104 protein-coding genes, 2 tRNA genes and 5 pseudogenes (1 of these 111 running past the window's edge) are annotated in these 115343 nt (G+C 61.9%); 57 read left to right on the top strand and 54 right to left on the bottom strand.

The window, feature by feature from the left end; all coding sequences use genetic code 11:
• Positions 1–155: 155 nt before the first annotated feature.
• From NVV77_RS21995 to NVV77_RS14450, 3 genes are read right to left on the bottom strand one after another with little or no spacing between them, the layout of a single operon-like run.
• Complete coding sequence (locus tag NVV77_RS21995) at positions 156–278, bottom strand: hypothetical protein (protein ID WP_367178631.1); 123 nt, start codon at positions 276–278, stop codon at positions 156–158.
• Between the two features lie 51 nt (positions 279–329).
• Positions 330–677, bottom strand: coding sequence for a hypothetical protein (locus NVV77_RS14445; protein ID WP_295414492.1), 348 nt, complete (start codon positions 675–677; stop codon positions 330–332).
• Positions 647–829: a hypothetical protein gene (locus NVV77_RS14450; protein WP_367178632.1), complete on the bottom strand. Its 183-nt coding sequence runs from the start codon at positions 827–829 to the stop codon at positions 647–649. The genes NVV77_RS14445 and NVV77_RS14450 overlap by 31 nt, the downstream gene beginning before the upstream one ends.
• Before the next feature lie 414 nt (positions 830–1243).
• On the opposite strand from NVV77_RS14450, the gene NVV77_RS14455 reads away from it, so the two are divergent.
• Together NVV77_RS14455 and NVV77_RS14460 are read left to right on the top strand one after the other, a co-directional pair.
• Complete coding sequence (locus NVV77_RS14455; protein ID WP_295414494.1) at positions 1244–1876, top strand: tyrosine-type recombinase/integrase; 633 nt, start codon at positions 1244–1246, stop codon at positions 1874–1876.
• A 176-nt stretch (positions 1877–2052) separates the two neighbouring features.
• Positions 2053–2910: a transposase gene (locus NVV77_RS14460; protein ID WP_295409858.1), complete on the top strand. Its 858-nt coding sequence runs from the start codon at positions 2053–2055 to the stop codon at positions 2908–2910.
• Here the strand turns inward: NVV77_RS14460 and NVV77_RS14465 are convergent.
• Positions 2845–3564, bottom strand: coding sequence for a hypothetical protein (locus NVV77_RS14465; protein ID WP_295409860.1), 720 nt, complete (start codon positions 3562–3564; stop codon positions 2845–2847). The genes NVV77_RS14460 and NVV77_RS14465 overlap by 66 nt on opposite strands.
• Positions 3565–3694: 130 nt before the next feature.
• Here NVV77_RS14465 and NVV77_RS14470 point away from each other — a divergent pair, with 130 nt between their 5' ends.
• Positions 3695–4597 (top strand): LysR family transcriptional regulator, encoded by a 903-nt coding sequence (locus NVV77_RS14470; protein ID WP_295409862.1) that lies wholly within the window; start codon positions 3695–3697, stop codon positions 4595–4597.
• Positions 4598–5687: 1090 nt separating this feature from the next.
• Here NVV77_RS14470 and NVV77_RS14475 read toward each other — a convergent pair.
• The 3 genes from NVV77_RS14475 to cpdR form a co-directional block, all read right to left on the bottom strand.
• Positions 5688–5762 (bottom strand) — tRNA-Val (locus NVV77_RS14475).
• A 29-nt stretch (positions 5763–5791) separates the two neighbouring features.
• A tRNA-Val gene (locus NVV77_RS14480) sits at positions 5792–5866 on the bottom strand.
• A gap of 160 nt (positions 5867–6026) precedes the next feature.
• Positions 6027–6386 carry a cell cycle two-component system response regulator CpdR gene (cpdR, locus tag NVV77_RS14485; protein WP_035086991.1) on the bottom strand — a complete coding sequence of 120 codons (360 nt, stop codon included), beginning with the start codon at positions 6384–6386 and terminating at the stop codon, positions 6027–6029.
• 253 nt (positions 6387–6639) lie between these two features.
• Between cpdR and NVV77_RS14490 the strand changes: the two genes are divergently transcribed.
• The 5 genes from NVV77_RS14490 to NVV77_RS14510 all read left to right on the top strand — a co-directional run bounded on the left by NVV77_RS14490 (position 6640) and on the right by NVV77_RS14510 (position 10853).
• A complete protein-coding gene (locus tag NVV77_RS14490) occupies positions 6640–7482 on the top strand; it encodes an N-formylglutamate amidohydrolase (protein WP_295414497.1) in 843 nt (280 codons plus the stop codon).
• Between the two features lie 472 nt (positions 7483–7954).
• Entirely contained in the window at positions 7955–8635 is a 681-nt protein-coding gene (locus NVV77_RS14495) for an inositol monophosphatase family protein (RefSeq protein ID WP_367178633.1), read from the top strand.
• A gap of 111 nt (positions 8636–8746) precedes the next feature.
• Positions 8747–10003: a TadE/TadG family type IV pilus assembly protein gene (locus tag NVV77_RS14500; protein WP_295414499.1), complete on the top strand. Its 1257-nt coding sequence runs from the start codon at positions 8747–8749 to the stop codon at positions 10001–10003.
• Positions 10000–10443 carry a TadE/TadG family type IV pilus assembly protein gene (locus NVV77_RS14505; RefSeq protein WP_295414501.1) on the top strand — a complete coding sequence of 148 codons (444 nt, stop codon included), beginning with the start codon at positions 10000–10002 and terminating at the stop codon, positions 10441–10443. Before NVV77_RS14500 ends, NVV77_RS14505 begins: the two co-directional genes overlap by 4 nt.
• On the top strand, positions 10440–10853 hold the full coding sequence (locus NVV77_RS14510; RefSeq protein ID WP_295414503.1) for a TadE/TadG family type IV pilus assembly protein: 414 nt from the start codon (positions 10440–10442) through the stop codon (positions 10851–10853). The genes NVV77_RS14505 and NVV77_RS14510 overlap by 4 nt, the downstream gene beginning before the upstream one ends.
• A 14-nt stretch (positions 10854–10867) precedes the next feature.
• On the opposite strand, the gene NVV77_RS14515 is transcribed toward NVV77_RS14510, so the two are convergent.
• On the bottom strand, positions 10868–11842 hold the full coding sequence (locus tag NVV77_RS14515; RefSeq protein WP_295414505.1) for an alpha/beta fold hydrolase: 975 nt from the start codon (positions 11840–11842) through the stop codon (positions 10868–10870).
• A gap of 386 nt (positions 11843–12228) precedes the next feature.
• On the opposite strand from NVV77_RS14515, the gene NVV77_RS14520 reads away from it, so the two are divergent.
• The 7 genes from NVV77_RS14520 to NVV77_RS14550 all read left to right on the top strand — a co-directional run bounded on the left by NVV77_RS14520 (position 12229) and on the right by NVV77_RS14550 (position 22327).
• The gene (locus NVV77_RS14520) at positions 12229–12684 is read left to right on the top strand and encodes an Hsp20 family protein (protein ID WP_295414506.1); all 456 of its coding nucleotides are present in this window, start codon (positions 12229–12231) and stop codon (positions 12682–12684) included.
• 703 nt (positions 12685–13387) lie between these two features.
• Positions 13388–18127, top strand: coding sequence for a glutamate synthase large subunit (gene gltB, locus NVV77_RS14525; RefSeq protein WP_295414508.1), 4740 nt, complete (start codon positions 13388–13390; stop codon positions 18125–18127).
• A gap of 11 nt (positions 18128–18138) precedes the next feature.
• Positions 18139–19566 carry a glutamate synthase subunit beta gene (locus NVV77_RS14530; protein ID WP_295414510.1) on the top strand — a complete coding sequence of 476 codons (1428 nt, stop codon included), beginning with the start codon at positions 18139–18141 and terminating at the stop codon, positions 19564–19566.
• 432 nt (positions 19567–19998) lie between these two features.
• On the top strand, positions 19999–20547 hold the full coding sequence (hpt, locus tag NVV77_RS14535) for a hypoxanthine phosphoribosyltransferase (protein ID WP_295414511.1): 549 nt from the start codon (positions 19999–20001) through the stop codon (positions 20545–20547).
• A 79-nt stretch (positions 20548–20626) separates the two neighbouring features.
• Complete coding sequence (locus NVV77_RS14540) at positions 20627–21019, top strand: hypothetical protein (RefSeq protein WP_295414513.1); 393 nt, start codon at positions 20627–20629, stop codon at positions 21017–21019.
• Positions 21020–21032: 13 nt separating this feature from the next.
• Positions 21033–21539, top strand: a complete 507-nt coding sequence (locus tag NVV77_RS14545; RefSeq protein WP_295414515.1) for a sigma-70 family RNA polymerase sigma factor — start codon at positions 21033–21035, stop codon at positions 21537–21539.
• Positions 21536–22327 carry an anti-sigma factor gene (locus NVV77_RS14550; protein ID WP_295414517.1) on the top strand — a complete coding sequence of 264 codons (792 nt, stop codon included), beginning with the start codon at positions 21536–21538 and terminating at the stop codon, positions 22325–22327. Before NVV77_RS14545 ends, NVV77_RS14550 begins: the two co-directional genes overlap by 4 nt.
• Before the next feature lie 36 nt (positions 22328–22363).
• Here NVV77_RS14550 and NVV77_RS14555 read toward each other — a convergent pair whose 3' ends face one another.
• The 10 genes from NVV77_RS14555 to NVV77_RS14600 all read right to left on the bottom strand — a co-directional run bounded on the left by NVV77_RS14555 (position 22364) and on the right by NVV77_RS14600 (position 35087).
• Complete coding sequence (locus NVV77_RS14555) at positions 22364–23233, bottom strand: ABC transporter ATP-binding protein (RefSeq protein ID WP_295414519.1); 870 nt, start codon at positions 23231–23233, stop codon at positions 22364–22366.
• Positions 23230–24072 (bottom strand): ATP-binding cassette domain-containing protein, encoded by an 843-nt coding sequence (locus tag NVV77_RS14560; protein WP_295414521.1) that lies wholly within the window; start codon positions 24070–24072, stop codon positions 23230–23232. Before NVV77_RS14560 ends, NVV77_RS14555 begins: the two co-directional genes overlap by 4 nt.
• An 11-nt stretch (positions 24073–24083) precedes the next feature.
• Positions 24084–25004: an ABC transporter permease gene (locus NVV77_RS14565; RefSeq protein WP_295414523.1), complete on the bottom strand. Its 921-nt coding sequence runs from the start codon at positions 25002–25004 to the stop codon at positions 24084–24086.
• Entirely contained in the window at positions 25004–25927 is a 924-nt protein-coding gene (locus NVV77_RS14570) for an ABC transporter permease subunit (RefSeq protein WP_295414526.1), read from the bottom strand. The genes NVV77_RS14565 and NVV77_RS14570 overlap by 1 nt, the downstream gene beginning before the upstream one ends.
• A gap of 106 nt (positions 25928–26033) precedes the next feature.
• Complete coding sequence (locus NVV77_RS14575; RefSeq protein WP_295414528.1) at positions 26034–27650, bottom strand: peptide ABC transporter substrate-binding protein; 1617 nt, start codon at positions 27648–27650, stop codon at positions 26034–26036.
• 325 nt (positions 27651–27975) lie between these two features.
• Positions 27976–28137: a hypothetical protein gene (locus NVV77_RS14580; protein ID WP_295414529.1), complete on the bottom strand. Its 162-nt coding sequence runs from the start codon at positions 28135–28137 to the stop codon at positions 27976–27978.
• The gene (locus NVV77_RS14585; RefSeq protein ID WP_295414531.1) at positions 28134–29420 is read right to left on the bottom strand and encodes an acetyl-CoA C-acetyltransferase; all 1287 of its coding nucleotides are present in this window, start codon (positions 29418–29420) and stop codon (positions 28134–28136) included. The genes NVV77_RS14580 and NVV77_RS14585 overlap by 4 nt, the downstream gene beginning before the upstream one ends.
• A gap of 15 nt (positions 29421–29435) precedes the next feature.
• Positions 29436–31397, bottom strand: coding sequence for a 3-hydroxyacyl-CoA dehydrogenase NAD-binding domain-containing protein (locus tag NVV77_RS14590; protein ID WP_295414533.1), 1962 nt, complete (start codon positions 31395–31397; stop codon positions 29436–29438).
• A gap of 38 nt (positions 31398–31435) precedes the next feature.
• A complete protein-coding gene (locus tag NVV77_RS14595) occupies positions 31436–33901 on the bottom strand; it encodes an acyl-CoA dehydrogenase (RefSeq protein WP_295414536.1) in 2466 nt (821 codons plus the stop codon).
• Between the two features lie 235 nt (positions 33902–34136).
• Positions 34137–35087 (bottom strand): GlxA family transcriptional regulator, encoded by a 951-nt coding sequence (locus NVV77_RS14600; protein ID WP_295414697.1) that lies wholly within the window; start codon positions 35085–35087, stop codon positions 34137–34139.
• 268 nt (positions 35088–35355) lie between these two features.
• Here NVV77_RS14600 and NVV77_RS14605 point away from each other — a divergent pair, with 268 nt between their 5' ends.
• Positions 35356–36045, top strand: a complete 690-nt coding sequence (locus tag NVV77_RS14605; RefSeq protein ID WP_295414537.1) for an alpha/beta hydrolase — start codon at positions 35356–35358, stop codon at positions 36043–36045.
• Positions 36046–36103: 58 nt separating this feature from the next.
• On the opposite strand, the gene NVV77_RS14610 is transcribed toward NVV77_RS14605, so the two are convergent.
• Positions 36104–36397 carry a DUF1905 domain-containing protein gene (locus NVV77_RS14610; protein WP_295414539.1) on the bottom strand — a complete coding sequence of 98 codons (294 nt, stop codon included), beginning with the start codon at positions 36395–36397 and terminating at the stop codon, positions 36104–36106.
• A gap of 163 nt (positions 36398–36560) precedes the next feature.
• On the opposite strand from NVV77_RS14610, the gene NVV77_RS14615 reads away from it, so the two are divergent.
• Together NVV77_RS14615 and NVV77_RS14620 are read left to right on the top strand one after the other, a co-directional pair.
• Positions 36561–38276, top strand: coding sequence for a long-chain fatty acid--CoA ligase (locus tag NVV77_RS14615; protein WP_295414540.1), 1716 nt, complete (start codon positions 36561–36563; stop codon positions 38274–38276).
• A complete protein-coding gene (locus tag NVV77_RS14620; RefSeq protein WP_295414541.1) occupies positions 38273–38665 on the top strand; it encodes a MerR family DNA-binding protein in 393 nt (130 codons plus the stop codon). The genes NVV77_RS14615 and NVV77_RS14620 overlap by 4 nt, the downstream gene beginning before the upstream one ends.
• A 368-nt stretch (positions 38666–39033) precedes the next feature.
• On the opposite strand, the gene NVV77_RS14625 is transcribed toward NVV77_RS14620, so the two are convergent.
• The 3 genes from NVV77_RS14625 to NVV77_RS14635 form a co-directional block, all read right to left on the bottom strand.
• The gene (locus NVV77_RS14625) at positions 39034–40371 is read right to left on the bottom strand and encodes a hypothetical protein (protein WP_295414543.1); all 1338 of its coding nucleotides are present in this window, start codon (positions 40369–40371) and stop codon (positions 39034–39036) included.
• Between the two features lie 84 nt (positions 40372–40455).
• Complete coding sequence (locus NVV77_RS14630) at positions 40456–42033, bottom strand: cisplatin damage response ATP-dependent DNA ligase (RefSeq protein WP_295414545.1); 1578 nt, start codon at positions 42031–42033, stop codon at positions 40456–40458.
• Entirely contained in the window at positions 42030–43034 is a 1005-nt protein-coding gene (locus NVV77_RS14635; protein ID WP_295414546.1) for a ligase-associated DNA damage response exonuclease, read from the bottom strand. The genes NVV77_RS14630 and NVV77_RS14635 overlap by 4 nt, the downstream gene beginning before the upstream one ends.
• 186 nt (positions 43035–43220) lie before the next feature.
• On the opposite strand from NVV77_RS14635, the gene NVV77_RS14640 reads away from it, so the two are divergent.
• Together NVV77_RS14640 and NVV77_RS14645 are read left to right on the top strand one after the other, a co-directional pair.
• Positions 43221–43526 (top strand): hypothetical protein, encoded by a 306-nt coding sequence (locus NVV77_RS14640; protein WP_295414548.1) that lies wholly within the window; start codon positions 43221–43223, stop codon positions 43524–43526.
• Between the two features lie 63 nt (positions 43527–43589).
• Positions 43590–44603: an alpha/beta hydrolase-fold protein gene (locus NVV77_RS14645; protein ID WP_295414549.1), complete on the top strand. Its 1014-nt coding sequence runs from the start codon at positions 43590–43592 to the stop codon at positions 44601–44603.
• Positions 44604–44606: 3 nt separating this feature from the next.
• Here the strand turns inward: NVV77_RS14645 and NVV77_RS14650 are convergent, their stop codons facing one another.
• A complete protein-coding gene (locus NVV77_RS14650) occupies positions 44607–44819 on the bottom strand; it encodes a SlyX family protein (protein ID WP_295414551.1) in 213 nt (70 codons plus the stop codon).
• Positions 44820–44965: 146 nt separating this feature from the next.
• On the opposite strand from NVV77_RS14650, the gene NVV77_RS14655 reads away from it, so the two are divergent.
• The 4 genes from NVV77_RS14655 to NVV77_RS14670 all read left to right on the top strand — a co-directional run bounded on the left by NVV77_RS14655 (position 44966) and on the right by NVV77_RS14670 (position 48385).
• Positions 44966–45514 (top strand): tryptophan-rich sensory protein, encoded by a 549-nt coding sequence (locus NVV77_RS14655; RefSeq protein WP_295414552.1) that lies wholly within the window; start codon positions 44966–44968, stop codon positions 45512–45514.
• Between the two features lie 80 nt (positions 45515–45594).
• Positions 45595–46233 carry a DsbA family oxidoreductase gene (locus NVV77_RS14660; protein ID WP_295414554.1) on the top strand — a complete coding sequence of 213 codons (639 nt, stop codon included), beginning with the start codon at positions 45595–45597 and terminating at the stop codon, positions 46231–46233.
• Between the two features lie 106 nt (positions 46234–46339).
• Positions 46340–47152 carry an alpha/beta hydrolase gene (locus tag NVV77_RS14665; protein WP_295414556.1) on the top strand — a complete coding sequence of 271 codons (813 nt, stop codon included), beginning with the start codon at positions 46340–46342 and terminating at the stop codon, positions 47150–47152.
• An 18-nt stretch (positions 47153–47170) separates the two neighbouring features.
• The gene (locus tag NVV77_RS14670; protein ID WP_295414558.1) at positions 47171–48385 is read left to right on the top strand and encodes a multidrug effflux MFS transporter; all 1215 of its coding nucleotides are present in this window, start codon (positions 47171–47173) and stop codon (positions 48383–48385) included.
• Between the two features lie 187 nt (positions 48386–48572).
• Here the strand turns inward: NVV77_RS14670 and rpsU are convergent, their stop codons facing one another.
• Positions 48573–48800, bottom strand: a complete 228-nt coding sequence (rpsU, locus tag NVV77_RS14675) for a 30S ribosomal protein S21 (RefSeq protein ID WP_035086964.1) — start codon at positions 48798–48800, stop codon at positions 48573–48575.
• A 215-nt stretch (positions 48801–49015) separates the two neighbouring features.
• Here rpsU and NVV77_RS14680 point away from each other — a divergent pair, with 215 nt between their 5' ends.
• On the top strand, positions 49016–49708 hold the full coding sequence (locus tag NVV77_RS14680; protein ID WP_295414560.1) for an alpha/beta fold hydrolase: 693 nt from the start codon (positions 49016–49018) through the stop codon (positions 49706–49708).
• Here the strand turns inward: NVV77_RS14680 and NVV77_RS14685 are convergent, their stop codons facing one another.
• The 3 genes from NVV77_RS14685 to NVV77_RS14695 all read right to left on the bottom strand — a co-directional run bounded on the left by NVV77_RS14685 (position 49709) and on the right by NVV77_RS14695 (position 51592).
• A complete protein-coding gene (locus NVV77_RS14685) occupies positions 49709–50797 on the bottom strand; it encodes a 5-(carboxyamino)imidazole ribonucleotide synthase (protein WP_295414562.1) in 1089 nt (362 codons plus the stop codon).
• A gap of 4 nt (positions 50798–50801) precedes the next feature.
• Positions 50802–51293 carry a 5-(carboxyamino)imidazole ribonucleotide mutase gene (gene purE / locus NVV77_RS14690; protein ID WP_295414563.1) on the bottom strand — a complete coding sequence of 164 codons (492 nt, stop codon included), beginning with the start codon at positions 51291–51293 and terminating at the stop codon, positions 50802–50804.
• A gap of 83 nt (positions 51294–51376) precedes the next feature.
• On the bottom strand, positions 51377–51592 hold the full coding sequence (locus tag NVV77_RS14695; RefSeq protein WP_056312046.1) for a DUF465 domain-containing protein: 216 nt from the start codon (positions 51590–51592) through the stop codon (positions 51377–51379).
• A 153-nt stretch (positions 51593–51745) separates the two neighbouring features.
• Here NVV77_RS14695 and NVV77_RS14700 point away from each other — a divergent pair, with 153 nt between their 5' ends.
• The 4 genes and pseudogenes from NVV77_RS14700 (at position 51746) to NVV77_RS14715 (ending at position 56400) form a co-directional block, all read left to right on the top strand.
• A complete protein-coding gene (locus NVV77_RS14700) occupies positions 51746–51922 on the top strand; it encodes a DUF465 domain-containing protein (RefSeq protein WP_295414566.1) in 177 nt (58 codons plus the stop codon).
• 193 nt (positions 51923–52115) lie between these two features.
• The gene (locus NVV77_RS14705) at positions 52116–53600 is read left to right on the top strand and encodes a sigma-54 dependent transcriptional regulator (RefSeq protein WP_295414568.1); all 1485 of its coding nucleotides are present in this window, start codon (positions 52116–52118) and stop codon (positions 53598–53600) included.
• Positions 53601–53801: 201 nt separating this feature from the next.
• A pseudogene (locus NVV77_RS14710) lies at positions 53802–55425 on the top strand (ABC-F family ATP-binding cassette domain-containing protein).
• A gap of 300 nt (positions 55426–55725) precedes the next feature.
• The gene (locus tag NVV77_RS14715; protein WP_295414570.1) at positions 55726–56400 is read left to right on the top strand and encodes an outer membrane protein; all 675 of its coding nucleotides are present in this window, start codon (positions 55726–55728) and stop codon (positions 56398–56400) included.
• 67 nt (positions 56401–56467) lie between these two features.
• On the opposite strand, the gene NVV77_RS14720 is transcribed toward NVV77_RS14715, so the two are convergent.
• The 8 genes and pseudogenes from NVV77_RS14720 to NVV77_RS14755 all read right to left on the bottom strand — a co-directional run bounded on the left by NVV77_RS14720 (position 56468) and on the right by NVV77_RS14755 (position 64444).
• Positions 56468–56962, bottom strand: a complete 495-nt coding sequence (locus NVV77_RS14720; protein ID WP_295414572.1) for a hypothetical protein — start codon at positions 56960–56962, stop codon at positions 56468–56470.
• 92 nt (positions 56963–57054) lie between these two features.
• Positions 57055–57798 carry a glucosamine-6-phosphate deaminase gene (locus NVV77_RS14725; RefSeq protein WP_295414574.1) on the bottom strand — a complete coding sequence of 248 codons (744 nt, stop codon included), beginning with the start codon at positions 57796–57798 and terminating at the stop codon, positions 57055–57057.
• A gap of 20 nt (positions 57799–57818) precedes the next feature.
• Positions 57819–58718, bottom strand: coding sequence for a carbohydrate kinase family protein (locus NVV77_RS14730; RefSeq protein ID WP_295414576.1), 900 nt, complete (start codon positions 58716–58718; stop codon positions 57819–57821).
• The gene (locus NVV77_RS14735; RefSeq protein ID WP_295414700.1) at positions 58715–59782 is read right to left on the bottom strand and encodes an ABC transporter ATP-binding protein; all 1068 of its coding nucleotides are present in this window, start codon (positions 59780–59782) and stop codon (positions 58715–58717) included. Before NVV77_RS14735 ends, NVV77_RS14730 begins: the two co-directional genes overlap by 4 nt.
• 108 nt (positions 59783–59890) lie before the next feature.
• Positions 59891–61291 (bottom strand): annotated as a pseudogene (argH, locus tag NVV77_RS14740) (argininosuccinate lyase); the annotation flags it as partial.
• Between the two features lie 3 nt (positions 61292–61294).
• Positions 61295–62143 (bottom strand): carbohydrate ABC transporter permease, encoded by an 849-nt coding sequence (locus NVV77_RS14745; protein WP_295414577.1) that lies wholly within the window; start codon positions 62141–62143, stop codon positions 61295–61297.
• A gap of 2 nt (positions 62144–62145) precedes the next feature.
• The gene (locus NVV77_RS14750; RefSeq protein ID WP_295414578.1) at positions 62146–63078 is read right to left on the bottom strand and encodes a carbohydrate ABC transporter permease; all 933 of its coding nucleotides are present in this window, start codon (positions 63076–63078) and stop codon (positions 62146–62148) included.
• 130 nt (positions 63079–63208) lie between these two features.
• Entirely contained in the window at positions 63209–64444 is a 1236-nt protein-coding gene (locus tag NVV77_RS14755; RefSeq protein ID WP_295414581.1) for an extracellular solute-binding protein, read from the bottom strand.
• Positions 64445–64641: 197 nt separating this feature from the next.
• Here NVV77_RS14755 and NVV77_RS14760 point away from each other — a divergent pair, with 197 nt between their 5' ends.
• The 3 genes and pseudogenes from NVV77_RS14760 to NVV77_RS14770 all read left to right on the top strand — a co-directional run bounded on the left by NVV77_RS14760 (position 64642) and on the right by NVV77_RS14770 (position 69248).
• The gene (locus tag NVV77_RS14760) at positions 64642–65865 is read left to right on the top strand and encodes an ROK family protein (RefSeq protein WP_295414582.1); all 1224 of its coding nucleotides are present in this window, start codon (positions 64642–64644) and stop codon (positions 65863–65865) included.
• A gap of 186 nt (positions 65866–66051) precedes the next feature.
• Positions 66052–68392: pseudogene (locus NVV77_RS14765) on the top strand (PIG-L family deacetylase).
• A 1-nt stretch (position 68393) separates the two neighbouring features.
• Entirely contained in the window at positions 68394–69248 is an 855-nt protein-coding gene (locus NVV77_RS14770) for a DMT family transporter (RefSeq protein WP_295414584.1), read from the top strand.
• A gap of 215 nt (positions 69249–69463) precedes the next feature.
• Here NVV77_RS14770 and NVV77_RS14775 read toward each other — a convergent pair whose 3' ends face one another.
• A complete protein-coding gene (locus NVV77_RS14775; RefSeq protein WP_295414586.1) occupies positions 69464–71968 on the bottom strand; it encodes a PIG-L family deacetylase in 2505 nt (834 codons plus the stop codon).
• 307 nt (positions 71969–72275) lie between these two features.
• On the opposite strand from NVV77_RS14775, the gene NVV77_RS14780 reads away from it, so the two are divergent.
• Entirely contained in the window at positions 72276–73394 is a 1119-nt protein-coding gene (locus NVV77_RS14780; RefSeq protein WP_295414588.1) for a PLP-dependent cysteine synthase family protein, read from the top strand.
• Positions 73395–73580: 186 nt separating this feature from the next.
• Here the strand turns inward: NVV77_RS14780 and NVV77_RS14785 are convergent, their stop codons facing one another.
• From NVV77_RS14785 to NVV77_RS14820, 8 genes are all read right to left on the bottom strand, one after another.
• A complete protein-coding gene (locus tag NVV77_RS14785; RefSeq protein ID WP_295414589.1) occupies positions 73581–74102 on the bottom strand; it encodes a peptidylprolyl isomerase in 522 nt (173 codons plus the stop codon).
• Positions 74103–74161: 59 nt separating this feature from the next.
• A complete protein-coding gene (locus tag NVV77_RS14790; RefSeq protein ID WP_295414591.1) occupies positions 74162–75742 on the bottom strand; it encodes a peptide ABC transporter substrate-binding protein in 1581 nt (526 codons plus the stop codon).
• A complete protein-coding gene (locus NVV77_RS14795) occupies positions 75739–76758 on the bottom strand; it encodes an ABC transporter ATP-binding protein (protein WP_295414593.1) in 1020 nt (339 codons plus the stop codon). The genes NVV77_RS14790 and NVV77_RS14795 overlap by 4 nt, the downstream gene beginning before the upstream one ends.
• Positions 76755–77759: an ABC transporter ATP-binding protein gene (locus NVV77_RS14800; protein ID WP_295414595.1), complete on the bottom strand. Its 1005-nt coding sequence runs from the start codon at positions 77757–77759 to the stop codon at positions 76755–76757. The genes NVV77_RS14795 and NVV77_RS14800 overlap by 4 nt, the downstream gene beginning before the upstream one ends.
• A complete protein-coding gene (locus NVV77_RS14805) occupies positions 77756–78928 on the bottom strand; it encodes an ABC transporter permease (RefSeq protein WP_295414597.1) in 1173 nt (390 codons plus the stop codon). The genes NVV77_RS14800 and NVV77_RS14805 overlap by 4 nt, the downstream gene beginning before the upstream one ends.
• Positions 78925–79854: an ABC transporter permease gene (locus tag NVV77_RS14810; protein ID WP_295414599.1), complete on the bottom strand. Its 930-nt coding sequence runs from the start codon at positions 79852–79854 to the stop codon at positions 78925–78927. The genes NVV77_RS14805 and NVV77_RS14810 overlap by 4 nt, the downstream gene beginning before the upstream one ends.
• A 174-nt stretch (positions 79855–80028) precedes the next feature.
• The gene (locus NVV77_RS14815; RefSeq protein WP_295414601.1) at positions 80029–80919 is read right to left on the bottom strand and encodes an alpha/beta fold hydrolase; all 891 of its coding nucleotides are present in this window, start codon (positions 80917–80919) and stop codon (positions 80029–80031) included.
• 134 nt (positions 80920–81053) lie between these two features.
• Positions 81054–81965 carry a LysR family transcriptional regulator gene (locus NVV77_RS14820; protein ID WP_295414603.1) on the bottom strand — a complete coding sequence of 304 codons (912 nt, stop codon included), beginning with the start codon at positions 81963–81965 and terminating at the stop codon, positions 81054–81056.
• 130 nt (positions 81966–82095) lie between these two features.
• On the opposite strand from NVV77_RS14820, the gene NVV77_RS14825 reads away from it, so the two are divergent.
• The 6 genes from NVV77_RS14825 to dxs all read left to right on the top strand — a co-directional run bounded on the left by NVV77_RS14825 (position 82096) and on the right by dxs (position 91016).
• Positions 82096–82935, top strand: coding sequence for an alpha/beta fold hydrolase (locus tag NVV77_RS14825; RefSeq protein WP_295414604.1), 840 nt, complete (start codon positions 82096–82098; stop codon positions 82933–82935).
• A gap of 285 nt (positions 82936–83220) precedes the next feature.
• Positions 83221–83607, top strand: coding sequence for a MarR family transcriptional regulator (locus tag NVV77_RS14830; protein WP_295414606.1), 387 nt, complete (start codon positions 83221–83223; stop codon positions 83605–83607).
• 64 nt (positions 83608–83671) lie between these two features.
• Positions 83672–84961: a beta-ketoacyl-ACP synthase II gene (gene fabF / locus NVV77_RS14835; protein WP_295414608.1), complete on the top strand. Its 1290-nt coding sequence runs from the start codon at positions 83672–83674 to the stop codon at positions 84959–84961.
• A 406-nt stretch (positions 84962–85367) separates the two neighbouring features.
• The gene (locus NVV77_RS14840) at positions 85368–87068 is read left to right on the top strand and encodes a L,D-transpeptidase family protein (RefSeq protein ID WP_295414610.1); all 1701 of its coding nucleotides are present in this window, start codon (positions 85368–85370) and stop codon (positions 87066–87068) included.
• 195 nt (positions 87069–87263) lie between these two features.
• Entirely contained in the window at positions 87264–88943 is a 1680-nt protein-coding gene (locus tag NVV77_RS14845) for a DUF882 domain-containing protein (RefSeq protein ID WP_295414611.1), read from the top strand.
• Between the two features lie 144 nt (positions 88944–89087).
• Complete coding sequence (gene dxs / locus NVV77_RS14850) at positions 89088–91016, top strand: 1-deoxy-D-xylulose-5-phosphate synthase (protein ID WP_295414613.1); 1929 nt, start codon at positions 89088–89090, stop codon at positions 91014–91016.
• Positions 91017–91086: 70 nt separating this feature from the next.
• On the opposite strand, the gene NVV77_RS14855 is transcribed toward dxs, so the two are convergent.
• Positions 91087–92226, bottom strand: coding sequence for a glycosyltransferase family 2 protein (locus NVV77_RS14855; protein WP_295414615.1), 1140 nt, complete (start codon positions 92224–92226; stop codon positions 91087–91089).
• A 159-nt stretch (positions 92227–92385) separates the two neighbouring features.
• Here NVV77_RS14855 and NVV77_RS14860 point away from each other — a divergent pair, with 159 nt between their 5' ends.
• Positions 92386–93540, top strand: a complete 1155-nt coding sequence (locus NVV77_RS14860; protein ID WP_295414617.1) for a hypothetical protein — start codon at positions 92386–92388, stop codon at positions 93538–93540.
• Complete coding sequence (locus tag NVV77_RS14865; RefSeq protein WP_295414619.1) at positions 93527–94129, top strand: hypothetical protein; 603 nt, start codon at positions 93527–93529, stop codon at positions 94127–94129. The genes NVV77_RS14860 and NVV77_RS14865 overlap by 14 nt, the downstream gene beginning before the upstream one ends.
• Positions 94130–94150: 21 nt before the next feature.
• On the opposite strand, the gene NVV77_RS14870 is transcribed toward NVV77_RS14865, so the two are convergent.
• The gene (locus NVV77_RS14870; protein ID WP_295414621.1) at positions 94151–94414 is read right to left on the bottom strand and encodes a DUF2312 domain-containing protein; all 264 of its coding nucleotides are present in this window, start codon (positions 94412–94414) and stop codon (positions 94151–94153) included.
• 174 nt (positions 94415–94588) lie between these two features.
• Between NVV77_RS14870 and NVV77_RS14875 the strand changes: the two genes are divergently transcribed.
• The 5 genes from NVV77_RS14875 to NVV77_RS14895 all read left to right on the top strand — a co-directional run bounded on the left by NVV77_RS14875 (position 94589) and on the right by NVV77_RS14895 (position 98763).
• Positions 94589–95167, top strand: a complete 579-nt coding sequence (locus tag NVV77_RS14875; RefSeq protein WP_295414623.1) for a DUF1036 domain-containing protein — start codon at positions 94589–94591, stop codon at positions 95165–95167.
• Positions 95164–96603 (top strand): pyruvate kinase, encoded by a 1440-nt coding sequence (pyk, locus tag NVV77_RS14880; protein WP_295414624.1) that lies wholly within the window; start codon positions 95164–95166, stop codon positions 96601–96603. Before NVV77_RS14875 ends, pyk begins: the two co-directional genes overlap by 4 nt.
• 195 nt (positions 96604–96798) lie before the next feature.
• On the top strand, positions 96799–97581 hold the full coding sequence (locus NVV77_RS14885) for a hypothetical protein (RefSeq protein WP_295414625.1): 783 nt from the start codon (positions 96799–96801) through the stop codon (positions 97579–97581).
• Positions 97544–98065 carry a hypothetical protein gene (locus tag NVV77_RS14890; RefSeq protein WP_295414626.1) on the top strand — a complete coding sequence of 174 codons (522 nt, stop codon included), beginning with the start codon at positions 97544–97546 and terminating at the stop codon, positions 98063–98065. Before NVV77_RS14885 ends, NVV77_RS14890 begins: the two co-directional genes overlap by 38 nt.
• A 32-nt stretch (positions 98066–98097) precedes the next feature.
• Positions 98098–98763, top strand: a complete 666-nt coding sequence (locus NVV77_RS14895; RefSeq protein WP_295414628.1) for a hypothetical protein — start codon at positions 98098–98100, stop codon at positions 98761–98763.
• An 81-nt stretch (positions 98764–98844) separates the two neighbouring features.
• Here the strand turns inward: NVV77_RS14895 and ykgO are convergent, their stop codons facing one another.
• Positions 98845–98970 carry a type B 50S ribosomal protein L36 gene (ykgO, locus tag NVV77_RS14900; protein WP_046144158.1) on the bottom strand — a complete coding sequence of 42 codons (126 nt, stop codon included), beginning with the start codon at positions 98968–98970 and terminating at the stop codon, positions 98845–98847.
• 196 nt (positions 98971–99166) lie between these two features.
• Between ykgO and NVV77_RS14905 the strand changes: the two genes are divergently transcribed.
• The gene (locus NVV77_RS14905) at positions 99167–99661 is read left to right on the top strand and encodes a PleD family two-component system response regulator (protein WP_295414631.1); all 495 of its coding nucleotides are present in this window, start codon (positions 99167–99169) and stop codon (positions 99659–99661) included.
• Here NVV77_RS14905 and NVV77_RS14910 read toward each other — a convergent pair.
• The 5 genes from NVV77_RS14910 to eda form a co-directional block, all read right to left on the bottom strand.
• Complete coding sequence (locus NVV77_RS14910) at positions 99658–100833, bottom strand: alpha-hydroxy acid oxidase (RefSeq protein WP_295414701.1); 1176 nt, start codon at positions 100831–100833, stop codon at positions 99658–99660. The genes NVV77_RS14905 and NVV77_RS14910 overlap by 4 nt on opposite strands.
• A gap of 84 nt (positions 100834–100917) precedes the next feature.
• Positions 100918–101601 carry a molybdate ABC transporter permease subunit gene (modB, locus tag NVV77_RS14915; protein WP_295414633.1) on the bottom strand — a complete coding sequence of 228 codons (684 nt, stop codon included), beginning with the start codon at positions 101599–101601 and terminating at the stop codon, positions 100918–100920.
• A complete protein-coding gene (gene modA / locus NVV77_RS14920) occupies positions 101598–102326 on the bottom strand; it encodes a molybdate ABC transporter substrate-binding protein (protein WP_295414634.1) in 729 nt (242 codons plus the stop codon). The genes modB and modA overlap by 4 nt, the downstream gene beginning before the upstream one ends.
• 68 nt (positions 102327–102394) lie before the next feature.
• Entirely contained in the window at positions 102395–102763 is a 369-nt protein-coding gene (locus NVV77_RS14925) for a LysR family transcriptional regulator (RefSeq protein ID WP_295414635.1), read from the bottom strand.
• A gap of 25 nt (positions 102764–102788) precedes the next feature.
• A complete protein-coding gene (gene eda, locus NVV77_RS14930) occupies positions 102789–103424 on the bottom strand; it encodes a bifunctional 4-hydroxy-2-oxoglutarate aldolase/2-dehydro-3-deoxy-phosphogluconate aldolase (RefSeq protein WP_295414637.1) in 636 nt (211 codons plus the stop codon).
• 165 nt (positions 103425–103589) lie between these two features.
• On the opposite strand from eda, the gene NVV77_RS14935 reads away from it, so the two are divergent.
• The 3 genes from NVV77_RS14935 (at position 103590) to NVV77_RS14945 (ending at position 106484) form a co-directional block, all read left to right on the top strand.
• Positions 103590–104603: an SPFH domain-containing protein gene (locus NVV77_RS14935; RefSeq protein ID WP_295414639.1), complete on the top strand. Its 1014-nt coding sequence runs from the start codon at positions 103590–103592 to the stop codon at positions 104601–104603.
• A 42-nt stretch (positions 104604–104645) separates the two neighbouring features.
• Positions 104646–105068: an NfeD family protein gene (locus NVV77_RS14940; RefSeq protein WP_295414640.1), complete on the top strand. Its 423-nt coding sequence runs from the start codon at positions 104646–104648 to the stop codon at positions 105066–105068.
• Positions 105069–105173: 105 nt separating this feature from the next.
• Complete coding sequence (locus NVV77_RS14945; protein WP_295414642.1) at positions 105174–106484, top strand: DUF5777 family beta-barrel protein; 1311 nt, start codon at positions 105174–105176, stop codon at positions 106482–106484.
• A gap of 6 nt (positions 106485–106490) precedes the next feature.
• Here NVV77_RS14945 and galU read toward each other — a convergent pair whose 3' ends face one another.
• Positions 106491–107375, bottom strand: coding sequence for a UTP--glucose-1-phosphate uridylyltransferase GalU (gene galU / locus NVV77_RS14950; RefSeq protein WP_295414644.1), 885 nt, complete (start codon positions 107373–107375; stop codon positions 106491–106493).
• 106 nt (positions 107376–107481) lie between these two features.
• Between galU and galE the strand changes: the two genes are divergently transcribed.
• The 3 genes from galE (at position 107482) to NVV77_RS14965 (ending at position 111040) form a co-directional block, all read left to right on the top strand.
• A complete protein-coding gene (gene galE / locus NVV77_RS14955; RefSeq protein ID WP_295414646.1) occupies positions 107482–108468 on the top strand; it encodes a UDP-glucose 4-epimerase GalE in 987 nt (328 codons plus the stop codon).
• 12 nt (positions 108469–108480) lie between these two features.
• Positions 108481–109674: a lytic murein transglycosylase gene (locus NVV77_RS14960; protein WP_295414648.1), complete on the top strand. Its 1194-nt coding sequence runs from the start codon at positions 108481–108483 to the stop codon at positions 109672–109674.
• Between the two features lie 211 nt (positions 109675–109885).
• Positions 109886–111040 (top strand): DUF459 domain-containing protein, encoded by a 1155-nt coding sequence (locus tag NVV77_RS14965; protein ID WP_295414650.1) that lies wholly within the window; start codon positions 109886–109888, stop codon positions 111038–111040.
• 125 nt (positions 111041–111165) lie between these two features.
• Here the strand turns inward: NVV77_RS14965 and NVV77_RS14970 are convergent.
• A pseudogene (locus tag NVV77_RS14970) lies at positions 111166–112705 on the bottom strand (UxaA family hydrolase).
• Between the two features lie 183 nt (positions 112706–112888).
• Between NVV77_RS14970 and NVV77_RS14975 the strand changes: the two are divergent.
• From NVV77_RS14975 to NVV77_RS14990, 4 genes and pseudogenes are all read left to right on the top strand, one after another.
• Positions 112889–113575 (top strand): GntR family transcriptional regulator, encoded by a 687-nt coding sequence (locus NVV77_RS14975; RefSeq protein ID WP_295414652.1) that lies wholly within the window; start codon positions 112889–112891, stop codon positions 113573–113575.
• 95 nt (positions 113576–113670) lie between these two features.
• Complete coding sequence (locus NVV77_RS14980) at positions 113671–114105, top strand: RbsD/FucU domain-containing protein (protein ID WP_295414654.1); 435 nt, start codon at positions 113671–113673, stop codon at positions 114103–114105.
• An 88-nt stretch (positions 114106–114193) separates the two neighbouring features.
• A pseudogene (locus tag NVV77_RS14985) lies at positions 114194–115044 on the top strand (fumarylacetoacetate hydrolase family protein).
• 109 nt (positions 115045–115153) lie between these two features.
• Positions 115154–115343: the 5' portion of a type II toxin-antitoxin system ParD family antitoxin gene (locus NVV77_RS14990; RefSeq protein WP_295414656.1), read on the top strand. The gene runs 83 nt beyond the window's last position; 190 of the gene's 273 nt are visible here — the first part of the coding sequence; it begins with the start codon at positions 115154–115156; its stop codon lies beyond the right edge, outside the window.

Consider the following 115343-nt stretch of genomic DNA (forward strand, 5'->3'; position numbering starts at 1 on the left):
GAACAACAAGACCAGCGCCGACACCGCGACCATCACAACATTATCGAAACTGGCAATCTGCTCCGGCACCTGAGATGGCGCAATTATTGCCGTCACAATCGCCGATACCCAAAATATTGTAGATGTTGGACCCGATGATGTTGCCAAACGCGACATCAGCCTCGCGCCGGACGGCGGCGATAAGGGGACGTCACCAATTCTGGCATCGACGTGCCTACTGCCACTATGGTGAGGCCAATCACGGTCTCGGAAATGCCTGCCGACCGAGCAAGGTCCACAGCGCCATTGACGAGAAAAGTATCCCCCAAGGACGACTATCGCCAAACCTGTCAGTGACGTTGCAAGCGGTAGAAGGACAGAGCTGCCGGGAGATTTCTGCGGAACAAGTGCAGTATCTGCATTCTGGGCTGCGAGGCTCTTGTCATAGACGGCACCATGAGCGGGTGTTGCTGCCGCTTCCTGACGAATTGCGATGTAGATGTATGCTCCCAAAGCGGCCACGAACATGGGCCAACCAGTCGCCCCAGTGGAAACAGCGGCGAAAGAAGTGCGAATACAATGGCCACCGCCACCATCAGCACGGCGTCTCGGCGCAGCGCTGACGATTGCACCACAATCGGGGTGAGCATAGCCGATGCACCCAGGATCAGCAGCAGGTTGGCGATGCTGGAGCCCACAATATTGCCGAAGGCGATCCAGGAGAACCGTTTACCGCCGCCTGCACCGAGGTGACCAGTTCGGGCGTCGAGGTGCCGAAGCCGACCAGCGTCAGCCCTATGATCAACGGGGATACCCCTAACTGGCTCGCGACCCGCACGGCGCCTCGCACCAGAAGCTCGCCGCCAACCAGAAGTAGGGCCAACCCCCGATGATCATAAGCCAAGTCATACCTAACAAACCTCCCAATCAAACTCGCTAACAGCGCAAGTCAGCAGAGGTTGCGAGGTTCCCGCATTCCCCTGGCGGACGCCTGACCCCGGTGCCGCATTGGTCCGTTCGGTCGGCTCTTAGGCGCGTCGGCTCCACGGAAGGACGGCACCGAAGAAAGGAACAATAGCAGATCGTGACCTCGTTAGAAAACGAAAGCTAATGGCACCTTAGAGCATCCCACCATGGTATTTTACGGCTGCTTCCAGGGCGGTTTGTCAGACCAGTCAGCGACTAGTTTGGGGTCGGGATCTGCCGCTGATAAGCCTGCCATATTCGTTCTCTTCATGGCCGCTTCGGCCAGAGGAGAAATGTGATGGGTATCTCACAGTACGACCCTGCTGCTGCAGGAAGACCTGCTTGGAATGCCGGTAGGCAGGTTGGCGCCAAACGTGCGTTGAAGGTCAGACAAATCTGGTCAATTCGCTTCTTCCTTGACCGAGAGGGAAGGATGAGGGACCGAGCACTTTTTGACTTGGCTATCGACAGCAAGCTTCGAGGCTGCGATCTGGTGAAGATCAAGATCGGCACGCTCGTGGCGGGACCTGCCATTCGAACTCGGTCGATGGTAATCCAGCAGAAGACAGGCAGACCCGTCCAATTCGAGATCGCCGCTGACACAAGGGCCAGCCTGCTTGCTTGGCTTGAGCGACGCGGAGGGACGGTCGATGACTACGCCTTTCCAAGCCGTGTAGTGCACGATGGTCATCTGAGCACCCGTCAATACGCCAGGCTGGTGGACGAGTGGGTCACTGCAATCGGGCTGACACCTGAGGAATATGGCACCCATTCGCTGCGCCGTACAAAGGCGTCGCTCATTTACAAAGCCACAGGCAACCTTCGGGCCATCCAGATACTTCTTGGCCATAGCAAGATCGAGAACACAGTTCGTTACCTTGGCGTGGATGTCGACGACGCTTTGTCGTTGTCAGAGGCAACCGAAATCTGAGCAAGCGACTTCGCCGGCAGCCGGTTGTGCTTCGTCGGCGAAGCGCCCCTTTCTGGCCGTTCGACTGCCGCTTGCGGCGTCCCGAAAGCATAGGTAATCGGGCTCGCTCTGAGCATGAGGCGAGCTCCCTGATATAGTCGCTGGTCTTTGGACCACCGCGAAGCAGGGAGACTATGATGGGACATTATGTTGGTGTTGACGTTGGCCTGCGGTCATCGTCGCTTTGCATTATCGACGAGCAGGGCAAGGTATGCCTTGAGCGTGAAGTTGCCTCGGAGATCGATGAGATTGCCGACGCGATAGGAGGCTTTTCTGAGCATGTCGATGGCGTTGCGCTGGAGACCGGCAACCTTACGCCATGGCTGACGGCGGGTCTGCGGGCAGAAGGTTTCCGGGTTGTCGTTATGGAGGCTCGCCAGGTGAAGACGACCCTGTCGAGCCTGCGTAACAAGACCGACCGGAACGATGCACGCGGCATTGCCCAAATCCTGCGCACCGGTTGGTACCGCGAGGTGCATGTGAAGAGCCTTGAGAGCCAGAGGCTGAAGACGCTGTTGGCAGCACGCAGAGCTTTGCTCCGGCGGCGGATAGACCTCGAGAACGAGGTCCGTGGACTACTCAAGGTCTACGGCTTCAAGCTGCCAGCACAGATCTATCATGCCCGGTTCGAGGATATGTCGCGCCAGGCCGTTATGGCCGATCCAGCACTTGCCGAAGCGCTTGGTCCGCTGCTGGATGCCCGCGGTCATCTTTACCGCGCGTTTCTCGAGATCGATAAGCGTGTCAGGTCCATCGCGCATGATGAAGGCGCGGACATGTTCCCGCCGATAGCCGCCCTTTCCAAGCCGGAGGCGAGTGCGAGCTTCGCTTGCCAGTTCCGGCACGGCCGCTTTGGCGTGAATCTAAATTCAAACAGCAAAGCGCCCGATGGGTTGCACCGGGCACTTCTTTCTCAAGTCACCTCGAGATTACTTGGTAGCGAGGATTTCGAAATTGTGGACGTTTGCCACCACACCGTCGTCCCATCCACCTGAGATCAATTCTGAAGCCTTTTCATTCAGGAGTCCGGCGACTTGTCCGGCAAAGTGCGCTTCGCGGCCAGAGTTGTCGGCAAAGATGTCGAAGATGGCGAAGTTGGTCTCGTCAATCTGCAGCGCCGCCCAGAACAATGTTTTGGGTTCAGTTTCTGCGACGATGGGGCCGGCGGCGGTCAGCAAGGCTGCCAATTCGGGGCCTTTACCTGGAGCAGCTTTGAGCTTGATGTAAGTTGCGGTCGTTGCCGTGGAGAGATCAACCGGCGCCTTGACCGACAGGACATCGGAGTTGTTGATATTCGCGACAACACCGTCGTCCCATCCGCCGTAGACCAGCGCGTCGGCGTTTTGGTTCAAAGCCGCCGCAACCGCTCCTGAGAAGTGAGCGTCGCGTGCTTCTTCGTCTGCGAAGATGTCAAAGATTGCGAGCGTGTCATCGGCTTGCAGAGCAAACCAAAGGACGGTGCCCGGCTCTGTGTCCCGCACGATCGCTGCGGCACCAGCCAGAAACTCCGCGAAAGCTCCGGTCTGGCCTTCGGCGGCCGGCATGGCGATGTAGCTGGCTGTATGATTTACCATTGGGTTGTCCTGTGCAGTTGCAGAAGTTGTGATCAGCGCCAGTGCGGCGACTGTCTGAAGGATTTGCGTTTTCATGGTCGTCTCCTGATTTGAAGTGCTTCAGGTTTGGTTTCGATGCACTTTTGTCCCATGCCGAATGCGCCCGAACCCAATTCCGAAATTCTATTCTTTGATAGACATTGACTATTGAAGTTGGTTTGATGGTGTGGCTGAAGATGTAACGGAGAATGCGGCGATGGAAATGAACCAGATCAGGTATTTTCTCGCTGTCTGCGAGCACCGAAACTTCACCCACGCAGCCAGCGCCTCCAATGTCTCCCAGCCTTCCTTGACGACTGCGATCAAGAAACTTGAAGACGAGCTTGGAGGTGACCTGTTTGTCAGGGACCGTGCGGGATGCAGGCTGACGACGCTGGGAAAACTCATGCAGCCAAGATTGCAGAAGGCTCATGATGAGACGAGACAGGCGAAGGCGGAGGCTGTCCGTCATATGCGCTTGGAGCGGGTGCCAATCTCTGTCGGTGTCGGAGAAACGATTGGCCACAACAGGATTTCGGCAGCTATGGAGCGTACTCGTACGCGATTGCCGCAAGCCGAAATAGAATTGATCGTTGCGCCAACCCCCGAGCTTCTTGCCGGGTTACGAGATGGTGAATTTGACGTTGTAGTCACCGCAGAGAAGGTCAGTGAAGACCTCTATCGTATAGACCATCTCTATGAAGAGGACTACAAGGTCGTGGTGTCAAAGTCGCATCCGTTGTCTGAACTAAGTGCGATCTCTCTTTCGACTCTTGCTAAAACTGACATGCTTGACCGCCTAAATTGCGAAATGCGGGATGTTTTGCATGGGACCTGCGCGGATCATGGTCACGAACTCTACGCGGCCTATCGGTCAAATCGGGTGGATTGGTTAGTTGAACTTGCTCGGCAAGGGTCAGGTGCGGTGATCCTGCCAGCCACCGCTATTCCTTCGGACATGGGCCTGGTGTCGAAACCCATCGATGGTCTTGAAATATCAAGAACTGTTTTGGCCCTTCGATATCGGCACCAAACGACGAGACCAGAGACAAATGATCTGATCCGTGAGATGACGCGCACGCTGGCGTAGTGAGGTCGGTAATCGACATTCGCCCATCGTGCAGCAATCGTCACTTTGGGCTCAGACCAGACTTTCGCGGCATCACGCTCGAACGTCCGTTCTACTTTTCTTCGAGACCTCGCCAGCAATCCGCCACTTAGCGCTGGAGAAATTGCGCCAGATTGCGGTGAAGGTCACAGCGAACCACACCCATTGTGTGCGGTGATAGTCGTCGGTGACGAGGCCGTACTCTTCAAGAAGCCACCGCGCCGCGTGAGGCGACCTTCGGCGCGGGTAACAGTGGGTGGGTTCTTTTCAATCTTGAGGAGCCGCTTGTGACCTGATGACCTCTTCAGCAGACGTCCCCGACTTTGCCGTCGGGTGGAAGTGAATGAACGGCAGATTTCGGGCGCCGAACGCGGCGCTCCGAACGGATACAATGGGGTCGGATGCCGCACGTCGGCTTTCTCAAATTCCTCGCCGAAACCGGACAGTCCGGAACCGGCCCCATTGCCGCCGTTCAAACCATGCCCGAAGCGGCAAACCAGGGCACGGAAGCGTGACCGCATCCAACAACTGCTCGCAGCGTTGAAAACCCCAAAAGCTCGCGTAAGATGAAACGATGAGAACATTTCCTTACTTAAGGGCACACCGACGGAAAGCGCGGAAACACGTTTTCCTTCGTTTTGGATTGGACGAGCTTTCTGCTGAAACTCTCCGAATGGAAGAAGTGCGTCTCCGCCGGCGCAGAAAAGCAGCGCGGTTAGAGGCGGCCACCGACTGGATTCGAACCCGTGAGGCTCGGTTCGCTCTGCGCAGAATCCAACTTCACAAGGCGACAGTTCTTGACCGTGTCGCCAATCGATTCACCAGTCGCTCCGCCGTCGAGGAATGGTTCTCGCAGGGACGCATCCCAGGATTCGGGGACGCTACGCCCCGCGAGATCGTTGCCCGAGGAGAAATCAATCGTATTCTCCGAGCGATTGATGCAATTGAAGCAGGAGTGCACGCATAGCGTGCAGAGAATGCACACCTTCAAACGCCGGTTCAATTGAACCGGAGAGGCAAGTCTGCCATGCAAGACAGCTCATACAATAATGAATGATATCATATAGTTAGATGGTGGGTGCGACAGGGATTGAACCTGTGACCCCTGCCGTGTGAAGGCAGTGCTCTCCCGCTGAGCTACGCACCCGCTGCCCTTGGCAGGGAAGAAAGAAGAGATGGTGGGCGTAACAAGGATCGAACTTGTGACCCCTACGATGTCAACGTAGTGCTCTCCCGCTGAGCTATACGCCCATCTCTCCGGGCCGGTTCAGCATTCGCCGTTCCGGTGGCGCGGATAAACCATGAAGCGACCAAAGGGTCAAGAGGCTCATTTCCGCGCCTGTGGATTTCTTCGTCACGCATGCCTCGCAAAAGTGGAAACCGGTTTTGCGGCAAAGGCATGCGCAGGCAATCATGCAGCCAGGAGCCGCTCCACTTCCGAGACGAGATCCTTGAGGTGGAAAGGTTTCGACAGCACCGAGGCATCCTTGGGCGCGTCGCTGTCGGGGTTGAGCGCCACGGCGGCAAAGCCGGTGATGAACATGACCTTCAAATCCGGATCGAGTTCCGTCGCGCGGCGCGCCAGTTCGATTCCGTCCATTTCCGGCATCACGATATCCGAAAGCAGCAGCGAAAACGGTTCTTCGCGCAAGCGCTCGTAGGCGGAAAGCCCGTTGTCGAACGACACCACCTCATAGCCCGCATTCTTGAGCGCGCGCGTGAGAAACTGGCGCATGTCGTTATCGTCTTCGGCGAGCAGAATTCGCTTCATCAAAAACCTTCTTTCGGGGCCAGTCCGGCAGTGAGTCGTATTGAGTCGATGTTTAATTCAGATTTGCCGCAACGCAAACGGCCTCGCGCCGCCAAGGCGTCTTTTTGCAATCAACTGGACAAGTTGACCGTGTCGCGCGACACTTGGGTGACAGCAAATCACTCGACCGCGCGCCCAGCGCGGCCCCCGTGGAGGCAGCGTGCGATCCGACTATTGGGATCAACCGGCATTCGAAACCATACGGCCCCGCCGCATGGTCGCACCGCTAGTGTTCAATTCGCCCCATTCCGGCCGGAGCTATCCCGACCGCTTCCTTGCCATGACCCGGCTCGACCATCTGTCGATCCGCCAGTCCGAGGACGCCTTTGTCGATGAGCTCTTTGCGCGTGCGCCGCATCTGGGCGCGCCGCTCTTGAGGGCGCATTTCCCGCGCGCCTATCTCGACGTCAATCGCGAACCCTGGGAACTCGATCCCACCATGTTCGTCGATCCCCTGTCCGATCGGTTCAACACCACATCGCCCCGCGTTGCCGCCGGTCTTGGCACGCTCGCCCGCGTCGTCGCCGAAAACAAGCCGATCTACCGCGAAAAGCTCACCTTCGAGGATGCGCGCATGCGCATCGAGGGCATCTACCACCCCTATCACGCCGCCCTCCAAAACCTGCTCACCGAAGCCGCCACCAGTTTTGGCGTTGCCGTGCTCATCGATTGCCATTCCATGCCGCGGCTCGGGCGCCATGGCGAGCGGGCAACCCCCGACATCGTCCTCGGCGATCGCTATGGCACCACCTGCTCGCCGGCTCTGGTCGATCTCGTTGAAACCGGCTTCATCGCTGCCGGGCTGAAAGTGGCGCGCAATCGCCCCTATGCCGGCGGCTTCTGCACCCGCGCCTATGGCCGGCCGCAGCACGGCGTCCATGCCCTGCAGATCGAGGTCAGCCGGCATCTTTATATGAATGAAGCGACGCTCGAAAAGAATGCGGGCTTCGAACCCCTGCGCCAGCTCGTCGATGGCATGATCCACGCCCTGATCGGGCTGGATCTCCTGGCGCTCGCAGCACCCGCCGCCGCGCCCGAACGCGCCGCCGCAGAATAGCGCTTTCGAAAAGGAAATCCCTTCACAAACAAGGGCCGCCCCGAAAGGCGGCCCAGTCAAGGGAGGAACGATGCGCTTCGACCAGACGCAGAGTGGCTATGCCGGTCAAAATGCACATCATGCCCCTCTGGCTTGAACCCATTTTCACTCCCATACAAGGCTCATCGCGTCCTCCGCTGCGGTTCGAAAGCGCTTGTTGCAAAAATGAATCATGACGGTTCGACGAAATTTCGGCCCCGCAACGCGCCCAGCGCCTGCCCTGGAAAGCATAAAGGTCTGACACGGGCCGGCATTTGTCCGCTTGCCCCGCGCCGCGCCGCCTCCTAAACCTCCTCAGCCCGCTGCTGGAGGATTTTTTCATGGCCACGACCATCGACTTTGCCCGTATCGAAGCGACCCTGCTCGCCGCCGCCGATGCCGCAGCGGCCCATACCCTCCCCTGTTCCGCTCCGGCCTTGCCGTCGACAACAAGCTGACATCAGGCTTTGATCCGGTCACCGAGGCCGACAAGGGGGCCGAAAAGGTCATCCGCGCCATCATCGCCGACGCTTTCCCGGACCACGCCGTGATCGGCGAGGAATGGGGCACAACCGGGGAAAGCCGCTATACCTGGATCATCGATCCGGTGGACGGCACCCGCGCCTTCATTTCCGGCGCCCCGGTCTGGGGCACGCTGATCGGCTTTGCCGTCGATGGTGTCGCCAAGGCCGGCATCATGAGCCAGCCCTTTATCGGCGAGGCCTTTGTCGCCGTGCCCGGCCATTCGCGCTATGAGCGCGGCGGCCTCACCCAGGCCAATCGCGTGAGCGGCCTCACCGACCTCGCCCCGGCCCGCGTCTTCACCACCACGCCAAAACTCTTCAACACGCCGGATCTCTTGGCCAAGTGGCACGCCGTCGAAGCATCCACACGCCTGCAGCGTTTCGGCATGGATTGCTACGGCTATGCCCTGCTCGCGGCCGGCCATGCCGACCTCGTCATCGAGCCCTATCTCAACACCTATGACATCGCCGCCCTCGTGCCGATCATCCGTGAAGCGGGCGGCGCCATTGCCTGCTGGGACGGTTCGGAGCCGACCGGCGGCGGCAATGTTGTCGCGGCGGCGAGCCAGGAACTGCTCGACAAGACGCTCGATCTGATCGCCACCGCCTGAAACGACCCGTAAAGTCTTCAGGGTGCACTAAAATTTAACGCCGGCGCGACATGTTGCGGTACGTACATCCCCTTTTGTCAGCGCCCCATGCACCACAGAGCAGCAGCACGTATGTTTGGCGATTCCTCCGGGAGCGTCGCCATCATTTTCGGGCTGCTCTTGCCCTGCCTTCTGGGCTTTGCGGCGCTCGCCATCGAGGTCGGCTATTGGTACAGCGAGAAAAACAAGCTCCAGATCGCTGCCGATACGGCCGCCTATAGCGCGCTGGTTGCCTATGGCATCGATGCGGATCTGGACAAGGCCATTGCCGTAGGCATCGCCCAGGCCAGGGCCTCCGGATTTTCCGGATCAAGCGACCAGATCGAAATCCTCATTCCGTCTCAGGACGAGGCGCTCGGGCCGAATTCATCCCGCGCCAACCTGTCCGTAAACACCAAGCTTTTCCTCTCGAGCCTGTTCCTCGATACCGGCACGGTCGATATCGGCGTGAACGCCTTTGCCAGCATGGACGAAGTCCTCGAAGCCTTGCCCTGCATGCTGGCGCTCAAGCCGAACCAGTCGCGCTCCATTGTCCTTGCCGCCAGCGTCCAGGCCAATATGGATTGCGTGGTCGCGACCAATTCGGCGAGCAATGACGCAATCTGGGCGGAAGGCTCGGCCAGCCTCACCGCCACCTGCGCCAGGACGCCAGGCACCATCGGCACCAATGGCGGCGCCTGGGTCAACCTGACCGAGTGCGAGGATGGCCACGACCGCGAGACTTCCACCGACCCCATGGCCTCGACCCCCTTCTGGGGCAGCTCGGCCATTCCCGACACCGGCTTTTTCGTTGACCAGTCGATATCGCAAGGCCGCTATGGCGCAGGCATGCCCGGCGGCAATATCCTCAAGCCAGGCAAATACGGCAAGCAGGTGGAAATCGATGGCACGGTCACCCTGCTTCCGGGCATCTACTATTTCACTGCAGGCTTCCGGGCCGCGCCGGGAAGCCGGATCATCGGCGATGGCGTCACCATCTATCTCGACCAGAGCAAGGTGCTCGACATCGCCCAGAACGTCGCCTGGGATCTGAAAGCCCCGACCAGTGGCCCCAGCCAGGGCATGGCCATCATGGGCGACCCATCCAAATCCGGCGGCTCGGTGCGCCTTATCGGCGTCCTCGGCAATGTCGAAGGCGGCATCTACTTTCCCAATCAGACCCTTCTTACCGAAAGCGGCCCGAACCTGGCCTCGGCACGCTGCACCCGGATCGTTGCGAGCACCATCGACATTCGCGGCAGCGGCACCATCAACAATGATTGCTCATCGACGACGAGCGGCAGAGGCGGCGGAGCCGGCCGCGTCCGCCTCGCCAAGGGGTCTGCATGATCGCCCGGGCCAGGTCACTCCTGCACTCTTGCTGGCACGATTGCCGCGCCAATGCGGCTGTCGAATTTGCCCTGCTGGCCCCTTTCCTGCTCCTGCTTATTGCCGGCACCATCGATCTTGGCCTCGGTTTTCAGGCAAAGGTGAAACTGCAATCGGCCCTCAATTCCGGCATGCAGCATGTCATGCAGACCCAGGGCGCCGATATCGCCACCTCCCGCGAGGTCATTGCCTATAGCCTCGGGGCCAATAGCGCGGCCGATATCGAGATGGAAACCTTCTGCGGCTGCGCCAGCAAGAAGGCCGGATGCCAGGCCAGTTGTGCTTCCGGGCTCGATCGTTTTGCCAGCGGCAGTGTCTTCCTGCCCTATAGGACCGCCATCTTCGCCCAGGACATGACCATCAGCGCCAATTTCGAGCTCTATCTGGGTGAGGTGGAATGAACAGGCGCCCGGACAAGAGCCTCGCAGACTTCCTGCGGCAAGAGCGGGGCAGCGCGGCCGTCGAATTCGCCATCGTCATCCCGGTCTTCCTGGTCTGCATCATGGCTCTGTTCCAGGTCGGGTTCGGCGTCTATGCCCATTCGACGATCTCGCGTCTGGCCGAGGACGGCCTGCGTCACCTGCTCTTCCAGCCCGACGATGAAAACGGCGCCCGGGACGCCATTTTCGCGGCCATGAGCCATACGGCGCTCGATCCCACCCAGCTGACCATTTCCATGCAGAACCAGACCGAGCCCTATGATCACATAGAGCTCCGGCTCGACTATCTCTTCCAGGTGCTCGGTCCCTTCCCGCTGCCCGAAAGGGTGCCCCTTCACGCCGTAGCCATGGTTCCGCTGGCGGGTGACTAGCGGCGCACGCTGCGCTAGCGCGTCTGATTGGTGATGAAGGCGTCGAACGCCGCCAGCACCTGACCGCGGATCGGATCGGTCTCGATGAACAGCTCGTGCTTGGCCCCGGCAATGACCACATGCCGCCCATTGCGCAACCTGAGACCCAATTGCTCCAGCGCCGGCGTCGACACGATCGTATCGCGCGCTGCCGCCAGCACCAGCAGCGGAATCTGCAGCCGCCCGGCAAAATCCTCGCGATTGGCTTCCACCATCGCCTTCATCGAGGCCGCCAGCCACCGAAAGCTGGGCGAGCCGATATAGAGCCCGTCATCGGCCCTGATGGTTTCCACCATGCGCATATAGCGCAGCATGTCCGAAGTCAGCGGATTGTCGAGAAAGCTCGCTTCGCTCGGCCGCCGGTCTCCCTTGCGCTTGAGCGGCACCGCGCCCAGCCCCAGAAAACTCAGCGTTTCGGCAAAGGCGCCAAAGCCCCCAATGCTGTGCTCCATGCCATGCAGGCACACCATGGGCGCCGAGAGGAAGACGCGGTCGAACATCATCCGGTCGCGCGTCGTCGCATAGAGCGACGCAAGCCCCCCCATGGAATGGCCCACGAGATAGAAAGGCGGCGGACAATCGGGCAGCAGGATTTCGGCATGAAAGGTCCTGAGATCAGTCCAATAGTCGTCGAACCGATCGACATAGCCCACCGTGCGATTGCCGATCAGCCGGTCCGAGCCGCCCTGCCCGCGCCAGTCAAAAGTCGCGACGGCAAAGCCGCGCGCCTGAAAGTCCGCGATGGTCTCAAAATACTTCTCGATATATTCCGTGCGCCCCTGCACGAGGCACACCGTGCCCCGATGCGGCCCGGCCGATCTGGGCCAGATGGCATAGCGCAGTTTCACCCGGTCAGGCGTCGTCACATAGCCGACCCGCACGCCAGCCGGCACGGGATTGGACGGAACAATGGCAAGCTTCGGGCCAGTGGGATCAACCAATGCGGTCAAGACGCGCCTCCACGATTTTGCCATGAGGATAGCCTCGTGAAGTAAAGAAAGGCCAGCATTCCGGGCCGAGGAATGCTGGCCTTTTTCATGGGCGGGCCCGTGCGGGGGGCGGATGACGGGTCCCGCCTGACAAGGCAGCGGCGGCGGCCTTGTCCTCACGTTATCGGCCACGACGCCTGAACAGGCCCGGACCACACCATTCATATTCGGTTCATTTTGGTCCCGTTGCAGCCACCCCTTGAAGCTGCAAAACCCCACCCTAAATATGATTGGTCCGCCGGAAAGCCGGGGACACCGGCCCTGCCGACAGGACGCTCGCCACATCTGGGAGCACCGCGGGAGGCACCGTAATTTCAATCCACGTTGCTCAACTGGAGAATGTGAAAATGCAGACCATCGATTTTTCCCCCTTCTATCGCTCCACCGTCGGTTTCGACCGCCTGTTCAACCGCCTCGACACCTTGGGCACCCAGGAAACCAAGTCCTACCCGCCCTATAATATCGAGCGCACTGGCGAAGACACCTATCGCATCTCCATCGCCGTGGCCGGCTTCTCCAATGGCGACATCGCCATCGAGACCAAGGAAAACAGCCTCGTCGTGAAGGGCGCCAAGCCCGCCGAGACCGCCGACACCAAGCGCGAATTCCTCCATCGCGGCATTGCCGAGCGCGCCTTCGAGCTGCGCTTCCAGCTTGCCGACTATGTCGAAGTCCAGGGCGCTGCCCTCGAAAACGGCCTCCTCCATCTCGAACTGAAGCGCGAACTGCCCGAAAGCAAGAAACCGCGCACCATTGCGATCAATGGCGGCACCGCCACCATCGAGGACAAGTCGGTCAACTAATCTCGATCCTCCTCCCGGAGACGATGAAGGCGCGGTCCCAAAAGGGGCCGCGCTTTTTGTTTGCGGCCCCGGTCGCGAGAACGTTCAGACTTCGTTGCCAGCGGGCTCCATCTGTCCTCGTCTGGCACAGGGCGAACCGCCTTTCCCCAAGAACTCCTATTGCACCCACACACCGAAAATAGGACAATCGCCTGCATCGGACCCGAAAGTAGGACTTTCGCACAAAATTCGCGCACACTGCTCACAATTTGAGCATTTTGACACCAGAAATCCTACAATTCCTATGCCACAAAACAGGCATTCCTATTTTTTCGTACCAAGTCCAACCTTACCGCTTGTACCTAGTTTTGAATTATGCAAATGTGGAGCTGTTAGGGCAGTGCTTCTGTCCTATCTGACGCGTCGCCCCGCTCTCCGCGGCAAGCAGCGCACGCTGGTTCGGCTGGACCGCTAGACGATAGCGGAAACGAACAGGCGGAGCTAAGATAGCTCGAATATGAGCGGCCATTTGGATGCAGCGCCGCTCCCCACGCATGGATGCACTTGTTCATCCGAGCCGTACCAAACGTACGACCCGATTGAGAAGTGCGCCCACTGAGGACCAAGACTGCATCCAGCGGGCCGGCACCGGCACCATCAGGATGCACACGACATAGCGAACCAAGCCCGGCAACGGGTACGATCAGACAGCGAGGATTAAGATATGGCCCCCCAGCAGAACGGACAATTTTCTCCGGTTGCAGCGAAAGCCAATACTCGCAAAACCACTCTGATCGAAAACGGTAGAATCGTCGCCGGTCGCCCCGAAGCCCAGGGTTTCTACGATCCCATGCAGGAACATGACGCCTGCGGCATCGGCATGATCGCCAACATCAAGAACAAGCCCAGCCACGAAGTGGTCGAAAAGGGTCTCGAAATCCTCGAGAACCTCGAACACCGCGGTGCCGTGGGTGCCGATCCCCTGATGGGCGACGGCGCCGGCATCCTGGTGCAGACCCCGCACGCCTTCTTCCAGAAGGTGCTGCCCTTCGCCCTCCCGGAAAAGCACCACTACGCCGTGGTGATGGTCTTCTACCCCAACATCGTCGAACTGCGCGATCGTTGCGCTGCTTCTGTCCGCGCCTGCCTCGAAAAGGAAGGTGTCACCCTCCTTGGCGAGCGCGTTGTCCCCACCGACAACAAGAAGCTGTCCACCGGCGTCATCGCCACCCAGCCGATCATCGAGCAGATGGTCATCGCCCGCCCCGAAGGCCTGACCCTCGACGAGTTCGAGCGCAAGCTGCTCATCGTGCGCAAGGTGATCTCCAACACCGTCTATGCAGAGGTTCCCGAGAGCAACGGCGACAACGGCTTCTATGTCGTCTCCATGTCGGCGCGCACGCTCGTCTATAAGGGCATGTTCCTTGCCGACCAGCTCGGCGCCTTCTATCCCGACCTCCACGACGAAGACTTTGAAAGCGCCATTGCCCTCGTGCACCAGCGCTTCTCGACCAACACTTTCCCGTCATGGAAGCTGGCCCACCCCTACCGCATGACCACGCACAATGGTGAAATCAACACCATCCGCGGCAACGTCAACTGGATGGCGGCCCGCCAGGCTTCCGTGCACTCGAAGTATTTCGGCGACGACATCTCAAAAATCTGGCCGATCTCCTACGAAGGCCAGTCGGATACGGCCTGCTTTGACAACGCGCTCGAATTCCTCGTGCGCGGCGGCTATCCGCTGCCCCACGCAGCCATGATGCTGATCCCGGAAGCCTGGGCCGGCAATCCGCTGATGGATGAAAAGCGCCGCGCCTTCTACCAGTACCATGCTTCCCTCATGGAACCCTGGGATGGCCCCGCCGCCATGTCCCTTTCCGACGGCCGCTATGTCGTCGCGACCCTCGACCGCAACGGCCTCCGTCCGGCGCGCTATCTCGTCACCAAGGAAGGCCATGTGGTCCTCGCCTCGGAATCGGGCGTCCTGACCATTCCCGACGAAGACATTGTCGAGCGTTGGCGCCTGCAGCCGGGCCGCATGCTGCTCATCGATCTTGAGCAGGGCCGCATCATCTCCGATGAAGAGATCAAGGCAACGCTTGCGACCGCCAATCCCTATGCCGATTGGCTCGCCCGCACCCAGATCGTGCTCGAAGACCTGCCCGCCGTTGCCCCCAAGGCACCGGAACCGACCGAGGCCCTCCTCGATCGTATGCAGGCCTTTGGCTATACCCAGGAAGACATCAAGCTCCTGATGGCGCCCATGGCCACCACCGGCCAGGAAGCCGTCGGCTCGATGGGCACGGACACGCCGATCTCGGCGCTCTCCAACAAGTCCAAGCTCCTCTATACCTATTTCAAGCAGAACTTCGCGCAGGTCACGAACCCGCCCATCGATCCGATCCGCGAGGAATCGGTGATGAGCCTCGTCTCCTTCATCGGTCCGCGCCCCAACCTCTTCGATCTCGAAGGTCTGTCGACGGTCAAGCGCCTCGAAGTGCGCCAGCCGATCCTGACCAACGAGGATCTCGAAAAGATCCGCGGCATCGGCGACATCGAAGACAACCAGTTCAAGACCAAGACGCTGGACATTACCTACCCCGCCGCCAACGGCGCGGCAGGCATGGAAGCGGCTATCGAGGCCCTTTGCCAGGCAGCGGAAGCCGCCGTGCGCGGCGAATACAACATCATCATCCTCTCCGATCGCCTGATCGCAGCGGATCGTCTGGATATCCCGACGCTCCTGGCCCTCGCCGCCGTGCACCACCACCTCATCCGCAAGGGTCTCCGCACCTCGACGGGTCTTGTGGTCGAAACCGGCGAAGCCCGCGAAATCCACCACTTCGCCATGCTGGCCGGCTACGGCGCCGAAGCCATCAACCCCTACCTTGCCTTCGAAGCCCTGCAGGCCCTCCACGCCGAAGGCAACTACCCCGAAGAGGTCTCGGCCGACGAAGTCGTCTACCGCTACATCAAGTCGGTGGGTAAGGGCCTCCTCAAGGTCATGTCCAAGATGGGCATTTCGACCTACCAGTCCTATTGCGGCGCCCAGATTTTCGACGCGGTCGGCCTCAACTCCGATTTCGTGAAGAAGTACTTCTTCGGCACTGCAACCTCGATCGAGGGCGTTGGCCTCTCTGAAGTCGCCGAGGAAACCCTGCGCCGTCATGCCGAAGCCTTTGGCGACGATGCAGTGCTCAAGAAGTCGCTCGATGTCGGTGGCGAATATGCCTATCGCATCCGTGGCGAAAAGCATGCCTGGAGCCCGGATGTCGTTGCCGACCTCCAGCACGCCGTCCGCACTTTCGAGGAAAGCCCCGAAACCGCGCAGGACCGCTACAACAGCTTTGCAGAACGCGTAAACTCGGGCGAAAACGGCTATCTCGCCATTCGCCACCTCTTCGACATCAAGCCCCTCGGGCCTGAAGTTCCGCTCGAAGAAGTCGAAAGCGCCGCCACCATCGTCAAGCGCTTCGTCACCGGCGCCATGTCCTTCGGCTCGATCAGCCGCGAGGCGCATACGACGCTGGCCATCGCCATGAACCGCATCGGCGGCAAGTCGAACACCGGCGAAGGCGGCGAAGAGCCCGATCGCTACAAGCCCCTGGCCGATGGTTCGCAGAACCCGCTGCGCTCCGCCATCAAGCAGGTCGCTTCCGGCCGCTTCGGCGTCACAACCGAATATCTGGTCAATTCCGACCAGATCCAGATCAAGGTCGCGCAGGGTGCAAAGCCCGGCGAAGGCGGTCAGTTGCCCGGCCACAAGGTCGACTGGGTCGTCGCCAAGACACGCCACTCGACCCCTGGCGTGGGCCTCATCTCCCCGCCGCCGCACCACGACATCTATTCGATCGAAGATCTCGCCCAGCTCATTTACGATCTCAAGAACGTCAACGAGCAGGCCGACATCTCGGTCAAGCTGGTCTCGGAAATGGGCGTCGGCACGGTTGCGGCCGGCGTTGCCAAGGCACGCGCCGACCACATCACCATCTCCGGCTACGATGGCGGCACGGGCGCTTCGCCCCTGACCTCGCTCAAGCATGCCGGCGGTCCCTGGGAAATCGGCCTTGCCGAAACCCATCAAACCTTGGTCCTGAACCGCCTGCGCAGCCGTGTAAAGCTGCAGGTTGATGGTGGTCTGAAGACCGGTCGCGACGTGCTCATCGGTGCCCTCCTCGGCGCCGACGAATTCGGCTTCTCGACCGCGCCGCTGATCGCGGCCGGCTGCATCATGATGCGCAAGTGCCACCTCAACACCTGCCCGGTTGGCGTCGCCACCCAGGACCCGGTGCTGCGCAAGCGCTTCAAGGGCACGCCCGAACACGTCATCAACTACTTCTTCTTCATCGCCGAAGAACTGCGTGGCCTGATGGCTGAGATGGGTGCACGCACGCTCAACGAACTGGTCGGCCGTTCCGACCTCCTCGATCAGCGCCGCGCCGAAGGCCAGTGGAAGAGCGAAGGCATTGATCTGAGCAAGGTCTTCTACAAGCCCGAGCCGATTGGGGGCGACACGCTCTATCACTCGGAACTGCAGAACCATCACCTCGAAGCCGTGCTCGACCGCAAGCTCGTCGAATTGGCCAAGCCCGCTCTCGAAGAAGGCAAGCCGGTGCAGATCGAATTGCCGATCCGTAGCCGCGACCGCTCGGCCGGTGCCATGCTTTCGGGCGCCCTCGCCAAGAAGTATGGCCATGAAGGCCTGCCGGAAGACACGGTCTCGATCACCCTCCGCGGTACGGCTGGCCAGGCATTCGGCGCCTTCCTTGCCAAGGGCATCTCGATCGACATGATCGGCGACGCCAATGACTATGTCGGCAAGGGGCTCTCGGGTGGCCGCATCGTCGTGCGTCCGTCCGACAAGGTGTCCTTCGATCCGACCAAGTCGATCATCGTCGGCAATACCGTTCTCTACGGCGCCATCAAGGGCGAAGCCTATTTCCGCGGCATCGCCGGCGAACGCTTCGCCGTGCGCAATTCCGGTGCCATCGCCGTTGTCGAAGGCACGGGCGACCACGGCTGCGAATACATGACCGGCGGTCTCGTCGTCGTCATCGGCCAGACCGGCCGCAATTTCGCAGCCGGCATGTCGGGCGGCGTGGCCTATGTCCTCGACGAGGACGAGACCTTCCGGTCGCGCTGCAACCTCGCCATGGTCGATCTCGAACCGGTGCAGGAAGAAGAAGAACTGATGCAAAAGCTCCACCACCATGGTGGGGACCTGGAATGGCATGGCCGTGTCGACATTTCGGGCGACATGACCAAGCACGACGACGAGCGCCTGCACCAGCTGATCTCGAACCACCTGCACTATACCGGTTCGACCAAGGCCAAGCAGATTCTCGACAACTGGGTCGAGATGCGCCCGAAATTCGTAAAAGTCATGCCGGTCGAATATCGTCGCGCCATCCTCGAGATGGAACGCAAGCGCTCGTCTGGCGCACACGTGGCTGCTGAGTAAGGAGAGAGCAAATGGGTAAGGTAACAGGCTTTCTCGAGATCGAACGCGAAGAACCGCGCTACGAACCGGCTTCCGACCGCATCCGTCACTTCGGCGAATTCACCATTCCGATGACGGAAGGTCGCATCGTCGACCAGGCGGCGCGCTGCATGGATTGCGGCATTCCGTTCTGCCATGGCGATACCGGCTGCCCGGTCCACAACCAGATCCCGGACTGGAACGACCTCGTCTACAACAACGATTGGGAAGAGGCGGCGCGCAACCTCCACTCGACCAATAATTTTCCGGAATTCACCGGCCGCATCTGCCCCGCCCCCTGCGAGGAAGCCTGCACGCTGAACCTGGAAGACGTCCCGGTCGCCATCAAGACGGTCGAGCAGGCCATTGCCGACAAGGCGATCCGTTCCGGCTGGATCAAGCCGCAACTGCCCGCAGTCAAGACCGGCAAGAAGGTCGCCGTCGTGGGCTCCGGCCCGGCCGGCATGGCCGCGGCCCAGCAGCTGGCCCGCGCCGGTCACGAGGTTCACCTCTTCGAGCGTGAACCCAAGGCCGGTGGTCTGCTCCGTTACGGCATTCCTGACTTCAAGATGGAAAAGGAACACATCGACTTCCGCACCACCCAGATGGAAGCCGAAGGCGTCACCTTCCACTATGGCGCCAATATCGGCGTCAACGTGCCGCTCTCCGACCTGCAGCGCGACCACGACGCCGTGCTGCTCTGCGGCGGTTCCGAACGTCCGCGTGAAGTCGACGTCGAAGGTCAGCAATTCAACGGCGTCCACTACGCCATGCCCTTCCTCGTGCAGCAGAACCGTCGCGTCGGCTACGAAGACGTTTCCCACGAAGTCCAGCTCACCGCCGCCGGCAAGCATGTCGTCGTCGTCGGTGGTGGCGATACCGCCAGCGATTGCGTCGGCACCTCGTTCCGTCAGGGCGCCATCGCCGTGACCCAGCTCGACGTCCGCCCGATGCCGCCGGAACTGGAAAACAAGCTGACCAACTGGCCCAACTGGGCGGTCAAGATGCGCACCTCGTCCTCCCAGGCCGAAGGCGCCATCCGCGAGTTTTCCGCCGGCACCATGAAGATCATCGGCAATGCCGCCGGCGACGTCATCGGCGTCGAATGCGCCCGCGTCGACCGCAAGCGCCAGCCGATCCCCGGCTCGGAATTCATCATCAAGGCCGACCTCGTGCTCCTCGCCATCGGCTTTGCCGGCCCGGTGCACGAAGGCATGCTGAGCGAACTCGGCGCCGACTACGACAAGCGCGGGAACCTGTTTGCCGACACCATGACCTACCGCACGACCAAGCCCAAGGTTTACGCCGCCGGCGACATGCGTCGCGGTCAGTCGCTCGTCGTCTGGGCCATCCGCGAAGGCCGCCAGGCCGCCCGCTCCATCGATTTCGATCTGATGGGCAAGACGGACCTGCCGCGCTGAGAAGCGCACCAAAGGCAAGATCGCTCCGGTGGAGCGATCTTCGCCGCGCAGGCCATGCTCGAATGGCGCCCTACCCCAAGCGCCACCCTCGGGCTCGACCCGAGGGCTCTGCACTTAGGCCGTCCCCAGAAGATAGTCTGCAGTAGACAGCCGCCACAAACACCGACGCCCTCGGGTCCGATCCGAGGGCCCTGCGCTTAAGCTATCTCCTGCAGATAGTCTCCAGCGGACAGTCTCCAGCAGACAGCCTCCACAGACTCCGACGCCCTTGGAGCCAATCCGAGGGCTAACCCTCAAAAGTGGCAGCAGCAAACACCGATGCCCTCGGATCACCTCCGGGGGCGTCGTCGTTCTGTGACCTATTCCGCCAGCCGCTACCCTCGATGCCAACAGTCTGCTAACAGTCTCGCGCTTGCGCTACTCGGACTCGCCATGACCCAAAAGCCCTACATCGTCGACGAACTGATCTCCGCAAAGGCCATCGCCGCCCGCGTCGAAGCCCTCGCAAAAGAGATCTCCACCCACTTCGCCGACACCGACAAACTCGTCGTCGTCGGGCTTTTGCGCGGCTCCTTCATCTTCATCGCCGATCTCGTCCGCGAACTCGACCTCCCCGTCGAAGTCGATTTCCTCGAAGCTTCTTCCTATGGAAATTCCATGGAATCGAGCCGGGAAGTGCGCATCCTCAAGGACTTGCGCGGCGAGATCGCCGGCCGCGATGTCCTTGTTGTAGAAGACATTATCGACACCGGCCACACGCTGAAACACGTCCTCGAGATCCTCGAAACCCGCCATCCCCGCCGCATGGAAGTCTGCGCCCTGCTCAGTAAGCCGAGCCGCCGCGAAACCGACATCGAGGCCAAATGGCTGGGCTTTGAAATCCCCGACCGCTTCGTTGTCGGCTATGGCATCGACTACGCCCAGCGCAACCGCAACCTCCCCCATATCGGCGCAGTCCGCTTCACCGAAGAAAATTCCTGAAGCCGCGGGACTAAATCTCTCCCCCCGGTGTTTGTCTCTATGCAGGCGCATCAAGCGCCCTGCTGCGAGGAGACCAAACATGATGCTTCGTTCGCTTCTAGCCGGCGCAACCGCGCTGGCACTCATCGTCGCGCCGGCCTTTGCGGTCGACTATCTCGGCGGCGCCGTCAAATCCACTGATATCGGCGGCAAGATGGTGCTGACCGATGCCAATGGCATGACACTCTACATCTTCGACAAGGACACGGCCGGCGTCACCAATTGTTACGACGACTGCGCCGTAAAGTGGCCGCCACTCTTTGCCGATGCTGCGGCAACGCCCGAAGGTGACTTTACCCTGGTCGAGCGCACCGACGGCACCAAAATGTGGGCCTACAAGAGCATGCCGCTTTACTACTGGTACGAGGACAAGGCCCCCGGCGACATCTCGGGTGACGGCGTCGGCGACGTCTGGCATCTTGCCATCGAATAGAACCGAGGCCTGATTGATCGATATCCTGCACGAGATCGAGGCCGCGGTGCCGGCACTCAGGCGTTATGCGCGCGCGCTGACGCGTGACCTCGATCGTGCAGATGACCTCGTTCAGGACTGTCTCGAACGCGCCATCGCCAGACGCAGCCTCTTCCGGCCCAAGGGCCCCGTTCGCGCCTGGCTTTTCACCATCCTCGTCAACCTGCACCGCAACAACCTGCGCGGTGCTCGGCGGCGAGGCGATGTGGTAGACATCGAATCCATTCCTGAGCCATCCGTGCCGCCGCAGCAGCCCGGCCATCTGGCGCTGGCCGAGCTTGACCGCGCCATCGGCACCCTGCCGCTCGAACAGAAGGAGGCCCTGCTGCTGGTAACTCTCGAAGGTCTTCCCTATGCCGAGGCAGCAACCATCCTCGACATTCCGCTCGGCACGCTGATGAGCCGGCTGGGCCGCGCCCGCGCCGCGCTCAGGACGCTCACCGGCATTCCCTCCGAACCGCATTTGAGAACCGTCAAATGAGCGATGTGACCCGCGACCAGCTGATGGCCCATGCCGATGGCTCCCTCTCTGCAGAAGAGAGCGCGGCAATGGATGCCTGGCTTGCCGAGCGCCCGGAGGCGGCCGCCGAGGTCGCCCGCATGCAGCGCCAGACGGACGCCATTCGCACCCTCTATGCGCCCGTTGCAGCCGAGCCGATACCGCCGCGCCTGTCCGTCGAGCGATTGCGCCAATCCGGCGAAAAGCGCCGCGGCCGCCTGTGGATCAACGCTGCTGCCGCCGTCTTCCTGATCGGTCTTGGCCTTGGCGCGGGCTGGCTGCTGCGCGGCCAGATGGAGACATCAGGCATTGCCGATCGCCTCATCGCCGACGCCGTCAGCGCCCATACCGTCTATGTGCTGGAAAACCGCCACGCCGTGGAAGTGAATGGCGCCGATAGCGAGCACCTGTCCTCCTGGCTTTCGAACCGCTTGCAGACGACGCTCGCCATGCCCGACCTCAGCGCCTCGGGCCTCAACTTCCTCGGGGGGCGCCTGCTGCCCGCCCCCAATGTGCCGGGCGGACGCGCCGCCCAGCTCATGTATGAGGACGCGGCCGGCGCCCGTTTGACGCTTTACGTGACGCCCTCGCCCGGCCCCGATACGCCAAGCTACGAACTGGCCAATCTCGGCCTCGATACGGCGCTCTTCTGGGCTGACGCTGCAATCAGTTGCACCATCACCGCCCCCTATCCGGCCGAAAAGCTGCAATCCATTGCCCGCACGGTCTTTTCGCAGCTCAATCCTACCTTGACGGACTACCGCACCTGAAAAGCAAAAGGCCGGGTCACCCCGGCCTTTCGTTTCTTATGCCGCCTTGGCAGCAGCCTTGCGCAGGCGTCGCCGCTCTTCGCGGCGTTCCATTTCCACCTTGGGATCGGGCACCGGCACCGAAGCGATCAGGCGCTTGGTGTAGTCGTGGTGCGGGTCCATGGTCACCTGCTCGGCTTCGCCGATCTCAACCACTTCGCCGAAATAGAGCACCATGATGCGCTGGGCGATGTGCCGGACGACGGCGATGTCGTGCGAAATGAACAGCAGCGAAATGCCCAGTTCCTTCTGCAGGTCCATCAGCAAATTGACCACCTGCGCGCGGATCGACACGTCGAGCGCCGACACGGCCTCGTCGCAGATGATCAGCTTGGGATTGGTGATCAGCGCCCGTGCAATGCCGATACGCTGGCACTGCCCGCCCGAAAATTCGTGCGGATACTTGTTGATCATGGTGGGCAGGAGGCCAACCTTCTGCATCATCTCGGCGACCCGAACCGCCCGCTCGGCCTTGCCGATATTGGGCATATGGATCTTGAGCGGCTCGGCAATGATATCGCCGGCCGTCATGCGCGGATTGAGCGAAGCCAGAGGATCCTGAAAGATCATCTGGATATCCTTGCGCAGGTCCAGAAGCTCGTTCGAGTTCATCTTCTGGATATCGCGCCCGAGCCACACAGCTTCGCCCGCGGTCGCCGGCAACAGCCGGATGATCGCACGCGACAGCGTGGACTTGCCACAACCGCTCTCGCCCACAATGCCCAGCGTCTCGCCCTGATAGAGGTCGAAGGACACGCCCTTGACCGCACGCAGGATCTTCTTGCCGCCAAAAAGACCATTCGAGCCGAGGGTGAATTCCACGGCCAGGTCACGGACTTTGAGAATGGGTTCTCTTGTCTCGATCATGCTTCACCCTTTGCGGCCATGAATTCGTAGGAAACGGTCGAGAGGCGGTCCACCTTCTTGTCGAGGCGCGGCACCGCCGCGAGCAACCCTTGCGTATAGGGATGTTCGGGCTTGTCGAAGATGTCGGCGGTCTTGCGATATTCCATCACGCGTCCGTCGAACATCACGAGCGTGTCTTCGCAGGTGCCCGCCACAATTCCGAGATCGTGGGTGATGAGGATGATCGCGGTGTTGAAATCTTCCTGCAGGTCGACGAGCAGATCGATGATCTCGGCCTGAACCGTCACGTCGAGTGCCGTCGTCGGTTCGTCGGCTATAAGCAGTTCGGGGCTGCAAAGCAGCGCCATGGCGATCATCACGCGCTGGCGCATACCGCCCGAAAACTCGTGCGGATACATATGCACGCGGTTTTTCGCATCGGGAATGCGCACCGCGTCGAGCATGCGGATGCTCTCGGCCAAAGCCGCGCTGTTGCTCATGCCACGGTGCAGTTCCAGCACTTCCGTCATCTGGCGCGAAATGCGCAGATACGGATTGAGCGAGGTCATCGGGTCCTGGAAAATGATCCCGATGCGCTCGGCGCGATAGGACCTCAGCTCCCTGGTCGGGAGATTGAGGATTTCCTTGCCGTCGAACATGACCGAGCCCGAGGCACGGCCGTTCTTGGGCAAGAGCCCCATCAGCGCGAAAGCACCCTGGGTCTTGCCCGAGCCGCTTTCGCCCACGATGGCGAGCGTCTTGCCCTTTTCGAGCGTGTAGCTGAGATCCTTCACGGCATGGACGGGGCCGTCATGCGTGAGGAAGTCGATCTTGAGATTTTTGACTTCTAGCAATGCCATGTCTGGCCTCCTTACCGGTCTTTCGGGTCAAGCGCGTCGCGCAGACCGTCGCCGATATAGGTGAGGCAGAGCAGCAGCGTGACGAGCACGGCTGCCGGTCCCAACAGCATCCAGGGCAGCACTTCCGCCACCGGCGCACCGGCGGAGATCAGCGTACCCAGGGACGTCTGCGGTTCCTGCACACCAAGGCCAAGATAGGAGAGGAAGCTCTCCGCGATGATAATCTCGGGGATCGTCAAAGTGGCATAGATCACGACGGGCCCTGAGAGATTGGGCACGATGTGGCGCATGATGATGGCAAAGGGCTTTGCCCCGCTGGCACGCGCCGCTTCGATGAACTCCTTCTCCTTGATGGAGAGGGTTTGCCCGCGCACGATACGCGCCATGGTCAGCCATTCGATGGCACCGATACCAACGAAGAGCAGCACCGGATTGCGCCCGAACATCACCACGAGAATGATGACGAAGAGGATGTAGGGCAGAGCATACATGACGTCGACGAAGCGCATCATCAGCGAGTCGACACGACCGCCAAAATAGCCCGATACGGCGCCATAGACGACGCCAATGGTGACCGAAACTACGGTGGCCACCGCCGCCACGATCAGGCTCATCTGCGTGCCCTGCAGCACGCGGGCGAGCATGTCGCGACCGTTCTGGTCGGTGCCGAGATAATGGCCCTTGTCGAAATCAGGCGGCTTGCGGATGGAGGTCCAATCGACTTCCGAATAGCCCCACGGCACAAAATAGGGGCCGATGAAAGCAACGAGGATGATCAGGACGACAATCCCGATCGAAACGACCGCGGCCTTGTTCTTGGAGAGGCGCCGCAAGGCGTCCTGGGTCAGCGAACGGCCCTTGGGCGCGTCGAGCACAGCCAGCTTGTTGGCGTAGTCCGTCAGGACCTGGTCTTTACCGGTAAGGCCGGGCATCAGCGATACCTCACCTTGGGATCGAGCCAGGCATAGACGAGGTCGACGAGGAGATTGAGGGCGAGAATGATGAACATGTAGAGGATCGTCGTGCCGAGCACGATGCCATAGTCGCGGTTGAGCGCGGCGGTCACGAAGTACTTGCCGATACCGGGCAGGCCAAAGATCTGCTCAACGGCGAGCGAGCCGGTGAGGAGATAGGAAAGGCCTGGTCCGAGATAGGAAACGACGGGCAGAAGCGCGGGCTTGATCGCGTGACGCGCCAGAACCAGCCGTTCGCCAAGCCCCTTGGCACGTGCCGTGCGCACATAGTTGGAACCCAAGACTTCGATCATCGAGCCGCGCATGAGCCGGCTGATACGCGCCGCGTGCGGCCAGGCGAGCACTGTCACCGGCAGGATCAGATGGGCAATCGACCCAGAAACCCAGCCACCCGCCGGCAGCCAGCGCAGATGCACGGCAAAGCCGAGCTGCAGCAGGGCGGCATTGAGGAAGTTGGGAATGACCACGCCGATCATCACGATCAGCACCAGCACGTAATCGGGCCACTTGTTCTGGTTCACCGCGGCAATGATGCCGGCGACGATACCGATGGCCGTGGCGATCACGAAGGCATAGAGCGCCAGGGTCAGCGTGAACGGGAAGCCGATGCGGATCAGGTCCGCCACGCGGAAGCCGTCGATCACCATCGAGGGACCCAGATCCCCCTGCAGCAGCCGCCCCACATAGATGAAGTACTGCATGATCAGTGGCTGATCGAGATTGTAATGGGCGCGCAGGTTGGCCAGCACGGTCGGCGGCAGGGCGCGTTCGCCATCGAAGGGGCCACCGGGCGCCAGGCGAAGAATGAAGAAACAGACTGTAACGGCGATCAGTGCAATCGGAATAGCCGAAAGCACGCGCCGGAAGGCATAGGCCAACATGTGTTAGGACTCCTAGGCCGAAGCGCCGGAAACGGAAAGGCCGGAGGGCGCTATACGGCAAAAGAACCGTGGGGGCTCAGGGCCCCCACGATCTCATTCTATCCGCTTATTCCGACTTCGAGAGCCAGCGGGTACGGAAGATGTTCTTGGCGTTCTCTTCGAAGCCCGAGATCTTCGGCGACACGACGTCCTTGGACACGTACCAGTAGATCGGGATCGCAGCGAATTCGTCCATGGCGATCTTTTCGGCCTGGGCGAGGAGTTCACCGCGGGCAGCCAGATCGAGCTCGGTCGAAGCCTGGGTCATCAGGCCGTCGAACTCTTCGTTCGAGTAACGGCCGTAGTTGTTGCCCCAGTTCATCGTACCGGCCTGGTCGACACCGGTCTTCAAGAGGTCGAGCGTGTTGGACGGATCCGAGTAGTCGAGCAGCCAGCCGGCACGGCCGACCTGGAAGTCACCGGCGCGCAGTGCGTCGTAGTGCACGGCGGTTTCGGCGTTGAACAGCTCAACCTTCACACCAAGCGGTTCCCACATGGCGGCGATCGCCACGGCGATACGCTGGTGGTTGTCATTGGTGTTGTAGCGCAGCTGCAGGGTCAGCGGCTTGTCCGGACCATAACCAGCTTCGGTCATGAGTTCCTTGGCATGGGCAACACGGTCTTCATAGGGAATAGAAGCCCATTCCGGCGCATAGGCGCTGTCGACATAGTTGTTGGTGCCCGGCGGGACCCAGCCATAGGCTGGCAGTTCGCCGGTGCCCAGGATATCGGGCCCGATGACTTCGCGCACGATGGTGGTCGAGAGCGCTTCGCGGATACGGATATCGGCGAGCGGCTGACCTTCTTCCTGGTTCATCACGTAGTAGTAGACGCCGAGGAACGGCACCACGTGAGCTTCGCCCGGCAGGTTGTCCTGCAGCCACTGATACTGGTCAGCGGGGAAGTCGGTCAGGATGTCGAATTCACCGGCGCGGTAGCGATTGAGCGCTGCGGCCTGATCTTCGAGCACGTGGTAGAAGACTTCGTCGATCTTGACGTTGGCGGCATCGTAATAGTCAGCGTTCTTTTCCGAACGGACATAGGAGCCCGGCAGCCATTCCTTGATCAGGTAGGGGCCGTTGCCGACGATGTTTTCCACCTTGGTCCACTCGTCGCCGAGCTTTTCAACCAGATGCTTCGGAACCGGATAAGCGGTGTAGTGGGTCAGCGCGTCGAGGAAGAACGGGGTCGGCGCTTCGAGGGTGATTTCGAGCGTCGTGTCGTCGATGGCCTTGACGCCGAGTTCGTTGAGATCGGTGATCTCGCCGGCATTGATAGCGGCCGAGTTCTTGATCGGGAACTGCAGGTAAGCGTAGTCGGCAGCAGTCTTGGGATCAAACAGGCGCTGGAAGGCAAAGACGAAGTCGCCGGCGGTCACCGGAGTGCCATCGGACCACTGAATGCCATCACGCAGCTTGAAGGTGTAGACCGTACCGTCTTCCGAAATTTCCCAGCTTTCAGCCTGGCCCGGAATGGCTTCAGCCTTGGCGTTCTCCGTAAGAAGACCCTCGATATAGTCGCCGATAACGCGGTTTTCCCAGTCGCCGGAGGCCTTGTGCGGATCCAGCGTACCCGGATCGCCACCATTGTGGAGCTGCAGCGTCACGGCGGAGGCCGCCGTCGACATCATCAGCGCCATGGCGCCGGCAGTCGCAATCGCCTTAAAGGCTGTGGTGAACTTCATTCTCGTCCCATCTCCTTGTGGAATTCTTGAGCTTGTTGACCCGCATGTTTGCCCATGCGGCCCCACCCCTTACGCAAAGGGTTTGTCCCTTCGGTCAAGATTGCTGGACGGTATCTTGCAAAAGCGTCCACTGACAAGCAAAACATTGACCTAAGCGTAAACGTGCGACCTTTTGTTAACATCTCGGAAGGGATGGCAAGGCTTTCCACTTCACATTTGTTTGGCAGCAGCACTTTCCCCAAACCAGCCGCCAGACGAAAAAGCACCGCTGCGTGGGACGCAGCGATGCCTGTGAATTGTTCGTGGGGCGAATTGGCGCAGGCCGTCAGCCCATAAGGCCGGCTTGCTGGACGAAATAAATAACCAGCGCCAGACCCAGCAGCACCGCAAAGGGCAGCCAGTTCGGCATCGGCCCTCTTGGCGGCTTGGGCTGTGGCGGTTCGGGCTTTTTCGGGGGGACCCGGAATTTTACGACATTGTCACTCATGCCGCACTTTCTACCAGCGCCGCGACGCCCATGCCACCCGCCGTGCACACAGAAATCAGCGCTCTTTTGTTTGCCTGTTCGGACAGCAGTTTTGCCGTGACGCCCAGAATGCGCGCGCCGGTCGCCGCAAAGGGATGTCCATAAGCAAGGCTCGACCCTTTCACGTTAATCTTGGCAGGATCGATCTCGCCCAAGACGGCATCGCGCCCCAGCACATCCTTGCAGTAGGTCGGGTCCTTCCACGCTTTCAGTGTGCACAGAACCTGGGCGGCAAAAGCCTCGTGCAGCTCAAAGTAGTCGATATCGGCAAAGCCGAGTCCTGCGCGCTGAAGCATTTCCGACACTGCAATAGTCGGCGCCATGAGCAGACCTTCACCATGCGCAAAATCATTGCCGGCAACGCGACCAACCGTCAGATAAGCCAGGATCGGCAAGCCGCGGGCCTTGGCCCATTCTTCGCTCGCCAGCAGCACGCTCGAAGCGCCATCGGTCAGCGGCGTCGAATTGCCTGCTGTCAGCGTGCCATGACCCGAAGACTTGTCGAAAGCGGGCTTGAGCGTCGACATCTTGTCGAGATTGCTGTCGGCACGAACATTGTTGTCCCGCACCAGACCTGCGCACTGGACGAGCAGGTCATCATGGAAACCCTCGTCATAGGCTTTTGCCGCATTCTGATGGCTCGCCACCGCCAGCTCGTCCTGCGCCCGACGCGAAATGCCCCATTCGCGGGCCATCAATTCGCAATGCTGGCCCATGGACATGCCAGTGCGCGGCTCATTGACCGAAGGCGCCACCGGCGTCAGCTCGCCAAAGGAAAAACCCTTGGTAAAAGCCTGCAATTTGCCACCCGTCGTCTTGGCCGCATTGGCATCGAGCAGACGATGCTGGAATTTCGAGCCAAAGACGATGGGACTATCCGAAACCGTATCGGACCCCGCGGCAATGCCGCTATCGATCTGCCCCGAAGCAATCTTGCCGGCCAGCACCAAAGCCGCCTGCAGGCTCGTGCCGCACGCAATCTGCAGCGTCGTCCCCGGCGTGCGCGGCGAAAAACCGGCATCGAGCAGGGCTTCGCGGGCAATGTTGAAATCACGCGAATGGTTGATCACCGCCCCGGCAATCACCTCATCCACTTTTTCTCCCTTGAGCCCATACTTGTCCGCAAGCCCCCCGAGGGTCGTCGCCAGCATGGAGAGATTGGTTTCATCCACATAGGCCGTGCCGCCACGGGCAAAGGGAATGCGAGCCGAGCCGACAATGGCAACGCGCTTGAGTTCAGTCATTTGTCTATTCTCCCCTCAAGCCCGGCCGTCGGCTCGTGCGCGCATTGGCCCGCCGAGGAATGGCGCAAAGCCCGTACCCATGATGACGCCGATATCGGCAAGATCGGCATTGGCGACGACGCCCTCGCTCAGCACCACCTCGGTCATATCGACCAGCGGCTTCACCAGCTCACGGCCGAGCGCCACAAGATCGGCATGGGGCGGCGTCGAGCCTTTGACGGCCTTGCCATTCTCCCACTTGTAAAAGCCCTCATTGGTCTTGCGGCCCAATTTGCCCTCGGCAATCAGCCGGGCAAACTTGCTATCCGACGTCACGGCATGACCCAATTCGGTCGCCACCGACTTGCCGACGTCGAGCCCAACCGTGTCCATGAGTTCAATCGGCCCCATGGGCATGCCGAAGGCCACCGCCGCCGCATCGAGCAATTCCTTGCTCTCGCCGCGCTCTACTCGCTCCACGGCGCCGAGCATGTAGGGCATGAGCACGCGATTGACCAAAAAGCCCGGCGCCGATTTCACCACTACCGGCGACTTGCCAATGGCCAGCGCAAAACTCGCGCCCTTGCCGATGGCCTCGTCCGAATTGAATTTCGACTTGATCACCTCAACCAGCGGCAGCTGTGCCACCGGGTTGAAGAAATGGAGCCCGATCAACCGCCCCGGTTCCTTCAGCGCCTCTGCAATGCGCTCCAACTCGATGGAAGACGTATTGGTGGCAAGGATCGCACCGGGTTTGAGCTTGGCTTCGACCCCGGAAAAGATCGACTGCTTCACTTCGAGCTTTTCGACCACTGCCTCGATGATCACATCGGCCCGCGGCACGCCATTGCCCTGCGGGTCCGGCGTCAACCGCAGCATGGCGGCATCGACTTCATGCTTCTTCTTGTAGCGCTTCTGGAACAGCTTTTTGGCCCGATCGAGCGCCGGCTGAATGCGCGCCATATCGAGATCCTGCAGCGTGACGCTCATGCCACGATAAGCGCACCAGGCCGCGATATCGCCGCCCATGACACCCGCGCCGATCACATGCACCCGCGAAAACTTCGCGCCCTTCAGCCCCTGCTTCTTGAGCCCCTCGGACATGAAGAACACGCGCCGCAAGTTGGTGGCCGTCGGCGAGCCCATCAGCGGCACGAAGGCATCGACCTCGCCCCGCACCATGGCCTGCCAGTCATTGCCATGCTGCTCGAACAGCTCGATCAGCGCATAAGGCGCCGGGTAGTTGACGCGATTGGCCTTCTTGCCGACCTCTTCGCGCATCTTGTTGGCGACATAGTCGCGCAAGAGCGGCCCAGCCATGGCCCGCTTCACAAAACCGGCCGGCTGCGACTTGCGATTCTGCAGCACAGCCTTGCGGCCTTCCCAGCGCAGCATGTCACGATGCCTTACGAGCTTGTCGACGAGATTGAGCCCCCGCGCCGCCCCCGCCTTGAGCATCTTGCCCGTCAGCATGATCTGCATGGCATCGACCGGCCCAGCCTGACGGATCGACCGCCCAGTGCCGCCAAAGCCCGGGAAAATCCCCAGATTGACCTCGGGGAAGCCGATACGCGTTTTGTCGTCGTTGACCGCAATGCGGTAGTGGCAGGCCAAAGCCAGTTCGAGCCCGCCGCCCAGGCAGAACCCGTGGATGCCGGCAACGAACGGAATTTTGAGATTCTCGATCCGCGCGAACAGCGCATGCGTCCGCCGTAGCGCCTCGGGCAGCACCGAAAAATCGCTCATCGCGTCGAATTCGGAAACGTCGGCCCCGGCGATGAACCCACTCTCCTTGCCCGAGAGCAGCACCACGCCGACCAGTTCCTTGCTATTGGCAAGGTCCTCGAACCGCGCCACCAGCGTTTCAAGTTCCATGATCGCTTCGCGGCTCAAGGTATTTACCGAGCCGCCCGGCGAATTGATGGTGAGCCAACCGATATTCTCGATATCGGTATGAAAACTCCAGTGCTTGGTCTCGGTTACCTGTGGGGCGATCATGCTTGCTCCTCGATATTCCCTGTCGATCCGCCGGCTTCTTATTCGGCTGCCGCGCGCGGCTCGGTCTGTTTCAGGATGTCCTTGTCGAAATCATCGACATGCACAGCCCGTTCCGTCGCCTCATCCGCCGCCCGCATGATCCCGGCCTCGTTGTCATTGATGACCCCGGCCTTGACCGCGTCGACGATGGCATCCCGATCGAGCCGCCGTTCGAACACGCCGCGGCGCGACGCCTTGATGAACCGTGCCTCGATATCCTCGGCCTCCGTCACCTTGATGAAGGCATCTTCGAGAACGCCTGTGACATCATTTGGGTCCGTCGTCACATAAACTCCCGTCGTCAACCGGTCGCGGAAGGCACCCGGCCGCAGCACGGCGCGCACGAAGCGATAATTGACCCGGTCGCTGGCGCGCTTGGCATGGCGCCCCAGCGGGAAGCAGAGAATGCGCATGGCCCAGGCAAAGAAGGGATTGGGGAAGTTATCAAAGACTTCGCCAAAGCTCTTTTCGATGGAGGCGATCCGGTCGGCCATGATGGCTTCAACGAGTTCCTTATCCTCGGCAATCCGCCCCTCTTCGTCAAAACGCTTCAGCGTTGCCGACATGAGGTAAAGGTCGCCCAGAAGATCGGCCATGCGGCCCGAAAGCTTCTGCTTGCGCTTCAGCGCGCCGCCCAGAACCACCGTGGTCCAGTCAGCCACCAGCGCAAAATCCTGCGAATAGCGATGGAGCTTTCGATACCACCCAGCCATCGGCCCATCATTGGGCGATGAGGCAAAGGCGCCATTGGTGAGGCCATGCAGAAAACTCGCCACGATATTGCGCAGCATGAAGGCCGTATGCCCGCCAAAGGCCTTGTCGAAAGCGTCAATGCCAGCCTTGCGATCCCGATTCTGCGCCGCCTCAACTTCCTTGAGCAGATAAGGATGCGCACGCAGCACGCCCTGCGCAAAGGTCATCAGCGTGCGCGTCAGGATATTCGCGCCTTCCACGGTGATCGCCACCGGCAGCGCCTGATAGGCGCCGAAGAGATAGTTGCCCGGACCATCCTGAATGGCGCGGCCACCCTGGATATCGAAGGCATCGTCCATGCTGTCGCGCATGGCTTCCGTCGTCGTGTATTTCAGGAGGCCCGCAATCACCGCCGGCCGCTGGCCTTCATCAACCATCGACGCCGTCAGCCGCCGCGCCGCCTCAAAGCTATAGGCGCGCTTGATCATTTCGCCGAGCGGCTCGGCCACGCCTTCCATGATCCCGACCGGAATACCGAACTGCCGGCGCACACGGGCATAGGCCGAAGTCGCACGCAGCGTCGCCTTGATCGAGATCGAGCCGATGGCCGGCAGCGAAATAGCGCGGCCCGTCGCCAGACACTCCATCAGCATGCGCCAACCCTGGCCGGCATAGTCGGTGCCACCGATGAGATAATCGATCGGCACGAACATATTGGTGCCGCGCACCGGACCATTCATGAAGGCCTGCCGCGCCGGATAGTGCCGGCGGCCGATATCAAGCCCCTGATGATCGCTGGGAATGAGCGCCAGCGTAATGCCGATATCCTCGCCGCGCCCAAGCAGATTGTCCGGGTCCTTGAGGATGAAGGCGAGACCGACCAGCGTCGCAATCGGTGCCAGCGTAATATAGCGCTTGTCGAAGGTCAGGTTGACACCAAGCACTTCCTGCCCGTTCCACATGCCCTTGGTGACGATACCGATATCGCGCATGCCGCCAGCATCGGACCCCGAATGCACGCCGGTCAGCGCAAAGCACGGAATGTCCTTACCGGTCGCCAGGCGATGCAGATATTTTTCCTTCTGCGCCGGCGTGCCGTATTTTTCGAGCAGTTCACCCGGCCCGAGCGAATTGGGCACCATGACGGTAATACCCGCCGCCACCGAGCGGCTGGCGATCTTCGACACGATCATCGACTGTGCCTGCGCGGTAAAACCGAGGCCACCATGCTCCTTGCCGATGAGCATGCCCAAAAAACCCTTGTCGCGCAGGAACTGCCAGAGTTCGGGCGAGAGATCAGCGCGGTTATGGCGGATATCCCAGTCGTCGATCATCTTGCAGGCGGTTTCGGTCTCGTTATCGAGAAAGGCCTGCTCTTCCGCTGAAAGTGTCAGCGGCCGGATTTTGGTCAGCTTGTCCCAGTCCGGACGCCCCGAAAACAGTTCCGCATCCCAGCCGACAGTACCGGCATCGAGCGCCTCCTGCTCCGTGCGGCTCACCTTGGGCAGGATCGATTTGACGGCCCCAAAGATCGGCGTGATCAGCACGGCCTTGCGTATCGGCTCAAGGCTGAGCGCCAGCATGACGACGCCGAGGACGATAAGTACCCAGCTCCCAAAGCCCAGGCCGTAGGTCGCTCCGCTGGTCGCAAACTGCACGCCCGACAGGAGACCAATAGCGATTGCCGCGGCGCCCCATTGCCAGAGCGGGCTCTCGCGCATGGCCAGCGTGGCGAACACCGCAACGGCAATCAAGATAAGCAATAGGGTCACTGCACTGTCCTCCTCGAACGGCGCGACACCAAGATTGGAGGCGTCGCCCGCCATGCCAAACCGCCGGACCGATCTCAACGGAACCAGCCCTTATGCCTCACGTCACCCTAGACCATGACGCAGCATTTGTTGACCGCACTCTAGCAAGCTTTACGTAAACGTCAACTAAACGCCGCAAACGTCCACTTTGGGCCGATGCGAGGCCTATTCCAGGCTCAGCATGCGCCTTGGTTCTTTAGGCGAGGTTTCCCACCGCAGCATTGGCGTTAAATCGTTCGCGATAGGCCCCGACCCCGAGCCCGGTAATGCGCTGGAACACCCGCCTGAACGCGGCAGGGTCCTTGTACCCGACATCCCAGGCGATCTGTTCCACCGAGTCCCGGCTGAATTCGAGTTTTTCGCGGGCCAGCGCCACGCGCAGGTCCTGCACATATTCGGTCGGCCTGACCCCGGTCGCCTTTTGAAACCGGCGCAAAAACGTCCGCGTTTCGAGCCCAGCCTCAGCGGACATGGCCTCCACCGACACTTCCTTGCCGGCCCGTCCCTGCAGCCAGTGCTGCACCTTCAGGATCGCCTTGTCGCCATGCGTCAGATTGGGCGCAAAGCGCGAATAGTGCCGCTGCTCCCGCCCAGCAGGATCGACCAGCAAAAACTTCGCCGTATCCGCCATCACCGTCGGTCCGAGAATCCGGTGCACCAGCCGCAGGCCGAGATCGGTCCAGGCGAGCATGCCGCCGGCAGTGATGATGTCGCCGTCTTCGACGATGATGTCGCCCGGGGTCATATCGACATCGGGAAAGGCGGCCCGAAAGGCATCGGCATAAAGCCAGTGCGTCGTCGCCCGGCGGCCCGAGAGGAGCCCCGCATGGCCGAGCATGAACGCCCCTCCGCAGATGGAAGCCAGGGTCGAGCCGGCCTTGTGACGCTCATGGATCCAGGGCACGAAATCGGTGACCTCGTCGGCTCGAAGGGCATCGGCGAGACGGCCAGGAATAATGACGATCACCGGTTGCCCCCCGGCCTCCGGTGCGCTGTCAAAAATGCGCGAAAAGCCCCCTTCGCCCAGCTTCCAGTGCGTGGTCCTGATGCGCTCGGGCCCGCCATGCTGGCGCGCATAGTCGTTGGCGACCTCGAAGGCATCGGTGAGGCCGTGGACAGATGCCATGGCGCAGCCGGGGTAAAGCATGAGGCCAATTTCGGTGTGTCGAATGGCGTCCAGTTTCTTTGTCACTTCCGGACCTGATTCTGTCACTTGCGACAATCGTCGCTCGCCTTGGACCACTCTAAGTTCAACTCATCACAGCGAACAAGGGGTTCGCCAAACACTGAGGAGACTAAAATGACCAACACGATCGTTCTTATCCATGGCGCCTGGCTCAATGCTCTTTCCTGGGAAAAGGTGAAGGCCCGCTACGAAGCCCAGGGTTTTAATGTCATCGCCCCCGACTGGCCGTTTGACAATCGCACCCCCCGCCCAGCTCCGCGCCGCCCCGGCCAAGGAACTCGCCACCCTGAGCCAGAGCCAAATCCTCGACCACTACGAAGCCATCATCCGCGCTCTTCCCGAAAAGCCGATCCTGATCGGTCACTCGCTCGGCGGTGTCTTCGTGCAGCATCTGCTGTCCCGCGGTCTCGGTGTTGCCGGCGTCGCCATCAACCCCGCCCCGACCCCCGGCGTGCCGCTCGGACCCCAGGCCATCGTCTCGGCCCTGCCGGTCTTCTCTGACATCTTCTCGTGGAAGAAGGCCAAGGTGATGAGCCGCGACTTCTTCGCCAGCCGCTTCGCCCAGACCCAGGATATCGCCGATGTCGATGCCAACTACGATCGCTACGTCGTCCCGACCCCCGGCCGGGTCTACTGGAACGGCGTCGTCAACCCGATCAAGATCGACTGGGCCAAGCAGAACCGTGCCCCGCTCCTCCTGATCGGCGGCGGCAAGGACCTGATCGCCGATGCCTCGATGACCCGCGCCATCTACAACAAGCAGCGCAAGGCCAAGACGCAGACCGACCTTCATATCTTCGAGGATCGTTCGCACTGGACGCTGATGGACAAGGGTTGGGAACAGGTCGCCGACATTGCCCTCAACTGGGCCGTGGCCCAGGCTGCCGAAGGCAAGCCGCAGCTCCGCGCCGTTGCCTGAGGCTTTCCCTCATGCAATCAGCAGGTTAAGGGCCCCGCTCCGGCGGGGCCTTTTGCCGTCAGGCCGGCCCCACGACCATGACGATCTCCAGCACGCCACTCTCGGGAATGGAGATTTTCTTGCGCACCGCATCCTTGAGCGGCAGAAGATAGCCGCCCTCCTTGGGAAAGAGCGAAGTGCGGAACGTGACCTCGCCGATCACCGCCTCGACCGGAATGACGCCCCAGCCATAGGACACAGCCTTGGCCATCTCCCCGACTTGCCGCGCCACCTCTTCCGGCAGCCGCGCAAAGTAGAACGGCGCCGGCCCGCACCAGTGGATGACTTCGGCCTCGAAACGAAATTCCGACACGTTTTGCCTTCCCTCTGCATTGCTCAGATCAGTGGGGAACGCAGGTACCCCAAAGGCAGTTGTTTGACGCTAACGTAAAGCCGTGAAATAGTTCTTCCTGCATGCTGGCGGAGGAAGCGACGGAACATACCGCGCTGCCGGCATCACGAGGAGGAAACAAGGCATGTCGACCGAGACTCATTCGCCCGACCGCGTTCGTCCCTGGCTCGCCAGCTACCCCGAAGGGATCGAGTGGCAAACCGAGATCGACACGACCCCGGTGCATGAACAGGTTCTGGCCGCCTGTGCGCGCAACCCCTCGGCCGTGGCCCTCGACTTCCTCGGTGGCACCACCACTTTCGGCGACCTCGCCAAGAAGATCGTCGCCTTTGCCGGCGCCCTCCAGTCCCAATATGGCGTCAAGAAGGGCAGTCGCGTCGCGCTCATGCTGCCCAATACGCCCTTTTATCCCATCGCCTACTATGGCGTGCTCCGCGCCGGCGGCACGGTGGTCAATTGCAACCCGCTCTATACCGTTCCGGAGCTGAGCCACATCACCAAGAATGCCGGCGCCGATATTCTGATCACGCTCGATCTCAAGCTGATCTTTGAAAAGGCCGAGGCCCTGCTCACCGCCGGCCACGTCAAATCGCTGGTCGTCTGCCATTTCCCCGACGCACTGCCGCTGGCGAAAAAGGTCCTGTTCTCGCTCTTCAAGCGCAAGGACCTCTCCAATCCCTCGCGGTCCGTGCATGTTGGAAAAATCCGCGCCTTCGATGACCTGATTGCGGCGAAGGAGACCCCGAGCGCCGTCCACATCGACGCCAGGACTGACATCGCCGTGCAGCAATATACCGGCGGCACCACCGGCATCCCCAAGGGCGCGCTGCTGACCCATGCCAATATCGCGGCCAATATGAGCCAGATCGACAAATGGGGCTGCGGGCTCTTCTATCCGCCCTCGAAGGTGGTCGCTGTCCTGCCCTTCTTCCACATCTTCGCCATGACCGTCTGCATGAACGTGCCGCTCTGCAATGGCACGCAGGTGGTCATGCTGCCGCGCTTCGAATTGAAGGCTCTGCTCGACCTTCTCATGCGCACCAAGGCAAACGTCCTGCCTGCCGTGCCGACCCTGCTCAATGCCATCGCCCGCGCCGACACGGCCACAGCCGAACACCTGGCAAGCCTCGAAGTCGCCATTTCCGGCGGCGCGGCGCTGCCCGATGAAGTCCGCCACGCCTTCGCAAAAAAATCGAAAGCCATCCTCGCCGAAGGCTATGGCCTCACCGAGGCCTCGCCCGTCGTCTGCTGTGCAGCCCTGCGCGTCCCCTCAAAACCCATGTCCATCGGCCTGCCCCTGCCGGGCACCGATATCCGCTTTGTCGATGTCGACAAGCACAAGGAAGTGGGCATCGGCGAGAACGGCGAATTGCAGGTCAAGGGCGCCCAGGTCATGTCGGGCTACTACAACAATCCCGAAGCATCGGCCGAAGCTTTTGACGACGGCTGGCTGCGCACCGGCGATGTCGGCCATGTCGATGAAGACGGCTATGTCTTCCTCGTCGACCGCATCAAGGACCTGATCATCTGTTCCGGCTTCAACGTTTATCCGCGCACCATCGAGGAAGCGCTGATGACCCATGAAGCGGTCGAGGAAACCAATGTCATCGGCGTGCCCGACGACTATCGCGGCGAGGCGCCGGTCGCCTATGTCAAACTTCGCGAAGGCAAAACGGTCAGCGAAGCCGACCTCAAACATTTCCTTGGCGACAAGCTCAACAAGATCGAGATGCCCAAGGAAATCATCTTCAAGGACGCGCTCCCCAAGACGCTGATCGGCAAACTCAGCAAGAAAGAGCTGCGCGAAGAATATGCCCAGAAGAAAGCCAAAAAGCAGTGACTTCCTCCGACGCCGATAGCCCGGATCTCTATTCCATCGCCGATCTCGCCCGCGAATTCGGCATCTCGACCCGGGCCATCCGCTTCTATGAAAGCAAGGGCCTGATCGCGCCCGAGCGGCTGGGCGCCACCCGCGTCTTCCGCCGCCGCGATCGCGCCCGGCTGATCCTGATCCTGCGCGGCAAGCGCCTCGGCTTCTCGCTGCGCGATATTTCCGACTATCTCGCGCTCTACGACGCCGACCGTGGCCAGCAGGTCAACCTTCTCGCCGAAAAGGTCGACGAGCGTCTAAAATTGCTTGAACAACAATTGGCAGACCTGCAAACCACGATTGCCGAACTGCAAGAAATCCGCAAACTTGCCCGGACACGAGTCTCTTCTGCGAGTTAGGTCATGTCAGAATTGTTCGCGTCCCTGACAGACGGTATCGGCCATCCCAATCGCTGGCCCTGCGCCATGCTGGTCTGCAGCCAGACCGAAGCCCGCCGCAATGGCGTCGAATGGGCCCCGAGCCACATCATCTCCATCTATGGCCCGGAAAGCCGCTATCTCGGCCTGCCCGATTTCGATCAGACCCGCCAGCTCCATGCCCGCTTCGAGGACGTCGCCGATCCCGCCGCCCCGGGCGCCCCGACCCGCGCCCATATCGAAGAGATCATGGCCTTCGTCGATGGTCTGCCAAAAGATGCGCGTCTGATGATCCACTGCCTGCAAGGCAGCACTCGCGGCGCCGCTACCGCGCTCGGCATTCTCTCGCGCTATCTGCCCGCCGATAAAGCGGGCCAAGCCATCTTCAAGACGTTTCCAAACGTCGCGCCCAGCCCACTCGTCATCGCGCTCTGGGACAAGGTCCTGGGCCTCGATGGCAAGCTGATCAAGGCCGGCCGGAAATTCCCCACCTCGGGCCTCCGCCGCGCCGTCGCCTGAACCAGACCGTTCAGGCCGTCATCGAAAAAGAGATTGCCCGACGCCGCCTGGCCCGCCCCAATGCTGGCCATATAGGCACCGCGCGCCTGATCGAGACGCCGCACGGCACTCTCGATCTTGTCGCCGGTCAACGCTTCCTCGCTCCCCAGCATCGTCAGGATGGTCGAGATGCCTTCGGTGACGCGCAGACCCACTGCGCCGCTGGCGCTCAGGTCCTTTTGCGCGGCCGTGACGAGCTTGGCCAGCGTCTGCCTTAGTGAAACCTGCTTGGTGCGCAGTTCAAGATTGTCGGCCGCGCCCGCCAAAACCACACGATCATAGCCAACGATCACGGACTCAAAGCCATCCTCAACCAGTTGCGAACCGTTGACATAGCTTTGCTTGCCGGTCTCAACCTGTTCGGAACCCACCTTCACGCGCTCGCTGCCCACCACGACCGTTTCGGTGCCCGTTAGCACCTCTTCGGTGCCGGTCTGTTCGGAAACCGTACCGGTCTGCTGCGCGGTCGTTTGTCCGGCGACAAAGCCAAGCTTATCGAGCGCGGTGCCCGATACATCGAGAAAGCCATTGGGCACTTCGGCCAGCGTCAGGCTCTGGGCATTGTCGGTCGACAGGATGAGCTTTCCGCCCGCCCCGATCTGCGCCTCGACATGGTCGATACTGCCCAGCGCCGAAGTCAGTGCCGTCTGGAACGATCCGGCCATGGCGGTATAGGCAAAATTCTGCGTCACCCCATTGGAGGTCACCGCAATATTGGTTCCGGTGAATTTTACCGTGGAAGCGGCCGCGCCATCGACCTGCACCGAAAAGTCGGCTTTTTCATCAAGCCCGGCCGTAGCCGCCGATGCGAAGCCGCTGATGTCTCGCGTGCCTGTCACCTTGGTTTCATAGACCGGGCGCTGCGTATAGACCGGCCGCGTCTCATAGACATTGCGCTCTTCCGTAACGTCCCGATCCTCGAACCGGTCGCGCGTCACATAGATTGGGCGGCTGGCATAGAGCGGCTGGCTGGAATACTTGATGCGCGAGCCATAGCGCGCCTCAAAGCTCACCTCTTCGCGCGCCGCAGGCTGCTGCACCACGGTTTTCAGCGCCAACAGGCCCTGCCGAGCGGATTGAAACCGCGACGGTACGCTTGGCTGGTTGTAGCTGGCAGCGGTAATGGCCATGAGGATCCCCGATCTCGATCCTCTAGCCCGGCGCTCGCTAAACGAGCCCCAAGAACTTGCCCCGTATTTTATCGATCGACACCGTCACCCATCCGGTACGCCAACGAAGGCATCCATGTCCTCGAGCCGCGCCGCCTCCTGCGCCGGCTTGTCCCACCGGATCCTGCTTATCCGCGGGAACCGCAGCGCCACGCCAGATTTGTGCCGCCCGCTCTTTTGCGCCGAGTCAAACGCCACCTCGAAAACCAGCTCCTTCTTCACCTCGCGCACCGGCCCGAAACTGCCCGTAGTATTGGCGCGGATCCACTTGTCGAGCTGCTTGAGCTCCTCATCGGTAAAGCCGAAATAGGCTTTTCCGATCGGCACGATCTCGTTCCCTTTCCAGACCCCAAACGTGTAGTCCGAATAATAGGAACTGCGCTTGCCATGCCCACGCTGCGCATACATCAGCACCGCGTCGACGACATTGGGATCGCGCTTCCACTTGAACCAGAACCCCTTGGGCCGCCCCGGCACATAGGGCGCCGTCCTGAGTTTGATCATCACCCCTTCATGGCCATGCTCGTCGGCGCCCTGCCGGCGCAACCTTCCGAGATCATCCCAATCCCCAAATGGCAGCACTTCGGAGAGATCGAGCCGCGTCTGCGGATTCCTCTGAAACCACGCTTCCAGCCGCGCCCGCCGCTCTTCCCAGCCGAGCGCGCGAACATCCTCCTCGCCATCAAAGAGCATGTCATAGACGCGCACAAAGGCCGGCAGCTCCTGCATCTGCTTGGCCTGGGCCACCTTGCGGTTCAGCCGCTGCTGCAGGTCGTTGAAACTCCTCGCATCAAAGTCATGCCCGACCAGCAATTCGCCATCGAGCACCGCCCGGCCCATGACATTGTCCACGACATCGGGAAACGAGGCGCTGATCTCGTCGCCCGTACGCGAAAACATCGACACACCCTGCGCACCCAATACCAGCTGCACACGGATCCCATCCCATTTCCACTCGGCGGAAAAATCCCGGGGATCGAGTTTTTCAAAATCCTTGTCCTCGATTGGGTTGGACAGCATCAGCGGATGAAACCGCGCCGCATTGTCGATATCCGGCCGCCCCGCCTTGCCCTCGAGCCAGGCAAAAAGATTGGCATAGGGCGGCTTCAGCCCATGCCAGACCTCCTCAATGTCCTGCAGTTCCACCCCGCTCATCTCCGCCAGCGCGGTCTTGGCCAACCGCGCCGAAACGCCAATGCGCAGCGCCCCGGTCGCGAGCTTTACCAGCGCCCAGCGCTCATGAATGGCGGCCTGACTAAGGAGCCCACCAATCACCCTCGGCAACTCCGCCTTGCTGGTGTGATTGAGGAGATCAACAAGCTCGGAAAGCCGCGGCAATTCCCCCTCGGCCTTATGCGGCCAGATCAGTGCAATGGTTTCGCCGAGATCGCCGACATAGTCATAGCTCAGCGCAAACAGCGTCTCGTCGACCTCCGCCAGCACCGTCTCGCGCAGCAGCGCCGGCTTCACATTGCGGATGTCCATCTCGCTTGTAAGAACTGCCAGCGCGATGCCGCGATCCGGGTCCGGCACCTCGACAAAATACCGCTTCAGTGCCTCCAGTTTTCGCGTGCGCGACGGCGTCAAAGCGAGCAGTTCCAGGAGGTCGGCAAAACGCTTCATTCCCCGCCCTCCCCGCCATCGTCATCGAGCCCCGGCAGGGCCAGCGGCTCGGCCTTGAGCCCCTGCTTCTTGCACCAATAGACCAGCGCATCCTCGCGGCCATGCGTCACCCAGACGGTCTCAGCCCCGCTTTCGAGGATCGAGACATTGAGTTCGCCCCAGTCGCAATGGTCCGAAATCACCAGCGGCAGTTCCGCCAGCGCCTGTCGCGCCCGCTGTTTCACGCTCATCCAGCCCGAAGCCTGGCACACGACCGGATCGGGAAAACGCCGGCTCCAGCGATCGCGAATGGCCGCAGGCGGCGCAATGACGATCTGCCCCATCATCTCCGCCTTGCCCATGCCCGTCGCCGGCAAGAGTTCCCCGAGCTCCACCCCCAGCGCCTGATAAAGCTCGCAGAGCCTGATCATCGCGCCATGGAGATAAATCGGCCTGTCCCACCCGGCATCGCGCAACAGCGCAATCACCCGCTGCGCCTTGCCCAGCGCATAGCAGCCAATGAGATGGCTCCGCTCCGGCTGCGCCGCGACCGATTTCAGCAGTCGCGCAATCTCATCCTTGGGGTCAGGATGCTGAAAGACCGGTAGCCCAAAGGTGGCCTCGGTAATAAGCAGGTCACAAGCAACCGGCTCATAGGGCTGTGCCGTCCGATCCCGCAGCCGCTTGTAGTCGCCAGTGACCACCGCCCGCTGCCCCTCGGCCTCGATAAGCACCTGTGCCGAACCCAGAATGTGCCCCGCCGGAAACAACGTGACCGTCGCCCCATCAATCGTCAGCGGGTCATGAAAATCCAGCGCCTCAAACCGCCCGGCGCAATCCTCGCCATAGCGCACCTTCATGATCTCGATCGTATCGGGCGTCGCCAACACCGCCCCATGGCCCGAACGGGCGTGGTCGGCATGCCCATGAGTAATAATCGCCCGCGCCTTCGGCTCGGACGGATCAATCCAGGCGTCGATTGCGGGCACATAGAGATTGCGGTCGATAACTGGCTTGTCCATCAGACTCTCCACAACGGCAAAATCAGCCACCCGGTTCAGACAACACGGCAATTTCGGCACGGCAGGTTCTGCCGCGAGGCAACGCCAGCGCCCGCCAACCCACAAAATCCCCAGGAGTCACGGCCTCCCGGCACTGGCAAGCTCCTTGCATTGATTGAGACACCATCCCTCCTGTCATGGTCTGTCATGATCACCTCCGCCTTGAGCTCCATCTCCCTCATCAACTCCCCGCTCAGCATGAGTTCGGGCAAGGTCACCAATCCGATCAAGCCCAGTGCCGAGGAAGAATTCCTCGAAATCGCCCGCATGTCCCCGGCCGAACGCCTGCGCATGCAGATTCTGGAAAGCATGGGCATGAGCGAAGACTCCGTCGCCTCAATGGATCCAGAGGCCCGCGATGCCATCGAGGACGAAATCAGCCGCCGCATGATGCAAGCGCTGACCGGCAAGGACGATGCCGAACCCGGCTCGCTCGTCGACATGATGGCCTAAAACCTTGCCAAGCCGGACGCCAACCGGCAAACCGGGGGCCAGGCCAACATTCGGGAACACGCCATGCGCCGCACGACCCACGCCCCCGGCACCGTCCATCGCTTGACCATCGACAGCAAGGCCCTCGCCGGCAATCGCCTCGGCGACCCGACAGAGCGTCTTGTCGACGTCTACATTCCCGCCGGCCATACCGGTGAAGGCCTGCCGCTGCTGGTCGATCTCGTCGGCTACACCGCCGGCGGCCCCGCCCACACGGCCTGGAAGAATTTCGGCGAAAACGTCCCCGAGCGCCTCGATCGCCTGATCGGCGACAAGAAAATGCCGCCCGTCGTCGTCGCCTTCCCCGATTGTTTTTCCCGCCTCGGCGGCAATCAATATGTGAACAGCCCCATTCTCGGAAATTATGAGGACTTCCTCACCGCCGAAATGGTCCCCTTCGTGGAACAAAAGTTCGCCTGCGGCGGCAGTGGCAAGCGCGGCGTCTTCGGCAAATCCTCAGGCGGCTTCGGCTCGCTGGTCCATGCCATGCTGCACGCCGATTTCTGGTCTGCCGCCGCCAGCCATTCGGGCGATGCCGGCTTTGAAAATCTCTATATCCCGGAATTCCCCAACAGCCTGCGGGCGCTGGCGAAATCAGACAATTCCATCGAAATCTGGATGCGCGCCTTTGAAGCCAAGGAGAAGATCGACGGCAAGGACACGCTCCTGCTCATGATCCTCGCCCAGGCCGCCAGCTTTGACCCCGATCCGGAACCGAGCACCTTCCTCGGCCTGCGCCTGCCCGTCACTCTGGACACTTGCGAACTGATCGAAGAGCGCTGGGCCAATTGGCTGAAATGGGACCCGGCCCGGATGGTCGAAACCCACGCAAAATCCATCGCCAAACTGAAGGGCTTTTATTTCGATTGCGGCACCGAGGATCAGTACAACATCCTCTACGGCTCCCGCCGCATCCACCGCACGCTCGACCAGAAGGGCATCGCCCACCGCTACGAGGAATTCCCGGACAATCATTCCAGCGTCGATTACCGCATGGATATCAGCCTGCCATTCCTCGCAGAAACGCTGAGCCGCTAGAACTCAGTAATGCGGCGGTGGCTTTTCGCTTGATGGATCAGCGATATAGCCGCCGCTGCGCACCTGCTCTTCCATGACCTCGATCTTGCGCCGCAGCTGCTCGATCACGGTCCACTGCTCGGTGATGACGGCGTTGAGATCCTCGATGGTCTGGTCCTGGAAAGCCACACGGCTTTCGAGGCGCTCAAGCCGCTCGTTCTGATCCTGATCTGCCATGGCCGCTTCCTTGCAAAGACCGGCCCCAGATAGTCCTCGCCACCGTCCTCCGCAAGTTATCCCTACACGGGAGAGTGTTAACCCAATGGGGAACCTCTCACCCTCCAGAGCCATTGACTCCCGACAATGAACAGTGGGAGCCGCAAATGGCGACCTTGACGGCGAAAGAAAATAGCCTGCATCCGACCGCCCACGCGGTCGATTTCGGCGCCCTGGCACGCCTGGCGCTCTCAGCCGTTCTGCCGCTTGCTGCCTTTGGCGCCGCCAATTTCCTGGCCGAAGCTGCCGGCCTCCAGCCGCACTTCTTCTCGCCTGCCGGACTTCCCGGCTGGGCCGGTGCCGCCATTCATCTCGTCCTGCTGTTTTCCGTCGGTCTCGCCATTGGCCTTGCCGCGAACAAGAACGGCAATGTCCTTCCCTGGGGCATCGCGCTCGTCGCAGCCATGATCGCATTTCCTTTCCCCGCTGCCGCGCTCGATTCCCTTGCTCTGGCGCTGGTCATGACCACGGTCCTGCTCCTCGCCCTGGCCACGAGCCTGCGTGTCGCCACGGCCTCCCGTCTTGGCGGCTGGTTGATGCTGCCGGTCCTTGTTTGGGTCGGCTTTGGCGCCGCTCTCGGCCTTGCTGTCGCTGCCGCCTGGAGCCCGCCCTTCGCCTTGATCAACGCTCAAAATCCGGCACCAGCAGCAAGCTAGGCCAGTTACCGCAAAGTGCCTTCTTGCGAGCCGCGCCTCTGCGTTCCATGTGAGGGCAATCTCATCTACTGGAGCGCAAGATGGCTCGCTTGCTCAAGATCGATGTCTTTACCGATGTCGTATGCCCCTGGTGCCTCGTCGGCTCGGCCCGTCTGGACCAGGCCCTCGCCAAACTCCCCGAAGACGTTGAAGTGGTCGTTGAAAACCACCCCTTCTATCTCGACCCCACCGTTCCGCCCGAAGGCGTCGATGTCGGCGAAATGCTGAAGGCCAAGTATGGCCGCGACCCCAAGGAAATGTGGGCGCGCGTTGAAGGCGAAGCCAAGAAGGCCGGCATCGATCTCGACCTCTCCCAGCAGCCGCGCATGTTCAATACTGCCAAGGCGCACACCATTACCCGGCTCTCAAAGCCCAATGGCAATCAGCACGAACTCGCCAATGCCATTGCCGAGGCCTATTTCCTCGACCACCAGCAGATCAACGACGACAATACGCTGGCCGATGTCGCGGTGAAATTCGGCTGGGACCGCGGCGACGCGCTCGACGCCATGAACGACGCCAACGAGCTCTCGATCACCGAACAGCTCGCGACCTCCGCCGCCCAGCAGGGCATTCGCGGCGTTCCCTTCTTCGTCTTCGGCGAGAAATACGCCCTGTCAGGCGCCCAGCCCGACGAGGTCTTTGCCCAGGCGCTCGACAAGACGATTTCCGAACTGTGACCCCAGGCATGTCTCCCGAAAGTGGCCACTGGTTTCGGGACAAAGACATGCTCAAAGACGTCGGGCCTGCTATAGGCTAGGCAAAAGTCTGTTCGGGAACACGCCGGTGAAACTCATCCGCATCGGGGCCATTGCCCTCGTCCTCCTGGTCCTCGTGGTTTACACGGGGGCCGTGGGCTTCATGTATTTCAACCAGCGCGCCCTGCAATATGAGGCGACGGGCGAAATAACGCCCCTCGCCGAAGCGCTCCTTCCCAACGCCGAGGAAATTTCCATCCCCGTCGATGGCGCCGTCATCAATGGGTGGTACCAGCCGCCCCAGCCCGGCAAGCCGCTGATCGTCTACTACAAGGGCAATTCCGGCAGTTTTTCTGGCGAACACGTCCGCTACGAACGCTTCGTCTCGGAGGGCTTTGGCTTTCTCGCCTTCGATTATCGCGGTTTTCCCATGTCTCCCGGCACCATCACCGAAGCCGGCATTTTGGCCGACGCCATCGCCGCCTATGACTGGGCCGCGACGCAAAACGTTCCCATCGTCATCTGGGGCCGCTCGCTCGGTACGGGCCCGGCGACCTATGTCGCCAGCGAGCGGGACGCCAAAGCGCTGCTGCTCGAAACGCCCTTCCTTTCCGCCGTCACGGTCGCCGCCGAGCGCTATCCCATTCTTCCGGTGAACTGGGTCATGCTCGACCAGTTCCGCTCCAATGAGTGGATCGCCGATGTTACCGAGCCCGTCATGGTCGCCCACGGCACCGGTGACCGCACCATCGACGTCTCCAATGGCGAACGCCTCTATGCCCTCGCCCCCAATCCCGACGAACTCTGGATCGTCCCCGACGCCGGCCATTCCGACCTCTGGAAAGCCGGCATCTGGGACAAGGCCAGGGCCTTCTTCATCCGCGCGGGCGCAGTGAACTGACAAAGCCTATCTAGACCAATGACCGACCAGACCAGCACAGTTTCACCCGCCATGTCCGGTCGCCGCACGGCCATCATCGGCGGCCTCATGGTGGCAACGGGCCCCCTGAGCCTCACGCTCTACGCCCCGGCCCTCCCTTCCCTCGTCACCGATCTCGGCACCAATGATGCCGGCGGCAAGCTGACCCTCACGGTCTATTTCGCCGCCTTCGCGCTCGCCCAGCTCATCTGTGGCCCGCTCTCCGATCGCTTCGGCCGCCGCGCCACCGGCATCGCCTTCTTCGCCATCTACGTCCTCGGCGGTCTTGTCGCCACCTTCGCCCCGAGCCTCGAAGTCCTGCTCCTCGGCCGCGTGCTGCAAGGCTTTGGCGTCTCCGCCGGCGTCGCCCTGTCGCGCGCCATGGTGCGCGATCTCTTTGTCGGACGCGAAGCCATCGGCATCCTCACCCTGATCAATCTCGTGCTGACCGTCGCGCCCGCCGTCGCCCCGACCCTCGGCAGCGTCATCATGCTCGTCGGCACATGGCACGTCATGTTCGTGGTCATGGCGGGCTTCGGCCTCGCCATCATCGCCCTGCTCGGCTTTTCCGCCCGCGAAACCCTGCCCGAAGATCGGCGCGTCCCGCTAAAACCGTCCACCATCATCGGCAATTACGGCCGCCTGCTCCGCGCCCCGGCCTTCCTCCTGCCCGCCGGCACCCTCGCCGCTGCCTTCGGTGGCTTCTATGCCTCCGCCGCCCTGCTGCCCTTCGTGCTCATCGACCAGATCGGCCTGACGCCCTTCCAGTTCGCCATGGCCATGCTGATCCAGACCGGCTCCTTCATCACCGGCAACCTCATTGCCGCGCGCCTCTCCAAGCATCTCGATGGCTGGCAACTGGTCGCCATAGGGCTCGTGCTGATCGCCCTCGCCGGCCTCGGCTACGCCGCGGGTCCGCGCCTCTGGCCCAATGAGGTCCTGGCCGTAATGATCCCGGTCGGCTTCTGGATGCTCTCGCTCGCTTGCCTCAGCCCCAGCGCCACGGCCGCCGCCATGTCCGGCTTCGGCGAAATCGCCGGCTCTGCCGGTGCGCTGACCGGCTTCTTCCAGATGGGCGGCGGCTTTCTGGCGTCCCTCGCCCGCACGCTCTTCTTCCCCGAAGCCCGCACGGCCCTCGTCACACTCATGCCCGGCCTTGCCGCCCTCGCGATCGTTCTCGCGCTGACCGACCTCTGGCGCCTGCGCCGGGCCTAGAGCCAGCGCCCATCGCCCCTGTCCCCTCCATCGTCATTGCCGGGCTTGTCCCGGCAATCCATCTCGCCTCCGCTGGGGACCACCGGGACAAGCCCGGTGGTGACGATCGTGGGGAAATACAAAACCCCAAAACAAAAACGCCGCCCCGAAGGACGGCGTTTTCAAATTTTTCGACGCTTCGCGCTGACTAGCTGCGCGGCGCCGGAGCGGCGATCAAGCCTTCGCGCTGTGCGCGCTTGCGAGCCAGCTTGCGGGCGCGACGAACGGCCTCGGCCTTCTGGCGAGCCTTCTTCTCAGAGGGCTTTTCGTAGTAGTTGCGCAGCTTCATTTCGCGGAAGACGCCTTCGCGCTGCAGCTTCTTCTTCAGGGCGCGCAGCGCCTGGTCTACATTGTTATCGCGAACGACTACTTGCAAAGGTCAACTGCCCCTTCAAAGCTTTGGCAAATTGTTTTGGATAGGAGCGAAACAGCCATAACAACCACTTCGCCGACCAGCCGAGCCGGTCACCGTGGCGCGCTATATAGCTCGCCTCTTGCGACTTGTCCACATGCGAGTCAGGAAATTCGGCGTATTGCCTGAATTTCCGAAGCGGTCTACCGCTTCTTTACTGCTCTCAAGAGGTTGGACCCGTGCTCACCCCCATCGTCCTCCTGCCTGGTCTGCTCTGCGATGCCCGCCTCTGGCGCGACGTTGTCCTGCCCCTGCGGGACACCATCGCGCCCATGGTCGCCGATCTCACGCTCGATGAATCCGTCGCCGCCATGGCAAGCCGCACTCTTGCGGCAGCACCGCCCAAATTCGCGCTGGCCGGCCTTTCCATGGGCGGCTATGTCGCGCTCGAAATCATGCGCCAGGCGCCCGACCGCGTCACCCACCTTGCCCTTCTCGACACCTCCGCCCGCCCCGACAGCGACGAGCGCCGCGAGGCCCGGCGCAAGGGCATCGAAAACGTCAAACTCGGAAAATTCATCGGCGTCTCGCGCAGCCTGCTTCCAAGCCTTGTCGCCAAGCGCAATCTCAACACGCCGCTCGCCGAGGAAGTGCAGGCCATGGCTGAACGCCTCGGCCAGGACGCCTATATCCGCCAGCAGCAGGCCATTTTGGGCCGTCCCGATTCCCGCCCCGACCTCGCTGGCATCAAGATCCCGACCCTGATCGGCGTCGGCACCGAAGACGTCCTCACGCCCATGGAGCTGGCCGAGGAAATGGCCGCAACCGTCCCCCATGCCGACATCGTCCGCTTCGCCAAAAGCGCCCACCTGCCGACCATGGAAAACCCCAAAGCCGTCGCCGACGCTTTCGGAAACTGGCTCGCCCGCTAGTTAGTCAGGCCGCACGATGCGGTTGATGTGCCCCATCTTCCGCCCCGGCCGCGCTTCCGCCTTGCCGTAAAGATGCGGCTGGGTATCGCCGTCGATGCCATCCGGCACGACGTCCACTTCGTCTCCGACGAGATTCTGCATCACCACATCAGCATAGCGCTTGGGATCGCCAAGTGGCCAGCCGGCCACCGCCCGCATATGCTGCTCGAACTGATCGGTAAGGCAAACTGCCTCCGTCCAGTGCCCCGAATTATGCACGCGCGGTGCAATCTCATTGACCACCAGACTTGGCCGCTCTCCGCCAAGCACGAAGAATTCGACGCCAAGAACCCCGACATAGTCCAGCGCCACGACAATCACCTTGGCGAGCATTGCAGCATGCTTGGCAATACCCGGCGCAATATCGCCCGGCACCGTCGAAGTGTAGAGAATATGGTTCCGGTGCACATTCTCGGCCGGATCGAACGCCCTAACCGAGCCATCGGCCCCGCGCGCCACGACCACCGAAATTTCCTTCTCAAAAGGCACAAACCCTTCCAGCACCAGCGGATGCGGTTTTAGCTCGACAAACGCCGCCTCGGCATCGCCCGGCTCGCGCAGCACCCGCTGCCCCTTGCCGTCATAGCCAAGCCGCGTCGTCTTCAGCACCGCCGGCAGTCCCAGCTCCGCCACCGCCGCCTTCAGATCATCCAGCGAATGCACCGCGCGATAAGGCGCCACCGGAATATTCTTGGAAGCCAGGAATCCCTTCTCGGCCAACCGGTCCTGCGAGATCGCCAGTGCATTGGCGCCCGGCCGCAGCGGCTTCAGGGCGCCCAAGATTTCCGCCGTCGCCGCCGGCACATTCTCGAATTCATAGGTGATGACGTCGACCTCAGCCGCGAACTTCCGCAGCGCCGCTTCGTCATCATATGCCGCCACCGTCTTGAACGGCGTCACATCAAAAGCCGGGCTCTGCGGGTCCGGGCAATAGATATGGCTCTTCAAACCGAGCTTGGCGCCGGCCAAAGCCAGCATACGACCAAGCTGCCCGCCCCCCAGAATACCGATGGTGGAACCAGGACGCAGCGAGACGGGTGAATCGGACAAGGCTCTACTCGGTATCGGAAGGAAATTGCGGGACGGAGGCAGTCTGCCGCGCGCGATGCGCATCGAGCCGATCGGCCAGTTCTTCATCGTTGAGAGCGAGGACGGCAGCGGCCAGCAGCGCCGCATTGATTGCGCCCGGCTCGCCAATGGCCAGCGTCCCCACGGGCACGCCTCCCGGCATCTGCACGATGGAATAGAGACTATCCATGCCGCTGAGCGCCTTGGAGCGCACCGGCACGCCGAACACCGGCAGCGGCGTCAGCGCCGCGATCATGCCCGGCAGGTGCGCCGCGCCCCCGGCCCCGGCAATGATGATCTTAAAGCCCTCGGCCTTGGCGTTCATGGCGAAATCGACCATCCGCTCGGGCGTACGATGCGCCGAGACGATCCGCGCCTCATATTCGACTTCGAGATTTTCGAGGGTTTCGGCGGCCAGCCGCATGGTGGGCCAGTCCGATTGGCTGCCCATGACAATGGCAACAGGTGGCTTGAGCATGGCGAGTTCTCCCCCTGCCGCTCCGCAAAGCGCGCATCTAGCCTAAAATGCGGCAGCGCTCAAGGCGTGAGCCGCCAAAAGCGTCAGGCGATAATGTCTGGAAGCAGGAAGCTTTCAAGCTGCACGATGCGATCTTTCAGCGCCAGCTTGCGCTTCTTGAGCCGCTGCACCAGCATCCGGTCGGCAAATTGCGATTGCGTCAAGGTATGGATGGCGGCATCGAGATCCGCATGTTCCTGGCGCTTTGTCGCCAGCTCCAGCCCAAACTGGGCTTCCTGTTCCTTGTCGAGCTGCAACATCCACGAAACCGGCTAGTCGTGCATCAAGTCACACTTGGTTAACGCATCGCATCACGATTTGCATCTCAATTCGATCACCCCCTTTTGAGGCGGTCGACAAAGCGTGAAAGATTTGTGACTATGCCTTCGTCCACGATGTCGAAGGAGTTGTCTATGACCACTGAAGGCCACATCGCAGCGCTGGAAAGGCGCCACCAGGAACTGGACCGGCAGATTCAGGCAGAGATGCAGAATCGCCAATATGATGACCTGATGGTCTCCACGCTGAAACGCAAAAAGCTGGAAGTAAAAGACGAAATCACCCGCTACAATGTGATGGAGCGGAACTAGTCTGGTTGGACGACCAAAGGTTCTGAACTCAGGGGGTCACGGAATTTTCCGCGGCCCTTTTTATTTGCCCTGCCGCGCGCGGCAGCGCAGACCAATTCATTAGGATTAACACCCTCTTAAGTCCCTTTCCTCATTCTCTCCCAAAACGGCACACCCGATTCGTGCCGAGCAACGAAATGAACTTGGGATAGGCATGACGCGCGTTCTTGTGGTCGACGACGATCCGGTGCAGCTGCGCCTGACGGCTGAAATTGCTAACCGTGCCGGCTTCAAGCCGCTGACCGCCACCGGCGGCGAACAGGCGCTCGCCATTCTGCGCGACGACCGCCAGATTGGCGCCATGATCCTCGATCTCGTCATGCCCGATCTCGACGGCATGGGTGTGATGGCCGCCATGCGCGCCGAGGGCCTGACGACCCCCGTCATCATCCAGACGGCCAACTCTTCGCTCGAGACGGTCATCTCCGCCATGCGCCAGGGCGCGGCCGACTATTTCGTCAAACCGGTCTCGCCGGAACGCCTCGTCGTCTCGCTGCGCAATGCCCTCAAGCTCGACACGCTCGAAGCCGCCATTCGCTCCGAACACGCCCGCCGCTCGGGCACGTTTTCGCCGTCAGACATGATCGCCAGCGCCCCGGCCATGGCCCGCGTGCTCTCGCTTTCTGCAAAAGCGGCCAAGAGCCCGATCCCCGTCCTCATCGAGGGCGAAACCGGCGTCGGCAAGGAACTGGTCGCCCGCATCATCCAGGGCGGCTCGGACCGCGCCGGCAAACCCTTCATCACCGTCAACTGCGGCGCCATCCCGCCCAATCTCGTCGAGTCCGTCCTCTTCGGCCACAAGAAGGGTGCCTTCACCGGCGCCATTGCCGATCAGCCGGGCAAATTCGCCGAAGCCCACAATGGCACCCTCTTCCTCGACGAGGTCGGCGAGCTGCCCCTCGAAACGCAGGTGAAACTCCTGCGCGCACTCCAGGAAGGCGAGATCGAACCGGTCGGCGCCACCCGCCCCGAAAAGGTCAATGTCCGCCTGATCTCGGCCACCAATCGGCGCCTCCTCAACCTCGCCAAATCAGGCGAGTTCCGCGAGGACCTGTTCTATCGCCTCAACGTCTTCCCCATCTACGTGCCGCCCCTGCGCGAGCGCCTTGAAGACCTGACCGCCCTCACGTCCCATTTCATCGCCCGCTTCGCCGCCGAAGCCGGCAAGCGCGTCCTGGGCCTCACGCCCACGGCACTCGACCTGCTCGCGTCCTATGACTGGCCGGGTAATGTCCGCCAGCTTGAAAATGCCTGCTACCGTGCCGTCGTCCTTGCCGACGCGGCTTTCCTCGAAGTCGAGGATTTCCCGCAGATCCTCGCCCAATCCGCTGGCCGCGAAGAAGCCGTCCGCGCCACCGAACAGGCCGCGGTCCTCGCCGCACCGATCCACATCGATAGCGCCCCCGCGCGCCTCCGCGCCGAACCCGCGCCCCAGACCATGCAGGATCGTTTCCTCAATGCGTCGGGCGACCTGCAAGCCCTCTCCGATATCGAGCGCGAGGCCATTGCCTTCGCCATCGACTACCACGGCGGCCGCATGTCCCGCGTCGCCCGCGCCCTCGGCATCGGCCGCTCGACGCTCTACCGGAAGCTCCACGAATACGGCATGGCCGAAGGCCTCATCAACGACGCCGCCTGACGCTTTTGCCTTTTGGCATAGCCGATGTGCCCGCGCGACGCTTGCGCCGCGCGGAGGACAATGCTTTAGGGGCGGCTCGTCTCAATTGAGCGGGCAGCCAGACCAGACGCCCCACCCTCGATTGTCACGCCGGCGAAGGTCGGCATGACAAACGTTGCAGTGGCAGCGGCACGGATGCCCGCGTGTCTGAAAGCCCAAAAAATGATCCGCCTCGAAAGCATCGGCAAGCAAAACGGCAAGCAGATTGTCTTCATCGAGGCATCTGCAACGCTGCTCAAGGGCGAAAAAGATCGGCCTCGTCGGTCCCAATGGCGCCGGCAAGACCACGCTTTTTCGCATGATTACCGGCGAAGAACAGCCTGACGAAGGCCAGGTCTCGGTCGAGCGCGGCACCACTATCGGCTATTTCAGCCAGGACGTCGGCGAAATGTCCGGCCGCAGCGCCGTCACCGAAGTCATGGACGGCGCCGGCCCCGTCAGCGCCATCGTCGTCGAAATGCGCGCCCTCGAAGCCGATATGGGCAATCCCGACAAGGCCGATGAGATGGACGCCATCATCGAGCGCTATGGCGAAATCCAGCATCAGTTCGAAGAACTCGACGGCTACTCCCTCGATGGTCGCGCCCGCGAAGTGCTTGATGGCCTCGGCTTCTCCCAGGAAATGATGGACGGCGATGTCGGCGCCCTATCAGGCGGCTGGAAGATGCGCGTGGCCCTCGCCAAAATCCTCCTCATGCGCCCCGACGCGCTCCTCCTCGACGAACCCTCCAACCACCTCGACCTCGAAAGCCTCATCTGGCTCGAAGCCTTCCTGCAGAATTATCAAGGCGCCCTGTTCATGACCTCGCACGACCGCGAATTCATGAATCGCATCTGCACGAAAATCGTCGAAATCGACGCCGGCTCGCTGACCACCTATTCCGGCAACTACGAATTTTATCAGCAGCAGCGCGCCATCGCCGAAAAGAACCAGCAGGCCCAGTTCGAGCGCCAACAGGCAATGCTGGCGAAAGAGCTCGATTTCATCGCCCGCTTCAAGGCCCGCGCCTCCCACGCTGCCCAGGTGCAGAGCCGCGTCAAGAAGATCGAAAAGATCGACCGCGTCGAACCGCCCAAGCGCCGCCAGACCGTCGAGTTCGAATTCCGCCCCGCCCCCCGCTCGGGCGAAGATGTTGCCCTACTTAAGGGTGTCTCCAAAAGCTACGGCTCGCGCTCCATCTATGACGGCTTGGATTTCCATGTCCGCCGCCGTGAACGCTGGGCCATCATGGGCATCAACGGCGCCGGCAAATCGACTCTTTTGAAACTGGTCACCGGCACCACCGAACCCGACCAAGGCACGGTCTCGCGCGGCCCTTCAGTAAAAATGGCCTATTTCGCCCAGCACGCCATGGATGTGCTCGATGGCGACCTGACCGTCTTCCAGCAGCTCGAATATTCCTTCCCGCAGGCGGGCCAAGCCCCGCTCCGCGCCCTTGCCGGTTGCTTTGGCTTCTCCGGCGATGAAATCGAAAAAAAGTGCCGCGTCCTCTCGGGTGGCGAAAAGGCCCGTCTGGTCATGGCCATGATGCTCTTCGATCCGCCGAACTTTTTGGTCCTCGACGAACCGACCAACCACCTCGACATCGCCACCAAGGAAATGCTGATCACGGCGCTGAGCCAATATGAAGGCACCATGCTCTTCGTCAGCCACGACCGCCACTTCCTCGCCGCGCTCTCCAACCGGGTGCTCGAGCTGACCCCCGAAGGCGTCCACGCCTATGGCGGCGGCTACACCGAATACGTCGCCTCCACCGGCCGCGAGGCCCCGGGCCTGCATAGCTGAGCTAACACCCCTTTGCGCCACCCACCGGGCGGCGTCTCAAGTGCCATATCAGCCATCGTCACCACCGGGCTTGTCCCGGTGGTCCACGCCATCCGCAGGATGGCAGGCCTCCCCGAGATGGATTGCCGGGACAAGCCCAGCAATGACGACGAATTGAAAAAGCCGGAAAGCCTTGGACTCCCTAACGCCACCTTTCACAAATCGATAAAACCCGGTGCGTTAACCTTATTCCTTACCCGATCATTAAGACCTTGAGACGATTTTGGCCTCATGTTTAGGCGCATATCGACGAGGCCAAAAATGAAGCGTTCCGCCATTGTGATTTCTGCTCTCCTGACGCTGACGGCGTCGGCAGGAGCCGCCGATCTGGGCTGGAACAGCGCCCCGGCCACTTCCCCCATGTATTCGTCCACCTCGGTGGTCGACTGGAACGGCTTCTATGCCGGCGTCAACGGCGGCTATACCTGGGGTACGACGACGGTCAACCCGGCCATCGTCAACACCAACAATAACAGCTCGGGCTGGACCGCTGGTGCCCAGGCCGGTTTCAATGCCGATATGGGCGGCCTCGTGATCGGCGCCGAAGGCGACTTGCAATGGGCGAACCTCGCCTATAGCGAGCCCAACAACCCGGCCCCGGGCACCTTTGAAGCCAAGCTCGACATGTTCGGCACCGTCCGTGCCCGCGCCGGCGGCACTTTTGGCCAGGTCATGCCCTATGTGACCCTCGGCGCCGCCTTCGGTCGCGGCACCGCGCAAATCGTCAATGGCGGCGTCACCACCTCGCAGTCGGCCACCCATTTCGGCTGGACCGCCGGTCTCGGCATCGAAGCCAAGGCCACCGACAATATCTCGGTCAAGGCCGAATACCTCTATGTCGACCTCGGCAGCCAGAACTATAATGGCCCCGGCATCGGCCGCGACATCGGCCACAAGTTCAGCGTCATCCGCGCCGGCGTGAACTACAGCTTCTAAGGTTTCGGCCGCAAGGCCACCTTCTCAAAGCAAGAGGCCCCGTTCCACATCGGACGGGGCCTTTGGCTTATCCGCACTGGCGCAGCACTTTGCCGATAGCCGCATTCGACCCCCGGGCGCCAAATTCGTGCCCGTCGAAAACTTCCAGTCCGCCCTGCGCCTTGTGCCGCACGAATCCGACGCGGATCAGGTCGGCAGCGCCTTGCGCGATCGCAGCCCATTGCCGGGCGACCGGCCCACGAACCAGGATCGAGCTGCCATCGCTGTGGATGAGTGGAAAATCCTGCGCGAAAATCGTGCCGCCAGTTGCGGCAAGGCTGCCGGATGCCGTTCCGCTGGCATTGATCGCGAGGCTCAAGGTCGCCGCCCCGGCCACTTCCTTGCTCGGCTTGCGCACCCAATAGGCCATGGCGAGGTCACCGCCGCGGCAGGCGAACTGGAATTGCGCATCGCCATTATCGAAATAGGCGATGGGCACATTGCCGCCTTCATATTTCCAGTCCGCGGCGAAGCTGGGCGTTGCCAACAACAGGCACAGCGCAATGGAAAAGGGTCTCAGCATCGCGCTTTCAGCCTCGCCTCAAGAGAACGTCACGCAGCTTTCGCTGCGCCGCCACCTTGAGGCGCGTTGGTAAACGCGTCCCTAACTCGTCCCTATGCCTTGGGCCCCATGCCCGCAAAAGCCGCCTCGTCGCAGAACACGGTCACGTGAGCATGCTGCTGCAAGGCAGAGGCCGGGCAATCCACATCCATCGGCGCCAGAAAGGCCCGTGCCAAAGCCTCGGCCTTGGCTGCCCCCGTCGCCACCAGCACGATGGCGTGCGCATCAAGGATCGTACCAATCCCCATGGTGATCGCTTCAGGCGGCGGCACCTCGCCCGGCGGAAAATCGCTGGTATTGGCAGCAATCGTCGATGGCGTCAGCCTGGCCACCTGGGTGCGTCCATCAAAGGCCGAACCGGGTTCATTGAAGCCAATGTGCCCATTGCGGCCGATGCCGAGAAGTTGCACATCCACGCCCCCGCGCGCTGCAATCGCCGCCTCATAGGCAGAGCAAGCCGCTTCCGCATCGTCACCGGCCTCGGGCAGCAAGGCCCGATCCGCCGGCAAATCGACATGGCGGAAGAAATGCTCCTCCATATAGCGCCGGAACGAGGCCGAATGGCCCACGGGCAGCCCGACATATTCATCGAGATTAAAGCTCGACGCCTCGGCAAAGGAGAGGCCGGTCTCGGCGCTCACCCGCACCAGTGCCTCATAGATCGACACAAACGTCTTGCCGGTGGCAAGGCCAAGCACCGTTTGCGGGCGCGCCCGAACCACCTCCGCGATATGGGACGCAACCGCCTGGGCAACGAACTCCGGCGACGAAAAAACCTGAAACTGAGCTTTGGTCATGGGTCTCTATGTAGAAAAGATCAGCTCGCGCTGCGAATGCTGCCGGTACCGCCCGAAGCTTGCACCGAGCGGGTGCCAGCCTCGATCGCCGCCGTCAAGGCCGTGCGATTGTCCGCGCCATCGAGCCAGGCGTGGATGAAACCGGCATTGAAGGCATCGCCCGCCCCGGTCGTATCCACCACTTCGACCCGCGCGCTCGGCAGGTCGATGATCTCGTCGCCCGCTGCCAGAATAGCGCCCTCGCCACCCCGCTTCAGTGCCACGACGGGAAAGTGCCGCTGCAGCACTGCCAGCGCGGCGCCCGGATCGGTCTTGCCGGTCAGTGCCTCTGCTTCTTCCATATTGGGCAGGAAGACATCGGTCCCCGTCGTCCGTTCGAAGAATAGCGGATCCCGGATAAGGTCCGCGTCCCAGCTCGGATCGAGCGACACCGTCAGCCCATGGCTTTTGGCCTTAGCAATGGCATCGGGCATTTCGTGCAGCGTCGCATATTCCGCAATGTGCAGATGCGCGACGTCAGGCGAAGCCAGTGCCGCCTCGAACCCGGCCGGCCGCGCATGGCCAGCCCGGCGCGACAGGAAGGCGCGATCCCCATCATGCACCATGACCACGGTCAGCTGCGGCCCCGCCGTCTCGTGCCGATCGAGAAACTGCAGGTCGAGCCCCAGTTCATCGATCTGCTCGGACAGCGCCGAAGACAGCGCATCGGTGCCAAACCGCGCCAGGAGCGCCGAGTGGCGCCCCAGCGCCGCCAGATGCGCGGCGGTAATGAGCGCGCCGCCGCCCGGCGTCAGGGCGAATTCGCGGGCAAAAAGCTCGCGCCCCAATTGGGGCATGCCGTCGAGCCCGCGAAACACCATGTCGCAATAGATGCGGCCGAGATTGAGCACAGCCCCGGCGCGTGGAATAGAAGATGTCATGCGCGGCCCAGAGCCTTTTCGCTGACGGCATCGAAGAGGTAGAGCGAGCCGGCCCCGGCATGCACCGACACCGTGCTGCCGATGGCAGGAACGACGCGACCAGGCGCCGTCGCAATAACCTGCGCCTTGCCGACATTGAGATGCACCAGCGTTTCGGAACCCAGCGGCTCCACCGCCTCGACCGTGCCGCTCGCCGAAAGCCCCGCGCCCGTAGCTTCGCCGACCACCAGGTCATGCGGACGCACGCCGATCAGCGCCTTGCCCTCATGCGCCGGCAAAGCCAGCCCCGAAATCGTGGCCCCATCCACGCTCAGATTGCCGCCAGAAATCGTGCCCTCAACCATGTTCATCGACGGGCTGCCGATAAACCGCGCGGTAAAGACATCGACCGGGTTTTCGTAGAGATCGGTCGGCGAGCCCACCTGCAGGATATTGCCGTCGCGCATGACGACGATCTTGTCAGCCATGGTCATGGCTTCAACCTGATCATGCGTCACATAGACGATCGTGGTCCCAAGCCGGCGATGGAGGCTCTTGATCTCCATGCGCATCTGCGAGCGCAGCTGCGCATCGAGATTGGATAGCGGTTCGTCAAAGAGGAAAGCCGCGGGATCACGCACCATGGCGCGCCCAATGGCAACGCGTTGGCGCTGGCCACCGGACAGAGCCGCCGGCCGCCGATCGAGCAGCTTTTCGAGCCCCAGGATCTTGCCGGTTTCCTCGATCCGCTTCTGCTTCTCGGCCTTCGACAGCTTGGACGTATAAAGCCCAAAACCGATATTCTGGCCCACGGTCATGTGCGGATAGATGGCGTAGTTCTGGAACACCATGGCGATATTGCGCTGCTTGGGCTCGCGCTGGTTCACCACTTCCCCGCCAATCAGCAGATTGCCGCCCGAAATATCTTCGAGCCCAGCAATCATGCGCAGCGTCGTCGATTTACCGCAGCCCGAGGGGCCGACAAACACGACGAATTCCCCATCTTCGATAGTGAGGTCAATGCCATGCACGGCGCGGGTCTTGCCGTATTCCTTGACCAGTTTCTGCAGTTCGATCTTGGCCATTAGACGGTTCCCTTCAATGCGCCAAAGCGCTCTTTCAGCATGGCGCGCGGCATCAGCCTGGCGGCGCAGTATTTTTCCATTGATGTCAGCAAGCCGCTCAGCGTCGTGCCGATAACCGGCGATGGCGGCGTTGAGCGGCTCGGGCGCCGGACCGCCAAAGCGGGTGCGCACCGAGACGAAATATTCCGGCGAGACGATTTCCGCGAAGCTGGTTTCATCAAGCGCCGAACGCCGTCCGGTCGCCTTCTCGAAAGCAGCAGTGAACGGCGCATATCCATCGCTGACGAGATCGCCACCCATGGCGACCACCGCCTTGGCGACGGACGCCGCAATCTCATGCCCCTCGCGGAAGGACAGCCCTTCCCGGCGCACGAGCGAGTCAGCCAGCTCCGTAATGGTGATGCACGAGCGCGAAATATTGTCCCGCACCCGCTTGGGATCGATACGGATCTGCTGCACCAGCGCCGCCAAGAGATCGAGCACGCGATAGGCTGAGGCAAAGGCCTGGTAGCCCATGGCCTGCGTTTCGCCCTCGCTGTCATTCATGTCGGTAAAGGGCGTGTTGTGCATCACCGTGAGCATGGAATGCGCCCGCCCAGCCGTCTGGCTCGCCAAATGGCGAAGATGCTCGATCGGCACCGGATTGCGCTTTTGCGGCATGATCGACGAGATCTGCACGAGGCTATTGGGCACATAAATCTGCCCCACCTCGAAGCTGGTCCAGACCTGAAAATCCTGGATCGGGCGCCCCAGGTGCAGGAACATCAGTTCCAAGGCCGAATAGGTCGAGGTGATGTAGTCCACCCCGGCAATGCAGGAATAGGAGTTCTGCAACGGCGCCGCAAAACCCAGAAGCTCCGCCACCCGGGCCCGATCCGTCGGGAAACCTGTCGTCGTGATCGCGGCCGCGCCCATGGGCGAAAGCTCGACGATCCGATAGGCCTCAAACAGCCGCTCGATATCGCGCCCAACGAACTCAACGATGGCCGAGAGATAGTGCCCAAACGTCGTCGGCTGCGCCGGCTGCCCATGCGTATAGGCAACGATCAGCGTGTCCTTCTCGCGCTCCGCCGCATCGATCAGCGTCGCATGCAGCTTCAGTGCCTTCTCAATAAGAACATTGAGCCGCTCGCGAAGACCGAGCTTGAAGAGCGTATGGTCGATATCATTGCGCGAGCGCGCCGTGTGCAGCCGCCCACCAAGATCGGGCCCAACGCGCTTCTTCAGTTCCTTCTCGATGAGGAAGAAGAAGTCCTCCACCTCACCCGTGTAGACGAGCTTCGACGGCTCAATTTCCGCATCGATGCTGTCGAGCGCCACGGCAATATCGCGCGCCTGAGCGGCATCCAGAATGCCGGTCTCGGTGAGCATCACCAGATGCGCACGGTCGATGGCCTTAAAGCCTTCGACATGGTGGTCCTTGGCGCCATCGAACAGTGGCGCCAGGACGGTTTCCTTATAGACCGGATCGGGAAAGACCGACTGATCGGAAGAACGGGGATCGGTCATGGCTTAACCCTTGAGACCGGCCAGCATCACGCCACGGACGATGTAGCGCTGCAAAGCGAGGAAGACGAGAAGCGTCGGGATGGTGCCGATGGCGGCGCCGGTCATGATCAGCTCCCATTGAATGGAAGCCTCCGCCGAGAAGCTCGAAATGCCGACAGGCAGCGTATAGAGCTCCTTGGAGGTCGTGACGATCAGCGGCCAGAAGAAGGCCGTCCAGTTGCCGAGGAAGGTGAAGATGGCGAGCGCCGAGATAGCCGGCACCACCATGGGCATGGCGATCTTCCACCAGATGGTGAATTCGTTGAGCCCGTCCACACGCGCCGCTTCCAGGAAGTCGTTCGGCACGCCCTCAAAGAACTGCTTCATCAGGAAGGTGCCAAAGGCCGTCATCATGCCCGGGAACATGATGCCCCAGTAGGAGTTCAGCCAACCGAGCTGGCTCGACATCAGATACCACGGGATGACAAGCATTTCGGTGGGGATCATCAGGGTCGAGAGGATCGCGAGGAAGATGAAATAGCGGCCCCGGAACTCGAATTTCGCCAGCGTATAGCCCACGAGACTATCGAAGAAGACATTCGACAGCGTCACGGTCAGCGCGATCAGGGTCGAGTTGAAGAACCACTGCATGAAGCGGCCATCACCGAGCACCTTGATATAATTGTCGAGCGTCGGCGCGGCCGGAATCAGCCGGAGGTCATAGACCTGCCCCGACGTCTTCAGCGAGGTCGAGAACATGAAAAGCAGCGGGGTGATCATGATCAACCCGCCGATCAGCAGCAGGGTCCAGGTGATGATGCGCCCGGGGCGAATATCGCGGCGATTGGCCGCCAGCTCTTTGGTCGAGGCCATGGTCATTTCTTTTCCCTCAGCACATAGAGCTGGAGCAGGGACACGATGAGCAGGATGGTGAAGAGAACCACGGTCTGCGCTGCGGCATAGCCCATCTGGTAGGACGAAAAGGCGGTCTGGTAGATCATGAGCACCAGCGGCTTGGTCGCATTGAGCGGCCCGCCGGGATCATTGGTGGTCATGTTGTAGACCTGGTCGAAAATGCGCAGGAAGCCGATGGAAGAGAACACGACGAGGAACACCGTGGTCGGCTTCAGGAGCGGAATGGTGATCTTGCGAAGGATCGCCCATTCCCCGAGCCCGTCGATGCGTGCAGCTTCATAGAACGTGCCGGGAATGGCGCGGAGGCCCGCCATGAAGATGATGATCTGGAACCCAAGGCCCGCCCAGATCGCCGGGATCAGGACCGAGAACAGCGCCTGATCGACCGAGCGCAGGAACGGCTGCTGCGCAATGCCGATGGACGACAGAAAGCCATTGATCACCCCGATCGGCACCGGCTGGTAGAACCAGCGCCAGACCCAGCCCATGGCCGCGGCCGTGGTGAGAAACGGCAGGAAATAGAGGGCACGGATAAAGCCGTGCATGATGCGGACGCGATCGAGATAGTAGGCGATCACGAAGGAAACCACGAGGCTCACCGGCGTGCCGATGATCAGGTAGAGGAACGTGTTCTGGAACACTTTCCAGAAGATCGGATCGGCGAACATTTTCTGATAGTTCGCAAAGCCGATGAACTGGGCCGGCCGCAACAGGTCCCAATTGGTCAGGGACAGCCAGAAAGCCTGGAATGTCGGATAGAACCGGATGCCGGCGTAAAAGATGATGGGCACGGCGAGAAACGCCCAGGCCCAGATGACCCGCTTGGTGCTGATATTCAGGCGGTCCCAGAAGCGAACCGGGCCTGTCTGTGGAAGTGCGTTCGCCGACGCCATGTTCGCTCCTCATGCTTCGCATATGGCCGGCGGCGATGCTATCGCCGCCGGCCACGTCGAAACTAGTCCTGTGCGGTCCGACAGAAGTGGGCGTCACTTCTTTGCGTCGGAGCCGCGACCAATATGATGATTACTGACGGCCCTGATCGATGATCGCCTGTTCGGCCGCAGCCGCCTGGGCGATCGAGTCTTCGATCGACTGACCTTCGAGCAGCACGCGGTTGACCATGTCGATCGAGGTCTGGCGCTGTGCGGCTTCATCATAGAACTGGGTGGTGTGAGCGTATTCGAGACCCTTGAGGAACGGTCCGCGGATCGGATCCGCCAGATTTGCCTCGGTCAGGGCCACGTCACGACGTGCCGGCAGTTCGCCGACCGTGCTCAGCCAGATTTCCATCGCTTCGGGCGAAGAGATGTACTGGAGGAACTTCTGGGCAGCGGCGAGTTCTTCGCCCGTCGAAGTCGCGCCGATACCGTTGGCGAAGTAGCTCGAATAGTTCGAGCGCATTCCATTGGCGTCAGCCGGCAGTTCCACCACGCCCCATTCGAAGGGGTTGTCGGCAAAAGCACCGAGACGGAAGGTGCCGTCGATGGTCATGGCAGCCATGCCAGCGCGGAACGCGGCCTGACCTTCATCCATGAAGCCTACGAGGCCAACATTCTTTTCAGTCTGCAGGTCCGTGTAGAACTTCAGCGCAGCAGCGCCGGCAGCATCGTTGTAAGCAACATTGCCTTCGGCGTCATAGGGCACGCCACCGTTCTGGCGGATCAGCACTTCGCGCCACCAGTGGTGGTCCTGGCCAGCCATGTCCATGGTGATGCCGGCGGTCGTGATATTGCCGCTGCCATCGCGCTTGGTGGTGGCTTCGGCAGCCGCCAGCAGCTCTTCAAGGTTGGTCGGCGGCTCGATGCCGGCTTCAGCAAAGATCGCCTTGTTGTAGAACAGGGCCAGCGAACGCACGGCGGTCGGCAGGCCATAATAGCTGTCGCCGCGCTTCATCGCCGAAACGATCGGGAAGAAGTCGGATTCGATTTCGGCATGCGGGAACACGGCCGGATCGAGCGGCTGGATCAGACCACCGTTCACGAACTGGTCGGTCCAGCCGTAGAACAGCTGCACCACGTCCGGCCCCTGGCCGGCAACCTTGGCGGCGACAACGCGCGTCTGGTAGTCGGCATAGGGGAAAGTGGTCTGCTTGACGGTGATATCCGGGTTTGCGGCTTCGAATTTCTCGATCAGCTGGTCCATGGCCTGGACGCGGCTGTCGAAGACATACTGCCAATATTCGATTTCCACGGCCTGGGCAGCGCCCATTGCGATGAAGCTGATGCCGGCTGCAAGCCCGGCCACATATGCCTTACGCATAAAGTCCCTCCATTGGAGCGTCGACCCTCCGACAGCTCTCTCATGTCAAAAACACGGCCCACGCCGCCTGACAGGTCTCCAACGTCCAATATGTGACAGTGGCTTGTCAATAACATAATCTACTTGCGTTATCTTGTTCCCCGGCTAGTCTCCTCCTCCATTGCCGTGCTAGCCAGACATATGGGGGAGGCGACGAATTGAACGGCCGCAGCAAGAAAGAGCTTCGTCAGCGTGTCGCCATCGGGTCCAACCCCGAGCGCAACCGCGCGCATAACCGGCGCGTGGTGCTCGAAGTCATTCGCTTCCACGAACATCTCGGCCGCACCGAGATCGCCCGCCGCGCCCAGCTCACGCCCCAGGCCGTCGCCAATATCGTCGATGAACTGCTCGAAGAAGGCCTTCTCGTCGAACTGGGCCGCCTCCGCTCCGGCCGCGGCCAGCCGCCCATCCAGTTCGCCGTCAATCCCAACGGCCCGCTGACCGCCGGCGTCGAAATCGCTGCCGACCACATGGTCACGGCCCTGCTCGACCTTTCAGGCGGCGTCCGCGCCAAATCCATCCTGCCATTGGAAGCCACTGGCCCCGATACCGTACCCGACAAGGTGACCGCCGAAGTCCAGCGCCTTCAGGCCTCGCTCGGCGCCGACCGCAGCAAACTGCTTGGCATCGGCGTCGTCATGCCCGGCCCCTTCGAAGTCGAAGGCATGAGCTCGGTCGGCCCCGCCACCCTCCCGGGCTGGACAGGCGTCGATGCCGCCGCGCTCTTTGCCAAGGCCACCGGCCAGCATGTGGTTGTGGAAAACGACGCCACCGCCGCCGTCGTCGGTGAGCGCCTCTACGGCGCCGGCCGCCAGCTCGGCAGCTTTTGCTACCTCTATTTCGGCGTCGGCCTCGGCCTCGGCGTCATCCAGGAAGGCCGGCCCCTCCGCGGCGCCTTCGGCAATGCCGGCGAAATCGGCCATGTCGGCCTCGTCCCGCGTAAGGGCAAGGTCCACTACGGCCCCGCCGGCGCCCTCGAACGCTTCGTCTCGGTCTTTGCCCTGCGCGAACGCCTCGCCATGGCCGGCATCTATGCCGCAACCGTCGAAGACATCCAAAAGCTCCACGACGAGGCCAATCCGACCCTTGCCGAATGGATCGAGATGGCGGCCGACTATCTCGCACCCACCGTCGCCATGCTCGAAAACATTTTCGATCCTGAAACCGTCATCTTCGGCGGCGGCCTCCCCGATTCCGTCCTCGAAGCGGTCATCTCGGCGCTCGACCCGCTCCCCGTTTCCGTCGCCACACGGCAAAAACGCACGCTTCCCCGCGCCATTCGCGGCCAGACCGGCCAGCTAACAGCCGCCCTCGGCGCCGCCGCCCTGCCGCTCCTCGACACGGTCTCCCCCCATCTCAGCGTCTCCGACCCCGTCGCCTGAGGCGCTTTGCCATGCACGCATTCGCCGGCGCCTTCCTCATCCCACCGTGTCATTCCCGCGAAAGCGGGAATCCCTGTTTTGGAGCCGAGATTCCCGCTTTCGCGGGAATGACACCCTGAGTGTGGAGAGGCCGAAAACAACCGCCGTCGACACACATCGCCAAACGCCTACACAACTGGACTTGCCATGCTTACCGCCCCCGAACGCCTGCGCCGTCGCGCGGCACAACCGCGTCTCGTCACCCTCGCCCGCGCCCTCAGCCGCCTAAAATCCACCGTGACGGTGATGAACACCGGCGCCCACCCCGATGACGAGCACAATGAAATGCTCGCCACCATGCGCCACGAGATGGGCATGCGCATCGTCGTTGCCTGCTCAACCCGCGGCGAGGGCGGCCAGAACACTCTCGGCCCCGAACGCGGCGGCGCCCTTGGCGTCCTGCGCTCCCGCGAAATGGAAGAAGCCGCCCGCGCCCTCGATGCCGATATCGCCTGGCTCGGCCACGGCCCCGATGACCCGGTCCACGATTTCGGCTTCTCCAAATCCGGCCCCGACACGCTGTCGCGCTGGGGCGAAGACCGCACCATTGACCGCCTCGTCCGCGCCTATCGCGAATTCCGCCCCGACGTCGTCATCCCCACCTTCCTCGACGTCCCCGGCCAGCACGGTCACCACCGCGCCATGACCGAGGCCGCCGAACGCGCCCTCGCTCTCGCCGCTGACCCTGCTTACGAAACCGACGGCCTCGCGCCCTGGACAGTCACAAAATTCTGCCTTCCTGCCTGGTCCGGCGGCGGCGACACCTATGACGACGAAGTCCCGCCCCCGCCGGCCAATATCACCGTCCGCGCCACCGGCAACGACTTCGCCACCGGCATGCCCTTCTGGCAGCTCGGCGAAGTTTCTCGTGCTTTCCACGCCAGCCAGAACATGGGCCACTGGCGCCATCCCGGCGAAACGCAGTGGCAACTCCACCGCGTCGGCGCCAATGCGCAAAGCGAACTCCTCGACGACCTGCCAAGAACCCTGGTCGACCTCGGCCCCTCGCCCTATCTCGCTGCCGCCGACGCCGCCCTGGCGCAGGCCGTGGCCGCCTTCCCCAATAGCGCAGCCATTCTCCCCGCCCTCAGCATCGCCCGCCGCGCCATTCGTGGAGCACAGCAGGGCATCGCCCCCGAACACGCCCACCGCCTCACGCGAAAACTCGAAGAACTCGACGCCGCCACGGCCATTGCCGCCGGCATTGAAATCTACCCCTCGGTCTCTTCGGCCAGCGTCGCCCCCGGCGAAACAGTCGACCTCATCGTTGAGGTCGAACGCGGTACCGCCCAAACTATCCGCGTAACACCAATCACCTCAGCCGCCTTCGCCCCCACCGATTCGGTAGAAATCTCAGGCGACCGCGCGACCATCCAACTCACCGCCCACCCCGACGCCAAAATCGAAAACGCCTTCCGCCCCGATTGGGAAAACCTCGGCAATAACGGCAACGTCTCGCTCCTCATCGAAGCCGAAGTGAACGGCGAACTGATTCGCTTCAGTCGCGACAGCGAAGAAGACCTCCAGCTCGCCCCCGCCTACACGGTCGCGATCAACCCCGACGCGCTGATTCTTCCCCTGTCGGCCCCGGTGACCAAAACCGTAGCAATCAAAGCCGACATCACCCTCGATCGCATCGCCATCCCGAGCGCCCCCAGCCTGACCATCGAGCGTCGCGAAAATACCTTCGCCGTCACTTCCGACGTGCTCCTCACCGCCGGCCGCCACAGCCTGCCCCTTCGCGTCGATGGCGCCCCCGCCTACGGCATCACCCCCATCGCCTATCCCCATATCGGCCGCACCCGTTTTGCCCGCCCCCTGTCGCTCGACATCCTGGCGTTGAACCTCACGGTCCCCGATACCAAGATCGGCTATGTCGGCGGCGGTTCCGACCGCGTCGGCCTCTGGCTCCACCGCATGGGCGCTGACGTCACCGAACTCGACGCCGAAGCCCTCGCCGGCGATCTCTCAACCTACGACACGATCGTCATCGGCATCTTCGCCTTCGGCCTCCGCCCCGACCTCAAGGCCGCCACCCAAAAACTCCACCACTGGGTCGAAGCCGGCGGCCACCTCGTCACCCTCTACCATCGCCCCAGCGATGGCTGGACACCCGACACCACTCCGCCCCGCCCCATCACCATCGGCAGCCCGTCGCTGCGCTGGCGCACCACCAATCCCGCGGCCGAGGTGACATTCCTCGATCCCCACCATCAACTCTTTACCGGCCCCAACCGCATCACCGCGGAAGACTTCGCCGGCTGGGACAAAGAACGCGGTCTCTATTTCGCCTCCGCCTGGGACAGCGCCTATGCTCCCCCTCCTCGCCATGAGCGACGCCGGCGAAAAGCCCCTCACAGGCTCCCTGCTCTCGGCAAAGATCGGGGCGGGCCGCCACACCCACACGAGCCTTGTCCTCCACCACCAGCTCGACAAGCTCGTCCCCGGCGCCTTCCGCCTGATGGCAAACCTCCTGCAGTCCGCCTGACATGCAGACCACACAATCGCGAGCCGGCTTTGCCTGGCTCGCGGGCGACATGGTGCTCGTCACCCTGATGACCGTGTTGGTAAAACTCGGCGGCGCCAGCTATCCCGCCGTGCAGATGGTGTTCATCCGCTCGCTGATCGGCCTTGCCAGCGTCCTCCCCCTCGCCTGGCGCCATCGCCAGGCGCTGCGAGAGACAAAGCAATGGGGCCGTCACAGTTTCCGCGTGCTTTGCAACACGCTCGCCCTCAATACCAATTTCGCCGCGCTCACCGCCCTGCCCCTGGCCCTCGCCAATGCCATCGGCTTCATGCGCCCGCTCGTCGTCCTGGCGCTGGCAACCGTCCTCCTCGGCGAACGCTCCGGCCCCTGGCGCTGGATCGGCGCCACGATCGGCTTTGCCGGCGTCCTTGTCATGGTCGCCCCCGGCGAAGTCACCTGGAACGTCGGCATCCTCGCCGCCCTCGGCTCCGTCCTCTTCGGCTCCCTCGCCACCGTCCAGACCCGCGCTCTGGCCAAGGAAAACACCACCGTCCTGATGGTCTTTTACACCGTCGGCCTCACGCTCTTCACCGCCATCCCCGCCGCCTTCTCCTGGCAGCCGGTCGCCTCAGCCGATTGGCCACTGCTCCTTGCCATCGGCGTCCTCGCCCAGATCGGCCAATATTGTTTCCTCCGGGCCTATCAATCGACCCCGGCCAATCTCCTCGCCCCGATCGGCTATCTCTCCATCGTCCTCGCCACAACAGCCGGCTTCCTGGCCTTTGGCGAAGTGCCCGCGCCCACAACGCTCATCGGCACCGCCATCATCATCGGCGCCCTCATCCTGACGACCCGCCTCGACCGCCCGAAGCGCTGAACACCATTCCCCCTCCTTCGTCATTGCCGGGCCTGTCCCGGCAATCCATCTCGCCTCCGCATAGACCACCGGGACAAACCCGGTGGTGACGACGGTGCGGAGGAACAAAAGCCCAAAAAAAGACCCTCGGCCGGGCATGGCCGAGGGCTTCGCCGCATCAGGAGGTTGCGGCAACGGCTCGCGTTGGGAGTTCACGCGAGCCGGATGTTTTGGCCTTAGCGCTTGGCCTTCTGGATCAGGTTGGCCATGATGCGGAAGGCACCTGGCGTCAGCTTGTCGAGCTGGTGATGCAGCACGAGGCTGGTATGGGTGTGCCGACCTTCGCCGATTTCGGCCGAGAGCAGCGAACCCGTCAGCGGCTCTTCGCCGGCATCGGCCATGGCGAGCAGCGGCACATAGGCCTCGTCCCATTCCGACGCGAAATAGAGCCCGCGCTCCTTGTCCCAATTGTCCCAGTCTTCCTGGGTAATGGCATTGGGGTAGTTGAGGAGCGGGTGATCAGGCTCGAGCACGTCCACCGCCGACTTGGCATCGGTCACGCGGTAGCGGATCGAGGGCGAACCGATCTTGAGGAAGGCCAGCGGCGTGGTTTCCGGCGTCCAGCCATCCGAAGGACGGTGGTAGAGCGTCACGAGATGCCCGCCGTTCTTGACCCACTCATGCACGCCCGGCAGCGCCGCGACGAGATCCTGCCGGCGACCGAACGAGAAGATACCCACGACCAGCGTATCGAGATCGCGATAGGCACCTGCCTCCATATCGGCCGGGGTCAGTTCCTTGAGATCGACGCCGAGGCGCTTGAGCCAGATGGCGACATTGTCATTGCCACCACCGATATAGCCGATCTTGCCTTCGGGAATGACCGCACCAACCGACTGCACCGGCACCGCCACTTCCGTCGGCACCACCGATCGCCCGATATGGGGATAGGTGAAGACGTTGATGGCATAGGCTTCTTTGCCCAGCAGCGTCGGCGCAATGGTGATGCGCTCGGTACCAAGGTCTGCCGGCGGGGTCAGTTCGAACGTGCCCGCTTCGAGGCCCGTGTCGCCCTTGGCCGCCATCAACCAGCCCTCGGGCAGTTTGAAGTCGAGATCGGCCGTCGTGCCGCCCGAAACCACGGCAGTGAAGGCCACCGGCGAAATCTCGCTTTCGGTGTTGAACACCACCGCATCCGGCTTCAGTTCAAGCGAAGCTTCCGGCAGCACGCGCAGCGCGTCTTCGAGGTCAACGTCGAGCACGGCCTTGTGGCCGGCAATCGTCGCCGTCAGGCGCACGAACGCATCGCCATTGCCACCCAGCGGATCGAACTGCTCGGTCAGCGGATTGGTCAGCGCCGCATCTGCAGCCACGCTTACCTTGACGCCATCCTCGGCCGTTTCGCCGGTAATGCCATTGCGGGCAATCACCTCGACCGAGTCCACGGTGATCGTGTCCGGCGCATCGACCATTGCCTTGACGATAATGTCCTGGCCCGGATGCAGATCGGTACCGTCGGTATAGGCACGCACCTGCATGCCCGCCGCCGTCGCCAGCGCCAGATCGACTTCCCTAATCTTGCGATCAAGGCGATGCGCCACCTGATCTTCCAGTTCCGCCGGCAGCGTCGAGCGGGCTTCCGCCACAGCCTTGCCGATCTCGACCAGACGCTTCACCACTTCAACCGGATCGCCATAGTCAGCCAGCGCTTCGTCGATCAGCCCCTGCGCATTGCGCAGCGCGTCGGCCGAAGCCGCAGGCATGCCGTCGAGTTCGGCAATGTGGCCAACCGTGGCGATGAGACCATCGCGAATGTCGTTCTCGGCCTTGCCGGCTTCGCCATTGGCGGCCCAGGACAGGTTGATCGGCCATTCGGTCTGCGGCTTCGGCTGCCAGCGGCCCATGCCCTGCGTCAGATGGCAGGAACGCGACCATTCGCCCATCTGCGGGAAGGTGGCGCCCGAAATCGGATCGCGCTCGGGTGCACGCACCACCAGCGTCGTCGGCGGGGGCGGAGTTTCGTCGTCATAGACGCCGCCGCCGCCGCCCCATGCGGGCTGATAAATCTTCGGCACAGTCCAGGTCTTCAAACCGGCAGCGATCTGGTCCGGGAATTCCTCGGCATTGCCCGAGATGCCGGCCACGATAAACGTCGCCACATTCGCCGCACGGTGGTGGCCATGCTGCCCGCCCACATCGAGGAAGCAGTTCATGATCACGTCGGGCTTGTACTGGCGCACGGCCCAGGTCATGCGCTCAATCACGCGGTCGCGGCCCCAGCGATCGATCGTCTGGTTCGGGTCCTTGGAGAACCCGAAGTCGTGCATATTGTCGTGGTGGCCCTGGCTACCAAAGGCCAGCGACGCATCAAGTGAACGCGAAGCCTCGGTGATTTCGCGCGTACGCAGCACGCCCAGCACTGAACCGCGCTCCGGCCCGATGGCATTCTGCCCGCCTTCGCCGCGCGTGATGCAGTAGAGCACCGGACGAATACCATAGACATGGCGCAGGGCCGCCAGCATGCCGCTCGGCTCGTCGTCGGGATGCGCGCCGGTGGTCATGAAAGTGACCGTCGAGGTCAGGCGCTCGAGCTGGCGATAGAGTTTTACAATTGCCGGCTCACCTTTCTGCGCCGCAATCAGCTCCAGATCGGAGGCGGGAGCCGCCCAGGCGGGAATCTGCGTGGCAGCCAGCAGCGGCGGCACCGACGCAATGAAAGTTCGACGGGTCAAACGTGGCATAAACTAAGGTCCTCTCCTTGATCTGTCCTCGTCACCGACCCCTCCGGCCGGCCGATATGACAGCTTCAAGACAGGACTATGTGAGCCCGATTAACTTAACTCAAGTGTGTTAATCGAGATTTTTGGAACGAATTTTTGATGAAGCTGCGTGCTTTAGGATGCACTCGCGCCATGGGACGGTGTCACCGGGCTCCGCAAATGGCAGCCTTAAGCCTTCAGCGCAGTGGGCGCGCCTGAATCTAAAATTGACCATCATGAAAGAACACCGTACCATTATCAGAACATCCCATGGCAATTTGTTCCTCAAATGACGAATCATTTAGAACGCAAAGAATCCTGGACCAGTCGAGCCATTCGCATGCTCGACGCCGATGCCCAGCGCTCTGCCGATTCCCATCTCATCCCCGTGGCACTGCCCGGCTTTCCCGCCGTGGATTTTTACTTCAAGGACGAGTCCTGCCACCCCACGGGCAGCCTGAAACATCGCCTGGCGCGTTCGCTCATCCTTTATGGTCTCTGCAACGGCGTCATCGGCCCGGATACGGCCCTGGTGGAAGCCTCTTCCGGCTCCACGGCCGTCAGCGAAGCCTATTACGCCCGTCTCCTCGGCCTCAAATTCTACGCCGTGCTGCCGCGCACGACCTCCTGCACCAAAATTGAAGCCATCGAGCAATATGGCGGCGAGTGCGTCTTCGTCGATGAACCCTCGGCCATCTATGACGAGGCCAAAAACCTCGCCGCCCGCACCGGTGGTCACTATCTCGACCAGTTCACCTTCGCCGAGCGCGCCACCGACTGGCGCGGCAACAACAATATCGCCGAGTCGATCTTCCGCCAGATGGCCATGGAGCGTCACCCCATCCCCCGCTGGGTGGTGATGAGCCCCGGCACCGGCGGCACCTCGGCCACCATCGGCCGCTACATTCTCTACAAGAGTTTTGAGACCGAACTCTGCGTGCCCGACCCCGAATTTTCCGCCTTCTACGAAGGCTGGACCCAAACGGACACGGCCTGTCGCTGCAAGCGCGGCAGCCGCATCGAAGGCATCGGCCGCCCCCGCATGGAAGCCTCCTTCGTGCCCAACGTCGTAGACGCGATGCTCAAAGTCCCCGATTCCGCCTCGATCGCCGCCACCCGCGTCCTCTCAAAACGCCTCAGCCGCCGCGTTGGCGGTTCGACGGGCACCAATTTCATCGGCCTTTTGTGGGCCGCGTCAGAAATGGCGCGAAACAACGAAGCCGGCTCCATCGTCACCCTGATCTGCGACAGCGGCGAACGCTACGCCCAGACCTATTTTTCCGATGAATGGCTGGCACAGCAGGACATCGACATCACCGCAGACATGGCCCGCATCGAGAATGTCATTGCGACGGGTGTGTTTGATCCAGACCTGCTCATCGCCGGACAGCGCAGGGACCGGGTCTAGACACCCTTCCCACCCACAGTGTCATCCCCGCGAAAGCGGGGATCTCTGTTTCAAGCCCGGGATTCCCGCTTTCGCGGGAATGACATCGAGTGAGGGAAAACTCCACCTCACACTCGATGCAACACCGCCCCCTTGATGGGGGAGGATGGGAGGGGGTGGAGCCACACCCACCCAGCCGTGGCAGCCTTAGGCCCGCGCCACCCGCGAAAACTTCACCGGCACCTCCGGATGATCGCTCTCGGCCGCAGCCTTCGCAAAAATCCGCCGCACCGTATCCTCACCCTCGGTCACCTGCCCAAAGGCCGCAAAACCCTGCCCATCCGCATTGCGCTTGCCGCCAAAATCCAGCTCGGGCTGATCACCAATACAGATGAAAAATTCCGAAGCCGCCGAGCCCGGTGCAAAGCGCGCCATCGAGACGGTCATGTTCTTGTGCTTGATCCCGGTCTTGTCATTGGTCTCGTGCGCAATCGGGGCAAATGGCGTCGGCTTCTCATCCGAAACCCCAAAACCCCACTGAACTACCTCGATCTTGATCGGCTTCTGCGGCTCGTTGGTGTCGGTCACGATGCGATAGGCCGTCGCGTCGTTGAGATAGCCGCCATCGACATAGGCGAGGAAATTGGCAGCCGTGATCGGCGCGTTCTTTTCGTCGACTGCGATGGTGAAATTGCCGAGTTCGGTTTCGAGAATGACAGGGATGGTCACGTTAAAAGTCCAGACATGAAAGAGAGCTCCCGCCGGACAACCCGGCGGGAGCGATTCAACTATTCTGCGATCTGAGCGTCGCGGAAATAAGGCACGTTGAGCGGCGAACGCCAGAAGCCGGTCACTTCCGGGCTCATCATCATGTAGTTGTAGCGGTGGTACTGCGGCAGGATGACGTGGTCATTCATCAGGATCGCCTCGGCCTTGCGCATCTCATCGCGCGAGGTCGCTTCGTCGCTCGCAGCCTTCGCCGCTTCGATGGCCGCGTCATAGTCAGCATTCGACCAGTTCGCGAGATTATTGGCGCTGCCGGTGACAAAATTGTCGAGGAAGGTCATCGGGTGCGGATAGTCGGCGCCCCAGCCCATCTGCGCAATCTGGTACTCGACCTTCTGCACTTCGGGATAGAAGACCTGCCATTCGGTGGCCTGGATCTCAACGTCGATATTGAGATTTTCCTTCCACATCTGCTGAATGGCTTCGAGCAGCTTTTCGATCGGCGGGGAGGAATAGGTCACATAGACGGTAGACGGGAAACCCTCGCCATCGGGGTAACCGGCCTCGGCCAGTTCCGCCTTAGCGCCTTCAACATCAGCCGTTTCGGAGAGACCAAAGGTATCGCGCCCCTCGGTGAAATCTTCACCAGCCAGGCTCATGCCGGGCGGCACGAGGCCCAGAGCCGGCGTATCAGCCGATTGCAGCACGAATTCGATGATTTCCGAGCGGTCGATCGCCATGGACAGCGCCTTGCGCACATGGAGATTGTCGAGCGGAGCCTGGTGCGGGTTGAAGAAACCATAGGTCGTGCCCAGAGCCGGCACGATCATGAAGCCAGGGGACTCGACCGAGAGACGCGGAATTTCCGGCGCCGGCACCGCTTCGATACCGTCCACGTCGCCCGCTTCAAACGCGGCCAGCGCCGTCGCGGGATCGGGGATAAGACGGAAGGTGAGCTTGTCGAGGCTGACGGCGTCGGCGTCATAATAATTCGGGTTCTTTTCGAAGACGACCGACTCGCCCTGGTTGAACGCCGTCACGCGGAACGGGCCCGTGCCGATAAAGGTCGCGGGGTTGCGCGTCCAGCCTTCAGGATCAGCCGAAACCACATCCTCACGCACCGGATAGAAGGTCGGGTAGTTGAGGAGCTGCAGCATATAGGGCACGCGCTGCTTGAGCGTGAATGTCAGCGTCTTGTCATCAGTCGCCGACACGGCAATCGCCGAGGCATCGCCACCGCCAAAAGCCTCTTCGGCGCCAACGATGTGATAGAGCATCTGCGAGTTCATCGCGCCGGTCGCCGGATCAAGCACGCGCTTCCAGGCATAGACGAAGTCCGACGCCTTGACCGGCTCGCCATCCGACCATTTCGCATCGCGCAGGTGGAACGTATAGGTCAGGCCATCCTCGGAGATATCCCAGCTTTCGGCCAGCGCCGGCACGACTTCGCCCTCGGGGCTCAGGCGCACGAGGCCTTCAAAGGTGTTGCCGATGATGGGGGAAGCAAAGGTCTCGGCGGTGGTGCCGGGATCGTACTTGGCGCTTTCATTGTTGACCACATAGGTCAGTTCACCTGCGGCAAAGGCCGAGCCGGCCGAAGCCAGCAGCGCCGCGGTTATGAGCGGCAGAACCAGTCTCTTCATTGCACTCTCTCCTGTAGCGGGGCCCTTACCCCGTTTGCTTGTTGCGCCAGTTCCCCGGCGAAGTGACAGGCGGCCAGATGCCCCCCACCAATATCGGTCAGCTGCGGCTCCACTTTCGCGCAAAGCTCGGTGGCGAGCGGACAGCGCGTGCGGAAGCGGCAGCCAGATGGAATGTCGATCGGGCTCGGAATTTCTCCCTGCATCGGCTCCACGGCTCGCGCCGCTTCCGGGTCCGGCACCGGAATGGCCGAGAGCAAGGCGCGGGTATAGGGGTGCGAGGGCCGATGATAGAGATCGGCGCTGCTGGCCAGCTCGACGATTTTCCCGAGATACATCACCCCAATCCGGTCCGAGATATGCCGGACCATGGAAAGGTCATGGGTGATGAACAGATAGGTCAGCCCCAGATCAGCCTGCAGGTCCTCAAGCATGTTGACGACCTGAGCCTGCACCGAAACGTCGAGCGCCGAAATCGGCTCGTCGCAAATGACAAGATCGGGCTCCAGCGCAATCGCCCGCGCAATCCCGATACGCTGCCGCTGCCCGCCGGAAAATTCATGCGCAAAGCGCTGCGCGGAATCGCTCGGCAGGCCCACGCGATCAAGCAGACCCGCCACCTTCTTCCGCCGCTCTGCCGGCGTTCCCACCCCGGCAATTTCGAGCGGCTCGGCAATCAGATCGCCCACGCTCATCCGCGGATTAAGCGAGGCATAGGGGTCCTGAAAAATCATCTGCACCCGCCGCCGGAAATTGCCCAGCAACCCCTCCGGCGCTTTTCCAACCTCTTGCCCGTCAAAGACGATACTGCCCGAAGTCGGCTCATGGAGGCGAATAACCGTCCGCGCCAGCGTCGACTTTCCGCATCCGGATTCGCCCACCAACCCCAGCGTCTCGCCCTTCATCAGATCCAGATCGACCCCATCCACCGCCCGCAAAATCGGCTTCGGCGCAAAGGGCGCGGCCGGCAGCCGGAAATGCTTGTGAAGGTCGCGCAGTTGCAGAAGAGGCTGGGTCATGCCGCCACCTCATGCACCGCATCCACCTTCGGCGCCTCGGGATGCTGCAACCAGCACCGCGACTGGTGAGATGCACCAAACAGCGGCGGCAGCGCCGCCATGCATTGGCTCATGGCATGCGGACAGCGCGGCGCAAAAGGACATCCCGGCGGCGGCGCCAACATATTCGGCGGGCTCCCCGGAATAGGCGTCAGCCGCCGATGCGTATCATCGCGCAAATCGGGCACCGCTCCCAAGAGCCCCACCGTATAAGGATGCGCCGGCCGGGCGAAGAGATCACGCACCGGCGCCGTCTCCATGATCAGCCCGCCATAAAGCACCAGCACCCGATCGGTCACCTCAGCGATCACGCCGAGATCATGCGTAATCAAAATAACGGACATGCCGAGCCGCCGCTGCAAGTCCTTCAGCAGCGCCAGGATCTGCCGCTGAATGGTCACATCCAGCGCCGTCGTCGGCTCATCGGCAATCAGCAATTTCGGATCGCAGGCCAGCGCCATGGCAATCATCACACGCTGCCGCATGCCGCCCGAAAATTCATGCGGATAGGAATCGAGGCGTTTTGCTGCCGACGGAATCCGCACCAGCTCGAACAGCTCCACCGCCCGCGCCCGCGCTTCCGCCGCGCTCGCCTTTCGATGCCGCCGCACCGCTTCCATCACCTGCTCGCCCACCGTCAATGTGGGGTTGAGCGAAGTCATCGGGTCCTGGAAAATCACCCCGATCCGATTGCCCCGCAGGTCCGACAGCGCATCCTCATCGAGCGAGAGAATATCGGTCCCCTCAAAGGTCGCCGAGCCCGCCTTGATTGTTCCGCCTGCCTTCAACAGCCGCAACACCGACATGCAGGTGATCGATTTCCCCGAGCCGCTCTCGCCCACGAGCCCGAGCATTTCGCCTTCGTGCACGTCAAAACTGACGCCACGCACCGCCTGCACTTCGCCGCGCCGCGTGAAGAACGAGGTCGTCAAATCCCGAACCGAAAGAATTGGCTGGTTCATCGCCCAACCCTCGGATCAAGCGCATCGCGCAACCCATCGCCCAGGAAATTGAAGGCAAACATGGTCAGCGAAATCGCCGCCGCCGGGAAAAACAGCTGGTGCGGATAGGCGCGCAACGTCTCCACCGCCTCCGAAGTCAGCGAACCCCAAGAGGCCAACGGCGGGGTCACGCCAAGCCCGATAAAACTCATAAAGCTCTCGATGAAGATTGCCGAGGGGATCAGCATAGTCAGGGTAACAATGATCGGCCCAATGGAATTGGGCAGCAGATGACGGGTAAGAATTCGCGCCGGCGAAGCCCCCATGGTCCGCGCCGCGGCCACATAGTCCTGGCTTTTCAAACTCAGAATCTGACCTCGCACGATCCGCGCCATATCCACCCAGAACACCGAGCCGATGGCGACGATGATGGACAGCAGGCCGGAGTCAAAAACCACCATCAGCAGCACGACATAGAGCGTCAGCGGAATGGTCGAAATGATTTCGACAAAGCGCATCATCACCGCATCAACCTTGCCGCCCATGTACCCCGCGATCCCGCCATAAAACACGCCAATGAAAAAATTGACGAGCGTCGCCACAAAGGCCACGGTCAGCGAAATCTGCGCCCCATAAAGCTGGCGCACCAGGATATCGCGACCCAATTGATCGGTGCCGAAAAGATAGGTCCGGTTCCAGCTCCAGCCGCTCGGTCGCACTTCGCTGCCATCTTCGAGCAACAGCCGCACCGGCAGCTTTGAATAGTCGAGCGTCAGCGTCTGGTCGCCAAATTCATAGGGCTGGCTCTTCTTGATCATGTCCTTGCGGCCACCGCGCAGGAGCCCGAGCATGTTTCCCTCGGCATCGACCTCATAGAGGTTGAAGTTCGACGCATTGAGGAAGAACCGCGTCGTCTCCCCGGCCCCATCCGTCACCGCATAGGTCTCGAAGAACGGCGGAATATTCGCGAGTTTCAGGTCCTGCTTGAAATAGGTGTGCGGCGAAAGATACGGCCCGAAGAACGCCGCGATCACCAAGAGAACAATGAAGACAATGCTGACCACAGCCGGCTTGTTGGCCCAGAGCCGCCGCCGCACTTCCTGCCCATAGGTCGGCGCGGGTGGCGGAATAGGCGCTGCCTTCTCCCCGGCCGGCACCTTGGCCCACATTTCCGGCGATATATCGGTCATGCGGCAGCCTTGGTCAGTTTGATGCGCGGGTCGAGCCACACATAGAGAAGGTCAACGATCAGGATCATCACCATCAGGATCGCGGCATAGAAAATGGTGATGCCCATGATGGCGGTATAGTCGCGATTGGTGATCGACAGCACGAATTGCCGCCCGATCCCCGGCAGGGCAAAAATCTGCTCGATGACAAAGGACCCGGTGATCAGGTTCGCCACCACTGGCCCCAGGACGGTCACCACCGGCAGCAGCGAATTGCGCAACCCATGCTTGAAAAGGATTTGCCCTTTTCGCAATCCTTTGGCCCGCGCCGTCACCATATAATCCTGCTCCAGCGTTTCGAGCAGCGACGAACGCGTCAGCCGCGAAACAAAGGAAATCCAGAACCCCGACAGTGCAAAGACCGGCAGGAAATAACCGCGCCAGTCATCCAGCCCGAAAGTCGGCACCCAGCCGAGCCGCAGCGCAAAAACGTAGATAGAAACCGTCGCGATCACATAGCTCGGAATAGCCACGCCAAGCGTTGCGATAAACATCACCGTCGTATCGGGCCAGCGATTGCGATTGAGCGCGGCAATCACCCCCAGCGGCACACCAAGCGCCACAACGCAGATCACCGCCAGTAGCCCCGTCTGCAGCGTCACCGGCAAGCCCGCCGCGATCATCGAATTGATCGACACGCCCGGATACTTGAACGAGGGCCCGAGGTCGAAGGTCAGAATCCGCCCGAGATAATTGAGATACTGCTGCCAGATCGGCAGGTTCAGCCCATATTTGGCATTGAGCGCCGCCGCGATCTCAGGCGCCAGCATGCGCTCGGAAACGAACGGCCCGCCCGGCACCGCATGCATGAGGAAAAAGGTCAGCGTCACGATCGCCCATAGGGTGACGAGCATCATGCCCAGACGATTGAGGATATAGGTAAACATCAGCTACGCCGCCTCAGGAAAGCCGTGCTGAAGATCGACGCGGTTTCGAAACATAAGTCTATTGCATCACCAAAATGACGCAATATCAATCCGATAGAGGCGAGATCATAGGGCATATTTGCTAAGCTTCAGCCGAAATGAAGGGCGACGGTGAAGCCGCCCTTCATCCTGAACCTATTTCAGGCTCTCGGCAAAGAAGTCGGCAAAGGTCGTGTCGACAAGCGTCGTCACGTCAGGCTGGTCGCTATAAAATCCATAGCCATGATCCGCCTCCGGCACCACCACCAGGCTCGCCTCCGGATAGGCCGCAATCACCGCTTCATTGACCGCAGCCGGCACGACAACATCCTTGTCGCCATGCACCACGATCATCGGGCCCTGATAGCTGCCCGCCAGCTCCAGCGGCTTCGACGCGATCATATCATCAAACCACTGGCGGCTCAGCTGCTGCACCTGCCCCCATTGGGTCGTGAACTCGGCATAACCCTTGTCCCCACCAGATTCCGCATAGAGCCGGTCGTACTCGGCCTGCCCGCCAAGGAACCCCACCATCATCTCCTGCCCCCAGTCGGCCGAAGGCGCGAGCAGCCCGATGGCCTTATAGGGATTGTCACTTCCCGCCCCAATGGTCAGCGCAATGCGCCCGCCCATGCTGTAGCCAAAGATGCCAAGCCGATCCTCATCGACCGCATAGTTCTCGAGAATATAGCCAAGGCTCGCATTGGAATCCGAGATCATGTTGGTGAGATAGCCCTCGGTGAACGGCTCCTTGCTGTCGCCCGATCCGGCAAAATCCATGCGAATGGTGAGAATGCCCTTGTCAGCCAGCGCCTTGGCAATACGGCCAAAGCCGCCATTCTCCTGCCGTCCGCCGCCATGCCCATGATTCATCACCACGGCCGGAAACGGCCCTTCCCCATCGGGCACCACCACCGTCGCCGGCACGGCCCGGGCGCCGTTCTGCACCGTCACCTCATTCACCGTCTCTGCCCTCACAGCGACACTTGCAGCAAAAATCGCGACGCCGGCCACAAGCAGCGACGATCCCAAACGTCTGGCTTTCATATTTTTACCCTCTACCGGTGATGACCGCAGGGGCCGCCACCCAAGATCGCCCAACCGCGATCATGACGAGTGTATGACGCGCATCGCCCTTGTCCATAGCCTCTCGCATCCCCAGAGCGGAGCGCCCCGGCCAATCACGAGACCGGCGAAAAAGCCTCTCCCCTGGCCGCGATCTCGTCGACCACGAAGTCGACAAAGGCGCGGATCTTGGGCGAAAGCTGGCGGTTGCTCGGCCAGACCAGTGCCAGCGAACCGAGCGGCACCATATGAGCGGTGAGCACGGGCACCAGCGACCCGTCCTCTATATGCGGCCTCGCGACATAGACGGGCAGATGGGCAAGACCCAGGCCGTCGCGCGCCGCCCGCAATCCGGCATCGGTATTGTTGAAGGCAATGGTGCGCGGCAGCAGCATCCGGTCATGCGGCGGCGCAAATGCCCACTGCGCCAATTGCCCGCTTGAAGGATATTTGAAGCGGATACAGGCATGCCCAAGCAGGTCGTCCGGCGCCTTCGGCACGCCTCTTTCCGCAAGATAGCTGGGGCTCGCGCATACTACAAAATGCTGCCGCCCGATCTGGCGGGCGATCAGCCGGGCATCGGTGAGCTCGCCGCTCCGCACCACGACATCAAACCCCTCGGCCACGATATCGACCACCCGGTCTTCAAATTCGAGATCGAGTTCGATCTCGGGATAGCGCGCCATGAAGGCGGGCAAGCGCGGCATGAACAGGTGATGCCCGACTATATGGGGCAGCGACACGCGCAATCGTCCCCTCGGCGCGGCGCGGCTGTTCAGAATGGAGGTCTCGGCGTCCCTGACGTCATCGAGAATGCGCCGATACCGCTCATAGAGCATCGTGCCTTCCTCGGTGAGGCTGATGCTGCGCGTTGTGCGGTTCATCAGCCGCGCCCCCAGCCGACTCTCCAGCCGATGGATCGCCTTGCCGATCGCCGAGGGCGACACACCCACGATCCGGGCCGCGCCGACAAAACTCTGCTGCTCCACGGCATGAACAAAGGCGGCAATGCTGGCGAAGCTTTCCATGCCCGCTTATTGCAGATTTTTTGTCCGTAATGAAGCGATATCGGCCGCAATTGTCCGCCTCTCAGGATCCCATATCTTCAAACGTACGGGTTCAGTGCACACAGGCGGCCCGCCGTCCGGGGAAGCGATCATGAGCGACTACACCAGAAATCTGCCGGCGGCCGACATCTGCCATCTCGGGCCAAACGACCTCTTCGTCGAACTCCATCGCGGCAAGCGATCGGCCGACGAGCATAGCAATCGCCCACCCCTTCTCTTCGTCCACGGCGCCTTCACGGGCAGCTGGATGTGGGCCAAATACATTCCCCACTTCATCGCGCACGGCTCGGACGCCTTCTATCTCAACCTGCGCGGCCATTACAAAAGCCGCTCGGTCGATCTCTCGCGCGTGGTCTTTGCCGATTATCTCGCCGACATCGAGCTCGCCATCGACACCATCATCGATGGCTACCAGGTCGCTCCAATCCTCGTGGGTTTCAGCATGGGCGGGCTTCTCAGCCTGAAAACAGCGGAAAGCACGTCCCTTTCGGGCCTGGTTCTCATCGATTCCAGCATTCCGAGCCAGGTGCACACCATGGCGCCCTACGCTCACCCGCCCGCCCCGATTACCGGGCTGGTGGTTCCCGCGCCCCTCCGCCCGGAAAACAGCAGCCTCGACGAAACGCTTGAGGACATCGCCTTCCAGCGCAAATACCTTTCGCTCGAAGCGGCAAACGTCTTCCGCAATCTTGCTCGCCCCTATGGCGAAACCGGCATCTCCGTGGCGGGCGAAAATATCACCTGTCCCTCCCTCGTCATCAGCGCCATCAGCCATCCCGACGACGACCTGCGCGGCCAGGCTCTCGCCCTGCACACGCGCAGCGAATATTTTGGCCTGCCCGGAACCACCCATACCGGCCTTCTGGTCGGCCAGCGATATGGCGAAGTCGTCACCCGGATTTTGGCATGGCTGGACAGCCGGCCCACCTGAACGGTGGGACTTTTCGCTCTGGACTCATCTTGTCAAAGCGTCCAAAGCACCGCGAATAGCTCAAGGCGAACACTCCCCACCAAGGGGAGGAACGCACTTGCCTCGACGACACGGCTCCTTCGTCTCCCTCCCCCTTGTGGGGAGGGATTAAGGGTGGGGGTAGCGACGCGTCGTAAGTGCACTGCCCCCGACAAGCTTCAAAGGGATCAAGGGGCAAATTTGACATGTGCATATGCACGACCTAAATCAGCGCCCATGGAGTACGCGCTCAACGACTGCCTGATCATGAACACGCGCAAGGCAGCCCGCGCGCTGACCCGCCGCGCCGATCACCAGTTGCGCGCCGTCGGCATCACCGCCGCCCAGTTCAACATCCTCGGCACACTGAGCACCAATTCCGCCGCCTCGATCACCGAAATGGCGAACTTTCTCGCCGTAGACCGCACGACCCTGTCGCGAAACCTCGCCGTGCTGGAACGCCGCAAACTGGTCTCCGCGGGCCCCGGCGACCTCGCCCGCATGCGCCGCATCACCCTCACCCCCGACGGCCGAAAGGCCTTCGACGCCGCCGTGCCCATTTGGCGCCAGGCCCAGGACGAACTGCGTTCCCTGCTCGCCGACCCCGATTTCCAAACGACACTCACCGGCCTCCGGCACCTCGCCAAACTCTAGGCCCAAGACCCTCAATTCGCCCCAATTGCACATCAAATCGTGCATATACACAGGAGACAAAGACATGCTGCGCCCCGATCCCCAGGACCCCATCGTCGTTACCGGCATGGGAGTGGTGAGCCCTCTCGGCGTCGGCGTCGAAACCAATTGGCAGCGTCTCCTCGCCGGCCGCAGCGGCGTCGTCCGCAACGACCGCTTCGACACCACCGATTTTGTGTCCCACATTGCCGGGCTCGTCCCGTCCAAGGCCAATGATGAGGCCGGGTTTGATCCCGCCGATCATATCGACGGCAAGGACATCAAGAAGATGGACGTCTTCATCCAATATTCCATCGCCGCCACCGCCGAGGCTCTCAATCAGGCCAACTGGCACCCCGAAAGCCCGGCGGACCAAGCCGCCACCGCCACCATCATCGGCTCCGGCGTCGGCGGTTCCCCCGTCATGGCCCGCGCCGTTGAAACCATCAACACCAAGGGCCCGCGCCGTCTCTCGCCCTTCACCGTTCCCTCGTTCCTCGCCAATCTTGCCGCTGGCTGGCTCTCGATCATCCATAGTTTCCGCGGCCCCATCGGCACCCCGGTCACCGCCTGCGCCGCCTCGGCCCAGGCCATCGGCGATGGCATGCGCCTGATCATGACCGGCGAAGCCGAGATCGCCGTCGTCGGCGGCGCCGAAGGCTCGGTCGACCCCATCTCCCTCGGCGGCTTCGGCGCCTCCCGGGCCCTCTCGGCATCCCATGCCGATAATCCGGCCAAGGCCTCGCGCCCCTTCGACAAGGGTCACGACGGCTTCATCCTCTCCGAAGGCGCCGCCACAATCGTCATCGAAAAGCTCAGCCACGCCCGCGCCCGCGGCGCCAAGCCGCTCGCCGTCCTTGCCGGCTACGGCACCTCGGCTGACGCCTATCACCTGACCGCCGGCGCACCCGACGGCGCCGGCGCCCAGGTCGCCATCCGCAACGCGCTCTCCATGGCCGGCCTCGACCAGTCTCAGATCGGCTATGTCAACGCCCACGCCACGTCCACGGCCGTCGGCGATCAAGCCGAAATCGCGGCGCTGGCCGCCGTCTTCACCGGCCGCGGCAAGGATCTTTCCATCTCCTCGACCAAGTCGGCGACCGGCCACCTCCTCGGCGCTGCCGGCGCGCTTGAAGCGGTCTTCTCCATCAAGGCGCTCGAAACCGGCCAGCTCCCGCCCACCATCAATCTCGAAGACCCGATCGAAGAAGCCGCCCCCTTCGACCTCGTCCCCAACCAGCCGCGCGCCAAGGCGCTCGACTATGCTCTCTCCAATTCCTTCGGTTTTGGCGGCGTCAACGCCGCGCTGATCTTCGGCAAGGCCCCGAGGGAATAGAACGAGCCGGGCGCTTGCGCTGAACGTCATCCTCGGGCTTGACCCGAGAACACTTCACTTCGCTATTGCGCAGCGAATGGAGAGCTCCCGGGTCAGGCCCGAGGGTGACGATCTGCAAGGACGAACCCAACAAGACGACCAGCCAAAATGTCCGTCCACATGGGCGCAGGCTGCCCTGTTCTATCGCGGCAGCCCCCGCCTTTCCCACGAACCCACGACAAAACAAGGGCTTGGAGAAAGCTCGCTCCCACACCCCTTCCGCCCGCGCGTTGCCTCTCGGCCACAGATGAACATCACGTTTATGGGAGCGATTGCTCCCGTTAAGGTTTCATGAGTAATGAATTTACTCCAGTTGCGCCCGAATCTCTTGGATTCGCAGGCGTTTCCGGCGTGGTTAGGAGCGAAGATGCGTAAGCTATTGGTCAGTCTCGTTGCAGTGCTTGCTGCGACCTCTATTGGCCATTCGGCAATCGGCCAGGAAGTGGCCGCCCTTGCCATTCAGCCCGTGGTCATCGCTCCGCCGCAAAACGATCTGGCCCGCACCATCAAGACCGGCCTCTCCTCTGCCTATGGCTCCGCCAAGACCGGTTCGCGCGCCTATGAAGAAGCGCAAAAGCTCTATTTCCTCTATGGCGAACGCCACTTCGAGCCGATCTGGCTCAGCGAAACCGCCGGTGGCAAGGTCACCTTCTCGCCTGCCGCCCAGAAGATCATCGCCCTCTTTGAACAGGCCGAAGCCGAAGGCCTGCGCCCCAGCGATTATCTGACGCCTGATATCGACCTCGCGCGCGCCAGCAGCACCGACCCGCTTGCCCTTGCCGGCCTCGAAACCGCCTTTTCCGGCGCCGTCCTGCGCTATGCCAACCATCTCTACAATGGTCGCATCCGTCCCCAGTCGGTCAGCGAAAACCTCGACATCCAGCCAAAAACCCTCGACCAGGCAGCCCTTCTGGAGCGCCTCGCCCAGAGCCAGGACCCGGCCCCGATCCTTGCCGAGCTTGAGCCAAAACATCCCGAATTCCTGGCCCTCAAGGCCGCCCTTGCCAATTTCGAGGCCAGCACCACGGCCCGCCCCGCGCCCATCGGCGATGGCCCGGTGCTGCGTCCCGGCGGCACCGATGCCCGCGTCCACGCCATCCGCGCGCGGCTCGAACTGCCCGCAGGGGCTTCAACCCTTTATGACGATGCCCTCGTCACCGCCGTCGAAACCTTCCAGGAAGGTGTCGGCCTCGAAGTCGATGGCATTATCGGGCCGGCAACCATCGCCGCCTTCAATGGCGGCAATGCCACGCGCCGCGAAGACATTCTGGCCAATATGGAACGCTGGCGCTGGATGCCGGCCGACCTCGGCCAGTTCAACGTCTTCGTCAACATCCCCGAATTCCGCCTCTCCATTCAGCGCAATGGCGTCGAGGAATACGGCACCCGCGTCGTCGTCGGCACCACCAAGAACCAGACCCCGATTTTTTCGGACAATATCCGGCACCTGGTCGTGAACCCCTATTGGAACGTCCCGTCCTCGATCATCAAGGGCGAGATCGCCCCGGCCGTTTTGCGCAATCCGGGCTATACCGATAGCCACAATATGGATCTGCTCTATAACGGCACGCCGGTCAGCCCCTGGCAGGTGGATTGGTCGCAGGTTTCCACGTCCTACTTCCCCTTCAAGGTCCGCCAGCGCCCCGGCGCCGGCAATGCCCTTGGCCAGATCAAGTTCCTCTTCCCCAACAAGCACGACGTTTATCTGCACGATACGCCGTCCAAGTCGCTCTTCGCCCGCTCCTTCCGCGCCTTCAGCCATGGCTGCATCCGCGTCGAAAACCCGTTCGAATTTGCCGATGCGCTGATGGCCAATGAGGCCAAGATCAGCCGCGCCTCGCTCGAAGCCATGTTCGGCCCCTCCGAGCGCTGGGTGAACCCGGAAACCCAGATTCCGGTGCACCTCGCCTATTTCACCCTGCGCGTCGGCACCGACGGGGCGATCCGCAACTTTGGCGACGTCTACGGTCACAATGAAAAGCTGATCGAAGCCATGGGCCTTGCCAATTCCGCCCCGCCCACCATCGTGGCCGAGGTCGAAAACGTCCCCGAAGAACTCTCTCCGTAACCAAATGTGTCCGCGGCTGCGCTCGACGGTAACAGTCTGTTAGCATTTTCGCCTTGGTTGCGCCCGCTTTTGCCCTTAAATAACGAAGGCGTGAGGGGGCCTACGGTCGGTTCACAACTGGTTAGCGTTAATAAAATCGAGCGATTTTTGCGCTAGCGTCGAACGATACTGGCATTGAACCGGGCAGAGTTAGGCGTGACGGGGATTTCCTTTTTGCAGCGTGGTGTTTTTCTGCGTTTTGTCGCAGCGACGCTTGTAACTATTTGTTTGGCCGGCATTTTTGCCGTGCAACCGGCGCTGGCCGCGACCGAGCGCGCGCTCTATCTCTACTATACGCACACCAAGGAAACCTCGCGCATCGTCTTCAAGCGCAATGGTCAATATGTGCAATCGGGCCTTAACGAGCTCAACCAGTTCCTGCGCGACTGGCGCCGCAACGAACCCACCAAGATGGACCCCCGCCTCTTCGACCTGATTTGGGAGGTTTATCAAGAGGTTGGCGGCTCGCAGCCGATCAACGTCGTCTCCGCTTACCGCTCCCCCGCCACCAATGCCATGCTGGCGGACAAGTCTTCGGGCGTCGCCGACAATTCCCAGCACATGCGCGGCACTGCGATGGATTTCTTCATCCCCGGCGTGCCGCTGGCAAAATTGCGTGCCGTGGCAATGAGTAAGCAGGTCGGCGGCGTCGGTTTCTACCCCACCTCGGGCAGCCCCTTCGTTCATCTTGACGTCGGCTCGGTCCGCGCCTGGCCGCGCATGACCCGCGCACAGTTGAAAGAAATCTTCCCCGACGGCCGCACCATGCACCTGCCGACCGACGGCAAGCCGCTCTCGCAGGAAGGCTACAACATCGCCCTCGCCGAGTGGAAACAGTGCCACGCCTATCCCTGCAACGGCCGCGGTTCGTCAGGCACCATGGTTGCCGATGCCGGCGGCGGTAATGGCAAGACGCTGATGGACGTACTGTTTGGCGGCAAGCCGGGCAGCGCCCCCGCCCCCGTCGCTGCAGCAGCCCCTGCCCCGGTGCAGGTTGCCGCCGTGGCGCCGCAAGCTGCTACCTCCGACCTTGCTCCCGTTCCCGCTCCGCGCCCGGCCAGCATGATGGTTGCTGCGGCCGCACCGCAGGCGGCCGCCGTGGCCCCGATCCCGGCCGATCCCGCTTTCATGCCCTTTTCGACCGTCGGCAGCGCGCCGCTCGATGCAGCGGAATTGACGACGCCCGTGATGGCGCCGATCCCGGCGATGAAGTCCGAAACCCTGCGCGTCGCCACGGCCTCGGCTTTGCCGGCCGGTGATGCGGTAACGGCCCTCGCCGCGCTCACTGAACCGCCGACGCCCATGCCGCCGCTCCGCGCGGCCGAGCCTGAAGTCACGCTTACGGCCTATGCGGCTGCCCCCACCGGCCTCGGTCGTCCGGTGATCGCCTCGCTCGGCCCCACCGTGACCGGCTCCATCCCGGCAACGCCCGCCGCCTCGCGCTCCGTTCTGGCTTCCGTCGGCACCCCAATGCCGACCGAACTGACGGCGCTGCCGCCCTCCCAGAACGAAATGGCGAACCTCTTCTCCGGCACCTTCACCGCTGCCGAAGCGGCCCAGGAAGCCGACCTCGTCGCGGCCCTCACCAGTCATGTCTCGCGCCCGGTTGCCGATGGCATGCGCAAGCCCGACCTCGTCGCCCCCGATTTCGAACACGTCGCCGACGTTTTCGCCGCGCCAGCCAGCCTCAGCTCGAACCATTTCGCCGTGATCTTTGATCGCGACGAGGCCGATTTCGACCCGACCCCGGAAATGGGCCGCTATGTCATCGTCATGGGTGCCGGCGAAGACACGACCATGGGCGGAAATCGCCGTTTCGCACCGGCGACCAACTAAAACGCGGCCAGGTGCCGCATCCGCGCCACTTTCTTTGATTTCAAGCGTTTGATGTGACCGGCGCCGCGTGGTGCCGGTCCTTGCATTGGCACAGGCACGCGCCTAAAGAACTCGTGTTGCCGCCGCTTCCCAAGGAGCCCCCGCTTGGCCGAAAAGCCGCAAACTCCGTTGCTCGACACGGTCCAATCGCCCGCCGACCTGCGCGCCCTTCCTCGCGAGCAGCTGCGCCAGCTTGCCGATGAACTGCGCACCGAAATGGTCGATGCGGTTTCCGTCACCGGCGGCCATCTCGGCGCCGGCCTCGGCGTGGTTGAACTGACGGTCGCCCTGCACGCGGTTTTCGACACGCCGCATGATCGCATCATCTGGGACGTCGGCCACCAGGCCTATCCGCACAAGATTCTGACTGGTCGTCGCGACCGTATCCGCACCCTGCGCCAGAAGGATGGCCTTTCCGGCTTCACCCGCCGCGCCGAAAGCGAATACGACCCCTTTGGCGCCGGCCATTCTTCGACCTCGATTTCGGCCGGCCTCGGCATGGCCGTCGCCAGCGAGCATCTCGGCACGCCGCGCAATGTCGTCGCCGTTATCGGCGATGGCGCCATGTCCGCTGGCATGGCCTATGAAGCCATGAACAATGCCGGAGACATGGACGCCCGCCTCGTTGTGATCCTCAACGACAATGACATGTCGATCGCGCCGCCGACCGGCGCGCTCCGGGCCTATCTCGCCCAGCTCGTCTCGAGCCCGGCCTATCGCGGTACGCGCGATGCGGCAAAGTCTATCGTCAGCAAGCTACCAAAACCGCTGCACGAGCCGGCCCGCAAAACCGAAGAATTCGCCCGCTCGTTCTTTACCGGCGGCACGCTCTTTGAAGAGCTCGGCTTCTACTATGTCGGCCCCATCGACGGGCACAATCTCGACCACCTGCTTCCGGTGCTCGACAATGTGCGCGAGATGGAAAAGGGCCCTGTGCTGATCCATGTCGTGACCAAGAAGGGCAAGGGCTATGCCCCGGCCGAAAACTCGGCCGACAAATATCACGGCGTCTCAAAATTCAACGTCATCACCGGCGCCCAGACCAAGGCACCGTCCAATGCGCCCTCCTATACCTCGGTCTTTGCGTCGAGTCTCATTCAGGAGGCCGAGACCGACAAGCGCGTCGTTGCCGTCACCGCCGCCATGCCCAACGGCACCGGCCTCGACAAGTTCGCTGAACTCTTCCCCACGCGCATCTACGACGTCGGCATTGCCGAGCAGCACGCCGTCACCTTTGCGGCCGGCCTTGCCAGCGAAGGTATGCGCCCCTTCTGCGCCATCTATTCGACCTTCCTGCAGCGCGCCTATGACCAGGTGATCCACGACGTGGCCATCCAGGGCCTGCCGGTGCGCTTCGCCATCGACCGCGCCGGCTTTGTCGGCGCCGATGGCCCGACCCATGCCGGCAACTATGACAATGCCTATCTCGGTGCCATTCCCGGCATCGTGCAGATGGCCGCATCTGACGAAGCCGAACTCCGCCATATGGTTGCGACCGCCGCCGCCTATGACGCCGGCCCGATCAGCTTCCGCTATCCGCGCGGCGACGGCATGGGCGTCGATATGCCCGTCCGTGGCGAGATCCTGCCCATCGGCAAAGGCCGCATCGTGCGCCAAGGCAGCACCATTGCCCTTCTCTCCTATGGCACGCGCCTGGGCGAAGTCATGGCCGCTGCTGATAAGCTGGCCGCCCTCGGCCTCAACCCGACCATCGCCGATGCGCGCTTCCTAAAACCGCTCGACGAAGAACTGACCGCCCACCTCGCCCAGACCCACGACGTGCTGATCACGACCGAAGAAGGTGGCCTCGGCGGGTTTGGCAGCCATGTCGCGACCTTCCTCGCCTCGAACGGCTTCCTCGACGGCAAGGTGCGCTTCCGTCCGCTGATGATCCCGGATCGCTTTGACGAGCATTCGAGCCAGTCCGACATGTACGCCGCTGCCGGCCTCGATCGCCACGGCATCGTCCAGACCGCGCTGACCGCCCTCGGCTACGACGAAGCCGCCATGAAGGCGGCCCTCGCACAGGCCTAGTCCGGTCCCAAAAAGCGCATAAAAAAATCCCCGCTCGCGCGGGGATTTTTGTTTGGGGTGATGCCCTGCCTTACTTCCAGGTAAAGGCGCGGGTCACGGCATAGTTGAACACCGAGCTCATGATCGCGCCCGAGAGGCCGGCGACAAAGGTCTGGTGATCCCACTGGTAGATCGCATTGGCGACCGAAATATTGGCAATGCCGCCGAGCGCGCAGATGGCGCAGAAGCTCAAAAAGCCCGTGACCAGACGCGTGCCCTTCAGCTTGCGGTCAGCATAGGTCAGGTTGTTGTTGAGCACGAAATTCCAGCCCATCGCGATCAGCGTCGCCGCGATCTGCGACACCACAAAGCCCTGACCAAAGATCGAGGTGAAGAGCGCCAGCGCCGCAAGGTGAACGACGACACCCGTGCCCCCCACGAGACCGAACAGCAGGAAGCTGGGCGGCAGCGCGCCAGCCGTCATCTTCGACACCCAGAGGCCGAGATACTGGATCACGATCAGCGGGTTCATCTTGCTCTCGCCCGCATGGCGCGGACGGAACGTATAGGGCACTTCGGCTATTCTGAGCGGCTTGCCCATGCGGGCCGAGGTGACGATCAGATCGATGAGAATCTTGAACCCGTCACTCGCGAGCTTCGGCGCCGCTTCCAGTGCCGCCTCGCGGCGCATCAGGAAAAAGCCGCTCATCGGATCGCTGACGGCCTGCCCCGCAATCATGCCGGCAAGGCGATTGGCAAGATTGCTGCCCGAAAGGCGCGTGGCGCTGAGGCCATCGCCGGCCGAACCGCCCTCGGCAAAGCGCGAACCGACGACGAGATCAGCGCCATTGATCGCCTTGGCCAGCATCTTGGGAAGGATGGTTTCGTCATGCTGGTGGTCGGCATCGATGACAGCCACATAGGGCGCCGCGGTAACGGCCATGCCTTCGACACAGGCCGAAGCCAGACCCCGACGACCAAAGCGCCGGACGCAGCGGATATTGGCATAGACCCGGCTCAGCTCATTGACGACGTCAGCCGTCCCGTCGGGGCTATTGTCGTCGACGACGATCATTTCCCAGGGCGTGTCGCCCAGCGCCAGCGCGACTTTTTCGTAAAGCAACTCGATATTGCCCCGCTCATTATAGGAGGGGACGATGACGGCAAGCTGCGGGGGACGGAAATTGGTATGAAGTGCGACGCTGGCTTCTTGGATGGGGCCGTTCGACATTTTTTCTTGAGCACTCTGGCTGCGGGGCATTTCCCTTAAAAGCACGCCGCGCACTTAAAGTTGCGTGGGATAGATTTCATAGCAGGGTTGCGCCCAGCGCAGATGTGGCCCGCCACGCTTTGTGCCAATCCACACATTCCCCTCATGGCTGGAGGCGCCGTGCATTCCCCCAGTACCGATTTCAGGCAGGACCGGCCCACTGCGATAGTCCTGCTTTTGCCGCTCATTTTCGTGCTGAGCGGCACGCTGATCCGCTTCCTCGCCTTCCGCTATGCTGAGCCCGATACCGAATGGACGCAGTATTTCGACGCACTCTGCCGTTGGGATTGCACCTGGTACATCCGCATGGCCGAAACCGGCTATGACACTTTCCCGGTGCCTTCGCGTGTCTCCGCCGGCAATTGGGCCTTCTTTCCGTTCTACCCGATCCTCGTCGGACTGATCGGCAAGCTTATCCCGCTACCCACCATCGTGCTGGCAAGCCTGCTCTCGATCGCCACCGCCTATGCCGCTGTCATCGTCGCCTGGCCGCTTCTGGGCCGAAACATCAGGGCCTACACGCTCTACGCGGCCTTCGTGCTGTCCGGCCCCCTGTCGTTCTATTTCACCACCTTCTTCACCGAGGTGATGTTCGTCCTCCTGACGACCCTGGTCTTCCGCTTCCTCGGCCGCTCCGACTATCTCGGCGCTGCCGCCTCCGCAGCCCTGCTCTCTGGCACGCGCATCGTCGGCGTCTTCGCCTCGCTCTCCATCGGCGTGAAAGCGCTGATGGATTACCGACAGGACAAGGGGACGTGGCGCGGCATAGTGGGCGGCCTTCTCGGGCAACCGAAACTGGTCCTTGCCATCTTCATCTCGCCGCTCGGCTTTTTCACCTATGCGGCCTTCCTCAATTACTGGATCGGCGATGGCCTCGCCTTCAGCCACACCCAGCGCGCCTGGGGCCGCCAGATTGCCAATCCCGCGACCTATCTGTGGGAAGGTCTCGTCAATTGGCCGAATGGCGGCGCCCTGCTGAGCAATTCCCAGATCCTCGCCCTCGCCGCCGTCACCGGCCTCGTCATCACCGGCGTCCTCGCCTGGCGCAAGCAGTGGCCCGCCGTGGTCTTCTGCCTCTTCTGCATCATCATTCCGCTCGCGGCCGGCCTTGCCTCCATGCTGCGGTTCATGGCCGGCATGGCGCCGATCACCATCACGGCGGCAACGATCCTGGGCAAAAACCGCGTGATTTTCGCCATCAGCCTCATCGGCCTGATCATCGGCGCCTGGTTCGTCACCCTTGCTTGGCTGGGAGGCAATGTTGCGCTTGTCTGATCGCTCGCCGCTGACCCTCGGCGCCTATGCCCTCGCGGCCATCCTCGCCCTCTTCGAGCTCGCCGTCCTCTGGCAGGCGCTGCACCCCAATGTCTCAGCCGACTATCGCGCCTACTATATCGACCGCACCACCACCTGCCTGCCGCAGCCGGTTACGGGAGAATATGTGCTGGGTACGGAACTGAATTTCCGCTCCGAAGGCGACGAAACGCGCGAACTTCGCCCCTGCGGGTGGACCGGCCCGGCCGGTGACGGCACCCATTCGGTCGGCGAAACCTCGCGCCTGCGCTTTGCTGTCGACGCACAGGGCCCGCTGACCCTGATGCTGGAATTGACCGGCGTCACCCTGCCGGGCCCAGCCCAACAGCGCGTCCTCATTTCCGCCAACGGTCATGACATCGGGGAAATCGCCGTAACGCCCGACAAGGCCGAGCGCTTTGTCATTTCAATCCCGGCAAGTGCTTTGGATGATGATGGCTTTGTCGACCTGAAATTCGACTATCCCGATGCCATCTCGCCGGGAAAGCGGGTTTCGAACACCTATTGGCGCTCGATAAAACTCACCACTGCGTCGCTCAGCCCGGCTTGACCGGGCTGAGCCGCAAAAGCCTTAGTGGTCGGAAGCGCCTTCGATCATGCCGAGCGCCGACATGTAGAGCTCGAGTATGGCTTCCTGCTCCATACGCTCATTGGCGTCCTGCTTGCGGATCGTGACGATCTTGCGCAGGATTTTCGTATCAAAGCCGTTGCCCTTGGCTTCGGCGTAGATTTCCTTGATGTCAGCCGCGATGGCGGCCTTTTCTTCTTCCATCCGCTCGATGCGCTCGATAAAGGCGCGGAGCTGGTCCTGGGCGACGCTGTCTTCGACGGCCATCGTAAACCTCTTTTTGTTCTGGCTGTCTTGAACCCCATGGGCTCGCGCGGTTCAAGCCCTTGACTGGCCGATTCTCTACAGATCACCGCATTGCATGCCCGCAATTCCGTCAAATCCCGTCATTAGCCATTGACCCGACTTGTCGCATCGGCTCAAACACTCCCGGTATCTCCCATGACCAATGGCCCGCTCTTGCACCGCTTCTGCCTCGGCTCGACGCTTTTGCCGCTTCTTGCGGGTGGCTTTTTTCTAAGCCCGGTCGCGCCGGCCTATGCGGACCTTCGCATCTGCAACGAGACCGCCAATATCCTCTCCGTGGCCCTTGGCTATCGCGCCGAACGTGGCTGGATGAGTGAAGGCTGGTGGCAAACCCCGCCCGGCGATTGCCGCACCCTCTATCAAGGCGACCTGCAACGGCGCTTTTATTACCTCTATGCCGTCGACGATATTGGCGGCGGCGCCTGGGACGGCCAGGTGTTCATGTGCACGCGTGATGAAACCTTCACAATATTCGGGGTTGAGGATTGCCTCGCGCGGGGCTATGAGCGCACCGGGTTCTTTGAAATCGATACCCAGAACCGGACGGACTGGACGCTGCAGCTGACCGAAAGCGCGGGCGCGCCCAATGTGGTCGGTCCGGACGCCGGTGAAGATCTCGAAGAGCCAGCCTTCCTGGTTGACCCCGAAAATGCCGATCAGGTGGTACCCCTTCCGCCACCACCACCAGACAGACAGAGCACGGATACGCAATGAGACGGATCAGACGCGCAAAGATCCTCGCCACCCTCGGGCCCGCAAGCAACGAGGAAAAGATGATCGAGGAACTGGCAAAGGCCGGTGCGGACGTATTCCGCATCAATATGAGCCATGCCAGCCACGAGCTTCTGCATCAGACCGTTGCGCGCATCCGCAATGTCGAAGCGCGCCTGAAGCACCCGCTCGGCGTGCTGGTCGACCTGCAGGGCCCAAAGCTCCGCGTCTGGAAGTTTGCCGAGGGCTCGGTCAACCTGGTCCAGGGCCAGAAATTCACGCTCGACAGCGACAAGAACGACAACGGCAATTCCGAGCGCGTCTACCTGCCGCATCCGGAAATCATCGAAAGCGTCTCTGTCGGAGACCGTCTCCTTTTGGACGATGGCAAGCTGCAGCTCAAGGCGACTAAAGTCGGAGGCGGCGTCATCGAGACCGAAGTCATCTATGGTGGCAAGCTCTCGGACAAGAAGGGCGTTTCCCTGCCCGATACGCTGCTCCCGACCGGTGCTCTCACCGAAAAGGACCATGCCGACCTCTTGGAAGGCCTCAAGGCCGAGGCCGACTGGATCGCCCTCTCCTTCGTGCAGCGTCCTGAAGACATCATCGACGTGCGCAAGATCGTCCAGGGCCGCGCCGGCGTCATGGCCAAGATCGAAAAGCCCCAGGCCATCGATCGCCTCGAAGAGATCGTGAAGCTTTCCGACGCCATCATGGTCGCCCGCGGCGACCTCGGCGTCGAACTGCCGCTCGAAACCGTTCCGGGTCTGCAGAAGCGCATGATCCGCATGTCTCGCCGCTATGGCAAGCCGGTGGTCGTGGCAACGCAGATGCTCGAATCCATGATCACTGCGCCCGTCCCGACCCGTGCCGAAGTCTCGGACGTGTCCATCGCCGTCTTCGAAGGCGCCGATGCCGTCATGCTCTCGGCGGAGTCCGCTTCGGGCCAGTACCCGATCGAAGCCGTCGCGACCATGAACAAGGTGGCCGTTGCCGTCGAAAGCGACGCCAACTACCGCAACATCATCCGCGCCGCCCAGACCGAACCGGAAGCAACCGCTGCCGACGCCATTTCGGCTGCAACGCGCCAGGTTGCCGAAACGCTCGATCTTGCTGCCATCGTCACCTACACGGCCTCGGGCTCGACCGGCATCCGCGCCGCCCGCGAGCGTCCCAGCAAGCCCATCATCGTGCTCTCGCCCAATATGCGTACCATCCGCCGCATGTCGGTGGTGTGGGGCGTCCATTGCGTGCAGACCGAAGATGCGGTCTCGCTCGAAGACATGGTCGATCGCGCCTGCGTCATCGCCTATCAGGAAGGCTTTGCCCGCCCCGGCGACCGCATCGCCATCACCGCCGGCATTCCACTCGGCACCCCTGGCGCGACCAACATGCTCCGCATCGCCTTCGTCCGCCAAGACGGCGCCGGTTCGAGCTAAGGCGCGATCCCGCACGAGACTCCACAAAGGCCCCGAAAAGATCGGGGCCTTTTCTGTTTTGGGGGATCTGCCTCCGCCACCGTCTCGCCTCTCGACTTGGTTTACACTTGGTATAAAATCATCTCCACGTGATGGGATCCTGGCTGCAGATGCAGACCTTCGCATCCTGCGGCCGCCTTCTCGGTGGAGGGCCAGATGCTGCGGGAACGCGAACTCTTCTTCAGTCAGACGCTGCTCCGAGGGTTGCGTCACTTGGGTCTGCTCCTGCTGATTGCCGGCGCCGGACTGGCGCAGGGGGCCGCTCAGGACCTGTCTGGCGCCAAGACCAAGCCAGGCGCTGACACTTCCGGTGAGACTGGAGACTTTTGGGACCTCATTCCCCATCAGGTGATCGTCGACATTGTCGAAGGGCGAATAGACACCCATGTCGACCTGCCCGAGCGCCACCCCGCCGCCTATGCACTCCGTCATGAATTTCTGGACACGCTCGGGCGCACTTGCGAGCTGCCGGATCAGTTCGACAACCTGGTGCTCGAACGCGAGCTGATGGACCAGATCATGTTCTCAGAAGCGCTCTACGACACCGAGAGCCTCGGTGACCTGTCCGGTGCAAGCCTCGAAGAGGCAACGCTGCGCTTCATGGCCAATCCCATTGGCAAGCTCGGCCCCGCCCATCTGGTCCGGCTCGCCATTGCCGAGGATCCCGAGGCCGCGGTTCGCCAGGTGGTCATGATGCTGGGCGGCTGCGACGCGCCCATGGTCGAAAGGCTCAAGTTCAACCTCGACGCCATTGCCGTGATGGGACCGCTGATGTCCGACCGCGCCACCCTGCTCTCTGCCGAGGTCAGCGCCGACGGCGACCAACTCAATTGCTATTACCCCGATCCCGAACGGGAGAACTACCGGCGTTTCCAGCCCTATCAGACCACGACACTGGTAAATGTCACCGAATACCTGCCACCCTTTTTTCCCCTATAGGGGAAAGGATCGCTTCTTCGTCCGATCCAATTGCCCCGCAGTACCCGATCCGGCCTTCGCACTGCTTGAATATCGCATACATGCCGAGCCGGACCTGGCGAGCCTGCCGCAGGGCGATGTGGCCGAAAAGATCGCCGCCGCCTTTCTCGATCAATACATCCCCGAATATGTGCAGCGGCAGGACGGGTCGCCCGTAACCCTGTCTCCCGAACTGCGCAGCCGTTACTTCGCCGAGATCGTCAAGTTTGAACGCATTCCCGTATCGCAAGAGGACATAGAGCGCGTGCGTCAGGAACGGGCGGGCAGCATGCAGCGTCTCGACGATGTGTCCATCGCCATGGATATCCGGCTTGAACTCTATACCGCCCAGCATGGCCGCGAATTGTGGGCGATCATCGAGGAAGTCGCGGCCGAAACGGGCAGCCGCGGTGCCGACTATATCGGCGTGCGCCCCAATACCGAATTCTTTGACGAGTTGGACTAACCGCGGCGCCGCAGGCGCCTGGGAGAACCATCATGACGACAGAGGAAGAGTGGCGCCGCATAGAAGCCCAGCGTGCCATGGGCCGAAACGGCGCGGGAACGGGCACCGCCGACAATGCGCGTGAACTCGAGGCGCTTCATGAAGCCCGGCGCTTGAAGGAAGCCGCAGAGACCTGGCGACGCCACGACGAAGCCATGGGCAAGGGCATTCCTGCGCCAGATCCGGTTGGCGGCCCGGAAACCGGCACCAGGACCCGCACCGAGCCCAAACCGAATATCTGGGCGATCATCATCCCCATAGCGGTGATGACCGGCCTCGTCTGGGTCCTCAGCGCAAACCTCATCCTGACCGGAGGCACACTTGTCGTCCTGGTCGCGGTCTGCCTGTGGGTCAAGTCGGGGCTGGGGGCATTATCGAGCATGCACATCGAAGCCACCGCCTGGCTCATGGGCCTGCTGCTGGTCGCAACCTCAATAGCGGCCGCAGCCTATCTCTTTGCCGGGCCGGAAGGACTGTTGATCGCACTGGCGGGGATGGCAGGACTGGTAGCTCTCAAGGCCCTGACGATTTTCATCGCGGACATGTGGGAGCGCTTCTCCAGGTCCCGGACGGGTCAGATCCTGCTACTGATGCTGCAGATCGGCATCTGGGCCGGACTTCTTGGAGGCATTGCCTATGCCTGGATGGTCTTGTCCTAGACCGCAGCTCCGTCCGTCCAGAAACAACAAGGCCCGCATTCGCATGCGGGCCTTGTCGAAACTTTGCAAAGCGTGAAACGCTTAGCCCTGGCGGGCCTTGAAGCGCTTGTCCACCTTGTTGATGATGTAGACACGACCGCGACGGCGGACGAGCTTGTTCGCGCGGTGGCGCGTCATCAACGCCTTCAGCGAGTTGGTTACCTTCATCGGTCTAATTCCCTGGTCAAACAAAAGGGGCGCCAAGGCGCCCGAAAACTGCGCTCTTCATAGGGAAAAGGCTGGGCTCTGTCAACGCGCCTGAGCAAGAGTTTTCCCCGTTTCGACGCCCGGCCTTACAGGGCTCCGTTAACCGGCAGGTCAGCCTTATCAGGCTAGAGTTTCCGCCGGTTCCAGGGGGCTGGGAATGGATAAAATCGTCAAGCACGGCGTCGTGATCGCCGATCCGGTGGAAAACATGGCCTCGCTTATCGCGGCCATGGTGCGAGGCCTCGGCCATCGCATGGTTCTGGAAATTACGAACCCGCGCGAGCTCAAAGCCGTGCTCGACAGCCGTTCCTATAGCCTCATCATCCTCGATGACATGATGGGGCCACCGGACGCTGTCGAAATGGTGCGCCAGATGCGGACCGATGTCGACAGCCCCAACCGCACCACATCCGTCATCATGATGTCTTCAGCACCCGACATCGCGCGCATTGCCGAAGCCCGCGATGCCGGCGTCAGCGAGTTCCTCAAAAAGCCGTTCTCGGCCACCGACCTGCAAAAGCGCATCGCCGGCCTCGACATCAAACCGCGCGAATTCATCGAGGCCCCGGAATATGCGGGGCCCGACCGGCGGCGGCGCAAGCTTACCGCCGGCATTGCTGATCAGCGCACAGTCTCTGAAACTGAGACCTAAGCGCGCGGCTTGGGCGCATTCCGCGGCGGCATGTCGTTCGAATAGATATTGTGCAGGCCGACATTGAGAATGTCGCGCTCGCCGCACAGCGCCATGGTCGTATCGAGTTCCTTGCGGATGATTTCGAGCACGCGCGTCACGCCCGCTTCCCCGCCCGCACCAAGCCCATAAAGCATGGGCCGGCCAATAAAGGTCGCCTTGGCGCCATAGGCCAGCGCCTTGATCACGTCCTGGCCCATGCGGATGCCGCTATCGAGATAAACCTCGGTTTTGTGCCCGACCTTGTCGACGATCTCGGGCAGAACCCGAATGGTCGACGGCGCGCCATCGAGCTGGCGACCGCCATGGTTAGACACAACGATCGCATCGGCGCCATTGTCGATGGCCGCCTGCGCATCATCGGCATCGAGCACGCCCTTGACGATCACCGGACCACCAAAGCGCTCCTTGATCCAGCGCACGTCGCCCCAGTTGAGCGTCGGGTCGAACTGGCTGGCCGTCCAGGCCGAGAGCGAAGCCAGGTCATGGTCGCCGCTGACATGGCCGACGATATTGCGGAAGGTATGGCGCTTGGTGCCCAGCATGCGCGCACACCAGAGCGGATGCTGCATCATCTGCCAGATCGAATAGGGCGTGAACTTTGGCGGCGTCGACAGCCCGTTCTTGATGTCCTTGTGGCGCTGCCCAAGGATCTGCAGGTCCATCGTAAGAACCAGCGCCGAACACTTGGCCGCCTTGGCGCGGTCGATCAGGCGATTGATGAAGTCGCGATCGCGCATCACATAGAGCTGGAACCAGAACGGCGCCGTGGTGTTCTCGGCAATGTCTTCGATCGAGCACACGCTCATGGTCGAGAGCGAAAAGGGAATGCCGAACTTTTCGGCCGCCTTGGCCGCCTTGATCTCACCATCGGCCGTCTGCATGCCCCCGGTCGCGGCCGGCGCGATCGCGACGGGCATGGTGATTTCCTTGCCCAGCATCTTGGTCTTGAGGTTGCGCCCCTCAAGATTGACCGCCACCTTCTGGTTGAGCTTGATCTTGTTGAAATCGCTCTCGTTCTCGCGATAGGTGCCCTCGGTATAGGAACCGCTATCGGCATATTCGAAGAACATTTTTGGCACGCGCCGGCGCGCCACCCGCATCATTTCGTCAACGGTGAGAATCTTGTCGATGGCGGTCATGGCCGAGGCTCCGGAAGCGCGTTCGACCTGCCCTAGCAACTAACATGTTAGTAGTCAATGTGACTAGAAAACGGTCTACGAGATTGGCTGGGCTACCTTGCGCCCCAGCACAAGCGTCGAGAAAATCACAAGGAACGCAAAAGCCACCATGCACCCGGCCACGACATGCGCCTTTTCCCATTCGAGCCGCTCGACAAAGTCATAGATGGCAATGGACAACACCTTGGTCTGTCCCGGAATATTGCCCCCGATCATCAGCACCACGCCGAACTCGCCCATCGTATGGGCGAAGGCCATGATCGAGCCAACGAGATAGCCGGGCATGGCGAGCGGCAGCGCCACGCGCACAAAGCGCTGCCTTGCCGAAGCCCCCAGCGTATCGGCGGCCTCCATCACGTCTTCATCGATAGCGGCAAAGGCGTTGCGCAGGGGCTGCACCATGAAGGGCAGCGAGGCAATGGCGGCCCCGATGACGAGGCCCCCAAAGGAAAAGGCCAGGGTACGCGCGCCCCAAAGCCCGGCAATTGCGCCGCCCGGACCATTCGGCCCGAGCGCCAGCAACAGATAAAAGCCAAGCACGGTCGGCGGCAGCACCAGCGGCAGCGAGACGACGGCACCCACCACTTCCTTGCCCCGCCATTGGCTGCGCGCCAACCACCAGGCGAGAGGCGACCCGACCACCAGCAGGGCCCCAGTGACACTGGCGGCCAGCGCCAGCGTCAGCAGAACGGCCGAGAGAAGCGGGTCGCCACCGATCATGGCACCGAATAGCCAGAGGCTTCGATCACCGCGACGGCTTCATCGGACTTGAGGAAATCAAGGAAGGCCAAAGCGGCCGGATTGGTCTCGCCGGTCTTGAGCAGCACCGCGCCCTGGGCGATCGGCTCATGCAGTTCTGCCGGCACCAGCCACTGGTCGGCCTTCCCGAGCACCTGGCTTGCCGCAACAAAGCCCAGTTCGGCATTGCCGCTTTCGACAAATTGCAGCGTCTGGGAAATGTTCTCGCCCTGCACCAGTTTCGGCGTCAGCGTTTCAAGCAGACCAAGCGCTGTCAAGGTTTCCACCGCCGCCTTGCCGTAGGGCGCGGCCGCCGGATCGGCAATGGCGAGCTTGTTGAAGTCGCCCTTGAGTGCCGCCTCACCATCGCTCACGTCGCGACCCGGCGCATAAAGCACCAGCCGGCCCTCGGCATAGATGAAAAAGGTCCCATCGACCGCAAAACCCTCGTCGATTGCCTTTTGCGGACGGGCATCATCGGCTGCAAGGAAAATGCCGAAGGGCGCCGCCTGTGTGATCTGGGTGTAAAGCTGGCCGGTTGCGCCAAAGCTCAACTCGACCTGATGCTCGCCCTTGGCCTCAAAGATTTCGGCCAGTTGTTCCGCAACCGCGGTGAAATTGGCGGCCACGGCGACATTGACGGTTTCGGCAAAGGCCGGACTGGCCGTGGCAGCGACGACGGCGAGAGAAAGCAGCAGACGGGACAAGGAAGCCTCCGATATGTTTGATCGACCATATCGATGGCCGAAAGCCATTTGCCACGCAAGCGATATGTTTACCTGGATATATCGGAAATCAGCCCCCGCAGAAGCGCCACATCATCGGCGATAGCAGCCTCTGTCGCCGTCTGCATGGCGCGATAGCGGGCCAGCACTTCTTCCCCGAGCGGAGTAAGAAACGCCCCGCCCTGAGCCGCCCCACCCCGTGCCGTCTCCACCAGCGGCCGCCCAAAGCCTTCATTGAGCGCCTGCACGAGCCCCCACGCCCGCTTGTAACTCATGCCCATATCCTTGCCGGCGGCGGAAATGGACCCGGTCCGGGCGATTCCCTCCAGCAGATCGGCACGGCCGGGCCCGACATAGGCCTTGTCGTTGAGGACGATCCGCAGATGGCCGAGGCCGGAAGGGGGCGCAGGCTTGTTCATGAAACTAACCCAGCCCCCAGATGCTTTAGCCGCGCAGCGCGCTCGCTTCCTTGGCCAGCGCTTCGATGCGGGCGAAATCGCCGCTCGCCAGCGCGTCGGCCGGCATGATCCAGCTGCCCCCCACGCAGATGACATTGGGCAGGCTCAGATAGGTCTTGGCCTTGACCACGTCGATGCCACCGGTCGGGCAGAAGGTGATATCAGGCAGCGGCGAGGCAAAGGCCTTCAAGACCGGCGCGCCACCCAGCGCTTCGGCCGGGAAGAATTTCAGGAACGAATAACCCCGCTCGGCCGCGGCCATGGCTTCGGTCGGGGTACCAATCCCCGGCAGCAGCGGAATGGCGACGTCGTCCGCCGCATCGAGGAGGCGCGGCGAAGCACCGGGCGACACTATGAAGCGGCAACCGGCATCCACCGATGCCTTCATATGCGCGGCATGCCGCACCGTGCCCGAGCCAACGATGGCGCCAGTCACCTTGGCCATCTCTTCCATGACCTTGAGTGCATTGGGCGTGCGCAGCGTCACTTCCAGCACTGGCAAACCGCCAGCCACCAGCGCCTCGGCCAAGGGCCGCGCCTGAGAAACGTCATCGAGAATGATGACGGGCACGACGGGCGCCAGCGAGAGAATGGAACGAATGGCGTTTGCGTCCTGCGGCATGAGCATCACTTCCAAAAAGGCTGCGGAAAACTTCGTCGAAGGGTTAGGCCCAAGCCCTCTTTCCTGCAAGCCCGCCGCGCAAAAAAGCGCACCGAGACCATGCAAGGTTGCCTATGTCGCTGAGCGACCGTACATATTGCCGGGCCCGCAAGAGGAGATCGCATCATGGAATTCGACGGCTTCACTCTCGATGGCCTCAGCGTCACGCTGATCGGCCTCGGCATCCTGCTTATCCTGGTGCTGTTTGCCGGCGCCAAGACCATCCCGCAGGGCTACAATTACACCGTCGAACGCTTCGGCAAATATACCCGCACCCTCAAGCCGGGCCTTAACCTGATCATTCCCTTCATCGACACGATCGGCAAGAAGATCAACGTCATGGAACAGGTGCTCGACGTCCCCCACCAGGAAGTCATCACCCGCGACAACGCCACGGTGACCGCCAATGGCGTGACCTTCTACCAGATCCTCGATGCTGCAGCGGCCGCCTATGAGGTGACCAATCTCGAAAACGCCATTCTCAATCTCACCATGACCAATATCCGTACGGTCATGGGTTCGATGGACCTCGACGAACTTTTGAGCCATCGCGACGAGATCAACGAACGCTTGCTGCGCGTCGTCGATACGGCCGTTTCGCCCTGGGGCGTGAAAATCACCCGCATCGAGATCAAGGACATCGATCCACCCAAGGATCTCGTTGAATCCATGGGCCGGCAGATGAAGGCCGAGCGCGAAAAGCGCGCCACCATTCTCGAAGCCGAAGGCAGCCGCCAGGCCGCCATTCTCAAGGCCGAAGGCGAAAAGCAGGCCCAGGTGCTCGAAGCCGAAGGCCGCAAGGAAGCCGCCTTCCGCGATGCCGAGGCGCGCGAACGCTCCGCCGAGGCGGAAGCCCGGGCCACCCAGATGGTTTCCGACGCCATCGCCTCGGGCAATGTCCAGGCCATCAACTATTTCGTCGCCAATAACTACATTGAGGCACTGGGCAAGATCGCGACCTCCCCCAACCAGAAGGTGCTGATGCTGCCGGTCGAGGCATCGAGCGTCATCGGCGCTATTAGCGGCATTGGCGAAATCGCCCGCGAGGCTTTTGGCGGCGGCGGCCCGACGGCAGCAGCCCGCCCGACGTCGCGTCCGCCTACGGCAGGCCAGCCGCCGCGCGAACCCGGCCAGTTCTAGCCGAGGGGCGATCCATGGTGCTCATCGAGTTCCTCGCCGCCAATGCCCCCCTGGGCCTGGATCATCGCCGGGCTCATTCTCCTCTCGCTCGAACTCTTCGTGCCCGGAGGCTACCTCCTCTGGTTGGGCATCGCCGGGCTGATCACCGGGCTGGTGGTCCTGTTCCAGCCCATTGCCTGGCCCTTCCAGTGGCTCATGTTCGGTGTCCTGGCTCTGGTCGCCATCGTCCTCTGGACGCGCTGGAGTCGCAGCCGTCCCCGCCAGTCCGACCGCCCCTATCTCAACCGCCGCGGCGACAGTTTCATCGGCCACGAAGCCGTGCTCGAACAACCCATTGCCGGGGGCTTCGGCCGCCTGACCCTGGGCGACACCATCTGGCGCATTTCTGGCCCCGACCTGCCGGCGGGACAACGCATCCGCATCGTCGGTAGCGAAGGTGCGGTCCTGCTTGTCGAAGCGATTTGAAACACAAGGCAAGCATTCGTTAACCATAAGCTGAAAGGATCGCGCGCGGGGCTCCTGTCCGCCCCTGTCCTTTCGGAGCGCGGTTTGCCTTTGTCGCAGCACACCATGAGCCTGGCCCTGGGCCTGGTTGTCGGCCTCATGGCCGGCACGGCTTTTGCTGCGCCCGCCTTGGTTGCGACCGATCCGGTTGACGAGACCACCACCGCCAGCGTCACCGCGCCCACGCGCCAGACCGTTTCCGACCCGACCCTGGCCAATGCCCGCCTCCGCCCAGGCGTTTACCCGGCCCAGCCCGTCCCGCCCGAATTTGCAGTGGGCCCCGAAACGAGCGAAAGCGCCCCGCTAGACTGGTCCGTCGGCCTGCGCGGCACCTATCTCAATTCCAACGGCACGGGCAGTTTCGTCACCCACGTCTTGCCGCGCTTCAGCTATACCCATGCCGGTGGCATCGCCACCATCGTGGTCGATGGCAGCGCCGATATCGCCAAGACCGGCGGCCAGAACCTGCCGACCCTCGCCTCGGGTACCCTGTCCATTTCGGGCTCCGCGCCGATCGATTCGGTCACCACCGCCTCGGCCTCCGCCAATATTGGCCTCACCCAGGACCTGCCGGGCACTGCAGGTCTCTCGCCAGCGATCATCACCCCGCCGCAGGTCTTCACCGGCGGCGCCGAAGTCGGCGTCACGCGCCAGTTCGGAAGGTTCAATCTCGGGCTCGGCGCCGGCGTGCAGCGCACCTCCTATGGCCCGACCAACCGCACCGATACCGGCCTCACCGACAATTCCGAGCAGAACTACTGGGCCGCCAGCGCCAATCTCCGGCTCGGCTACCAGATCACGCCCATTCTCGAAGTTTTTGGGGAAGGCGAAGTGCAGCGCGACATTTTCGATTCGCCGACGGCCAGCCTCGGTACCTATCCCAACGCCACCAACCGCTCGCTGCGCGCCGGTGTCGCCGGCCAGTGGAACAATATCTGGTCGGCCAATGCCTCGGTCGGCATCGGCGAACGCGTCTTTGACGAAGCCACGCTCGGCGCCATCCGCGCCCAGCTCTATGGCGCTGAAATCAGCTATACGCCTGATTCAACGGTGACAGTGACTGCCGGCCTCGAAACCGCGCTGGCCCCGGCCGGCGCCGACAATCCGGGCAATGCCCGCATCCAGTACACCGCATCCACCAGTGCCCAATACACGGTCAACACCTGGCTGCGGCTGCGTGCCTCGGCCAATTGGAGCCAGTCCGAACTCGTCGGCACCGGCACCACCGAACGCCGCCTCGGCCTCGGCGCGGGCGCCGACTATGTCTTCAATGCCCATACAAGCCTGAATGCCGATTACGGCTACGGCAATACCGACAATTCCAACGGCAACACCCAGACCCATCAGGTGAGCCTGGGCGTCACGATCGCGCGTTGATCGCGCTCAGAGCTGCTCTTCGAGGTCGAGCTTGCGCAGTTCCCGAATAAAGCCGGGACGAATATCGTCACGCTCCAGCGCATAGACGACGTTTGCCGTCAGGAAGCCGATCTTCGAACCGCAGTCAAAGCTCTTGCCGACATATTTGACGCCGGTAAAACTCTGCTGGTGCATCAGGGTTTGCATGGCGTCGGTGAGCTGGATTTCCCCGCCTGCGCCCTTGGTCTGTTCGGCGAGCAGCGAGAAGATTTCCGGCTGCAGGATATAGCGGCCCGAAATGATCAGGTTTGAGGGCGCGTCTTCCTTCTTGGGCTTCTCCACCATTTCCGTCAGGTTGAAACCCGTATCTGGCCCCTCGCCACGCCCGATGACGCCATAGGACGAAACCTCGTCATGCGGCACTTCTTCCACCGCAATGACATTGCCGCCGGTTTCCTCATAGGCATCCATCATTTGCTTCAAAACACCCGGCTCACCCTTGAAGAGCATATCCGGCAGCAGCAGCGCGAAGGGATTGTCCCCAACGATATCCCTGGCACACCAGACGGCGTGCCCCAGGCCAAGCGGCTCCTGCTGGCGGGTAAAGCTGGTGCGTCCGGCAGAAGGCAGATCCTTCTGGAGTTCGCGCAGGGCTTCGTCCTTGCCGCGCACTTCCAGCGTCGTTTCCAGCTCGAACTGACGATCGAAATGGTCCTCGATGACGCCCTTGTTGCGGCCGGTGACGAAAACGAAATGCTCGATACCTGCCTCACGCGCCTCATCCACCGCATACTGGATCAGCGGCCGGTCCACCACGGTCAGCATCTCCTTCGGCATCGCCTTGGTGGCAGGCAGGAAACGGGTTCCCAGGCCGGCGACAGGAAAGACGGCAGTGCGGACGCGTTTGGACACGGATTATTCCCTTGCTTGGTTATTCGGAACTTAGGCGTAGACCTAAATCGACATCTGTTACATATCCTTGCACAACAAAAGGGCTTTTGCGGCGGGAGTACGGCCAATGACGGTTTTGGTCACAGGTGGAGCAGGTTACATCGGCAGCCACATGGTTCTCAATCTGGCCGATGCCGGACAGGACGTGGTTGTCCTCGACAATCTGGTCACGGGCTTCGACTGGGCCATAGACGGCCGGGCGCAATTTGTACAAGGCAATGCAGGCGATATCGACTTCGTCGTCAGCCTTATCGAAAAATACGGCATCACCGAAATCATTCATTTCGCAGGTTCGATTGTCGTTCCTGAATCGGTAACCAATCCGCTAAAATATTACGCCAACAACACCGCCACCTCGCGCAATCTCATCGAGGCAGCCGTTAAGGGCGGCGTCAAGCACTTCATCTTCTCCTCGACCGCCGCCGTTTACGGCATGACCGGCCTCGCGCCCGTGGTGGAAGATACGCCCCTCAACCCGATGTCGCCCTATGGCCGCTCCAAACTCATGACCGAGTGGATGCTGGCTGACGTCGCTGCGGCACACCCCATCACCTTTGGCGTGCTGCGCTATTTCAACGTCGCCGGCGCCGACCCACAAAAGCGTTCGGGCCAGTCGACCCCGCTCGCCACCCATCTCATCAAGGTCGCCTGCCAGACCGCGCTCGGCCAGCGCGAAAAGATGGACATCTTTGGCACCGACTATGAAACGCCCGACGGCACCTGCGTGCGCGATTATATCCACGTCACCGACCTGATCGCTGCCCACGCCCTCTTGCTCAACCATTTGCGAAAAGGCGGCGAAAGCACCACGCTCAACTGCGCCTACGGCCAGGGCTATTCCGTGCGCGAAGTGGTCGAGACCGTGCGAAAAGTCTCGGGCATCAATTTCCGCGCCGACGAAGGCCCGCGCCGCGCCGGCGACCCCGCCTCGATCACCGCCACCGGCCAAAAGGTCCGCGCTCTCCTTGGCTGGAAGCCCCAGCATGACGATCTCAACGAAATCGTCGAAACCGCCTATGCCTGGGAACGCCACCTGATGACCCGCAACCGCTGAGGTTTGCTTACCATGCGCCGCTTCGCCGCCCTGCTCGTCTTGCTGATGACCAGCCCGGCACTGGCGCAATCAGACTTTTCCGGTTTTCTGGCCAGCCTCAAACCCGAGGCTGTCGCATCAGGCGTCAGCGCCTCCGCCTATGACGCGCTGACAACGGGCCTCACGCCCGATCCGCGCGTCCCAAAACTCGTCGAAACCCAGCCCGAGTTCACCACCCCGGTCTGGGACTATATCGAAACCCGCGTCAATTCCGGCCGCATCTCCCGCGGCCTGGCCGCCCTCGAGCGCAACGCCCAGCTCTTTTCAACCATTGGCCAGCACTTTGGCGTCGATCCCTATTTGCTCGGCGCCATCTGGGGCATCGAGACCGATTATGGCGCCGTGCTCGGCAATGCCGACCTGATCCGCCCCATCGTCCGCTCGCTGGCCACAGTCACCTTCCAGCGCCGCACCCGCTATGCCGAAGACAAGGCCGACTTCTTCGCCGCCCTGCGCCTCGCCGAAAGCAATGGCGGCACGTCCCCCATCGGCTCCTGGGCCGGCGCCATCGGTCACCTCCAGGTCAATCCCACCAATGTCATCGCTCATGGCGCCGACGGAGATGGCGACGGCCGCGTCGACCTCCACAATTCCCTCGCCGATGCGCTCGCCACCTCAGCCAAATTCCTGCTCGACCTCGGCTATCAGCCCGGCATGGATTGGGGTTTTGAGGTGGAAGTCCCGCAAAACTTCGACTACCTCCTCGCCACCCGCGACCAGCTCCGCCCCATCAGCTTCTTCGCCGAACGCGGCATAACCCGCGTCTCCGGTCGCCCCTTTTCAAATCCCAACACACCGGTCTTCCTCTACGTCCCGACCGGCCATAACGGCCCCAAATTCCTGATGACTGGCAATTATCTGGTCCTGAAGGGCTATAATTTCTCAGACAGCTACGCCATGGCCGTGGCCCACCTGACCGACCGCCTCAAGGGCGGCGGCGGTTATGTCACGCCCTGGCCGCGCGACACCGCCTTCCCCAATATTGCCCAGCGCCAGTCGATCCAGCAGTCGCTCAAGGCACTCGGGCTCTATGACGGCGCCGTTGATGGCCGTCTCGGCCCGATCACCCAGGCCGCCTATGCCCGTTTCCAGGCCGCGCGCGGCGAGATCGCCGACGGTTTTATTACGCGCGCCGCCGCCGAAGCCCTCTCCAGCGCCACACGGTAACGCCATGGCGAGCGCATGGTTTTGTTGACCTCTGTCTGTTAGGGTTTGGAGGGTTTCACGTCAGGACGAGGCGAAAGCGTCGGTTTTCGAGAACCGGCGCGCAGCGTACGTTTGGTACGTGAGCACCGGAAGCGCAGAAAACCGGCGTTTGCAGCCCGTCATCACGTGAAATACTCAAACCCTAGACCGAAAGAAGATTTCGGACCGAGCCATGAAGCGTATTTTTGCCCTTTTGCTGATTGCCCTCTTCGCCACGGTGGAAGTGGCGCCGGCTTTCGCGCAGGCAGAAACCCGCATCGAGGTCGCCCAACAGCAGAAGCGCCGCACCCTGTTCGACGTTCTCTTCGGAGACGAACCTCAGCAGGCTCCACCCCCGGTGCAGCAGACCCAGCCGCGCCAGGCCGCCCCCGCTGCCCTGCCCCCGCCAAAGCCGCAGGTCGAAAAGGCCGAGAACGCCACGCGTCTCGCCGTCTTCGGCGATTCCCTCGCCGTTGACCTCGCCAAGGCGCTCGAACGCTTTTACGCCGAAGACCCCAATCTCCTGGTCCTCAACCAAGGCGTCGGCTCCTCGGGCTTCGTGCGCGACGACTATTTCAATTGGAACAAGACCATCGGCGAGCAGATCGCCGCCGACAGTTTTGACCTCGCCATTGTCATCATCGGCGTCAACGACCGGCAGGAAATCCGCGTCGACGGACAGTCCTACAATTCGTTGACCCCGCAATGGACGGCGGCCTATCAGGCCCGCCTCAACGATTTCCTCGGCCAGCTCCGCGCCGCCCGAAAGCCGGTGATCTGGGTCGGCCTGCCACCCATGTCGAAATCGGAATATTCCGCCGCCATGAGCCAGATCAGCGCCCTCTTCAAGATGGCCGCCTTTTCGGGCGGCGCCGAATATCTCGATATCTACGAGCGTTTTCTAGGCGAAGACGGCAAATATTCGTCCCAAGGCCCCGACGTGAACGGCCAGAACGCCCGCATGCGCAAAGATGACGGCATTCACTTCTCGACCGCCGGCGCCGACAAGCTGGCCTTCTATATCAGCCAGTCCATCCGCACCTTCTATCGCGGCGGTGGTATCACGGTTGCCGTGGCCGACCCACTTCTCGGCACCGATGCCGCAGCCATGCTCCGCCCGCCCTATCAGGGCCAGGGCCAGACGCGCCTTCTCGAAGTTGCTGGCGCTGTCGTCCCGATCAGCCGCGCCCCGCAGCGCGCCGCCGACCTGCTTGTGGCCGCGCCGCAGCCAGCTTCCGACACCGGTTTTCCCCTCGAAGAACTGATGGCCGCCCCAATCGGCCGCGTCGACGCTTTTGGGGTGGGCATCGACCCGAGCGCCGAACCAGCGAACGAAGGCGAGCAGTAGCTCGCCACCCACTCGGCGTCATTCCCGCGAAAGCGGGAATCTCTCTTTGATCGTCCGTAACGGAGATTCCCGCTTTCGCGGGAATGACACCGTGATGGAGTAGGCTATCGGGTAAGGACGGGGCCCTACATCACCGCCCCAACCTGCCAGGGCACAAACTCATTGTCCCCATAACCGAGCTTTTCCGACTTGGTCTGCTCGCCCGAGGCCACGCGCAGCATGAGATCAAAAATCTCCTGCCCCTTGTCCTCGATGGAAACGCCCTCGACGATATCCCCGCAATTGACGTCCATATCGTCAGTCATGCGGCCATAAAGCTCTGAATTGGTTGCGAGCTTGATCGACGGCACCGGCTTGCAGCCATAGGCCGAGCCGCGGCCCGTCGTGAACGCCAGGATATTGGCACCACCCGCCACCTGGCCCGTCGCCGAAACCGGATCGAAGCCGGGCGTATCCATGAACACAAAGCCCTTCTCATTGACCGGCTCGGCATATTCATAAACCGCCGTCAGCGGCGAGGTGCCACCCTTGGCCGCCGCACCCAGTGACTTTTCAAGGATCGTGGTCAACCCGCCCGCCTTGTTGCCCGGCGAGGGATTGTTGTTCATCTCGCCACCATTGCGCTGGGTATAATCCTCCCACCACTTGATACGCGAAATCAGCTTTTCGCCCACTTCGCGATTGACCGCGCGGCGGGTAAGCAAATGCTCGGCGCCATAAATCTCCGGCGTTTCCGACAGGATCGCCGTGCCGCCATTGCGCACCAGAATATCGGCGGCAACACCGAGCGCCGGATTGGCGGTGATCCCCGAATAGCCATCGGACCCGCCGCACTGCAGCGCCAGCGTCAGTTCCGAAGCCGGAATTGTTTCGCGCCGTGCCTTGGCGGCAATCGGCAGCATTTCCTTGATTTTTTTCGACACCCCACTCGATCATCTTGGCCGTGCCGCCGATCTCCTGAATGGTCATGGTGCGGAACGTATCCGTTTCCGTCATGCCATAGGACTGCTTCATCCGCTCGATCTGGAACACTTCGCAGCCGAGGCCCACCAGCAGCGCCGCCCCGAGATTTGGATTGGCCGTATAACCCCACTGCGTGCGCCGCAGGATCTGATAGCCCTCACCCTGGTTGTCCATGGCGCAACCGGTGCCATGCACGAACGGAATGATGCCGTCGATCTCGGGATAGTCGTCCAAAACGCCCGAATTATTGATCGCCTGCGCCATGAATTTTGCCACGGTCGCCGAACAATTCACCGAGGTCAGGATACCGATATAGTTGCGCGTCCCCACCTTGCCGTTGGACCGGCGGAAACCCTGGAACGTCGCCTGATTGGCGCCAGTCAGAAACTCGACCGGCACCACGCCCTGGGCAAAAGCATAGTCATGCTCCAGCGTGCCGTCCGGCCCGCCCATGCCGCAATTATGCTCATGCACCCAATCGCCGGCCGGAATGCCTTCCTTGGCAAAGCCGATGATCTGCCCAAATTTGACAATCGCCTCGCCCGCAGCAATCGGACGCACAGAAAACTTGTGCCCTCGCGGCACGCGGCGAACGATAGAAACGCCCTGTGCCGTTTCGGTGCCGACATCGAGATTGGCCAGCGCCACGGCGATATTGTCAGCGCTATTGAGCGTCAGGGTCTTGCCTTGCGGGCGGGTCATGGTCTCGGACATCGGCGTCATTCCGGCGGTATGGGGTCTCAACTCGTGCTTTACGCCGTTCCGCATCGCAGTCAGATTGGGGCCATTGCGGTACGGCTGCACACTAACTAACATGTTAGCATGAACAACCATACAAGTTCCTATTCTTTTTTGACACGGCCTCCGACCCTGACGCGCGGCAATGTGACCGCCGAGGTCACGCAGGCCCTGCGTCAGGCCATCGTCACCCTGGCCTTGCCCCCCGGAGCGGTCCTCGACAAGTCGGCCATCTGCGCCCAGTTCGAAGTGTCCCGCTTCCCGGTCAGCGAAGCCTTTGCCCGCCTCGCCGAAGAAGGCCTTGTCGACATCGCCCCCCAGCGCGGCTCGACCGTGTCGCTCGTAAAGATTGCCGATGTCCGCGAATACATGCTGATCCGCAAGGGCCTAGAAAGCGAAGCCCTGCGCGTCCTCATCGGCAAGCACGATGCCGAGGTGATCGAGGCGCTACACGCCAATATGGCCGAGCAGCGCGATGCCGCCGCCCGCGACGATGCCGAAACCTTCCACCAGATCGACGTCGCCTTCCATGACATCATCTTCCGCACCATGCGCATGACCAAGGTCAAGGCGATCATCGACAAGGCCCGCGCCAATCTCGACCGCGCCCGCCGCATGATCATCACTCCACGCCGCCTCGCTTTGACCATCGCCGAACACCAGGCGATTCTCGACGGCATCGTCGCCGGCAACACGCCCCAGGCCATTGCCGCCATCCGCGCCCATATCGACGCCGTCATGGTCGAGCTTTTTGCATTCGCCCAGGACAATCCCGGCATCTTTGCCGACGGCGCCGAAACAGTACTCGACGCCGATTATTTCCCCTTCGGCTGAGCGGTTCGAACAATGCCTCAGGCGCCGTCACGATCTCGATTGTCGCCCCGGCGAGTGATCGACGCGCCAAACAACAAAGACTTTTGGAGACCAAAATGCTGAAAAACATTCCGCCGCTACTCGGCCCGGAACTGCTCGCCACCCTGCGCGCCATGGGCCATGGGGACGAGATCGTCATCGCCGACGCCAATTTCCCCGCTGAATTCCTTGGGCCCCAGGTCCACCGCGCCGACGGCATTTCGGCCACCGACCTGCTCGATGCCGTCCTCACCGTCATGCCGCTCGACGATTTTGTCGACCAGGCCGCCATCGGCATGGCCGTCGTCGGCGATCCCCACGCCCGCCAGCCCATCTACGACGACTTTCAAGAGATCATCACGCGCCACGAGCCGGCCATGCACTTTTCGACCGTGGAGCGCTTTGCCTTCTACGATCGCGCCAAAAAGGCCGCCGCCGTCATCCAGTCCGGCGAAACCCGGCTCTACGGCAATATCCTGCTCAAGAAGGGCATCATCCGCCCAAAATCCTGACAAACGAACGGGATCGGCGAAAGTCGCACTCGACAGACTAACATGTTAGCCTCTATCAGCGAGGCCAGAGAAAGAGGAGCCCTGCCCCATGAAACTGCTTCGCGTTGGCCCAAAAGGGTCGGAAAAGCCCGCCATCATCGCTAGGGACGGCTCGATTCGTGACCTTTCCGGCGTCGTCGCCGATATCGGCGGCTCGACCCTTCTTCCCGAAGGCCTCGCCAAGATCGCTGCGACCGACATCGACCTCCTGCCCAAGCTGGACGCGTCCGAGCGCATCGGACCCTGCGTCGCCAATGTCGGCAAATTCATCTGCATCGGCCTCAACTATGCCGACCACGCCGCCGAAACCGGCGCACCGATCCCGGCCGAACCGATCATCTTCATGAAGGCCACCAGCGCCATCATCGGCCCCAATGACGATGTCATCATCCCCAAGAACGCCATCAAGCCGGACTGGGAAGTCGAACTCGCCATCGTCATCGGCAAGGAAGCCCGTTATGTCGAAGAGGCCGATGCCTTCGACCACGTGGCCGGCTATTGCGTCTGCAACGACGTCTCCGAACGCCACTTCCAGACCGAGCGCGGCGGCACCTGGGACAAGGGCAAGGGTGCCGACACTTTTGGGCCCATCGGCCCCTGGCTCGTCACCAAGGACGAGGTCGCGGACCCGCAGAACCTCTCCATGTGGCTCGAAGTCGACGGCCACCGCTACCAGAACGGCTCCACCAAGACGATGATCTTTGGCGTCGCCAAGGTCGTCTCCTATGTCAGCCAGTTCATGAGCCTGCAGCCCGGTGACGTCATCACCACCGGCACCCCCCAGGCGTCGGCATGGGCATCAAGCCTGAGCCCGTCTGGCTCAAGCCCGGCAACGTCATGCACCTGGGCATCGAAGGCCTCGGCGAGCAAAAACAGAACGTGAAGGCCTACAGCGCCTGAGAGACAGAAGAGGCGGGCCAAGCAGCCCGCCTCTTCTTTGAGCACCCTCTGACCTTGTCAGCAACACCCTCCGATCCTATCATAAATTGATAATTTCGGAGTAAGAGCCATGCCATCCAGCTATTCCCTCGGCGACCACTACGAAGCCTTTGCCAAGAAGCTCGTCGCTTCCGGCCGCTATGCCAGCATCAGCGAAGTCCTGCGCGACGGCCTGCGCCTTATGGAAGAGCGCGAAGCCCTGCGGGAATGGAAGCTCGCTGAGCTGAAGAAGGCTATCCAGGAAGGCATCGACAGCGGCG

Source organism: Devosia sp. (assembly GCF_024707125.1).
In the GTDB taxonomy this organism is placed as follows: Bacteria; Pseudomonadota; Alphaproteobacteria; order Rhizobiales; family Devosiaceae; genus Devosia.

Coding starts and splice junctions, on each gene's coding strand:
- NVV77_RS14455 (WP_295414494.1), top strand. CDS start 1,244: ATGGGTATCTCACAGTACGACCCTGCTGCTGCAGGAAGACCTGCTTGG.
- NVV77_RS14460 (WP_295409858.1), top strand. CDS start 2,053: ATGGGACATTATGTTGGTGTTGACGTTGGCCTGCGGTCATCGTCGCTT.
- NVV77_RS14465 (WP_295409860.1), bottom strand. CDS start 3,564: ATGAAAACGCAAATCCTTCAGACAGTCGCCGCACTGGCGCTGATCACA.
- cpdR (WP_035086991.1), bottom strand. CDS start 6,386: ATGAAGCGAATTCTGCTCGCCGAAGACGATAACGACATGCGCCAGTTT.
- NVV77_RS14490 (WP_295414497.1), top strand. CDS start 6,640: ATGGTCGCACCGCTAGTGTTCAATTCGCCCCATTCCGGCCGGAGCTAT.
- NVV77_RS14500 (WP_295414499.1), top strand. CDS start 8,747: ATGTTTGGCGATTCCTCCGGGAGCGTCGCCATCATTTTCGGGCTGCTC.
- NVV77_RS14505 (WP_295414501.1), top strand. CDS start 10,000: ATGATCGCCCGGGCCAGGTCACTCCTGCACTCTTGCTGGCACGATTGC.
- NVV77_RS14510 (WP_295414503.1), top strand. CDS start 10,440: ATGAACAGGCGCCCGGACAAGAGCCTCGCAGACTTCCTGCGGCAAGAG.
- NVV77_RS14520 (WP_295414506.1), top strand. CDS start 12,229: ATGCAGACCATCGATTTTTCCCCCTTCTATCGCTCCACCGTCGGTTTC.
- gltB (WP_295414508.1), top strand. CDS start 13,388: ATGGCCCCCCAGCAGAACGGACAATTTTCTCCGGTTGCAGCGAAAGCC.
- NVV77_RS14530 (WP_295414510.1), top strand. CDS start 18,139: ATGGGTAAGGTAACAGGCTTTCTCGAGATCGAACGCGAAGAACCGCGC.
- hpt (WP_295414511.1), top strand. CDS start 19,999: ATGACCCAAAAGCCCTACATCGTCGACGAACTGATCTCCGCAAAGGCC.
- NVV77_RS14540 (WP_295414513.1), top strand. CDS start 20,627: ATGATGCTTCGTTCGCTTCTAGCCGGCGCAACCGCGCTGGCACTCATC.
- NVV77_RS14550 (WP_295414517.1), top strand. CDS start 21,536: ATGAGCGATGTGACCCGCGACCAGCTGATGGCCCATGCCGATGGCTCC.
- NVV77_RS14555 (WP_295414519.1), bottom strand. CDS start 23,233: ATGATCGAGACAAGAGAACCCATTCTCAAAGTCCGTGACCTGGCCGTG.
- NVV77_RS14560 (WP_295414521.1), bottom strand. CDS start 24,072: ATGGCATTGCTAGAAGTCAAAAATCTCAAGATCGACTTCCTCACGCAT.
- NVV77_RS14565 (WP_295414523.1), bottom strand. CDS start 25,004: ATGCCCGGCCTTACCGGTAAAGACCAGGTCCTGACGGACTACGCCAAC.
- NVV77_RS14570 (WP_295414526.1), bottom strand. CDS start 25,927: ATGTTGGCCTATGCCTTCCGGCGCGTGCTTTCGGCTATTCCGATTGCA.
- NVV77_RS14575 (WP_295414528.1), bottom strand. CDS start 27,650: ATGAAGTTCACCACAGCCTTTAAGGCGATTGCGACTGCCGGCGCCATG.
- NVV77_RS14580 (WP_295414529.1), bottom strand. CDS start 28,137: ATGAGTGACAATGTCGTAAAATTCCGGGTCCCCCCGAAAAAGCCCGAA.
- NVV77_RS14585 (WP_295414531.1), bottom strand. CDS start 29,420: ATGACTGAACTCAAGCGCGTTGCCATTGTCGGCTCGGCTCGCATTCCC.
- NVV77_RS14590 (WP_295414533.1), bottom strand. CDS start 31,397: ATGATCGCCCCACAGGTAACCGAGACCAAGCACTGGAGTTTTCATACC.
- NVV77_RS14600 (WP_295414697.1), bottom strand. CDS start 35,087: ATGCTTTACCCCGGCTGCGCCATGGCATCTGTCCACGGCCTCACCGAT.
- NVV77_RS14615 (WP_295414540.1), top strand. CDS start 36,561: ATGTCGACCGAGACTCATTCGCCCGACCGCGTTCGTCCCTGGCTCGCC.
- NVV77_RS14625 (WP_295414543.1), bottom strand. CDS start 40,371: ATGGCCATTACCGCTGCCAGCTACAACCAGCCAAGCGTACCGTCGCGG.
- NVV77_RS14630 (WP_295414545.1), bottom strand. CDS start 42,033: ATGAAGCGTTTTGCCGACCTCCTGGAACTGCTCGCTTTGACGCCGTCG.
- NVV77_RS14635 (WP_295414546.1), bottom strand. CDS start 43,034: ATGGACAAGCCAGTTATCGACCGCAATCTCTATGTGCCCGCAATCGAC.
- NVV77_RS14640 (WP_295414548.1), top strand. CDS start 43,221: ATGATCACCTCCGCCTTGAGCTCCATCTCCCTCATCAACTCCCCGCTC.
- NVV77_RS14645 (WP_295414549.1), top strand. CDS start 43,590: ATGCGCCGCACGACCCACGCCCCCGGCACCGTCCATCGCTTGACCATC.
- NVV77_RS14650 (WP_295414551.1), bottom strand. CDS start 44,819: ATGGCAGATCAGGATCAGAACGAGCGGCTTGAGCGCCTCGAAAGCCGT.
- NVV77_RS14655 (WP_295414552.1), top strand. CDS start 44,966: ATGGCGACCTTGACGGCGAAAGAAAATAGCCTGCATCCGACCGCCCAC.
- NVV77_RS14660 (WP_295414554.1), top strand. CDS start 45,595: ATGGCTCGCTTGCTCAAGATCGATGTCTTTACCGATGTCGTATGCCCC.
- NVV77_RS14670 (WP_295414558.1), top strand. CDS start 47,171: ATGACCGACCAGACCAGCACAGTTTCACCCGCCATGTCCGGTCGCCGC.
- purE (WP_295414563.1), bottom strand. CDS start 51,293: ATGCTCAAGCCACCTGTTGCCATTGTCATGGGCAGCCAATCGGACTGG.
- NVV77_RS14695 (WP_056312046.1), bottom strand. CDS start 51,592: ATGTTGCAGCTCGACAAGGAACAGGAAGCCCAGTTTGGGCTGGAGCTG.
- NVV77_RS14700 (WP_295414566.1), top strand. CDS start 51,746: ATGACCACTGAAGGCCACATCGCAGCGCTGGAAAGGCGCCACCAGGAA.
- NVV77_RS14705 (WP_295414568.1), top strand. CDS start 52,116: ATGACGCGCGTTCTTGTGGTCGACGACGATCCGGTGCAGCTGCGCCTG.
- NVV77_RS14715 (WP_295414570.1), top strand. CDS start 55,726: ATGAAGCGTTCCGCCATTGTGATTTCTGCTCTCCTGACGCTGACGGCG.
- NVV77_RS14720 (WP_295414572.1), bottom strand. CDS start 56,962: ATGCTGAGACCCTTTTCCATTGCGCTGTGCCTGTTGTTGGCAACGCCC.
- NVV77_RS14725 (WP_295414574.1), bottom strand. CDS start 57,798: ATGACCAAAGCTCAGTTTCAGGTTTTTTCGTCGCCGGAGTTCGTTGCC.
- NVV77_RS14730 (WP_295414576.1), bottom strand. CDS start 58,718: ATGACATCTTCTATTCCACGCGCCGGGGCTGTGCTCAATCTCGGCCGC.
- NVV77_RS14735 (WP_295414700.1), bottom strand. CDS start 59,782: ATGGCCAAGATCGAACTGCAGAAACTGGTCAAGGAATACGGCAAGACC.
- NVV77_RS14745 (WP_295414577.1), bottom strand. CDS start 62,143: ATGGCCTCGACCAAAGAGCTGGCGGCCAATCGCCGCGATATTCGCCCC.
- NVV77_RS14750 (WP_295414578.1), bottom strand. CDS start 63,078: ATGGCGTCGGCGAACGCACTTCCACAGACAGGCCCGGTTCGCTTCTGG.
- NVV77_RS14755 (WP_295414581.1), bottom strand. CDS start 64,444: ATGCGTAAGGCATATGTGGCCGGGCTTGCAGCCGGCATCAGCTTCATC.
- NVV77_RS14770 (WP_295414584.1), top strand. CDS start 68,394: ATGCAGACCACACAATCGCGAGCCGGCTTTGCCTGGCTCGCGGGCGAC.
- NVV77_RS14775 (WP_295414586.1), bottom strand. CDS start 71,968: ATGCCACGTTTGACCCGTCGAACTTTCATTGCGTCGGTGCCGCCGCTG.
- NVV77_RS14780 (WP_295414588.1), top strand. CDS start 72,276: ATGACGAATCATTTAGAACGCAAAGAATCCTGGACCAGTCGAGCCATT.
- NVV77_RS14790 (WP_295414591.1), bottom strand. CDS start 75,742: ATGAAGAGACTGGTTCTGCCGCTCATAACCGCGGCGCTGCTGGCTTCG.
- NVV77_RS14795 (WP_295414593.1), bottom strand. CDS start 76,758: ATGACCCAGCCTCTTCTGCAACTGCGCGACCTTCACAAGCATTTCCGG.
- NVV77_RS14800 (WP_295414595.1), bottom strand. CDS start 77,759: ATGAACCAGCCAATTCTTTCGGTTCGGGATTTGACGACCTCGTTCTTC.
- NVV77_RS14805 (WP_295414597.1), bottom strand. CDS start 78,928: ATGACCGATATATCGCCGGAAATGTGGGCCAAGGTGCCGGCCGGGGAG.
- NVV77_RS14810 (WP_295414599.1), bottom strand. CDS start 79,854: ATGTTTACCTATATCCTCAATCGTCTGGGCATGATGCTCGTCACCCTA.
- NVV77_RS14815 (WP_295414601.1), bottom strand. CDS start 80,919: ATGAAAGCCAGACGTTTGGGATCGTCGCTGCTTGTGGCCGGCGTCGCG.
- NVV77_RS14820 (WP_295414603.1), bottom strand. CDS start 81,965: ATGGAAAGCTTCGCCAGCATTGCCGCCTTTGTTCATGCCGTGGAGCAG.
- NVV77_RS14825 (WP_295414604.1), top strand. CDS start 82,096: ATGAGCGACTACACCAGAAATCTGCCGGCGGCCGACATCTGCCATCTC.
- NVV77_RS14830 (WP_295414606.1), top strand. CDS start 83,221: ATGAACACGCGCAAGGCAGCCCGCGCGCTGACCCGCCGCGCCGATCAC.
- fabF (WP_295414608.1), top strand. CDS start 83,672: ATGCTGCGCCCCGATCCCCAGGACCCCATCGTCGTTACCGGCATGGGA.
- NVV77_RS14840 (WP_295414610.1), top strand. CDS start 85,368: ATGCGTAAGCTATTGGTCAGTCTCGTTGCAGTGCTTGCTGCGACCTCT.
- NVV77_RS14855 (WP_295414615.1), bottom strand. CDS start 92,226: ATGTCGAACGGCCCCATCCAAGAAGCCAGCGTCGCACTTCATACCAAT.
- NVV77_RS14870 (WP_295414621.1), bottom strand. CDS start 94,414: ATGGCCGTCGAAGACAGCGTCGCCCAGGACCAGCTCCGCGCCTTTATC.
- NVV77_RS14875 (WP_295414623.1), top strand. CDS start 94,589: ATGACCAATGGCCCGCTCTTGCACCGCTTCTGCCTCGGCTCGACGCTT.
- pyk (WP_295414624.1), top strand. CDS start 95,164: ATGAGACGGATCAGACGCGCAAAGATCCTCGCCACCCTCGGGCCCGCA.
- NVV77_RS14885 (WP_295414625.1), top strand. CDS start 96,799: ATGCTGCGGGAACGCGAACTCTTCTTCAGTCAGACGCTGCTCCGAGGG.
- NVV77_RS14890 (WP_295414626.1), top strand. CDS start 97,544: ATGTCACCGAATACCTGCCACCCTTTTTTCCCCTATAGGGGAAAGGAT.
- NVV77_RS14895 (WP_295414628.1), top strand. CDS start 98,098: ATGACGACAGAGGAAGAGTGGCGCCGCATAGAAGCCCAGCGTGCCATG.
- ykgO (WP_046144158.1), bottom strand. CDS start 98,970: ATGAAGGTAACCAACTCGCTGAAGGCGTTGATGACGCGCCACCGCGCG.
- NVV77_RS14905 (WP_295414631.1), top strand. CDS start 99,167: ATGGATAAAATCGTCAAGCACGGCGTCGTGATCGCCGATCCGGTGGAA.
- modB (WP_295414633.1), bottom strand. CDS start 101,601: ATGATCGGTGGCGACCCGCTTCTCTCGGCCGTTCTGCTGACGCTGGCG.
- NVV77_RS14925 (WP_295414635.1), bottom strand. CDS start 102,763: ATGAACAAGCCTGCGCCCCCTTCCGGCCTCGGCCATCTGCGGATCGTC.
- eda (WP_295414637.1), bottom strand. CDS start 103,424: ATGCCGCAGGACGCAAACGCCATTCGTTCCATTCTCTCGCTGGCGCCC.
- NVV77_RS14935 (WP_295414639.1), top strand. CDS start 103,590: ATGGAATTCGACGGCTTCACTCTCGATGGCCTCAGCGTCACGCTGATC.
- NVV77_RS14940 (WP_295414640.1), top strand. CDS start 104,646: ATGCCCCCCTGGGCCTGGATCATCGCCGGGCTCATTCTCCTCTCGCTC.
- NVV77_RS14945 (WP_295414642.1), top strand. CDS start 105,174: ATGAGCCTGGCCCTGGGCCTGGTTGTCGGCCTCATGGCCGGCACGGCT.
- galE (WP_295414646.1), top strand. CDS start 107,482: ATGACGGTTTTGGTCACAGGTGGAGCAGGTTACATCGGCAGCCACATG.
- NVV77_RS14960 (WP_295414648.1), top strand. CDS start 108,481: ATGCGCCGCTTCGCCGCCCTGCTCGTCTTGCTGATGACCAGCCCGGCA.
- NVV77_RS14965 (WP_295414650.1), top strand. CDS start 109,886: ATGAAGCGTATTTTTGCCCTTTTGCTGATTGCCCTCTTCGCCACGGTG.
- NVV77_RS14980 (WP_295414654.1), top strand. CDS start 113,671: ATGCTGAAAAACATTCCGCCGCTACTCGGCCCGGAACTGCTCGCCACC.